This is a genomic window from Testudinibacter aquarius (genome assembly GCF_004342725.1).
Lineage (GTDB): Bacteria > Pseudomonadota > Gammaproteobacteria > Enterobacterales > Pasteurellaceae > Chelonobacter > Chelonobacter aquarius.
Genome location: NZ_SMCP01000007.1, coordinates 57,672 through 150,300, shown reverse-complemented (window position 1 = coordinate 150,300; position 92,629 = coordinate 57,672). Strand labels below are relative to the sequence as shown.

The following is a 92,629-nucleotide window of genomic DNA, read 5'->3' as shown; positions in this document are numbered from 1 at the left end:
CCATTATCAATGCGTTAGTAAAACGTAATGAGAAATGGGACGCTACACGCCATTTATCCACAGTATCTGTGGGTTAAAAATGTGTTTCCAAAAAACAGGAAACACAGTTGCTACCCAGCCTAAGTAAATATCTTTGTCAATAATCTGAGGCGCAATAAAATTTGCGCCTTAATTTTGTTTTGCTCTTGCCCTAAACGGTGGCACAGCTGCCACCACTATCACTGCACTAGGTAATAAAGTGCGGTTTGCACATCCCTTACTTCTCCATTTTGTCGAAATCACGCTGTGGATGGCCAATATAAATCTGCCGCGGACGAACAATCTTGATCGCACCTTGGTTATACATCTCTTTCCAGTGGGCAATCCATCCGACGGTTCTTGCCAACGCAAACATCACCGTAAACATCGATACCGGAATGCCAATCGCTTTCAAGATGATACCAGAGTAGAAATCAACATTTGGGTACAGTTTGTGTTCAACAAAATACGGATCGCTCAAGGCGATACGTTCCAATTCCATCGCCACATCCAATAACGGATTTTGCACATCCAGCTCTTTCAGCACTTCATGGCAAGTTTGACGCATTACTTTAGCGCGCGGATCGTAGTTTTTATATACCCGATGCCCAAAGCCCATCAGACGGAACGGATCATTTTTATCTTTGGCCTTCTCGATGTATTCCGGAATCCGATCAACACTGCCAATTTCTTCCAGCATATTGATACAGGCTTCGTTGGCGCCACCATGCGCCGGTCCCCAAAGGGAGGCAATGCCAGCTGCAATACAAGCGAATGGATTAGCACCGGAAGAAGCTGCGGTTCGCACGGTTGAGGTTGACGCATTCTGTTCATGATCGGCATGCAGAATAAAAATTTTGTCCATGGCTTTTTCCAGCACCGGATTAACCACATAAGGCTCACACGGCGTGGCAAACATCATATACAGGAAGTTACCGGAAAAAGAAAGATGGCGCTGCGGATACATAAACGGCTGACCAATCGAATATTTATAACACATCGCTGCTAAGGTCGGCATTTTTGCTAATAAACGGTAGGCGGTCAGTTCACGGTGATAGATATTGTTAACATCGGTGGAATCATGGTAGAACGCTGCCAACGCACCGCTGACGCCGCACATAATTGCCATCGGATGCGAGTCGCGGCGGAACCCATGGAAAAAACGGGAAATCTGCTCGTGCACCAGGGTATGTTTTTTCACTCTACTTTCAAATTCACGATATTGTTCTTTGTTCGGACGCTCACCAAATAACAGCAGATATGAAACTTCTAAATAATCAGCATTTTCAGCCAGTTGCTCAATTGGATAGCCGCGATGCAACAACACGCCTTCGTCACCATCAATATAGGTAATCGCCGATTTGCAAGATGCGGTTGACATAAAACCCGGATCATAGGTAAACAATTGATTTTTGACTAATGACTGAACATCAATCGAATCATACCCCAAGACGGCACGATGAACATCTACTTCAAGCTGACGGCCATCACTGATGGATAATGTTGCTTTTAATTCTGACATGATCACTCCCTGTTGTTACATTTTTGTTAAGGCAATCTATTCGATCGCATTTATAGTGAAAACTGATTCATTTATTAACACAAATAAAGCGATACTGTAAAATGAATTTTCACCAATTTAGTCTTTTAACCGATAAATTTAAAGAGCCTTTTGGATAAAATGTTATTTTTTTGTAAAAAACACTAGCTAGGTCACATTATAAAAAAATTTTTTAGGTATAATTTAACTCGCAACAAAATTTATCATTTTCTTGTAAATAGTCTGTTCTTACCCTACAGTTAGCGATAAAGTTAACGGTAAAATATTCAATTTACTGACAAAATTATAGTTATCCTATTATTTTATTTTAAGAAAAGGTCAGGTAGTTATGCGACAAAACCATTCCCTGCGGAATGTTATGCAGGATTGGGTTGACTCTAGTGCCTTAGGCGGAGCCAACCAAACGTATATAGAACAAGTCTATGAAGACTATCTTAAAGATCCCTTGAGCGTTGATACCAGCTGGAAACAGATCTTCGACAGTTGGCCCAAACCCACCGTCAGCGAGCAACCCCATGCGCCGGTGCGCGAATACTTCCGTGAACTCGCCAAAGAAAATACCAATAAAACCGGAACACACACGATTATTGATCCCAGTGCCAGCCGCCGTTTAGTGCGGGCTTTGCAATACATCAACGCCTTTCGCTATCGTGGACATTTGCGTTCCGACCTCGATCCATTAAAAATGTGGAAGCGCCTCTCGGTGCCAAATCTGGACTATCAATTCTACGGTTTGGAAGAGAAACATTTGGATGAAGAGTTTAATATCGGCAAATATGTGTACGATCGTGAAAACATCACACTGCGCGAACTCTCTGAAAAATTGCATGAAACCTATTGCAGCACCATCGGGCTTGAATTTATGCACCTGCATAATATTGAAGTGCGTGACTGGTTGCAGCAAAAAATGGAAGCACGTTTAAATAAACCGCTGTTCAGCCCGGAAGAACAAAAAACCTATTTACAAGAACTGACCGCCGCCGAAGGTTTAGAGCGCTATTTAGGGGCTAAATTTCCCGGTGCCAAACGTTTTTCTTTAGAAGGCAGCGATGCTTTTATTCCACTGATGAAAGAGATTATCCGCCATGCCGGTAAATTTGGCGCTAAAGATATCGTGATGGGCATGGCACACCGCGGACGGTTAAATATGCTGGTCAACGTACTGGGCAAAAAACCGGCAGAATTGTTTGATGAATTTGCCGGAAAACACAGTAACCACGACCGTACCGGCGATGTGAAATATCACCAAGGTTTTTCTTCTAATTTTATGACCGATAACTGCTCAGTTCACTTATCATTGGCGTTTAACCCGTCACATTTAGAGATCGTCAGCCCTGTGGTAATCGGTTCTGTCCGTTCACGCCAAACTCGTCTGCAAGACAGTGAGCGCAATAAAGTCTGGGGAATCACCGTGCACGGTGATTCTGCCGTCACCGGACAAGGCATCGTACAAGAAACCTTGAATATGTCAGCCACTCGCGGTTACACCATAGGTGGCACAATCCGTGTCGTTATCAATAACCGTATCGGTTTCACCACCTCATACACCGGTGATACACGTTCTACCGAATACTGCACCGATATTGCCAAAATGGTTGATGCGCCGGTGATTCATGTCAACGGCGATGACCCGGAAGCCGTGATTTATGCGGCTCGAATGGCCGTTGAATATCGTGCTAAATTTAAAAATGATATTTTCATTGATTTGGTTTCTTACCGTCGACATGGGCATAACGAAGCCGATGAACCGTCTGCAACCCAGCCAATGATGTATAAACAGATCAAAAAACATCCGACGCCACGCAAAGTCTATGCTGATCGTTTAGTTGCCGAAGAGGTGCTGAATGATGATCAAACGTTTGAAATGATGAACGAATACCGCGATGCACTGGATAACGGTGAATGTGTCGTCAAAGAGTGGAGCGAACTGGATCGCAACTCATTGGAGTGGATTAACTATCTTGATCACGATTGGACTGCGCATTACGAAAATCGGTTTGACAAAGAGCGGTTCACTGCCTTGGCAAAGAAGGTGTGTATCTATCCTGAATCGCACAAACTACACAATCGTGTGAAAAAAATCTACGAAGATCGTGAATTGATGGCAGTAGGCGAAAAACCGTTTGACTGGGGTATGGCGGAAATTATGGCCTATGCCACCCTGCTGGATGACAACAATGCGATTCGTCTGTCCGGTGAAGATGCCGGGCGCGGCACCTTCTTCCACCGCCATGCGGTGTTGCACAATCAAGAAGACGGCACCTACTACATTCCGCTTGCCAATCTGCACAATCAACAAGGACGATTTGAAGTGTGGGATTCGGTGCTGTCTGAAGAAGCTGTTTTAGCCTATGAATACGGCTATGCTACCTCCGATCCGAAAACCTTAGTCATCTGGGAAGCGCAATTCGGCGATTTCGCCAATGTGGCACAAGTGGTTATCGACCAATTCATCAGCTCCGGTGAGCAAAAATGGGGCAGAATGTGCGGTTTAACCATGTTATTGCCGCACGGCTACGAAGGACAAGGCCCTGAGCACTCCTCTGCTCGCCTAGAACGCTATCTGCAACTGTGTGCCGAACAGAACATTCAAGTTTGCGTGCCTTCTACACCGGCACAGGTTTACCATATGCTGCGCCGCCAGATGATTCGCCCGATGCGCCGTCCGCTGATTGCGTTAACCCCGAAATCACTGCTGCGCCATCCGTTGGCAATTTCTGAGATGTCAGAACTGTTGGAAGGCACTTTCCAACCGGTGTTGCCAGAGTTTGATGATTTGGATCCGCAACAGGTGCAGCGTGTCGTGCTCTGTTCCGGCAAGGTCTATTATGATTTGCTAGAAAAACGCCGCGCCAACCAACAAACCGACGTTGCCTTAATTCGTATCGAGCAGCTTTACCCGTATCCGAGTGATGATATGCAGACTGTCTTGCAACCTTATCAACATGTTAAAGATTTTATCTGGTGTCAGGAAGAACCATTGAACCAAGGGGCATGGTATTGCAGTCAACATAATTTCCGAACCTCGCTGCCTGCCGGCGCAAGTTTGAATTATGTCGGACGACCGGCTTCCGCTTCCCCGGCAACCGGCTTTGCTTCGTTGCACAATGCACAGCAAAAAGCCTTGGTGGATGAAGCATTGACGGTTGAATAAGCTTATTCAACCAAATATTTTAGATGCTTAATTGAACAATTGATTAAATATTGAAAGGAAATAAATATGAGCAGTATTGATATCTTAACCCCGGTTTTACCTGAATCAGTCGCGGATGCCACTGTCGCAACTTGGCACAAAAAAGCCGGTGATACGGTTGCACGTGATGAAATTATTGTTGAAATTGAAACTGACAAAGTGGTGTTGGAAGTACCTGCTTCAGAAGACGGCGTTGTTGAAGCTATCCTGCAAGAAGAAGGTGCTACGGTGATCAGCAGCCAACTGCTAGGTAAACTGTTGCCGGTTTCAGCCGCCGGAACAGTGACCAAAGATACGGTGAATACCGCAGAATCCACACCGGCAGAACGCCAAAGTGCGGTATTGAGCACCGAACACAGCGATGCCAACGACAATCTCAGCCCGTCGGTACGTCGTTTGCTGGCAGAAAACAATATTGACTCCAGCGACATCAAAGGGTCCGGCGTTGGCGGGCGTATCACGCGTGAAGATGTTGATGCCCACCTCAGCAAACAAGCTTCCACCGTGCATAAAGAAGGCACCGACAGCTCGGTTGCGCTGGCAAACCGCAGTGATAAACGCGTGCCGATGACCCGCTTACGCAAACGAATTGCCGAGCGCTTATTAGACGCAAAAAATAACACCGCCATGTTGACTACCTTTAATGAAGTCGATATGTCGCCGATTATGCAGCTGCGTAAAAACTACGGCGAAAAATTTGAAAAACGCAACAACGTACGGCTAGGATTTATGTCGTTCTACATCAAAGCCGTGGTTGAAGCCCTTAAACGCTATCCGGAAGTCAATGCCTCGATTGACGGCGAAGATATCGTCTATCACAACTATTTCGATATCAGTATTGCGGTTTCCACGCCGCGTGGTTTGGTGACACCGGTGCTGAAAAACTGCGATAAATTGTCGATGGGGGAAATCGAACAGCAAATCAAAGAACTGGCAGAAAAAGGACGTGACGGCAAGTTGACGGTGGAAGATTTGACCGGGGGCAATTTCACCATCACTAACGGTGGCGTGTTCGGCTCATTGATGTCTACCCCGATTATCAATCCGCCACAAAGTGCTATTTTAGGCATGCATGCGATTAAAGATCGCCCGATTGCGCTCGACGGACAAGTGGTGATCCGCCCGATGATGTACCTTGCCCTGTCTTATGACCACCGTTTAATTGATGGTCGCGAATCCGTCGGCTTCTTGGTCACGATTAAAGAGTTGCTGGAAGATCCAACCCGTATTCTATTGGAAATTTAACCACTGGTAATAACAATATCAGGGCGGATAGCATCTGCCCTGTTAATAAACGGCGATTCTCCGCCACATTAACCCGATAATCTATCGTTGTGACAAGGACAAATAATGAATTTGCACGAATATCAAAGTAAACAAATCTTTGCTGATTACCGCATTCCCGTTCCAACCGGTTACGCCTGTCAAAATAGCCAGCAATTACTGGAAGCTGCCAAAAAATTAGGCGGTGATACTTGGGTTGCCAAATGCCAAGTTCATGCAGGCGGTCGCGGCAAAGCCGGCGGCGTAAAATTGGTAAAAAGTGAAGCCGAAATCAACGCTTTCGCCGAGCAGTGGTTCGGCAAACGCTTGGTGACGTTTCAAACCGATAAACACGGTCAACCGGTCAACACTATCTATCTTGAGCAGTGTTCCGCCATTAAAAAAGAGTTATACCTAAGTGCGGTTTTGGATCGTAGTTCGCAAACTGTTGTCGTCATGGCGTCAACCGAAGGCGGCATGGATATTGAAGAAGTGGCTGAAAAAACCCCTGAGTTACTGCATAAAATCAGTTTAGATCCACTGCTGGGCGGCATGCCGTTTCAAGGACGTCAATTAGCCTTTAAATTAGGCTTACAAGGCGATCAAATCAAACAATTCACCCACCTTTTCACCCAACTTGCCAAGCTGTTTGTCGAGAAAGACTTGGCTTTGGTTGAAGTCAATCCGTTGGTGATTTTGGAAAACGATCAACTGCTCTGCTTAGATGCTAAAATCGTCACTGACAGCAATGCTTCCTACCGTCACCCTGATTTGCAAGCCATGCAAGACGCAAGTCAAGAAGACCCGCGCGAAGCATTGGCAGAACAGTGGCAATTGAATTATGTGGCATTGGACGGCAATATCGGCTGCATGGTCAACGGTGCCGGTTTGGCAATGGGAACCATGGACATCATCAAATTGCACGGTGGACAACCGGCAAACTTTTTAGATGTCGGCGGTGGTGCAACCAAAGAGCGGGTTGCTGAGGCATTTAAAATTATTTTGTCCGACAGTGCCGTAAAAGCGGTATTGGTGAATATTTTTGGCGGGATTGTACGTTGTGACTTAATCGCCAACGGCATTATCGATGCCGTCAATCAAGTCGGCGTAGCGATTCCGGTGGTGGTTCGTCTTGAAGGCAACAATGCGCCACTAGGACGCGAAATTTTAGCCAACAGCGGTCTGAATATTATTGCCGCCAATAGTTTAACAGATGCCGCTAAACAAGTGGTTGCCGCAGCGGAGGGCAAATAAATGTCTATTTTAATTAATAAAAATACTAAAGTTATTTGCCAGGGATTCACCGGCGGACAAGGCACTTTCCACTCTGAACAAGCACTTGCCTACGGCACACAATTGGTCGGCGGCACGTCTCCCGGCAAAGGCGGCACCACCCACTTAGGATTGCCGGTCTTTAATACTGTTGCTGAAGCAGTACAGGCAACCGGTGCCACTGCAAGTGTGATTTATGTGCCTGCACCCGGCTGTAAAGATGCGATTTTGGAGGCCATTGATGCCGGAATTCAGTTGATCGTCTGTATCACTGAAGGCATACCGACCCTGGATATGTTAGCCGTAAAACAAAAATTGAACCAGACCGGTGTGCGCATGATCGGGCCTAACTGCCCCGGTGTGATCACCCCAGACGAGTGCAAAATCGGTATTATGCCGGGCAATATCCATAAAAAAGGCAAAGTTGGCATTGTGTCACGCTCCGGCACACTCACCTACGAAGCGGTGAAACAGACTACCGATTGTGGTTTAGGGCAATCAAGCTGTGTTGGTATCGGTGGTGATCCGATTCCGGGTTCCAGTTTTATCGATATTCTCGCGCTGTTTGAGCAAGACCCGGAAACCGAAGCCATTGTGATGATTGGTGAAATTGGCGGTTCCGCTGAAGAAGAAGCTGCCGCCTATATCAAACAACACGTCAACAAACCGGTAGTTTCGTATATTGCCGGTGTCACCGCACCAAAAGGCAAGCGCATGGGACATGCTGGCGCAATTATCAGCGGTGGTAAAGGCACTGCCGATGAAAAATTTGCCGCGTTGGAAGCCGCAGGTGTCACCACCGTCCGCAGCTTAGCCGATATTGGCGAAGCCTTGCTAAAAGTGATCAAATAATTCAATTGCTTCAAATTAGACCTGTTACGATTCAATGTAACAGGTCAGATGGCTAACAAAGACTAAAATAGCCGATTAATATTATAAAAATAGGGGCGGATTATATATCCGCCCCTTTTTAGTCTGACACCATGTCTAGCGCAAACTAAACTTACGCCTTAAGGTTCGCAGCAGTAAAAAGACCCAAGGCCATAATACACCACTGAAAACTGCCCCCAGCAGCTCTTGTGCGCTAAAATCGGCACTGTGCATAAACAGTTCGATCAAAAAAATACTGATATGAATAACGATAACGGCAATTATCACCAACATGCTTTGTAACCATAACGACAAGTTACGCAGCACCAGATGGTTAGACGCTATTAAATAAGCAAAAATCGATAATATCAGGGCATGTACGCCGAGGATCGAACCTAAACTGAGATCCCAAATCAGCCCGACCACAAACGCATAACCAATACTGATTTTATTCGGAATTGCCAGCACCCAATATAATAACACCAACACTAACCAAGAGGGACGCAAACCTTGAAATTCAGCTGACCATGGTGTAATTTCCATCACTAGCGCAACCAAAAAAGTACACACCACCATTAACAGTTGCAAAATCCAATTGCCTTTCATTACTGAGTGCCCTCTGTCAATGCATCTTGTTGCTGTTGATTGGCATCTGCCGGTGCCAACTCTTCGTTTGTTGCGGGTTCTTGCGACGAATTTCCATCAATTTGCTCTTTGACAGTTTTATTATTGTCCGGTGCCAGCAGTTCATCTTGTCGAGTCGATAGCCGTTGACGCACCGTGTTGCGCACATCTTCCGGCGAAAGTGATTGTGGTCGGTGTAATTCATCATTCACCGGCCACAGCAACAGCAGATAGCGCAAGCGTTCCAACGACGCTAGCGGCTTGGCTGAAATCACCGCAAAATAGTTCTGTTTATCGGTCGAGACTGAATCGACGATAGCGACCGGATAACCTTCCGGAAAGCGCCCGCCCAAGCCTGATGTCACTAGCAGATCGCCTTTCACAATATCAACCGAATGCGGCACATTGTCCAGTTGCAGCTCATCACCGCGTCCCGTTCCGCTGGCAATCAAACGCACATCGTTACGCAATACCTGCAACGGAATCGAATGCGTAACATCGGTAATCAACAACACTCGACTAGTGGTTGCACCCACAGAGGTGACTTGCCCGACCACACCTTTTTCATCAATCACCGGCTGTCCGACAAACACACCGTCACGGCTACCTTGGTTGATCACCACTTGCTGGCGATAAATATCTGATTCAGTCGTCAATACTTCGGCAATTTTTTTATATTCATCGTAGCGTAACGGTGAATTTAGCAGCAAGCGTAAGCGTTGATTTTCGACTTTGAGTTGATCCAGCAGCAACAGATCGGCATTTTTTTCCCTTAGCTGCTCTTTCAGCACCCGGTTTTCGATTTGTAATTTAGACGTGTCGGCAAGGTTATCAGATACCCCATCCAGCACTGAACGGGGAATATTGGCAAAATAAAACAGACCGCTGATAGAGGTTTCCATCAGGCTGCGTACCTGAATCATACCACTGCTGCGGCCGTCACTGATCATCAATAAAATCGATGCTACAATCGCCAGAATAAGACGAATTCCTAAAGGGGGAGCTTTAGAAAAAATAGGTTTCATGCGCTTTACTCTAAAAAGTGGCGGCTTTAATTGGTTTAAAACCGCACTTGTGAAAAAAAGAGTGTTTCAACGATTAGTCATCGCTGAAAATATCGCCACCGTGCATATCAATCATATCTAACGCTTCACCACCGCCGCGTGCTACACAAGTCAATGGATCTTCAGCAACAATAACCGGCACACCCGACTCTTTCGACAACAGTCTGTCGATATTCGGCATCAAAGCACCACCACCGGTTAACACCATGCCACGTTCGAAAATATCTGCCGCCAGTTCCGGAGGGCAGGACTCAAGTGCGGTACGCACCGCTGTCACAATGCCGCTTAGGGGTTGTTGAATCGCTTCCAACACATCGCGTGAAGTCAGTTTAAAGCTGCGTGGCGCACCTTCAGCAAGATTATGCCCATGAACTTCAATCTCTTTGATTTCATCATCTTCATCAATATAAGCGGTACCGATTTCTTGCTTAATCCGCTCTGCCGTTGCCTCTCCGATGGAAGAGCCAAACGTACGACGAACATAGGCAATAATCGCTTCATCAAACCGATCGCCACCGATACGTACCGAAGACGAATACACCACGCCATTCAGTGAGATCACTGCCACTTCGGTGGTGCCACCACCAATATCGATCACCATCGAACCGGTTGCAGTAGATACCGGTAATTTGGCACCAATCGCCGCCGCCATCGGCTCTTCGATCAAATAAACTTCACGAGCACCGGCACCGATTGCCGATTCTTTAATGGCACGCCGTTCAACTTGAGTCGCACCGGCCGGCACACAAACTAAAACTCGCGGACTAGGACGCATAAAATTGTTACGGTGAACTTGCTTGATAAAATATTGCAACATTTTTTCAGTGACGAAAAAATCAGCAATCACACCGTCTTTCATCGGACGAATTGCTGCGATACTTTTTGGCGTACGCCCCAACATCATCTTGGCTTCACGCCCGACAGCAGCAATACTTTTCAGTGAGCCGGCACGGTCTTGACGAATCGCCACCACTGAAGGTTCATCCAGAACGATCCCTTGCCCTTTAACATAAATGAGTGTGTTAGCCGTGCCAAGATCGATAGAAAGGTCGTTAGAAAACAGACCACGAATTTTTTTAAACATAATAATTCCGATTAAGAAAGAGAGTTGAGCCGAGAGCGGCGAAAAAATTGTGCTAAATGTACCAAAAAACCACTGATTCCACAACTTGAAATCACAATATTGCCAGCGGTGTACATGTTGACAGCAGCAATCTTTCTGACGCCTATAACAGCATAAAAAAATGGCGGTCAACCGACAGCCATTTTTTGAATAATTCAGAACCGCACTTCTGCATTTTATCTAATTGTTTTTGTTAATGCTATTTGCTAATCAATCCCAAAAACTCTTTGCGGGTTTCACGATCTTCTAAGAATACGCCACCAAATGCTGATGTGACAGTGTAACTATTGGTATCCTTGATACCACGGCATTTGACACAAAAATGGGTCGCTTTAACATAAACCGCCACATCGTCGGTTTGCAAAATCGCCTGAAGTGCGGTCAACACCTGCTCGGTCAAACGCTCTTGCACTTGCGGTCGTTGCGCCAAAAAAGAGACCACTCGATTGATTTTAGACAAGCCGATCACCCAGTCTTTCGGGTAATAAGCTACCGAAACTTGCCCGTCGATGGTAACAAAATGGTGTTCGCAGGTGCTGGTCAGCGTGATGTCGTTTACCAACACCATTTCACTCACTTTCATACGGTTGCGAATCGTGGTGATTTTAGGAAAATTGGCGTAATCCATGCCGGTAAAGATTTCATCGAGATACATTTTTGCCATTCTGCCCGGCGTTTCTTCAATACTGTCATCGCTCAAATCCAAGCCGATCAGTTGGATGACTTCACGCATATGGCTCTCAATTTGTTTGCGACGTTCATTTAAACTTAAGGCGACGCTTTTCATCGGGGTTTCGATGCCTTTCGCTATCAAGGCATCACGCACTCTGGCGGCTTCAGCAGAAATGTTGCTCATTTATTACTCCAGTTAAAATCAAGTTTGTTATTCTAGCAAAGTTAACTTAATAGGCAAATGCAAGAATGTGGAATTTAGGCTAAAATAACCCAAATATCGGAATTATAAAACTATTAAAGAAATAGAGGATTAAAATGAATAACTTGCTCTCGTTAGATCAAGCCTTACAACAAATGTTGAATGCTCTCCCTGCACCAGACGCCAGCCAAACTGAAATATTGACATTAATGGCGGCGCAAAACCGTATTTGTGCCGAAGATATCTGTTCACCGATTAATGTGCCGGGTTTTGACAATTCCGCCATGGATGGCTATGCAGTGCGAATTGCAGATTTAGCAGACGGACAACCGTTGCCGATTGTCGGAAAAAGCTTTGCCGGAACGCCGTTTAACGCCGATTTACCCGCAAAAAGCGCGGTCAGAATCATGACGGGTGCCATGATTCCGGTCGGTTGTGATGCGGTGATTATGCAGGAACAGACTGAAATTGATGCCGACGGCAAAGTGCGGTTTAACGCAGAAGTCAAAGCTGCAATCAAAACCGGGCAAAATATCCGTCGAGTGGGTGAAGATGTTAAACGTGGCGAAGTGGTTTTGCAGCAAGGGGCGAAACTAACCGCACTGTCACTGCCCTTACTGGCTTCGCTCGGCATTGAACAACTGCAGGTATTTAAGCGAGTCAAAGTGGCGCTGATCTCTACCGGTGATGAATTAGTCAGCGTCGGCAATTCGCTCAAAGCCGGGCAAATTTATGATACCAATCGGTTTGCAGTGCAATTAATGCTGCAAAAATGGGGCTGTGAAATTTTAGACTACGGTATTTTACCTGACGATGAAGCGCTGTTTGAACAAACATTCAACCAAGCGCAGCAACAAGCGGATTTGGTGATTACCAGCGGCGGCGTTTCGGTTGGTGAAGCTGATTTTACCAAAACCGTACTGGAAAAACTGGGGCAGATCAACTTCTGGAAATTAGCGATAAAACCGGGTAAACCGTTCGCATTCGGTAAATTAGAAAACGCTTGGTTCTGCGGGCTGCCCGGCAATCCGGTTTCAGCTTTAGTGACTTTCTACCAATTGGTTCACCCCCTGCTTGCCCGTTTAAGCGGTTTCAGCCAGTGGCAAAAACCGATTCAACTGCAAGCCATCAGCAGCGCACCGTTAAAAAAAGCAGTCGGGCGTTTGGATTTTCAACGTGGATTTTACCATGTCAATGCGGATGGACAAATCGAAGTACGAGCTGTTGGTTTTCAAGGCTCACATTTGTTCAGTGCTTTTGTTGCCAGCAACTGTTTTATCGTTTTAGAGCGCGAACGTGGCAACGTAGCGAGCGGCGAATGCGTGACCATTGAACCCTTTGACGCCACATTAAACTAAAAGGCATGGAACATGAGTGAGCTAAGCTATCAGGAAACGCTGCGTTATAACCGCCAAATCATGTTAAAAGCCGTTGATTTTGACGGGCAAGAAACACTGAAAGACAGCAGAATGCTGATTGTCGGTTTAGGCGGTCTGGGCTGTGCTGCGGCACAATACCTGGCAACGGCAGGCGTTGGGCATTTGACTCTGCTGGATTTTGATACCGTGTCGCTGTCCAATTTGCAACGCCAAGTGCTGCATAACGACAGCCGCTTGGAGATGCCTAAAGTGCGGTCGGCACAGCTGGCATTGCAACAACTCAACCCCCATATTAAGATTCAAACCATTGATAAGCAGCTGAGCGAAACTGAATTAAGTGACGTTGTCACTCAATTTGATGTTATTCTGGATTGCACTGATAATGTCGATATCCGTAACAGCCTAGATCGCTGTTGTGAACAACATAAAATTCCGTTGGTCTCCGGTGCAGCCATCCGTTTTGAGGGACAGGTCTCAGTGTTCAGCTATCAACCAAATACGCCGACTTACCGCACTTTGAGCCGATTGTTTGGCGACAGCACACTCAGCTGCGTCGAAGCGGGGATTATGGCACCTGTCGTCGGTATTGTCGGTTCGATCCAAGCATTGGAAGCGATCAAAGTGCGGCTAAATATTGGTAAAAACCTGTGTGGGCGCTTATTGCTGATCGATGGCTTAACCATGTCGGTACGAGAGCTGAAATTGCCGATTTAATTGGCGATGCTTCCACACCAACGCTGAAACAGATCCTGTGGCAGCTCAATTTCAAACTGGTCAAGCAGCCGATTAACACTTTGATTAATAATGTCATCTATGGTTTTCGGCTGGTGGTAAAACGCCGGCATCAGCGGCGTAATCTGGGCGCCGATTTCTGCGGCTTGGCTCAACAAACGCAAATGCCCCAAATGCAACGGTGTTTCCCGCACACATAAGTGCAGTGGCTTGCGCTCTTTTAAACACACGTCGGCGGCTCGACTGATCAAATCATCACTATAACAGTGGGCGATTGCCGACAGGGTTTTGATCGAGCAAGGCACGATAATCATGCCTAAAGTGCGGTATGAGCCGGAAGAAATCGCCGCACCAATATCACGAACATCATAGTTCACATTCGCCAATTGCCGCACTTGTTGTACGCTATACTCAGTTTCCATCGCAATGGTTTGTCGCGCCGCATTGCTGATAATCAGATGGGTTTCAATTTCGCTTTGCTGCAACACTTCCAGCAGCCGAATCGCATAAATCGCCCCCGATGCGCCGCTGATGGCAATAATCAAGCGCGATTTTTTTTCATTCTGCTTACTGTTCACATTACAGCTTGCATTGTTAGCGTTCATTGTGTATTTCAAGGTTGGTCGCATCTTTTGCCTGCTGCTGTTTGGCATTATCATTACGCGCAAAGGCAATATTATCCAGATAGGCTTTAGACACATCGCCGGTAATATATTCACCGGTGAACACCGACGCATCAAAATGCTGAATCGATGGATTTTCTTGCTGCACCGATTCAATCAAATCCTGCAAGTCTTGGAAAATTAAACGATCAACCCCAATCAGCTCGGCAATCTGTTCGACGCTACGATTATAAGCGATCAATTCGTTGGCGGCAGGCATATCAATACCATATACATTCGGGTAGCGAATTTCCGGCGCCGCCGAAGCAAAATAGACCTTTTTAGCACCGGCATGGCGTGCCATTTCGACAATTTGCTCTGAGGTCGTACCGCGCACGATTGAATCGTCCACCAACAGCACATTTTTGCCTTTAAATTCAGAAGAAATAGTATTCAATTTGCGGCGTACGGAATTTCTGCGCTGCTCTTGTCCCGGCATAATAAACGTCCGCCCGACATAACGGTTTTTAACATAGCCTTGACGATACGGCACGTCCAACTCCCGTGCAATTCGCAGTGCAATATCGGTTGATGTTTCCGGAATCGGAATCACCACATCAATTTCCAATCCTTGCCACTCTTTGGCGATTTTCTTGCCTAAACGCTCCCCCATATGTACTCGTGCAGCATATACCGACACGCCGTCAATACAGGAATCGGGACGGGCAAAATAAACATATTCGAAAATGCACGGGCATAAATCTGGATTGGCAGCACACTGTTCAGAATAAAACTGACCGTCGAAAGTGACATAAATCGCTTCGCCCGGTTTAACATCGCGCACAAACTCAAAGCCAATCGCATCTAATGCTACGCTTTCTGACGCAAAAGCATATTCTGTTATGCCGTTGTCTAAAGTCCGTTTGCCCAACACTAGCGGGCGAATGCCATAAGGATCACGAAAGGCAACCATGCCAAAACCGATAATCATCGCCACGCAGGCATAAGCACCACGAATATCTGCATGGGTTTTGCGAATAGCGTTGAAAATATCCTCAGCCTGCAAATCCAGACTGGCGCTGTAATCTAAATGGTAAGCCAGGATATTCAGTAGCGCTTCAGAATCAGAATTGGTATTCACATGGCGACGGGCGAGGGTAAACAGGGTCTGTTTTAATTCATCGGAGTTGGTGAGGTTGCCGTTGTGTACCAATGTCAGCCCGTAGGGTGAATTGACATAAAACGGCTGCGCTTCCGAAACACTGGAACTGCCGGCGGTCGGGTAACGAACATGGCCGATGCCCGCATTACCCTGCAATCGGGTCATATGAACTTGTTGGAAAATATCACTCACCAAACCATTGGCTTTACGTAGCCGAAAGCGATTTTCATCGTCTACAGTGACAATCCCGGCAGCATCCTGTCCACGATGTTGCAACACGGTCAGTCCGTCGTAAATAGCCTGATTAACCGGTGTTTGCCCAATAATGCCAATAATTCCACACATGTCTTGTTTGTCCTTTTCAGTTTGTCCCGAGGGATCAATTAACGGTTAAAGTTAGGGGTCAAAAATGAAGAATTTTGTTGCAATTGTTGGAAGAACCACTCTACCACAAAACCAAAGTGCGGTATTAATTTTGAACTTTTCCACAGTTCAGATTGCCCGAAACTGGTAAAAGTATCGGCACAAAACAGTAACGCAGCAACAATTAATACACCGCGCAGCACGCCGAAACAAGCGCCCAGCACCCTATCGGTGCCGCTGAGCCCGGTTTTATCCACCAATTGGCTGATAATATAATTAATAATTGCGCCAACAATCAAACTACAGATAAACAGAATGGTTACGGCAACGCCAATACGAATATTTTCAGATTCTATCTGGGTCAACATACTGGCAAGATAAGGATAAAAACGGCTGGCAACGATGAACGCAACCACCCAGCTGGCAAGCGACATCACTTCTCTCACAAAACCACGCAATAAACTGACGATTAAAGAGAAAACAATAATGCCGATAATGATGTAATCAATCATGTAACAACTCTTGGGAAATAAAGGAAATTAGCCATTCATTAGGGTCTGTTGATCTTTGTTTATAATTTGAGCTATAGCCCCTATGGTCAAGACGGATTATTGTACAAAAAAAGGCAAGCTTTGCGTAGCAAAATTTTTATGCGCCGAAAAAAGGCGGGAAAAGCCCGCCTTTTTCTGAAAATGGATGGTTAAACCACAACTAAGCCGCAACCATCACCATTGCCGGACGGATAACCCTTCCGTTTAACAAGTAACCTTTTTGTAGCACTTGCGTAATCTGGTTGGTGGTAAACCCTTCACTCGGCTGCATAGAAATCGCTTGATGCAACTCTGGATTAAACGTTTCCCCAACGACACCGACGGATTCAATGCCGAATTTATTCACTGTCGATAATAACGATTTGTAAGTTAGTTCAACACCATCAAAAATGGCTTTACCCGTATCGTCAATGGCTTGGGTGTTTAAATCGAGCGCACGCTCTAAATTATCAATCACTTCCAACAGCTCTTTAGCAAATTTCTCTAACGCAAAATTATGCGCTTTTTCAACATCTTGCTCTGCACGGCGACGAATGTTTTCTATCTCGGCACGGCTACGCAGTTGGACATCTTGTACCCGCTTATTGCTCTGTTCCAGTTGCTCCTCCAGCTCCTGAACCCGTGCAATCGCCTCTTCTAACGGATCGCCCGTCACTTCCGGTAATTGTTCTTCTGCTTTCGCAGCGTCTTCGATGGTCGTTTCTAGATCTTTTTCTTCGGCTAACTCAGACATTTTTTTCTCCATACAGACTGAAATAAATCAAGTTTACTTATTCTACCGAAAAAACCGCACTTTAGCTCAATTTTATCCGGTGAATAGTGCTTTCAATTGTAACTCTTTTTGTTAATATAGGGTTTAAAATGACGATTTCAAGCACTATCTGACTTTTATGTCTGTTACTGTTTTTTATGAGCAAAATAAATGCACAATTCTTTTTCTTCGAGCGCTAACGCACCTCAACGAGGCAAGCGTAATTTTCATACTATCGGCTTGGTCGGGCGACCAAGAAACGATAATGCGCTGCAAATGCACAAAAATATCTACCAATGGTTAAGTGAACGACACTACCAAGTATTGGTGGAAAAAGATATCGGCAAAGATCTCTCGATTCCTGAAGAGCACATCGCCCCGATTGAACAGATTGGCGAAAAAGCGGATTTGGCGATTGTGATCGGTGGTGACGGCAATATGCTAGGCACCGCACGGATCTTGGCTCGCTACGACATCGCCGTCATCGGCATTAATCGCGGACATTTAGGATTTTTAACCGATATTGATCCGAAACATGCCTATTCACAGCTACACTCTTGTTTGGAAGAAGGCGAATATTTTATCGAAGAGCGGTTTCTGCTGGAAGCGATGGTCGAACGTGATAACGAGTTGATTAATTTAAATAATGCCGTCAATGAGGTGGTAATTCATCCGGCAAAAATTGCGCATATGATTGATTTTCAAGTATATATTGATGACAAATTTGCGTTCTCACAACGTTCCGACGGCCTGATCATTTCCACGCCGACCGGCTCAACTGCTTATTCATTGTCTGCCGGCGGACCGATCCTGACCCCGCAGCTCAACGCCATCGCCTTAGTGCCGATGTTTCCCCACACCCTCTCTTCTCGCCCGTTAGTGATCGACGGTAACAGTGTGATTTCACTGCGCTTTGCCCAATATACGGTACGCCAATTGGAAATCAGCTGTGACAGCCAAGTGGCACACGCCTTTTCACCGGATGATAAAATTATCGTACGCAAAAGCCAAGATACGCTGCGGTTGCTGCATTTGAACGACTACAACTATTTTAATGTGCTGAGTGCCAAATTAGGTTGGCTACAAAAACTGTTTTAATCGTTTGAACTTTATTCAACGCAAAAGTGCGGTTGCTCACCACAACCGCACTTGCTATTTCTCAGCTTATTGCTAGCGTCTTTTGCTGTTGATTTTATTAACTATTAACCAATCACATGTGGCAAATAACCTTTATCCACCAGAAATGGAATTGCAATAATCAATATGCCCAATAATAAGGCAAACAGCAGCGACGGATTGCCACCCCATACCCGATACGCCAAATTAGGTGATTGACGTCGTGCTTTCCACGCCAAGCCGACCGGCAATACCAGACCGTAAAAAGCAAACATCACCCCAGCACCGTTGAGTGCCATAATAAAACCTTCAGGATAAAACAGCGCAAACACCAGTGGCGGCAGGAATGTTAATAAGCCCAATGAAGCACGGTTTGACCGCACTTTGACTCGATTAAGCAGATCTTTTAAACAGTCGAACAGGCTCAATGCGACCCCTAAAAAGGAGGTAATCAACGCCAACGATGAGAACACTCGAATCGCTTCACTCAACACCGTGCTGCCGGTGATTTCACGAGTTGCATTCACCAAGCCGTTCAAGGTGGGATCTTGCTGTAAAATCTGCAAAAATTGGCTTTGACTTAATACGCCGTGAGTGGAAAGCTGCCATAATAAATAAGCAAACAACGGAATACCGGTGCCCACCAATATAGCAATTCTCAGCCGTCTGATATCCCCCTCCAGATATTTCACAATACTGGGGATCACCACATGGAAGCCAAAAGAGGTGAAAAATACCGGAGCGGCTGACAACATCAGCGCATTGTTAATCGGCATTGCCATTAGATTATCGATCGAAACACGCGGTAACATCATTAATAACACAAACAGGAAAACGGCGATTTTACTGAAAAAGAACAAGCGATTGACCGCATCAACACTCGATGTGCCGATAATAATGAAAATACCCAACACTACGGTAAACAAAATAATGCTGAGTTTGCCGGTATCATACCCTAGTCCTGCCGACAACAAGCCGTTGATCAGCGAGCCGCCACCCGTGACGTAGGCAGACAAAATCGCATACATAAAAATCAGCAGCGATAAAGTTGAGATAATTCGTCCGAAAGCGCCGAAGTATTGTTCTGCCAGCGTTGCCAAACCGTCATCGATCCGAGCCGTTTGATAAACCTCAATAAACAGCAACGCGCTATAAGAAAGCAGCAGCCACAGGATCAACAACAGAATGATAGTAAAGCTGAAGCCCATACCGGCGGAGGTGATCGGCATCGCCAACATACCGGCGCCGATGGTAGTTCCTGCGACCAATAATGTGCCGCCTAAGGTTTTGTTTTTCACGCGATTTTCTCAAATTTCAGATTTATTGAATAAAAAAAGTGCCCATATGGATGGGCACTACTCGGAAAGCAAATATATGGCTATTGAGATAGCACTCGTTATTGTGCGGCGTAAGATACTCGAAAGGTCGTGAAAGCGCAAGCATTGCAATAATTAAATCTTAATTTTGTGATTTCGAGCAAGATTTTGTTGTAACAGTGAAGATTATCTAACAAAAAATCTGCTATTTTTGATTATATTTCAGTTTCAGTTGTTCGAAATCGCACTTTTATGCTAATGCTGACAAATGGCATTCATCGCGGTTGTTTTCGGATAAAACACCGCTGATCATGCGGCACACACTTACTGAAGTCATATTTTTTGCGTTAGCGCAAATATTATTAAAAATCCGCTTGAAATAAAATCCGATCAGCTCATAATTAGTCTCACAACCATGATAAGAATTCTCATTTTTACTCGCGTTAATAATATGTTAAAAAAACTCAACTATTTATTACTGACCATCCTTCTATCGCTCACGTTCAATGCAGCAGCCGATCAAGTTGCTGCTGACAACCGCTATCAAGGCTATATCCAAGACATTGAACAGCGTTTGGACAATACGTTGTCGCTATATCGGCAAGGCGAGAAAAACCAAGCCAAAAGTGCGGTACAGATGGCGTATTTCGAGGTGTTTGAAAATCTGGAAGGTCCTATTCGGATCAATATTTCAGCACAGAAAAGCTATCAATTGGAAGCGACTTTCGGCGAAATTCGCAAAATGATCACCGAAAATCAGCCCGAATCAGTCATCGCCGGTAAAATTGATTGGCTAAAAAGCGAGCTCAATCAATTGACCACTGTACTGAACGACGGACATCAACTGACTGCCGAAACACAGCACGGTACCTACCAAAACAGTGAGATTGCGGCATATTGGCAGCAAAGTTTCCAAATTATCGACGATCGGTTGGCTGAAGCCATCACTGCTTATCAACACGGGGATTTAGACACAGCCAAAAAGTCGGTGCAACAGGCACAGTATGAGGGCTACAAAAACTCCGAAATGGAAATGGCGATTCGCCAAAACCGCTCTTCCAGCCAGTCCTCTGCCCTCAACCAACAATTTTACGATTTAATCAAAGCCACACAACAAGCCGACAATCTGACTCAGTTAGGCTATTTAAGCACTCAATTGCTACAAGACATTGAAGAGCAACTGCCGAATCTGCCGATCACCAAACAAGCACAGCTGCTGCAAACAACCGCCAGCGAACAACCACAAACCGACAACTCACAAGATTGGCAACAGGTTGCCGCCGACGTGAATCACGGCATTCAGCAAGCACTTGGGCTTTATCAGCAAGGCAGGCGTGATGAGGCGATTATTGCGGTGCAAGATACCTATTTCGATGTGTTCGAAAGTTCCGGCATGGAAAGCAGCGTCGGCTCGCGCGACAGCCAGCTAAAAACTACGCTGGAAGGTTTTTTCACGCGTTTGGTGGGGCAAATGAAAGCGCAACAGCCGCTCGAAAACTTGCAACAACAAGCCAGTGGCTTATCACAGCAATTGCAAAGTGCGGTCGGGCTGTTGCAACAAACAAATGACAACGCATGGTCCATTTTTGTGTATAGCCTGTTGATTATGCTGCGTGAAGGCTTGGAAGCGTTGCTGATTGTGGCGGCCATTGTGGCGTATCTGGTAAAAAATCAGCATCAGGACAAGCTGCCGGTGATTCGTCAATCGGTGATTATCGCCCTGATCGCCAGTGTGATTACCGCCTTTATTTTCCAACTGCTGTTTGAAAACTCTGGCGCTAATCGTGAATTACTGGAAGGGATCACCATGATTTTTGCCGTGATCATGCTGTTTATGATGAGCTATTGGCTGCTGTCAAAGGTGGAAGCGCAAAATTGGAAACGCTATTTGGAAGGCAAGCTGTCAACTTCTTTAACCACCGGCTCACTCATCGGGCTGTGGCTGACCAGCTTTTTGGCGGTTTATCGCGAAGGAGCGGAAACCGTATTGTTTTACTACGCATTAGTGGGAGATATTCAATCTGCCGACGGTTATTTATATCTGTTAGGCGGAATTATCGTTGGCGTAGTATTGTTGTTAATTGTCTATTTTATTATGCGTTTTACCGTCGTAAAACTGCCGCTAAAACCGTTTTTTATGTTAACCGGCAGTTTTATGTATTTGATGGCATTTGTGTTTGCCGGCAAAAGCGTATTGGAGCTAATCGAAGGAAAACTGATACAGCCCACTCTGCTGTCCGGTTTTCCTGAAATCGCCTGGCTTGGAATTTATCCTTATTTAGAAACCTTGATTCCACAAGCCGTGTTAATTTTAGCCGCTATCTTCGCCCTGTTTTATATGAAGAGCGCTGCTAAAAAACAGGTGTTAACTGATATTTCACACTAAACTTTTTAGAGGTATTTTATGAATTTCAAGAAAACATTCATCACTGCTACTCTGTTAGCCGGTATTTTCTCCGCCACCTCTGCGCTGGCATTTAAAGAGTATCCGGCAGGAGAACCGATTACCATGAACGAAATGGAAATTGCAGCAGTCTATTTGCAGCCGATTGACATGGAACCACGTGGCATGGGCTTGCCTGCTGCCAAATCCGATATTCACTTGGAAGCGGATATTCATGCGATTGAAGGCAATAAAAACGGCTTCGGCGCTGGCGAATGGATGCCGTATTTGACCATTAATTATACGTTGGAAAATCTGGATACCGGCGAAAAACAACAAGGTACCTTCATGCCGATGGTTGCCGGCGATGGTCCGCACTACGGGGCGAATATCAAAATGATGGGCGTTGGTAACTATAAAGTCACTTATCATATTGAGCCACCATCAAAAGCCGGATTACACCGCCACACCGACAACGAAACCGGGGTTGGTCGTTGGTGGAAACCGTTTGATGCCGCTTTTGAATTCAAGTACACCGGTTTGAATTAAGTATAACCGCACTTTGCCGCGCCACTACTCGGCGTGGCGTATTTTTGTTTTTAAACCCGTTTGATGGCTCAAGCTCAAGCGGGTTTAAAAATATCAATAAGGTTGTTGGAATGAACTATTTTTTTACATCTGTTTTGCAATTACTGCTGCCGTTCAGTCTGCTGAGCGGACTACTGTGGGCAAGCCAGCTGTGGCCTGCACAGCGCAATATTCCCGATAAAGCCTTGCACTGGCTTTCGTTGACCGCACTTTGTGTCGGTTTTTTGCTCTGGCAGCTACTAACCCCCAACCAAACCCTCAAGTTGGCATTGTCACTACTCTACGCTTCTGTTTTACTTTTTAGTCTGATTGCTGCGCCACTCAACCGGCGAATCCTGCTGTACTTGGCTCAAATCGGATTATTACTGTTTTGCGGTATTTTCTGGGCGCAAAATCCTAATCTTAGTGCCATCACCACCACTGAAATCATTAACACCGACTTTATTCTGAATCTGTTTACCATCGCAACCGCACTTCTGTTTTGCCTGCTCGCCGCTAACTGGATTGCTGTCCTATTGGCACAAAGCCAACACGCATTACACTATCTGCGTATGCTGGCTATCGTGTTATTGATCTTTTGGTTACTGCTGCCGCTAAGTGGGCAAATTTTGCTGTCGCTGATCAAATTGCAGCTGGTGGATTTGGATAAAGGGTTGCTGAGTTTTGTTGCCAAAACCTTGAATTTAACGCTCTATAATAACTATTTAATCGCAATCATCATTTTAGGGATAACTCTGCTGTTTTGGGTTAAAGTGCAAAAACCACGCAGACACGCTGTTAAACAACAGCACGACTTAATCGAAAAACGCCAAAAAACCGCACGTTACCGACAGGCACGACGTATCACCCTGTCCGGTTTAATCTTGGCATTAATCGTTATTAGCGCGCAATGCTATTGGGATAACATTGCTTCACAACCGCCGCGGCTCTCAGAAGCCACCCCGGTAACATTGTCAGACAATGATCAGATTCATATTGATATCAAACAGGTCAGCGACGGCAAATTACACCGCTTTGTCTGGATTTCTGATGAAGGCAAAGCAGTGCGTTTCTTTATTATTAACCGCTTAAGTGATCGGCTCAGTTTGGGCGTGGTGTTCGATGCCTGTTTGTTGTGCGGCGATCAGGGTTATGTAATGCAAGGCAACCAAGTGGTTTGCGTGGCGTGTGGCGTACATATGTTTATTCCGTCAATCGGCAAGCCTGGCGGCTGCAACCCGGTGCCGATTAATGATTGGCAACAAACCGAGACCCAGGTGATTATCGATAAAAAAAGTTTGGAAGAGGGCTTAAATTACTTTTCAACCATCGTCAAGTTGGACGTGACTGATCCGGTGGACGGTACTAAACTGATCAATACCGAAGCCAAGTTCAAATATAGCTACGCCGGTAAAAGCTACTTTTTTGCTTCGGAGCAGAATCTGAATCAGTTCCGTGACAACCCCGAACGTTATTTAACCAAACACAAACAACGCGAATCGACGGAGGAATAGCCATGCTGCTGCGTATGTTGCTGCAATCTTGGAAACACGGACTGCGCCGCAAATTCTTAGCGATTTTCACCATTTTTCTGGCGGCCGGACTGGTCTCTGCGCTGCTGGCGGTGTCGATTGATATTGGCGATAAAATGGCAAAAGAGCTGAAATCCTACGGTGCCAATATTTTGATCGAGCCTGCTGCTCAAGCAGCACTGCCACAAGTAGATCAAGAACGGGAAAATCTGTTGCTGGGACAAGATTTTTTAGACGAAAAAGAACTGCCGAATATTAAAGACATCTTTTGGGGCAATAATATTGTCGGTTTTGCACCACAATTGAATGCCCCTTTTGAGCTGATCAGCCACAACGGGCAAACAGTGCAACAGGATATCAGCGTGTTAGGTACGTTTTTTGATTATCCAATCGGCATTCCGGACGATCCTGACTACCACACCGGACAAAAAATCATCAGCCCATATTGGCAAGTAGAAGGACAATGGGCTGATGACAGTGATAAAAGTGCGGTCGAGATGCCAGCATTTGCCACTCAAGCCTTAGTCGGTCGTCAACTTGCCGCCAATGCCAATATTCATATTGGTGATCGGTTGCAATTAATGCCGTTCAACGATAAACCGACCGCACTTTTGCAGGTAACGGTCAGCGGTATTTTATCCAGTGGCGGCAACGAAGAAAATCAATTGGTTGTGCCGTTGCAAGCAGTGCAAAACAGCTTGAATCTACATGGCAAAGTACAATCAGTGAAAGTTTCGGCATTGACCGTGCCGGAAAATGATTTGTCACGCAAAGCACGTGAAAATCTGGAAGCGTTGGATGCGGAAGAGTATGACCGTTGGTACTGTACTGCTTATGTTTCCTCGATTGCCCACCAACTGGAAGAAGCGGTTTCCGGCGCTGTTGTTCGCCCGATTTGGCAAGTGGCAGCTTCCGAAGGCGTGGTGATTGAAAAAATTCAGTTGCTGTTGGCGGTAGTAACATTGGCGGCACTGCTGGCTTCAGCTATGGGCATTGCCTCTTTGATGACCAGTAATATTATTGAACGCAGTAAAGAGATTGGTCTGATGAAAGCCTTGGGAGCAGATCAAACTGAAATTAATCTGCTGTTCTACAGTGAAGCGGCTCTCAGCGGTATTCTCGGCGGACTACTCGGCTGTTTGGCAGGGTGGGGACTTTCGGGCATCATCGGCGATGCTCTGTTCGGGCAACCGCTGTCGTTTGCTTGGATTGTGGTGCCATGCGTACTGTTTTTATCGGTGTTGATCGCACTTATCGGCACATGGTTTCCGGCACACCGCATTACCAAACTTTATCCGATAGAGGTGCTGTATGGGCGATAATATGTTTTGGCGATTAGTGTTGCGTGCCCTGCGATTACGCTTGCAGCGGGTAGCCATTATCTTTGCGGCATTAAGCGTTGGTGCAGCGATTGTCACTGCAATGTCGGCAGTCTATTTTGATATTAACAGCAAAATGAGCCAAGAATTGCGCACCTTCGGCGCTAATTTTTATATCGGTTCGCAACATCAAAACTTGATGTCACAAGCGCAATTCGAACAGATTATCCAACAAGCTCCGCAGGGATTACTCAATGCTGCCGGCCCGTATTTATACGGCATCACTCGCAGCGAACTGGAAAAAATCGTGATTATGGGCGTTTGGTTTAACACTATGCCGACCCTGGCACCCTACTGGCAAATCAACGGACAGCAAATCGGGGTCAATTTTGATCAACGCAACGTGATGATCGGCAAAACATTAGCAGAACGACTGCATTTAAATGTTGGCGATAGTATTACGTTAAGCAACGATCAACAACAAAAACAACAATTTAATATTAAAGCGATTATCGAAGCCGGTGATGCCACTGACAATATGCTGATCGTCAATTTGGAGTTCGCACAACAGTGGCTGAACAAATCGAACAAGATCAGCTATGCGCTATTGAGCGTTAAAAACGAGCAAGGACAAGTGGAGCAGTTTGCCGAGCAACTGCGTCAGCAATATCCCGATCTGGAAATTCGCCCGATTCGCAAAGTTTCGGCATCCGAAGGGCAAATTTTGGATAAGATCAAAGGTTTGATGGGCTTGATTTCGCTAGTTATCTTGGTGCTGGCGACATTGTGTGTCAATACCACACTAATCGCGATCATCGCCGAGCGTGCCAAAGAGTTCGCGCTACAAAAAGCGCTTGGCGCCAAACGCCGCGACATTATCAAACAAATCACCACTGAAACCCTGCTAATCGCACTGTTGGCGACTATTGTCGGCTTGGTATTAGGCTATATTCTGGCGCAAATCTTGGGCATTGCCGTGTTTAAATCCAGTATTGATTTGCGACTGCCGGTGATTCCGATCACACTGCTGCTCTCATTGATCGTCACCCTACTGGCAGTAATTGTACCGACCCGACGCGCATTACAAATTGAAACTGCCAACGTCTTAAAAGGCGAATAATTGAAAGACAAATAATTAAAAGGCGAATAACAAGGAAAAGTATGAACAAGGAAAATTGGGTGATTGAAACCCGACATTTAGTCAAACGCTTCGGACAAGTGACCGCACTTGACGATATTAATATTCGAATTGCCGCCGGTGAATTCGTAGCAATTATGGGTGCGTCCGGTTCCGGCAAAACCACCTTGATGAATATTCTCACCTGTTTAGACACTGCCAGTGACGGCAAGGTGATTCTCGATGGTGTTGATGCCGCTCAGCTGAACGAAGAGCAACGCCAACGTTTCCGTGCCGAAAAAATCGGTTTGGTGTTTCAGCAGTTTCATTTAATTCCCTATCTGACCGCACTTGAAAATGTAATGTTGGCGCAACACTATCACAGCGTCACCGATGAACCATCGGCAACAGCGGTGCTGAATCAAGTCGGCTTAGCGCATCGAATCAACCATCTGCCCAGCCAACTCTCCGGCGGCGAGCAGCAACGGGTTTGTATCGCACGTGCTTTGGTCAACCGTCCGCCGGTAATTTTTGCCGATGAACCGACCGGTAACTTGGACGAAACTAACGAGCGCTTAATTTTGCAGCTGTTGACTGAGTTGAATCAACAAGGACGCACGATTGTGATGGTCACCCACAATCCGGAATTGGGCAAGCTGGCACACCGCACTATTTTCCTGCAACACGGCAAATTTTTACACGAAGAACAACACATAAAGCAACATTAAAGGCAATTTATGAAATCACTACTCAAAACGCTTACCTTCAGTTTGGCATGTCTATTATTAAGCGCCTGCGAACCACAATCGGCAACGCTCGGCAAACCTGCACCGGAGCTCGCAACATTCAGTCTCAATGGAGAAACCGTGAAACTAGAAAATGTGATCAAGCAAAAGCCGTTGTTTATCACCTTTTGGTCAGAAAGCTGCGGTGGTTGCATTGCTGAAATGCTAGCATTACAGCACTTGCAGCAAGAACAACCGGATAAACTGGATTTTTTGGCGATCAATATCGACGGTAAAGATGCCGACACTGCCGCTGTTGCTAAACAGCATGGCATTACATTGCCCGTTGTGAAAGATCAACTAGGGATTACTGCTGAACGCTATCAAGTTGTCGGCACCCCAACATCCTTTCTGATCGCTACCAACGGCGTATTGCAACAACGCATGGAAGGATTTGATCACGAACGGGTTAGTGCGCTGTTTAAAAACTAAAATAGCAAAATAAGACTTGATGTTATAGGATTCATTTTGATGAGGATTGCCAAAATGCGGTTTACTTTTACACAGTTATGTTCATTTATAGTTGCCTTATTGACAGTGCAAAGTGCGGTTGCGCTTACCGATGCCGACATCGCCAAAGGCAAACGCCAATATCAACAACTGTGCGCAATGTGTCATGGTCGCAATGCTGATAAACAGGCGCTCAACAGCTCCGCCATCATCGCCGGACTGCCTGCAACAGAGATTGTCAGCGCACTGCACAAACGCAAAAACGGCGAAATCGACGGCGGCGGCAACACAGTGAAAGCCCGTTTAACTGAACAGGATATCCAAAATCTGGCGGCGTATATTGAAACCTTAGGAAAATAACAATTAGGCAAAGTGCAGCTCAAAATTGACCGCACTTTGTATTTTTTATCAGGCAGCAGGGTTTAGTAATTGAATTCCGTATTGTGGAATTTTTTCGTCAGCAGTAATAAAAATTAAACCTTCAGCTTGTGCTTGCGCTATCAGCATTCGATCAAAGGGATCGGTATGATAAGCTGGCAGTTTTCCTGCTTGCTCCGCATGGAAATGTGTAATAGCTAAGTAAAGCAATTTTTAAACTGAAATGCAAGCAAAGTACAATAATCAAACAACACATACCGCAAAACCGCGCTTTCAAGTCTCACTAAGCATACGCCGATCTTTTAAACCATACCATTAACCAAATCAGTACCGTAAACCCGGTGGCAAGCAGGTAAACACTGGTGTAGCCACCGAAGCTGACGATCCGCAGCGCGCTAAAACTCGCCAGATAAGCGCCTAATAATACGATGGTATATTGTAGTGAGGTGTCTAGCGTTGCCAGTTTGGAATCCGCTTTATCCATCAACATTGTCAGGATAATCGGTAGCATAAAACTGTATGCCACACTAAGTAGTACAATCGGCAAGATAATTAAATATTGATCAAGACGGATCAGTTGCTCGCTAAAACAGAACGTAGCAACCAGCAAAATTTGTATCAGTAAAATGGTATTGATGACCTGAAAACGTTGATACTTTTGTAAAAAATAGCCGGATAACGGTAAAACAGCAATGCAGATCAACGGAATAATAATTGCCAACAGCAAGCCGATGTTTTGTGCCTGCCAGCCTAATTCATTCAGTCGTGGAATAAACGTGGTCGCCACTAACGCGCTGGGAATACAGGAAAAAAACAGCAATATTAACCAATGATAACCAACATTTGGTCGCTGCCAAAAATCAATAAAACGTTTAAATAGAAAACCCAACCGCACTTTTTCTGCCTGCTCGCCGCTTGCTGCAACTTCGGTATAAAATAGTAGCTGTAAACCGAGCAACAGTGACAGCAGCACCATCAAACTGATCGCCGAATACCAACCAAAATGTTGATACAGATACAGCGCCAGTCCGCCGCCGATCATTTTTCCGACTCGAGCACCACCAACTTGAATTGCGCCACCATAGCCACGTTTTTTGAACGGCAATAACGAACAAGTTAAACCTAATGTCGCGCAGCTAAAAAACAGACTCATCAAGCTAAATACCGCACATAGCAACAATAGTGCGATGAAATGTTGTTGCGGTTGGATAAAATATAAACTGATAAAACTCACTAACATCACGAGATTAGACAGAAACAGCCAGCTTTTAAAATGCCCGAAACGTTTAAATGAAAAACGTTCGATTAGCGGCGAAATAATACAAGCGGCGGCTTCAATACCTGCCAGCATATAAATCCAACTTAATTGATTAAGCGTAAAGCCCTGCTCTTTCAACATGGTAATCAAGGCGATCAGATAAAAACCGATAATACTGGTTTTAAAGGTGGCACTACTGATCAAAAGTGCCCAATCCTGCAACGTTAAGGTTCGCTTTTCCATTACTTACGCTCAATCTATTGTCGTTTCAGCCTGTTGTTGATAACGCCAAAACTCTGCATAGCGCCCGTTGATTTGTAATAATTGCGAATGCGTTCCCTGCTCGCTGATGTGTCCGTTATGCAAGACGCAAATTTGGTGTGCGCCAACTACGGTGGATAAGCGGTGGGCAATCACCAAAATGGTTCTGTTTTTCACTAATTTATCCAGTGCTTTTTGTACTGCCAATTCATTGTGCGTATCCAATGCCGCTGTCGGTTCATCCAAAATCAGAATCGGTGCATCTTTCAAAATTGCCCTTGCAATCGCCAAACGCTGTTTTTCGCCACCGGACAAATTGCTGCCGATATCGGCTATCGGTGTTTGATATGCCAGTGGTAAACATTGGATAAAATCATGACATTGCGCCTGTTTAGCCGCCGCAATCACCGTTTCATCGTCGGCATCAGGTTTTGCCATGCGGATATTATTGAGAATCGTATCCTGAAACAGATACACATCTTGAAACACCACTGAAATCATACTCATCAATTGTGCCTGGCTTAATTGACGAATATCGACACCGCCAATGCTAATCGTGCCGCTATCGGGATCAGCATAGCGCAGTAACAGCCGCAGCAAGGTGGTTTTGCCGCAACCGCTGGTACCGACAAAGGCATTGAAACTATTTGGCGCAATCTGCAAGTTGATATTTTTCAACACCTTTTCCGGCTGATTCGGATAGGTAAAACTGACATTGTGATAAACAATATTATGGTTGTCCGGCAGCACCGCACTTTCACTCTCTTCGAGTTCCGGCAGCTGCATAATCGCATCTAGTTTTTCACAACTAATGACAAAAATTTCTAGCAGCGAGGTCATTTGTACAAAAAAATTCAGCACATCGGCGGCTCTGGCGATCATCACCATCACCGTTGCCAACAACAACCAACTGGCTGTACCGTTGCCGCTCCAAATCAAACCGAAAATCAGAATAATCAACAGGCTGATTTGCACGGTTGCAGTAATAATTAAATTGGGAATTTCGCCTTTTTGGGTGCCGATTCGCTGGATCACGGCCACATCTTGCGCTACTTGATCAAAACGGCTGATTTTATCATGCAGCTGTGCGGTCGATTTCAACACCTCTAACCCCTGAATAAACTCCACCGCTTCGCCTTTTAAACGTTCGTTGGCTTCCGCCAGAATGCTGAAACCACGTCGAAATGCCTTGCGCCGCCATAAATACAGTGGAATCGTCAGCGGAAAAACGATCAAAATCACCATACCGAAGCGCCAGTCGAAAAACAGCAAAGCAAGTGCGGTCGCCAGTGGGATCGTGATGGCATAAATAATCGTGGTCATTAGGGTGAAAGCATAGGCTGCGGCTTCATTCACGCTTTGCACCAACACCGAATTCAACTCCCCCGAACGAAAACTACTTAAGATCGCCAGTGGCACTTTGCGCAATTTATCGCCCAACAACGAACGCAACTGATACACCGCCAAGTTGGCATAGCCTTTGGTATCATAGCCGTCGGCGACCATTCTTAAACCGATGCTTAAGACTAATAACAGCAACACCACAGCGGTATAAAATTGAATTTGAGGCGTATTATTGCGCTCCATCGCACTAAATAACGGATATAGCAGCGCAATACTGATACCGAAAACTGCCGCCGACAGCGCTGACAAGATTAAACAACTCGTTAATTTTCTTTTTTGACCGCCAGCCATCTGTAACAAATGGCTATAGGTTAAATACAGTCCTTTGGTGTGTTGTGTAGCTTGATTAAAATAAGTTTGCAGCGTCATAGGTTTTCCGTAGCTGATGAAATGGTGGCAGATGAAGATTGTGCTGGCAGTGACCAAGCGCGAGCTTGTTGATATTCTTGCCATAAAGTGCGGTATGCCGAAGCGCTTTGCAGCAAATCATGATGATTACCTTGCGCAATGATTCTCCCCTGTTCCATATATAGGATTTGATCGGCTGAGGTTATCGAAGATAATCGGTGAGCAATCATAATCACGGTTTTATTACGCATTAACTCGTTAAACACCTGCACTAGATTGGCTTCATTTTTAGCATCAGAAAATGCCGTCGGTTCGTCTAAAATTAAAATCGGACGGTTCTGCAAAAAGGCTCTGGCAATGGTTAAGCGCTGTTTTTGCCCGCCAGAAAGCAATTGCCCTCGTTCGCCGACCGGCGTTTGATATTGCTGCGGTAAGCTCATGATAAAATCGTGAATATGGGCTTTTTTCGCCGCTTCAATAATGGCTTGCGCTTCAACATTATCCAGTCCGTAGCTGATATTTTCCGCAATCGAACAAGAAAACAGAAAATTATCCTGAAACACCACCGAACATTGGGTCATTAAATCCTGCGGGTTAATCTGCCGAATATCAATGCCGCCCAGCTTGATACTGCCCGAACTCACATCCCAAAAACGCAGCAGCAAGTTGATTAAGGTGGTTTTTCCTGAGCCGGAAGCACCGATAATCGCGGTAAAACTCTGTTCGGGAATCTTCAAATTCAGTTGTTTTAGCACGGCTTGGTCTTGTGCTGTATAACTAAAACTGACTTTTTCAAATTCAATATCATAGCGGCTTGGCTTTTGTGGATTTGGGCTGATTGGCAAGCTTGACATATTTTCCAGTTCGTTAATTCGTTCGATTGCCGCTCTGGATTTTTCCAGCAGATGAAATAAGCCCATATAGGGATGCATGGTTTCAATTAACCCTGCCGCCAAAATCAAAAAAGCAAACAAACTGAACAACGACAGCAGTGCTAAGCTATGCAGATAAACTCCGATAACAATTAAAAACATCATCATCGGCATTGGAGTAAACAAACTACGTGCCAAACGAGTGGCAAAGCCGACCTGTTTCAACCAGCTGACCATCACCGCATTAAAACGGTTAAGTGCGGTTTTAAAACGCCCGTAGGAGCTGTTACCGGCATCAAAAGTGCGGATCGTACTCATCCCCTGCACATATTCGATAATCGCGCTGTTGATACTTGCCAAGGCTTCGCCATATTGACGGCGGAACAATTTTCCGCGTGAAAACAGCACTCTCAACAGCAACATCACCAACAACGCAAAACCAAAAACCATCAAACCCAAGCGCCAATCCAGCACCAGTAATGCCACCAAAACGAAAATCGGTGTAGTATAGGCTTCCGCTTTTAGTGGTGGTGCGTCGGCAACAAAAACATGCAGTTCACGCACATCGTCCAACAACACTTTTGTTAATGCGCCAGAGCCGATTGACCGCACTTTGCCGAGGGGCAACTCACTGATCTTACGAGATAAACGTTGGCGCAGCAATTTTTCCAGTTGAAAAGCAGCATAATGCGATTGATCATGTGCCTTGATTTTCAAGGTGTAATACACAATCGTCTGCCCCAATAACAGCAAAAGCCAGCCAAACGGAAAACCGCTGTTGTGTGCTGCAAGATAAACCACCTGAATCATTACCAGCCAAATGCTTAACTTCAACAGCTGGGCGAGAGATGCCAATCCCATTGACCAGCGTAATTGAGCGGCAACCGGTCGGCAAATTGCCGCATGCTGTGTTTCTGTAGCCCCAATCTTCATGGCTAAAATCTCAATTCGGTGGATAAACCGATCACACGTGGTTGTAGTTTAAATGCCTCACCTCTATCCGCTGTCGGCATAAAAATATCATTACGCGCATTAAATACATTATCGGCATACAACATCACTCGTCCCTGTTTAAAGTTAAATGCCAGATAGAGATTGGTCTGGTTATAGCCTTTAATTTTTCGCCCCGAACTGTTGGTTAATTCGGAATAGTAGTGATCGACAAAATAGAGATCGCCACCCAATTCCCAATGTTGCAGGAAATGGTAACGCCCGCCAAGCTTGATGGTGTAACTTGGGGAACGGCTCAATTTATTGCCTTGAATACCACTGTCAGGATATTTTTTAATCTTGGTTTTCAACAAACCAACGGCGGCATGGAGGTTTAAATTAGCGGTAACTTGCCAATCGGCATTTGTTTCCATACCGTAGGTGATCACTTTATCAGCATTACGAATCACCACCGAATCTGCAGATAAATAATAAGGCAACTGCATATCTTTGTAATCATTGTAGAAAAGATTGCTGCTTAAAGAAAAATCATTATTCGGGCTATTCCAGCGATGGTAAAGCTCGTAATTCCAAACATATTCCGCTTCATATTCATAACCGGTAAACGGATTGGCAAAAGTTACCCCGGCACCACCCGGGTTATAGCCACGCCCGACTTTCAAGCCTAAGCGCTGCTTATCAGTCACATTCCAGCCTAAATCCATTTTTGGCAAGAAAACATGATATTTTTTATCCCTATTGATATTAAATAACGCACTACCGCCATGACGTTGGTGACCCTCCTGCTCATAACGCGCCGACAATGTAATATCAAATTGCTCATCCGGCGCAAAGGTCATTTCCGCAAATACGGCTTTCGTTTTAGTTTTATCTTTGAATACATTATGGAAAGTGCGAATATCAACCGTTTCATCTTGTTTGGCATTAAAATAGAATAAACCAAATAATCCGGAATACTGATCATCTGATGTTTTGAATTTTGCCACCGGTTCGATTTGCAGCTCTTTACCGTCTATGGTGGCTGGTGCACCGGCGGGTGCCGGCAGAGTTAAACGGCGGCTGTCATAACTTGAATAAACCAGTTTATTTTCAAATTTCCAGTTCTCAGACGCTTGCCAACCAATATCCCAAATGCTGCTGGTTGAACCGGTTTTGATTACCGGGCGCTGCGGTGTGAACCGCGCAGTTACGAGCGGCTGATTACCGGCTTCATTTTGCGGGATTCTGGAATCAATATGGTTAAAGGTTAAACGGCTATAAAAATCCGGAAAGGCTGACGGAGTCCATAGCAATTTGGCTCTGGCGGTGGTGGTTTTGAACCAACGTGGATTGCCGACCGGTTCGTAAGAAATTAAATTAACAAAGCTTTTTCGTTGTTGTTGGTCAACGCTTAACCGGAAGGCAAGTTCATCGGCAATTAACGGTCCTGAAATCATCACAGCCGTTTGTCGGTTATCTTGGCTGCCGATATTCAACTTTGCAGCCCCTTCCCATTCATGGCTTGGATCATTTGAGGTCATCACCACCGCCCCGGCAATCGCATTACGTCCCTGCGCATAACTTTGTGTACCACGGTAGATCTCAACCTGTTTCATATCCCACAGTGATTTTACGCCATGCGCCAACTCTCCGTAGGTTGAGGTGCGTCCGTCAATCGACATATTTAAACGAGGACGAGTTCCGGCAAAAAATGCCGTAGCCCCGGTTGCGGGTCCCGAGCCATCCACTCCTCGCACTGTCGGCAAATCATTACCCAAGCCAGTATCTAAAATATTCACTGTTTGCTTTAGCAGATCCGTGGTAGAGGTGATTTCTCCAGCTTGCTGCAACGCTTTGACAGTGACGACATCTAGGCTGGCACTGGTTTCAAACTTTGATCGCTCGGTTTTTTCACCAGAAACGATAATCTCGTCCAGCTGCTGTTCTGTTGTAGAGACAGCGGCAAAAAGCGATGGACTGTTTAAGGCGAAAAAGCAACCACTGACGACAAGAGCGCAGGGGGTTAAACGGAAAAGCATAGCTGACCTCCGGTTTCTGAATTTGATCAATAGGTTTAAACGTTAATGGAAAGTTGGATTGATAAATATTGATACAATATGGGTTTACAAAATTAATCAAAAAATCCAATATTTGTTAATATAGATTATTAACCCAAACAATGCAAATGATAATAGTTGGTATTCGATATGAATTTGCTTAAAAACCCCATTTTTATTATGCTTACCACTATTGGATAAAACAGATCATCAAGAGAAAACCAACAATGAGTAAATCCGCTGTGATACAACAAACCGCACTTCAACTGTTCTCACAACAAGGCTGGAAACGGATTTCTGTCGATGAAATTTGCCGACAAGCACAAGTCAGCCGAGTTACGTTTTATAAGCATTTTAAAAATAAAAATGATCTGCTTAAACAGTTGTTGTTTTCACAAAAAGAAGAAATCCGCTTACGGTTTTTACACTTTTTAGATCATGAGATCTCATTGGAAAGTATTATTCAAAAGATTTTTCAAATGCAGGAAGAGGCGTTGAATGGGCTGTACTCACAGCCAATGCAGGCAGATTTCCAATACCATTCAGACGAAGAAATGCGGTCTTTTTTTGCCACACTAGAACAGGAAAAACACTGTTTTATGTCTCATTTTTTTCAACAATTACAAGCTAAACGAATTATCCAACAAGATTTTCCAATTACATTAATCAGTCTGTTCATTCGCAAAATTGATGAATTGCGCACCGACCCACAGCTTTGCAACTTATATCGTGGCAAAGAACACCAATTAAACATTGATGCCTTACAGCTGATGATGTACGGTATTGCTTATAAAAAAGAAAAATAGCACCACTCAAAGACCAACAAATTAGGGGCTGTTGATGTTCAGCTTTTTGACAGTAAACACCGCAGCCAACAATACTGATGTCCGCTGCGGTGGGAATTAACTGCTTTAACTATATGTTAAACTTTTGATCTTATAAACCGCACTTTGCTATTTTCTTGGCTAAAATCGGTGCCAAAAATCTTGCCGTATGTGATTCGGTATTTTTGACCAGCTGTTCTGGTGTTCCTTCGGCAATAATTTGCCCACCGCCGTCACCACCTTCCGGTCCGAGATCAATAATCCAATCCGCTGTTTTAATCACATCCAGATTATGCTCAATCACCACAATGGTATTACCCTGATCGCGCAAGCGGTGCAACACGCCTAATAGCTGTTTAATGTCGGCAAAATGCAAACCGGTGGTTGGTTCATCTAAGATATACAGCGTCTTGCCGGTATCACGTTTTGACAGTTCGGTTGCCAGCTTAACCCGCTGTGCTTCCCCGCCCGACAACGTTGTAGACGATTGTCCCAAACGGATATAGGACAAGCCGACGTCCATTAACGTTTGCAACTTGCGTGCGATCATCGGCACCGCGGCAAAAAATGCTAATCCTTCTTCCACCGTCATGTCTAAAATCTGGTGAATGGTTTTGCCTTTGTAGCGAATTTCCAAGGTTTCACGATTATAGCGTTTGCCTTTACAGTGGTCGCAAGGCACATACACATCCGGCAAGAAGTGCATTTCCACTTTAATCACGCCATCGCCTTGACAGGCTTCACAGCGCCCACCCCGGACGTTGAAACTAAATCGTCCCGGATTATATCCGCGCGCCCTCGCCTCCGGCACACCGGCAAACAGTTCACGAATCGGCGTGAATAATCCAGTATAGGTCGCCGGATTGGAACGGGGCGTGCGCCCAATCGGACTTTGGTCAATATCGATCACTTTGTCGAAATGACCTAATCCATCAATACTCTCATAAGGCGCCACTTGCGTATTTTCCGCTCGATTTAACGCATTTTGTGCCAACGGAAATAACGTATCGTTGATCAAGGTTGATTTCCCCGAACCCGATACACCGGTGATACAGGTAAATAAACCGACCGGAATCGCCAAGTCGACATTTTTTAAATTGTTGCCACTTGCGCCTTTCAACGTCAGCCATTTGCTCTTATCCACGACAGTACGCTGTGTCGGAATTGCAATTTTTTCTTCGCCAGAGAGGTATTTTCCTGTCAATGACGCTTTATTTTTCATCAATTGTTTAGCCGTGCCGCTGGCAACGATTTCGCCGCCGTGTACCCCGGCACCCGGGCCGATATCAATAATGTGATCGGCCGCCATAATCGCATCTTCATCATGCTCTACTACAATTACCGTGTTGCCCAGATCGCGTAGATGAATCAGGGTTTTCAGCAAGCGTTCGTTATCCCGTTGGTGCAGCCCGATTGACGGTTCATCGAGCACATACATCACCCCAACCAAGCCAGCACCGATTTGGCTGGCAAGGCGAATTCGCTGTGCTTCACCGCCGGATAAAGTTTCTGCCGAGCGGGAAAGTGAAAGGTAATTCAACCCGACATTCACCAAGAATGATAACCGCTCTTTAATCTCTTTTAAGATTTTTTCGGCAATTTGCGCCCGTTGCCCACTGAGTTGTAGGTTTTCAAAAAAAGTTAGCGCATTGCCAATACTGCGTTCAGCCACATTCGGCAAATTAAATTGATCGATAAAAACATGACGCGCCTCCGTCCGCAAACGTGAACCGCCACAGGAAGTACAAGGACGCGTGCTGATATTTTTTGCCAGCTCTTCACGCACCGCATTCGATTCGGTCTCTTTATAACGACGCGCCATATTATTCAAAATACCCTCGAATGGGTGACGGCGCAGGGTGATATCACCACGATCATTCACATACTGGAATTCGATTTCGTCATCACCGGAACCGTTCAGCACCACGTCTTGAATGCTTGGCGACAGCTGTTCAAACGGGGTATTGATATCAAAAGCGTAATGTTTTGCCAGTGAACTCAACATTTGAAAATAGTAGAAATTTCGTTTATCCCAGCCTTTAATTGCGCCACTGGCCAACGATATTGCCGAATTTTGAATCACCCGTTTTTCATCAAAATATTGCTGAACACCTAAGCCGTCACAGCTCGGACAAGCACCTGCCGGATTGTTAAACGAGAACAAACGCGGTTCCAGCTCCGCCACCGAATAGCCGCAATGCGGGCAGGCAAAATTGGACGAGAACAGCAGCTCTTCAAGATTTTCGCCTTCCATCGGCGCCACCACAACCGTACCGCCCGACAGCTCAAGTGCGGTTTCAAATGATTCCGCCAAACGGTTCGCCAAATCTGACCGCACTTTGAAACGATCGATCACCACTTCAATGGTATGTTTTTTCTGTAATTCCAGCGTCGGCGGATCGGACAAATCGCAGATTTCCCCGTCGATTCTGGCACGGATGTAACCCTGTGCGGCAATATTTTCTAATAATTTTACATGCTCGCCTTTGCGCTCTTTCACCACCGGCGCCAACAGCATCATCCGACTGCCCTCCGGCAGCTCCAGCACTTTGTCTACCATCTGGCTGATGGTTTGCGCCGTCAACGGCACATCGTGAGTCGGACAGCGCGGCTCACCCACTCTGGCAAACAGCAAGCGCAAATAGTCATAAATCTCCGTGATAGTACCGACCGTCGAACGCGGATTGTGAGAGGTCGATTTCTGTTCAATCGAAATGGCCGGTGACAGCCCTTCAATATGATCAACGTCCGGTTTCTCCATCAATGACAAAAATTGGCGCGCATATGCCGACAGTGATTCAACATAGCGCCGCTGCCCCTCTGCATACAGTGTATCAAATGCCAAAGAAGATTTACCCGATCCGGAAAGCCCGGTGATCACCACCAGTTTTTCTCTCGGAATGGTCAAGTCAATATTTTTTAAGTTGTGGGTACGGGCGCCACGAACCTCAATTTTATCCATAGTTTTATCTCGATTACTTTATCAATTTGGAATGATTATCGCACAAATAAAAAAACTGTGTAAATATCCAGTATATTTTTTATTTTAAAGGGTGATTTTTTTTTCATTTTCAGGCAACATAGAGCCCTATCAAACTCGCTATCAAAATATGAAAACAAGAGGATATTATGGCAGGTGTAAATAAAGTTATTATTGTCGGCAACTTAGGTAACGAACCGGAAATCCGTACTATGCCGAACGGCGAAGCTGTTGCCAACATCAGCGTGGCAACCAGTGAATCTTGGCGCGATAAAAACAGCGGTGAAATGCGTGAAATCACTGAATGGCACCGGATCGTGCTGTACCGCCGCCTAGCTGAGATTGCCGGCGAATACCTGCACAAAGGCAGCAAAGTCTATGTTGAAGGTCGCCTGCGCACCCGTAAATGGCAAGATCAAAATGGTCAAGACCGCTACACCACCGAAATTCAAGGAGACAGCTTGCAGATGTTAGATTCCCGTGGCGATCGTGCTCAAAGTGGTGGCTATGCGCCACAACAAAGCGGCGGTTATGCACCACAGCAGCAGGCTTATGCGGCTCCAGCTTCACGCCCTGCGCAACAAACCACAGCAAAACCAGCGGCTCAACCAGAACCGCCAATTGATTTTGATGATGATATTCCGTTCTAACGCTTAGCTAAAATTTATTGAATAGATCCGGCACCTGTTTTAAAAACTCTGTTTAGGCAGGTGCCAACTAGCGCCTCCGGCCAAAAAGAAAAGACAACACAGCTAAGATCAGAAAAGCAAAGAACAGTATTTTCGCAATCCCAACCGCACTTCCGGCAATACCACCAAATCCCAACGCCGCCGCAATTAATGCGATGATAAAAAAGATCACTGAGTAATGTAACATATCATTCTCCTTGTATAAGGTTAACTTGTATAAGGTCAAAATGAATCGTCGCGCCATCATAGAGTTGGATTACAGCATGACCCTAATAGATATAGCATAAAAATCTGCATAATAGCAAATCTCTACATCAGTTATGCTATAGTAAGACCAAGAAAATACCCTTGTGTGCTTTGCTTAGCATATATTTCAATTTAAGGATCGACAATGACAACAATAAATAACCTGGAATTAGAACACATTTTAAATCAAGAACTTAATAGTGAGGCGATAACCGACTACGCCCCCAACGGCTTGCAAGTAGAAGGCAAAAGTGCGGTCAGGAAAATCATCACCGGTGTGACCGCATGCCAAGCTCTGTTGGATTATGCGGTAGCACAGCAAGCGGATGCTGTGCTGGTGCACCACGGTTATTTTTGGAAAAACGAATCGCCTTTAATTCGTGGCATGAAAGGCAAACGCATTCGCACCTTGCTGGTGAATGATATTAATTTATACGGCTATCATTTACCCCTTGATGTTCACCCGACTTTAGGCAACAACGCCTTATTGGCACAAATGTTGAATGTTAAAAATTTACAACCCCTTGAAAAAAGTGCGGTGTCAATTCCAATTTACGGTGAGCTGCAAACCGCACTTTCAGCAACAGAATTGACCGAGCGCATTTGCACTGCATTACAACGTGAACCACTGCACTGTGGGGACAATGCACCGGATAAAATTCGTACCATTGCCATCTGCACCGGAGGCGGTCAAGATTATATCGATCTCGCTGCCGCACAAGGGATTGATGCTTTTATCACCGGCGAAGTATCGGAACGCACCATTCATTCGGCTAGAGAGCAAGGCATCCATTTTTATGCTGCCGGACACCACGCTACCGAGCGCTGTGGTATTAAAGCACTCGGTGAATGGTTAGCACAGTATTATAAGCTGGATGTGGAGTTTAAAGACATCGATAATCCGGCGTGATCGACTACGTAAATTTGTAAATTTCATGATTCCGCTTTGATTTTATTAAAACAATCGCTTAGGATAAAACCTGACCATCGTTAATATCAACCAAATGGAGAAAATAGTATGAGTAATGATTTTGATACCAAACGTGAACAACTACTTTCCGAATTACAAGATATTCTACAAACTGCTGAAGAATTATTTGACGAAGGCAAAGACGTCAGCGCCGATGAGTTTAAAAAGCTGAAAAAACGGCTGACAGAAAAATCCGGCAGCTATCGCCAGCAGTTAGATGATTTACAGGAAAAATTCTCTGCCAAAACTCGGCAAGCGGCTAAGCAATCCGATGCTTTAATTCAAGATAATCCATATAAAGCGATTGGGATTGCAGCCGGTGTAGCATTTGTAGCCGGTTTACTAATCAACCGTAAATAATTCGGAGCATATGTGGAAGCTGCCCAGCCAGCTTCCCGATATTTCTTGATATGGGAGATAGCATGCAAACGATCACTAAAATTAAATCCGGTATAAAAAATAGTCTGATAACCGCTCTTGAGCTGCTGAATGTGCGGTTGGAGATGGCAAAACTTGAATTTAACGAACAAAAAGAACAGCTTATTTTTATCCTGATTTCATCTCTATTCGGCTTTTTATTACTGCTCTTCGCCGGATTCAGCTTATTTTTTGCCTTAAACGCCTGGCTCCCCGAACCCCAGAAATTCAGCGTTTTTGCCTCCATCAGTGTCGGCTGCCTGTTTGTAGTCATCGTTTTAGCCGCTTTAATCATCCGCGCTATCCGTCGTCAACGTGGATTTTTAGATTCCACACTAAAAGAGCTCAAACTTGATATTGCCGCCATCAGACAGAGTATTAACGCAAAGCATAATTAGGAGATCGGTCTATGTCGTCCACTCAAGATAAAGCATTAGAAAAAGAGCTGTTGCTGCTAAAAGGCGAAGTATTACGCAGGAAGTTTAACCTGCAAACTCAACAAACACGCCGTGAAATCCGACAGCCGTTCTATTATTTAAAAACCATTTCACATCCGATTATCCGCTCTTCGCTGATCTCACTCTCCACCCGCATCTTGTTAGGACGCAGCAAGTGGTTAATATTACCCGCTATCGGCATTGCTTCATTTTTAGCACTTAAAAATAATTCAGATCAAACAAACGATTAATCACCCTGCGTCACTTTTCTGTGTGCTTTTTCTAGCATGGAATCGGCGGAAAGGGTATAATTTGCTGGTTCTTGTCATATCAATGATTCTTTTACATTAAATAGGAAACAGTTCTATGGGTTTTTTAACAAATAAACGTATTTTAATTGCCGGGGTTGCCAGCAATCGTTCAATCGCCTACGGGATCGCTCAAGCTATGTTTGAAGCCGGTGCAGAACTGGCGTTCACTTATCAAAACGAGAAATTAAAATCGCGTGTGGAAGAGTTTGCCAAAGATTTCAACTCCACTATCGTTATCCCGTGCGATGTTGCTAGCGATACCGATATTGACAACTGCTTCCAAGAATTAGCCAAACACTGGGATAAATTCGATGGTTTTGTACACGCGATTGCCTTTGCACCGGGTGACCAATTGGACGGTGACTATGTGAATGCTGTGACGCGCGAAGGTTTCAAAATCGCACACGACATCAGCTCATATAGTTTCGTAGCAATGGCAAAAGCTGCGCGCCCGATGTTGAATGCCGGTGCAGGTTTAGTCACACTGTCATACTTAGGCGCAGAGCGTGCGATTCCAAACTACAACGTAATGGGCTTGGCGAAAGCTTCTTTGGAAGCCAATGTACGCTTTATGGCAAACGCAATGGGCAAAGAGGGAATTCGTGTCAATGCAATTTCTGCCGGTCCGATCCGCACTTTGGCGGCTTCCGGCATCAAAAATTTCAAGAAAATGCTGTCACATTGCGAAGCTGTCACCCCATTACGTCGTACAGTCACGATTGAAGATGTGGGCAAAAGCGCGGCATTCTTGTGTTCCGATCTGGCTTCCGGTGTGACCGGCGAAGTGTTGCACGTCGACGGTGGTTTCAATATTGCTGCGATGAACGAATTAGAAGCGCAATAATATCATCGAGTAAGATTATACTGAGGGCGGATAACTATCCGCCCGTTTTTATGAATGCTAAACAGGAAAAAAGATGTTTCAAAACAATCCATTATTAAGCCAACTGAAACAGCAGATGCGTGAGAGTAAACCACGTGTCGAAGGCTCGGTCAAAGCCAATGAAAAAGGCTTCGGCTTTTTAGAGTGCGACAAGAAAAGCTATTTCATCACCCCGCCTGCGATGAAAAAAGTGATGCACGGCGATAAAATCAGTGCCGTTATTGAAACCAACGGCGACAAAGAACAAGCCGAACCGGAAGCTCTAATCGAACCAATGCTGACCCGCTTTATTGCCAAAGTGCGGTTTAACAAAGAAAAAAAACTGTTATTGATAGTCGATCATCCCAACATCAATAATCTGATCAATGCAGTCAAAGCTGCCGATATCAATGAAGAGCTGCAAGAGGGCGACTGGGTAGTCGCTGAATTACAGAAGCATCCGCTGCGCGACGATCGCGCCTTTTTCGCCAAAATCAGCCAATTTATTTGCCGCGCCGATGACCATTTTGCGCCTTGGTGGGTCACTCTCGCCCGTCACCAACAACCTCGTACACCGGTTGCCGGATTGGATTCATATCAATTTGATCAAACCCTGTCACGCCAAGATCTGACCGCATTGGATTTTGTCACGATTGATGCCGCTTCCACCCAAGATATGGACGATGCGCTATACATTGAAACGACTGATAATGGTTGGAAATTGTGGGTCGCTATTGCCGATCCGACTGCGTATATTCCGCTGGATTCACAAATCGAACAAGATGCCAGACAGCGTTGTTTCACCAATTATCTGCCGGGCTTCAACATCCCGATGTTACCGCGCGAACTGTCCGACGAATTGTGTTCATTGATGCCGCAGCAAAAACGCCCAGCCTTGGTGTGTACCATTGAAACCGATCGCACCGGTGAAATCAGTAGTGAACCGCACTTTAGCGCAGCGTGGATCGAATCTAAAGCCAAGTTGGATTACGATGAGGTTTCCGATTTATTAGAGCAGGTGGAAAATCACTGGCAACCAAACAATGAGAAAATCGCCAAGCAGATCGAATTACTACACCAATTCGCCCTTGCACGCATTGATTGGCGCAAAACGCATGCACTGCTGTTTAAAGAACGCCCGGATTACAGTTTTGAATTAGAACAAGACGGCAAGGTGAAAGCCATTCATGCCAAACACCGTCGCATTGCCAACCAGATCGTGGAAGAAGCAATGATTATCGCCAACACCAGCGCAGCGCAGTATTTGGATCAACACGCCAAGTGCGGTATTTTCAACACCCACAGCGGATTCGATCCGAAATTTCAACAAGCGGCACACGATTTCCTGTTGGCGACCCTTGCCAATGATGACAACCGCGCGGAATTGGCGCAACGTTATTCGGTTGAAAACCTGACCACGCTCAACGGCTATTGCCAAATGCGCCACGATATCGAGCAATATGATTTCAGCTTTTTGGAAATGCGTCTGCGCCGTTTCCTGACCTTTGCCGAATTCAAAGCCGAAGCAGCACCGCACTTTGGTTTGGGCCTGCCAGCCTACGCCACTTGGACTTCGCCGATCCGTAAATATTCGGACATGGTAAACCACCGCATTATAAAACAATGTTTGCTGAATCAAAGTGCGGTCAAGCCGACTGATGACATTCTGACTCGCTTGCAAGAAGCACGCCGCCAAAACCGCATGGTGGAACGTGATATTGCCGATTGGCTTTACTGCTTATATTTTGCGCCATTGGTAGAACAGCAGCCTATTTTTAACGCAGAGATTCAAGACGTCAGCCGTGGCGGTTTACGAGTGCAGTTGCTCGACAACGGTGCGAGTGTGTTTGTGCCGATTTCCACCCTGCACGATAAAAAAGAGGAAACTACCCTCAACAGCGATGAATTGGCGCTGTATATCAAAGATCAAAAAACCTACCAAATCGGTGATCCAGTGCAGATTAAGCTAGTGGAAGTGAATGTCGTCACACGCAGTTTGATTGGCAATGTGGTTTTATAACACTACTATAAAAATCAGAAGGGTGGAGGCAATCCACCCTGATAAAGAGTATTTAAGCGATTAAGTTCACCGATTGCTCATAATATTCCGGCAAAGGAAAATAGTTTTTGCCTGCAATTTGACTGACAGTTTGATTAGTCACGCTCACATCAGTAAATTCAAAAACTTCTACTTGATAAGCATATCCCATTATCGGCTTAAACCAATTTTCCACTTTTATACTGTCTGATGTACCGCGCAATGCAACGATCAAATCATTTTTTTCCCTAAAAAAATAAGACTGCTCAATTTTGACATCAGTAAAATGCAAAACATCTCTACCCGCAAAAAAATCATAATCTTTGATCACATCCCGACCAAAATTAGTACCAAATATATAGGTATCATTGCCGATACCGCCTTGTAAAATATCGTTACCCTCACCACCATCTAGTCGATCATTACCCTGCCCACCAATCAAAATATCATTCCCAGCACCACCATATAACTGATCATTGCCCCACCCGCCATCTAAAATATTATTGCCTACATTGCCATGCAAAGTATTATTCAAAATATTTCCATATCCATCAATGGACTTATCACCAATCAATGTTAGTCTTTCGAAATGTTGACCTAGAGTATAAGTGACGCTGCTATTCACCAAATCATCCCCTTGGGCAATCCCTTCGATAATATGATCTCCATGATTATCGACATAATAAACATCATTACCGGCACCACCATACATTTTATCAGCACCTGTACCGCCATTAATCACATCATGCCCCTGCCCGGCAAAAATAATATCATCCCCACTGCCGGCCTTGATATTATCATCATGGTTGCCACCAATAATGATATTATTTGTTACTACATCGATTTCAGAGAAAAACATACCTCGTTCAATATGGTTATGAATAATCCAATCATCATTATTACCAGCACGTAAATCCGCCAGTAACGTCCCCTTTTCAATGAAATTTAACATCGCTAATTCATTAATAAATTCATTAATCAAAGCTTTTCTAGCCGTATCAGCCGTTGAAAAATAGAGCGCATCATGCCGAATTTCAAAGAATGACCCGACTTGCTCTCCTAAGGGAATATGGTAATAATAGTCAATGACCAAATTTAACAGTGCGCTGCGCAGTTTTGGATGAGACAACATATAATTATGTTCTAAATTATTAACTGAATTGACCACCAATTCAATATCATCAGCAAAAGCGTCTAAAAAACTGTAGTTTTTCCCCTCCATAAGATGACTGACTTCTTGTTGAATAAATCGAATTAATGTTGCTGTTTTATCTTTAGAATAATGTGAAGGCTCATAATTTTCTAAATTGGCAAAAATTTCTGTGAAATGGCGTGATAATAGACTGATTTTAGGTGCTATCATCGGTAACACGAGCAGTTCTAACCCATGATAGGTAAAGGTAGAAAGTGTCAGCTCTGCTTGATCCGCTTTAACGAGATTAAATTCGCCGGCAATTTTCAAGGCAGCCAATCCTTGCGTTAAAAACGGAATTCCATCTGTTAAAAACTCTCCTCTCAAGGCATAAGCAAGAATATTTTCTTCGCCCCGAATTTTTGTCGGAAAGGTTGCGGTATTCAGCACCACCGCACTAAACAGCTGCCCTAATAATTCAGAAACATCTGCAATGGGTTTCTCTACCGTATGATAGGCATTTAAATCTTGATCTTCTTCATAACCAAGCTGCCTTAATACCGTTGCGATATTTTTTGCCATTGCTTCCGTTGCTGCCAATCTAAATGGTGCCGGATCAAACGTTATTGCCGTTTTATCAAAAAATACTCCGGCTAATGCTGCTAATCCACCACCAAGTGAATGCCCGGTAAAACTAACCGTTTTATCCGGATAGTTAGAAACGATCTCTTTATAGTATATTGCTGCATCAAAAATCTGTTGATGTGCCTTGCCTGCAAGTGCGATCTGAAAATCGGCAACCCACTCCTTTAAATCCCCGACATTAGTACCGGCAAAAGCGATAACAATTTGATCATCCTTCATATAGGCTTTTGCTTCAAAGCCACTCGCTGTATTTTGTACATACCCAAGATCACCTGTTAACGGTACATTACTAGAAAGCGTCTTATCTAACGATTGCCATTCCGGTGGTAAAATAAAACGGTTGTTATCATGTCGGGCGATTACATTGGAATTTGCTGCCAGAATTGCATATTCTAAAGTCGAAATAGCACTGCTTGTTGAGCTAGTCAAGTTTGTAGCCATCTTATTTTCCTTATAGATCAAATAATAATTGGCAACTATCTTACAAGAGGAAATTTACTGATCACAATCAATTTTTTGTAAATAGTGTGATAGTAAAATGCGTGATTAAATTCTAGTAAAACCGCACTTGCATTTGTTAAACAAGCAAAGTGCGGTTTTGATTTAGGCAATCAACGGCAGAATCGCGTTGACGATTGGGATGACGATAATAAACAGTAAGGTGCTGGTGGTGACCACGTTGGTGGCATACTCCACATCGCCGTTGGCGGCATGCGCCAGAATCGGCAGCACTGCCAATGCAGGTACGGCAGATTGCACAATCAAAGTATAGGCTTCTGTTGGCGGTAAGCTGCCAAGTGAACCTGCACCGAACAGGATCAAACCGATGGTTAATCCCGGCATCAGGATAAAGCGTCCGATTAATGCGACTGTGGCATCACGATCAAAATGAATGCTCTTCAAGCCTGCGTCCGCCAGCACGATTCCGACATAGATTAATGCTAACGGAGTGACCAATTCACCGACATAACCCAAGGTCGAATTGACAAAGGTCGGCAACGGAATATCGGCAAGCAGAAACACAAATGCCAAGATCGCACCGATAATCGGCGGCGTTAACAGTTTTTTCAGATCAAAACTGCCCTGGCGTGTGTTCGCGTCGACCGTCGGATCATCATTGGCAATCAACCAGGCGCCGATTGTCCAAGTGGATACGGTGTTGACCAGATAACAGACCAGGAAATACGGCAAGCTGACTTCGCCGAAGAGTGCGACATTGAGCGGCAAACCGATAAAAATCGTATTGGCATTGACGATCACGTTGATAAAAACGCCGCGTCGACCACGACGAACTTTTAATACCTTGACCAATAAAAAAGCCACAGCATAAGCTAATAGCGTCGCCAACACGAAATAAACGAGCCCGCCGGACAATGAAAACAATTTATCACGGGTCAAATATTTCAGAATCGAAACAAAAATCCCCGCCGGCAGTGCAATATTCAAAATCAGCTTTGAAATATTGCCGCCGAAACTGTCTGCAAACCACCCTTTCTTTCGTAATCCGTAACCGAGCGCAATGATAAACAGAATCGGCAAGGTACTTTCGATTGAAGAGAGAAATTGCATAACATGCTCCTATTATTTAGTCAGATCCTGATATTCCGGAATCCATTTCAATTCATCAATGGCGTTATCCAGATCGGCAATCGGATGCTTATTCAGTTTCTGATCAACCGCACTTTGCGCCACACCTTTGGCAACGGTGCGTGAAAATTCGACTAATTTCGACACCGGTGGCAACACCGCCGCGCCCGCTTTGCTCGGATCAACCAAACCACCCAAGGAGTGTGCCGCTTTTGAGATCATGGTGTCGTTTAAAATCCGTGCTTGTGAAGCCAACACCCCCAAACCTAAGCCCGGATAAATCAAGGCGTTATTCGCCTGTCCGATTTCGTAAGTGACCCCGTTCAGCTCCACCGGGTCGGTCGGAATTCCTGTTGCCACCAAGGCTCTGCCGTCGGTCCAAGTCAGCAAATCTTTCGCGGTCGCTTCCGCTAATTCGGTCGGATTGCTGAGTGGGAAAATAATCGGGCGTTCGGTGTGCGCCGCCATCTCTTTAATCAGCGTTTCAGTAAAGGCACCGCCACAGGTGGAAGTCCCGACCAGAATTGTCGGATGCACGGCTTTGATTGCTGCTTCCAGCGAAGTCAATTCGTGGCTGTTGGCAAACTCGGCACGGCTGCGCGCAAATGGGCGTTGTTCCGGGGTTAAGTCATCCATATCATCAAACAACAAGCCTTGCACGTCCACCATATAGAATTTGGCACGCGCTTCTTTTTCGCTTAAGCCGTGTTGCAGCATTTCTTGATAAATCCGAGTGGTGATACCGGCACCGGCACTGCCCGCACCGAAGCACATATAGGTTTGGTCGGTGATATTTTGTTTGGAAATATTCAATGCGCCCAGAATCCCCGCCAACGTGATGATACCGGTACCTTGAATATCATCATTAAAGGTCGCAATTTTATCGCGGTATTTGTTCAGGATATTCGCCGCATTCGAGCGTCCGAAATCTTCCCAGTGCAGATACAGTTTCGGGAACAGGGCTTCGGCTTTTTGTACGAATTGATCGACAAATTGATAATATTGATCACCGCGCACCCGTTGGTGACGGTTGCCTAAATACAACGGATCATTGAGCAGCTGATCACGGTTGGTGCCGACATCTAACACCACCGGCAATACGCTGTTCGGATCGATTCCTGCCGCTGCAGTGTAAACCATCAGTTTGCCGACGGAAATATCAACGCCATTCACGCCCCAATCGCCGATACCTAAAATACCTTCCGCGTCGGTTGCAACGATCAGTTTGATATCGCGTCCATTCGCCGCATTTTTCAGCGTTGCCTCGATATTTTCCGGTTCATTGATCGATAAATACGCCGCATATTGCGGATCAACAAACAGTTCGTCATAGCGCTCAATCGATTCAGCAATGGTTGGATCATAAACAATCGGCATAAATTCAACCACATGACGGCTAAACAACGCATAAAATAAAGTGCGGTTTGTATTGAAAATCTCCATCAAAAAATGGCGTTTTTCGATGTTGGAGTCTTTCTTCTGATATTGGGCATAAGCCTGATTGGATTGTTCTTCAAGCGTTTGCACGCAAGCCGGCAACAAACCAGTCAAACCCAATTTTGCTCGCTCTTCCAAAGTAAAAGCAGTGCCTTTATTCAGGAACGGATCATTTAAAACATCATGGGATTTTTTCATTTTGTTTATCCTTGTATTGATTAATAAAGTCGCAATAATCATACGCCTGCGATTTAAACGTTAGCAAAACAATTTACAATCATTAATCAATTGGAGAAATATTGAAAATAAAAAAACCGCACTTTACTCTGTTATCGGATGATAACAGTCAAAGTGCGGTTTGAATGGAGTAAAAAAGAGAGAACTGTTTTACACGGTATATTTATGCTTCTGTTTTTTGTTCTGTCGCATATTTGTCTGCGACTTGTTTTAACATCGGCTGTAATTCGCCCTGTTGGAACATTTCCATCACGATATCGCAACCGCCAACCAATTCGCCTTCTACCCACAATTGCGGGAATGTCGGCCAGTTGGCGTATTTCGGCAACTCAGCGCGAATATCGGGATTTTGCAAAATATCCACATAACCAAATGGCACTTGGCAATGGATCAGGGCTTCCACAGTGCGTGCGGAAAAGCCGCACGACGGAAATTTTGGCGAGCCTTTCATATACAGAAGGATCGGGTTTTCGCTGATTTGTTGTTTGATCTTATCTAATGTTTCCATGCTGACCTCAGTAAAAAGCAGGGCGATTCCCTGCTTGTAAATGAATGATGGCTGATTGTATCACAGCACTGTGTTAACTCAATAAGCGGAATTGAATTTACCGCTTTTGCGTTACCAACTGCCGCCGGCACCACCGCCACCGGAAGAGCCACCGCCGAAACCACCGCCGCCTCCGCCAAAGCCACCACCGCTGCCGCTTCCGCCTCCAAAACCACCGCCGAAGCCGCCAAATCCTCCACCACTGCGGTTGCGACTGCGACGCAGCACTTGTCCGTTGCGCCCGATGGTATGGTTATTGGTCGGAGTGACATAATTGTTCGCTATTCTGTTAACCACCACAAACAGAATAAAAAGGATCACAAACCCCACAGGGATCAAGTCTTGTAGATTGCCTTGTTCAACCGGCTGTGGTGCATATTCACCTTTGCTGGCGGCAATAATCGAGTCAAGCCCATTATTGATCCCTTGATAGTAATTATTTTGTTTAAAATACGGGGTGATCTCATTACGAATCAGCTGTGACAACAGCGCATCGGGCAGTGCACCTTCCAGTCCTTGTCCCGGTGCAATAAAGATTTTGCGATCGTTCAAGGCAATCAGCATCAACACACCGTTATTCAGCCCTTTGCGTCCAATGCCCCATTTATCAACCAGCGCAAACGCAAATTCAGCGATCTCGTTATCCCCAACCGTTGGCAAAATTACCAACGCAATTTGCGAACTGGTCTGTTTGCCGTAAGCCGCCAGTTTGTTTTCTAGCGCATTTTGCTGCGCCGCCGTCAGCACATTGGTATAGTCACTGACATAACGAAACGGATTCGGCGATGCCGGCAACTCAACTGCCACTGCATTGACGCTGAAAAATAGGCAAAGTGCGGTCAGCACATAACCTAACTGATAACGTAGCCGAACAAAAAAGTTATTCATCAATAATCACCTCGTTCGGCAATTCATCGATGTCGTCCGCTTGACGTGGAAAATGGAGTGACAATTTTTCCGCCAGCAGATATAACGCAGCAATAATGCCTTTGGTCAAATTGCCTTGTGCTGCCTGCGCGGTGATCACATCACAGCAGCGTTGCCAAAAATCATCGTTCACAAACTGATGAATGCCGCTGTCGCCAATCACGGCACAACGGCGTTGTTTCAAGGCAACATAGATCAATACGCCATTATTCGCCGCCGTTTGTTGCATTTCCAGCTGAGTGAAAATCTGCTGCGCACGGGCGATAATCGGATTGGTGCTTTGTGCCAAGTCTTGCAACTTGGCATTTTTTTCAATATACACTCGCACTTCCGCCGATGTCTGCAACTCCAGTTGCTGAATGGCAGATTCGACCAGCGAGGAATCAATCGCCGACTTGGCAAATAATGGCATAACCTTCCGCTCTTTTTAGATTAATTAAAATTCACTGTCGGTGCGTTTTGCGAACCTTCTGCTGCTTGGAAATACGGCTTATCCTTAAAACCGAAAATCATCGCAACAAATTTGGTCGGGAACTGACGCACATAGCTGTTATAGGTTTTAGCTGCCGCATTAAAATCATTACGCGCTTTGTTGATCCGGTTTTCGGTGCCTTCCAATTGCGCTTGCAGATTCATAAAACCTTCATGTGCTTTCAATTCAGGATAACGTTCAACCGTCACCAACAAACGGGATAACGCCGAACCGACGGAATTTTGCTGTTGCTGGAATTGATTCAACTGCTCCTGAGTCATATTGGTTGGGTCAATTTTAGTTTGTGACGCTTTGGAACGGGCTTCGATCACGCCGGTTAAGGTATCGCGTTCAAAATTGGCTTGTCCTTGTACGGTGTTGACAATATTCGGGATCAAATCAGCACGGCGCTGATAAGACGATTCCACATTTGCCCAAACAGAATCAATCTCTTCCTCGGCACGCACTAAACCATTATAGCTGCTCATTAATGTAAAACCGGCAATCACGGCAACAATAATAATCGCAATCCATTTTTTCATGATAATTTCCTTTAAAAGTTTTATAACACCTTGATTTTACAAACTTTGTCAATCAAGGAAAGTATTTGAGCGGTTATCCGCCGTGTAAAAACGATTTATTGTCTAAGAAATGTTACTAAATTGCAAATTTCTTTATCCGTTGGATTTCCTTAACCTGAAAAAAGAAAAACCTCATTGCCAAACACAGCAACGAGGTTAATTCTTGACACATTGATGCGAATTATTATCGGCGTTTCAGTTTAACAATTTGATAAACATTCACTGCGGTAATAAACACATTCAATAAAATCACCGGCGTAGAGGCAATCAACACGCCGTACACAATGTATAACATTGCGCCGATGGAGTTGACGATTCGCAGGTGTAACATCGAGCTTAATAAAAACGAACCGGCAACAAAGGCGGTTGCAATATAGCCCAAAATATCAATTGATGGCATAATTTTCTCTTATTATTAATAGTGACTGGAAGATAATTACTCTTCCTCATTTTCCCAAGCAAGCGCACGTTTCACGGCTTTTTTCCAACCATTATAACGCCGCGTGCGTTTCTCTTCGCAGCCATCCGGTGCAAAAGTCCGCTCGATGCTTGCTTTATCTTTCAACTCATCCAGATTTTTCCAGAAGCCCGTTGCCAATCCCGCCAGATAAGCTGCACCCAGTGCGGTCACCTCTTTCACTTTTGGACGCTCAACAAGGGTGTTAAGAATATCAGATTGGAATTGCATTAGGAAGTTATTTGCAGTCGCGCCGCCATCAACACGTAATTTTTGCAATTTTTCTCCAGAATCTGATTGCATTGCATCCAAAACATCACGGGTTTGATACGCGATCGATTCCAACGTGGCGCGCACGATATGGTTGCGGTTCGCACCTCTGGAAAGCCCTAAGATCGCACCACGTGCATACGGATCCCAATAAGGTGCACCCAAGCCGGTAAACGCCGGAACCACATAAACCCCGTTACTATCCGGCACTTTTTGCGCAAAATATTCGGAATCGTAACTGTCGTGTACAATTTTCAACTCGTCACGCAGCCATTGAATCGAAGCACCACCCATAAAAATCGATCCTTCCAGTGCGTAACACGGCGAACCGTCGGCATTACAGGCAATGGTCGTCAGCAATCCGTTTTGCGAACGCACCGCTTTGTCACCGGTATTCATTAGTAGAAAACAGCCTGTGCCGTAGGTGTTTTTCGCCATACCGGCTTTCACACACAGGTGCCCATAAAGTGCGGCTTGCTGATCGCCCGCCATTCCTGCCACCGGAATCCGCACGCCTCCTTTACCGCCAATATTGGTTTCTCCGTAAATTTCTGAGGATTTTTTCACTTCAGGCAGCATGGCACGCGGAACGCCTAAAATTTCCAGCATTTTTTCGTCCCACTGCATGGTATGAATATTGAACAACATGGTACGCGACGCATTGGTATAATCGGTGACATGCGCCCGCCCTTGAGTTAATTTCCACACGAGCCAAGTATCTACGGTGCCGAACAGTAATTCGCCTTTTTCAGCTTTTTCACGTGCACCTTCGACGTTGTCCAAAATCCATTTCACTTTAGTGCCGGAAAAATAGGGGTCAACCACCAAACCGGTCGTGGCTTTAATGTACTCTTCATGCCCTTCGGCTTTCAATTGTTCACAAATTTTTGCGGTGCGACGGCACTGCCATACAATCGCATTGTACACCGGCTTGCCCGTCTCTTTTTCCCACACAATCGTGGTTTCACGTTGGTTGGTGATCCCGATACCGGCGATCATGTCTGAGGTGATCCCCGCCATGGCTACCGCTTCATTCAATGTCGAACTTTGCGTTGCCCAAATTTCCATCGGATTGTGTTCAACCCAGCCGGCTTGAGGATAAATCTGAGTGAATTCACGCTGTGCCACACTCACCACATTAGCATCATGATCCAAAATCAGCGCTCTGGAACTGGTAGTGCCTTGATCTAGGGCAATAATGTATTTTTTGTCAGTCATAATCGAGTCCTTTTTATAAAGAGGTTAATCAATTTTTGCAATTACAAGGTAAGTTTTTATTAATCAATCGGTTATAAGCATATGCACCAATCCATGCACCAACAATCGGTGCGACAATCGGCACGATAAAATACGGAATTGGCTGTCCGCCGGTGAAAGCAATGTCACCCCAACCCGCCAGATAAGCAAACAGTTTAGGACCAAAATCCCGTGCCGGATTCATCGCAAAACCGGTCAGCGGCCCCATAGAACCACCAATAACCGCAATCAAGATCCCGATTAATAATGGTGCTAACGGGCCTCTTGGTAAGCCATTACCATCATCGGTCAACGCTAAAATCAGCGCCATCAGCACCGCAGTAATCACCATTTCTACTGCAAACGCTTGCATGAAACCCAGTTGCGGATGCGGATAGGTCGAGAATGTGCCCGCTAAATTCAGGCTTTCTTTGCTACCCCGTACAACATTGTTGACTGTTTCCCATTCGATAAATAAGTTACGGTATAAAAAATAGACCATAGCGGCTGCGCAAAAGGCACCGGCGATTTGTGACAGGATATAAGGCAGCACTTTCTTCCCATCAAAACAAGCAAATTTCCACAGCGCAATCGTTACTGCCGGATTCAAATGTGCCCCTGAAACACCGGCAGTCGCATAAACGGCTAAAGCAACCCCCATCCCCCACATGATACTGATTTCCCATTGCCCGAATCCTGCGCCCGCCACTTTGAGCGCAGCCACACAACCTACACCAAAAAAAATCAACAGCCCAGTTCCTAAAAACTCGCCAATACAAGCTGCTTTAAGCGATCTTTCCATTTGAATTTCTCCATACGCTAGTAAAATAATCACCAAACGAACACCCTGAATTTTCCTTTTGGAAAATTTAGCGATAATCTAGCGAATATTATTATTTTTAGAAAGGGTATTGTTATCAGTTTGTGATGAACCTCTAATTATTTATTCAATAACAATTTCATCTCGTTATTCAATATTTGTCTGAGGTTTTAAGATAGGGTTGGAAAAAATTAAAATGTTTTCTGCCGGGTGAATTTCAATAACGAAAAACAAAAACATACAGCACGTCTACTTTAGAATATGCTCACCGATCGAGGCTCAATCGGTGGCTATTATTGGGCTAATTTCTGAAGAATTTGTTGTGGGTTATCTTCTTTCAACAGATAAATTCGCTTTAGTTGATAGCGATCATCACCAAAATTGACTTTACCGATTTGCGTGCTGAACGCCAACTGGAAGCCAGCCTGTTCAGCCGCTTTTTTGGCAAGAGAAGTATAACTGCCGTAAGGATAAGCCAAATACCGTACTTTGGGGTTGAACTCATGCAGCACTTGAATTGAACGCTGAAAATCAACCAGCATATTGTGCAAAGAACGGCGCAGCATAATCGGTTGTTTTTTCAATAACCGGTGCAAAAAATGGGTGTGCGATTGTAGATCCACCAACGGCTGCATCTGTTGGTATTGCGTTCGGGTAATAAACTGCAATTGATTCGGATCCCAAGGCGCTAAAGTATATTTCATCCGCGACGAGATGACAAAAATGGTGGCATTAAAGCGATATTTTTTCAAAATTGGAAAAGCATAACGATACACCGATTCCAAGCCGTCATCAAAGGTAATACTGATCAATTTATCAGAAAAATGAGCACTACCGTTCAGATAATTTTCGATATCATAGAGTGAAATTGTACGGTAACCTTGCTGTTTCAGCAATGCCATTTGCTGCTCGAATGCCGTGACTGATGTCGTCGTTGATGTTTGCCGAAAATAGCGGTTTTCAGCATTTTTTAATAAATGATGGTAGGTTAACACCGCAATGCCACGATCTTTTTCTACATCAGGGGCAGCAATAAAAAGCGTTTTGCCCCCAAACCGCACTTTATACCAACCGTCTTGCTCTGCCACAAACGGATAGCGCAAGTGCGGTTTCAGCTCAGCAACCACCGCTGAATCTCGGCGGCTATCGGCATATAACCGCACGTTATCTTTGGTCACCAAATAACCTTGCATGGGTGTATGCTCTTCCGGCATAGCGTTGCTTTTGCCGGGTGCTGCACCAACATGACAACTCGGCGCCAACATCGCAGCGCCCTGTCCAAATTGGGTGCTGTTTTGCCCTTTCAACACACTATTCAACCACACTGACTGCCCAGGTAAAATTTCAGCAACAACTTGCTGTTTGCCAGAGACAACTGCTGACAATAAACAGTGCGTTTGTGTTATGACAGCTTGCTTTATTTCAGTTTTTGTCAAAGTACCATCTGAAGACATCGCCAAACCGAACAGCGGAATTGTCAAGAAACAACATCCTAAAACCAAGCGCAGAAGTGAATGAAAGCGTTGCATAACCTGAATAAATCGAAGATTAAAAGAAATGGAATAAAATTATACTGTAAATAAATTTATTTTTATTGCAGGTTTAATCAATTTTACAGTCTAGGGTCTATTGATAAAAAAGTAGCATTTCCCCGCATTAGCCATTATCCTATGCACTGATTTTTATTCACCCAAACCGCACTTTAATAATCATGAGCAAGACTGAATCCACTGTTGAACCTAGCCAACAGTCTAAAAAACAAACCTATAATTTCAATAAACTACACAAACGTTTGCGCCGTAACGTAGGCAATGCGATTGCCGACTTCAATATGATCGAGGCCGGCGATAAAGTGATGGTATGCCTTTCCGGCGGCAAAGACAGTTATACCTTGCTGGATATTTTGCTGAACTTACGCCTGAATGCGCCGATTGATTTCGAGATTGTGGCCGTAAATTTGGACCAAAAACAACCGGGCTTTCCAGAAGATGTGCTGCCTAATTATTTAAGCCAATTAGGTATCGAATACCATATTGTCGAAGAGAATACCTACGGCATCGTAAAAGAGAAAATTCCGGAAGGCAAAACCACCTGCTCGCTCTGCTCCCGGCTGCGGCGAGGCATTTTATATCGCACTGCAACAGAACTGGGTGCCAGCAAAATCGCTTTAGGACACCATCGTGACGATATGTTGGAAACGCTATTTTTAAATATGTTTTACGGCGGTAAGCTGAAAAGTATGCCGCCAAAGCTGATCAGCGATGACGGTAAACAGATTGTGATCCGCCCGTTAGCCTATTGCAAAGAAAAAGATATTGAAAAATATGCCAGAGCCAAAGCGTTCCCGATTATCCCATGTAATTTATGCGGCTCACAGCCGAATTTGCAACGCCAAGTGGTAAAAGAGATGCTGCAAACATGGGATCGGCAATACCCCGGTAGAATCGAAACCATGTTTAGTGCGCTGCAAAATGTCACGCCGTCACATCTTTGTGATCCAAAACTGTTTGATTTTAAAAATATTCGTCGCGGTGAACTGCTACAAGGGGTAGAAGGCGATATCGCTTTTGATAATGAACCATTGAAGCCTATTCAGTGGCAAGATGACGACAGCGATTATACTGACACCCAGCAAATTCAATTTAAACAAGTAAATTAAGCCGAAGTTAACACAAGAGTTTTAATAAAATGAGAAAATTATTCGAATGGTTTGAAGCACGGATCGATCCCTATCCGTCCTCAGCACCAGTCACCCCAAAAAACAATTTATTCAGCTTTATCTGGTCCGGCTTGGATGGTTTACGCTGGTGGTTGTTGGCATTGATTATTCTCTGCGTCGGGATGGGTATTTTTGAAGCTATGCTGTTCAAAATTATGGGATTGCTGGTCGATTGGCTGGCGACTTACTCTGCCAATACGCTATGGGCGGAAAAACGTGGCAGCTTCATGACAATTATCCTGTTTTTAATCAGTAGTGCATTTTGGTTATGGTTGCTGTGCAGTGTGCGTTTTCAAACCCTGCAAGGGGTATTTCCGATGCGATTGCGTTGGAACTTCCACCGCTTGATGTTGGGACAAAGCCTGTCGTTTTATCAAGATGAATTTGCCGGGCGAGTCTCAGCCAAAGTGATGCAGACCGCACTTGCAGTGCGTGACACCGTGATCACCTGTACCGATATGGTGGTGTATGTGGCGGTCTATTTCATCTCTTCCGGAGTCATTTTGTTTCAGTTCGACGGCTGGCTGCTGTTGCCGTTTCTCGGCTGGATTTTCTTGTTCAGTTGCGTGATGTTCTATTTTGTGCCAAAACTCGCTGACACCGCCAACAAACAAGCCGATGCCCGTTCATTAATGACCGGACGCATCACCGATGCTTACGCCAATATCACTACGGTCAAACTGTTTTCCCATGGTGAACGCGAATCAAACTATGCCAAATCCTCGATGCAAGAATTTATGTATACCGTGCATGCACAAATGCGTTTGGTCACCAAACTGGAAGTCTGCAACCACATTCTGAATGTCTCTTTGGTCGCCGCAACTGCCGGTTTATGTGTCTATCTATGGACTTTAGAGCAAATTAATGTGGGTGTGGTCGCTGCGGCAACTGCAATGGCACTGCGTGTCAGCGGCCTATCGCATTGGATCATGTGGGAATCAGCCCGACTGTTTGAAAATATCGGTACCGTACAAGACGGCATGGGAACACTCTCCAAACCACACACCGTAGTGGACAGCAAACACGCCAAACCACTGGAAGTTCGTGGTGGTGATATCCGCTTTGATCACGTCAATTTTAACTATGACGAAAACCGCACTTTGCTGAAAGATTTCAATCTGCACATTAAGCCGGGCGAAAAAGTGGGCTTGGTCGGGCGTTCCGGTGCAGGCAAATCCACCCTCACCAATTTGCTGTTGCGTTTTTATGATATCGACAATGGGCAAATCTTGATTGACGGACAAAATGTGAAAGACGTTACCCAAGAGAGCCTGCGTGCACAAATCGGTCTGGTTACTCAAGACACCTCGCTGTTGCACCGCTCAGTGCGTGACAATATCATCTATGGCCGCCCGAATGTAGATGAAAGTGCGGTTCTGAAAGCGGCTCAACAAGCTGCCGCCGATCAATTTATCCCGCACTTGCACGATTCACACGGACGTACCGGCTACGATACCCACGTGGGCGAACGTGGCGTCAAGCTCTCCGGCGGGCAACGCCAACGTATTGCCATCGCACGCGTTATGCTGAAAGATGCCCCAATTCTGCTGTTGGACGAAGCCACCAGTGCCTTGGACTCCGAAGTGGAAATTGCAATTCAGGAAAATCTTGAAAAGCTAATGGAAAATAAAACCGTTATCGCCATCGCTCACCGTTTATCCACCATTGCCGCAATGGATCGGCTGATTGTGATGGATCAAGGGCAAATCATCGAACAAGGTACTCACCAAGAATTGCTTGCTCTAAACGGGGTTTACGCCAAACTCTGGTCGCATCAAAGTGGTGGTTTTTTAGCGGAAACCACTGAAATTTAATGGCTAATGGGGGTAAAATATTAGGGTCTGTTGATGTTTGTTGATAATTTGATCCATAGACGCTTTTTATTTTACCCTTTAGCTTATTTACGTTAGAATAAGCATAATTCTGCCATCACATATTTCATGATAAGGCCGCCATGAAATTGAATATACCGACCTTCCTCACCTTATTTCGGGTTGTTTTAATCCCGTTTTTTATCGTTTGTTTTTACCTGCCGTTTAAATGGGCACCGTTTTTGACCGCACTTTTATTCTTAATTGCCGCAATCACCGACTGGTTTGACGGGTTCTTAGCAAGACGATGGAAACAAACCACCCGTTTCGGTGCATTTCTCGATCCAGTTGCCGATAAAGTGATGGTCGCAGCCGCACTGGTTTTGGTGGTACAACATTACCACAGCTTCTGGGTCACTATTCCGGCTATCGTGATGATCTCGCGAGAAATTATTATCTCTGCCTTAAGAGAGTGGATGGCAGAAATCGGTGATCGCAACAAAGTAGCAGTCTCTTGGTGGGGAAAACTCAAAACCACAGCGCAAATGGCGTCCTTAGTCGGTCTGTTATGGCGCTATAATCCGTTGATGGAACAGATTGCAACCGTTGCCCTCTATCTGGCGGCAATTTTGACTGTCTGGTCTATGGTGCAGTATCTGAATGCCGCCAAAGGCAGCTTGTTGGATGATATTACCCCGTAACAGATAAATTCAGCCACCACCACACGCCACTAAAATAAAAGTGCGGTATATAAGAAATAAAAAAGCCGCTTTCTCTTAATGAGACAAGCGACTATCTTCTTGACTGTATTATACTTGCAAATGGTGCCCGAGGGCGGACTTGAACCGCCACAGCCCGAAAGCCGAGGGATTTTAAATCCCTTGTGTCTACCGATTTCACCACTCGGGCAATATAATTATTACAAAAAATTGGAGCGGGAAACGAGACTCGAACTCGCGACCCCAACCTTGGCAAGGTTGTGCTCTACCAACTGAGCTATTCCCGCTTTATTTTGATACACTACTTTGTTGAAGTAGGTATGTTGTTTCACTGAAAAAGTGATGGTGCGACCGGGTGGACTCGAACCACTGACCCCCACCATGTCAAGGTGGTGCTCTAACCAACTGAGCTACGGTCGCATTTTGAAGTGGCGCTATCATAGCGATTTTCATCTGAGGTCACAAGTTTTTTTTCGGGATAAAAAGCTGATTGTTAACTTTTTGAACAATATGCAGAGAAAACCATCGCCTTCACGATTGTTATAACAGATTGGAATAATTTATCTATTATTTTAATTTGTCTTTTTATTACAAACGACTATGCTATTAACATTATTGAACCTTATAAACGGAGTTTCTCATGACTTTTTCTCTACTATTGAATTTAGTCGTATTCGCTGCCCTGCTAGTCACACTCTACTGGTTTAAAAAGCGCGGTAACAGCTTGTCGATGACAGTGTTGCTTGCTTTGGTATTGGGATTACTGTCCGGCGTGGTACTACAAAATTTATACAGCGATAATCAAAGTGCGGTCAGCCAAACTATTGACTGGATCAATCTGGTCGGTAATGGTTATGTTCGCTTGCTGCAAATGATTGTGATGCCGCTGGTATTTGTCTCGATTTTATCCGCCATCACCAAATTGCACAATGCCGGCTCGTTAGGAAAAATCAGTTTCAGTATTTTAGGCGTTTTGCTGTTTACTACCGCAATTGCGGCGCTGGTCGGTATTGGATTTAGCATTTTATTCAACCTCAACGCCGATGGCTTAATTGCAGGTGCCCGTGAAGCCGCTGCACAAGAACGGGTTTTAGGACGTGTGGATCAAGTCGCTAATTTAACCATTCCCTCAATGTTACTTTCTTTTATTCCACGCAATCCGTTTGCCGAACTGACCGGTGCCAATCCGACTTCGATTATCAGCACCGTGATTTTTGCCGCATTCTTGGGGATCGCTACATTACGCCTGCGCAAAGATAATGCAGACATTGCCGAGCGTATTTCACAAGGCACTGAAAGCTTGAATAAGCTGGTGATGAGCCTGGTTCGAATCATCATCAACCTGACACCTTACGGTATTCTGGCACTAATGACGCGCATGGCGGCAACTTCTAGCCTGACCGATATTCTGAATTTACTGAATTTTATTATCGCTTCTTATCTGGCGATTGCGGTGATGTTTATAGTACACGGCGTGTTGTTGGGACTCAGTGGTATCAATCCGCTCAGCTATTATAAAAAAGTACTACCGACCTTACTGTTCGCTTTCACCTCACGTTCCAGTGCAGCAACCATTCCGTTGAATATTGAAACCCAAACCAATCGTCTGGGTAACTCCGGCACAATTGCTAACTTCTCGGCGACCTTTGGCGCCACCATCGGACAAAACGGCTGCGCGGGGATTTATCCGGCAATGCTCGCGTTTATGGTTGCACCGTCGGTGGGAATTGATCCGCTGGCGCCGCAATTTATTTTATCATTAATCGCAATTGTCACCATTTCCTCCTTCGGCATTGCCGGTGTCGGCGGCGGCGCTACCTTTGCTGCGATTGTAGTACTTTCAACCATGGGTTTACCGCTGACTTTAGTCGGGTTACTGATCTCAATCGAGCCGTTGATTGATATGGGCCGAACCGCACTTAACGTCAATGGTGCGATAACCGCCGGTACACTCAGCAGTAAATGGTTAAAGCAGACCGATTGGCAGGTTTTTACTAATAATAAAGCGGAATAAACCACACTTGAGTTCACTTAACTCAATAAAAAAACTCAATTGTTTGATCTGTTAGAATAGTTCGATGATTTATTGTACTAACCAATAATTGGTTAGTACAATAATTACACATTATAAATGTCTATTTATTATTTTTATTAGGGTCTATTGATCTTTATTTATATTTTGAGTTGTCGTTTAAAATTAGCGCAATCTAAGCGTAAGCCGAAATCAATAGTGGGACTATTGATGAAGATTACAACGACGAGTGTGCTAATTTTAAACACAATTCTCTGGACTATGACTCTTTTTCGCTATTACTTTTCGCTAGGCATAGTGCGGTCGGAATTTTGATAAATTTCAATATCATCACCTGTGCGATAGGCAGGGAAAATGCCCATAATACCGTTCGGATTTAATTTACTATTTTGCTCAAATTCATAGAGCATCACTTGTGCGTCATTCCACACACGGCAGGCTTCTTCGCCGCCTTCCGGGTAATCAAAGGTATCAGGATAACCACCCATTAAGCCCCATAAGCGGAAAAACGGTGACCAGTCGATAAATTGCGCAGCGTGGCAATCGGCACGTTTTTATATTCCACAATGCCGGTTTGATTCGGTTGTGGCACGTTGTAATCCGCCCATTCGCCACTAAAGGCGTTGAAACCGTTGGCTCGGGCTTGTTCAATGCCACCATCAGCAAAACCGGCTATATCCGCGAATCGCGGTTATAACTTGGTTTTTATCAATAAACACCGTTGCGATGATGGTGCCACCATCGGCGTGATTAACCTAAACAACAAAAGCTCCGCCGCCCGCTCCAATTTCACCAAAAACAAACTGCAAGCCCACGGCTGTCTTGCGCTCAATGATTTGATCATTAATGAGAATAACGATCAAGATATTGAAGCCTATGATCAGGTTGGGCTGGATCTATTGATTGAACAGGTGGCGAGTTAAATTTAAAAAAGTACGGTGAATTTGACCGCACTTTAGGGCTGTATAATGAAAAAACGTAAACTGATTTTATTCACTTTAACCATTACAACCTTATTTACCTGCACCTCTCAGCCGGCAAAAAAGTGCAGACCGGTTATCTGAAAAACACTATCAGCCAAGCCGAACTTTCTAATGTCGCCGACTACAAGCGTTACTTTTATTCATGTAATAACTTTGAAACCGGCGGCACATCCTTTTTATCGACCTATTTTCCACTTTGGCGAGAAAGCCGTTTAAAACACAATTTCGGCATCTATTTTCAGCTAGACGGTGGCAAAGCAGAACCTTTTGATCATATTGCTAATGTTCCACTCAATGCCCGCAGCTCACGTTTTGAAGTCATGTATCGTTCTTACCACCCAATTCAAGGATATTCTATTGACTTAATCGCCCGTGAACACAGCTCCACATACTATAAAAATATCAACGGAACAAAAGTGCCTTGGTTGGAGTGTAGGGAGGGGTAGGAAATACATACTTCCATTGTTGGCGAAAGTTTTTAACTTGTGCCATTTGGGAGCTATGAATTGCTGATATGTAACTCTCTATTATTCAACAAATTTTCTTCATCTAACAGTAGATTACGCAAAAAACGCACCAAATATTCTGTAGTTGAATACACGCATTTTCAGCAAAAATATCATTACTGGCATCAAAGCCTAACGTTTTTAAATATTTCAGTAAAAATACCGCACCTATACGAGTATTGCCTTCTTCAAAGGGGTGAATTTGCCATAATCGTGCAATAAAAATAGCTAAATGTTCAATTACGGTATCAATTGATAACCCTTTATAACTAAATATTTTTTCTTGAGCTAAATCGTATTCCAACATTGCTTGTAACTCGGCAGCTGCACCATAAACCACCGTTTCACCGTCTAAAATCCACTCTTTTTTGCTGATATTATAGTGGCGTATTTTCCCTGCATGTGGATAGATTCCCGTAAACAGCTGTTTATGAATAGCAAGATATTGGCTAACGTTAAAAGAAAATGCCGGCTCAGACAACAACTTAGCGATTTGTACCGAAACCTTATCCGCTTCTTCCGTACGGCTTTCATCGAGCGTTGGTTGAGCCGCATAATATTGACTAATCCACTGTTCCGCAGTTTCAATGGAAATCTTCCCGTCAATATGCTTAATCGCCATTTCACGCAAATAACGAGGGGGCTGCAAGCCATCGACATCTTGCAACCCAATCGCCGTCTGCCACGCATAGCCTTTTTGTTTCTTGCTTGGTTCGATATGGCGGATATAATCTTTAAACGGATCGTTGGTCATTGGTTTTCCTGAATTATTAAAATCTTTGGCTTAAACGTAAATTAGCAGTTCATAATGGTTTAACCAAATACCATAAGATCATGTGCGCTAAAGATTTTTTAATAAAAATAGCTAGTAATAATTATATTATTACTAACAAGTTGGACTACTCTGCTATTATTTCAATCTCATCTTCAGCAAACCACCCCGAGTTTACTGCTTTTTCTTTTAAAGTCGCAATATCACTAGTATATGCCACCACGACTAGAGACTTTTCTGCTCTACTACAAATAACATAAAATAATCTAGCGGTTCTCGATAAAACATTATCTTTACCACTTACAATATTCTTTTTGTCTGTATCACTAAGTGCTTCCACTCTCATTAACTTATTATATTTAAATAAAAATCCATTAGCTTCACTATCATCTAATATAGCCATTACTCTAGGAAATTCTAGCCCCTTCACTCCTTGATGAGTACCAAAACTTAATATTCCCTTAGCATATAAACTATATTTTTTAAGTTGATCTAAACTAGCTTTTAATGCTTGATTCCATAAAAAATCCTTATCATCTATTTCATAAGATTGCTTATCAAAGTTTAAACCATTCTTAATATCATCTGGTATTTCCAATATATCTTTATTATAGATATATGATAATATATTTTCTAATGTATTATCATCTCTTACTAAAGAGTAAAAATCTTCTACGTCTTTCTTAAACGAAATAAAATTATCTTCTATCTTACTTTTATCCATTCTGTGAGAATATTTTTCCAATATCCTCATTAAAGTGAAAGAGTTATTTTCCTGAATGCTTTCAAGTAAAGGTAAAAATTGATATAAAAGAAATTGCACACAGGCCCCTGTATTTTGTAGTAAATTATCTCTTATAATATTATTTTTAGATAGAGGTAAGAAAAATTTTTCAAATCCAGACCTTTTGGCAGCCATGGCATGCTCTAAAACTAAAGTTTTTACATTTCTAATATTATTCCAGTGAGGATCTGAAGATATTAAAGACATTTGTTCTCTAATACATTGTTCTTTTTCTCGTTTATCTTTAATATCGCTATTAAGAATAAATAGTCTTACAGTTCCTTTTTCATCTTTTCTTGCAATTTGGGGTATAAAATTTTCACTACTATCTTTCCCAATCTTATTAATTAAGTCAACTATTCTAATTGAACATCTATAGTTATCTTGTTTATAAGGTCTTCCCCAATCTTGTGGCAAACTTATAGCTAATTCAGGATAGCCACTTGAATAGATTTGTTGAGTTAGATCTCCAAATAATCCTAAACAGAATTGTTTTGAGTTCGCTTTTTGGGTTTCAATTAAAGAAATTAACAATTCTTTTTGTGTATCCTGGGATTCATCAATAAAAAGAATAGGATATTGGCTAATCAAAATATCTTGCATTAACGAGTGTTCTTTCATAAATTTTGCCAAAATTGAGATAACCTCTGAATGATTAAGCGTACCTTTTCCAATCAAAACTTCTGTAGGGCTATAAATAAAACTAGTTATAGTTTCCAGACTCTCTAATCTAGCTTGTATTTTTCTCAAATCTTTCTGATAATTTTCTCTAGAATTATTATTTCTTGCTTTATTTATTTTATCTTGTAAATTATCAATATCATTATTTAGCTTTTTCTCTAAAAACTCTTTTATATTTTTTGTAAATGGTTTTATAAGCTCCCAAGAAAAGCTATGAATAGTTGACACACTAAATGTATAATCATATTGAAGTCGATGATTTATTTCTTCACAAGCAGCATTTGTAAAAGTAATTACTTTTACTTTCTGGCCTTTTCTGAATAAATTACCCCCATGCTCTTTTTTTATTTTTTCTAATACATTCACTAATGTCCTTGTTTTACCTGATCCTGCACCAGCAAAGAGAAGAAAACTTTTTGGCGGATTTCCGGTTACATAGGAATAAATTTCATCATCCACATTATTCATATTGCCTCTCCCTTTACTTTAATTGTTTAGCAAGCCAGTTAAAACCTATTTCAATATAATTCGGCACTTTAAATTTCTCATCTTCTATATTTGGATCAAATGAATATAAAATATCTAATGCCATTTGTGCTTTACCTCCTTGAACATTTAAAGCGTCAAAAGCTTTTTCACAAACGTCATCTATATTTTTTTCTTGAGTAGCCTTATGCATTTTTTTTAGCATTCCTGTTGTATTTTCCATTTTTGTAGCATTCTTAAATAACTCTAGATTGGTAAAAAATATAGAATCTTCAAATGTATATGGAATAACGTCGATATCTTTACCATTCCAATTTATTGAAATTTCCACTTGATAAGAAATAAAGGTATTACCTATAACTTTTTTTTCATCCTTAAGGTTTAATATACAATCTAAATCTCTATTTGATAAAGACAGCCATTTAGTCAAGTTATCACAGCTAGATTTTTGAGATAGCCCTCTTTTAGGTATAGTTTTTTTCTTATTTTGATCAACAGGATCTAGATCTGTAAGCACTAAACAAGGAACGCCTAATGCCTCAATAAGAGGTTTAAATCTATGTGCATGGGAGCCATTTACTTCTAGAATAGAAATATAGTTCGAATTTAGCTCAGAAAAATTATGTTGTATAAAGTAAGGCAATAGCATTTTTTCCGCTGAACCTTCGACTAAAATAATCGCATTTGCAAAAAATAGATCACAATGAACAGTTCTCAAGTATCGAGAAACAAATCTTTTATTTTCTTTAGAATCCTCATTAAAAATATTAGAAAGATCTATGGCTTCAGAATAAAGGCTATCATCATCTCTAGTCCTTTTAAAATAGTGTAGATTATCAAACCCTACTTCATGAATAATATAGCTAGAATGTGTACTAATGACTAATTGTGCTGTAAGATGTTGGTTTTCAATCAGGTTTGTAGTTAATATTTCGTAAGCTTTTTTAACAAAAACTTGTTGTACTTGAGAATGTAGGTGAGCTTCTGGTTCTTCAATTAAAACCAAGTGAATAGGCTGAATAGGAATTTCATCCTTTAAATAAGATTTTCCTATTTTCAACCATTCTGCTTTAAATGCTAATAATTTAAAGAAAATATAAATTAGGTTCCTATAACCTAAACCATTTAACTCCTCAGGTAAAGATAAATTATCTTGATTTCCAAATTTCACTTTAGTATTTTGTTTAAGAACTTCGGAGCTATCTATAAAACTTTCAAGTCTAATTTCAGGATCATAGTTGGTGCTTGGATAACCTAAAGATTTTAATGAATCCAAGTACTCCTTAAAACTATCATTTAATTGAGATGTTAATGTACTTTGTAACTCATTAATATTTATCAAGACATTAATATCTTCTTGAGATGGTAATTCTCTGGGATTTAAATGGTTTTTATAGAAAAGGCTTAGTTGATCGGACAAATTATTGCTTCCAGAATCTACATCGGTAGAATCTGCAAATTTTCTTTGTGCAGGTATAAGACTTAACTTAAAAATACCATCAAAGGGGAATTTTTCTAATGGATATGAAATAGAATGATCTAATGGATTTATTAAATAATATTTTATTTTAAAATAATAATTTATTTTTTCAGATAAAAACTCCTTCATAGAGTTAGGTAGTGGAATATTATTTTCTTTAACATTTAAAGATCTTATTGTTGTAATATACTTTATAAATTCCAACTTAAATTTATTAAAATTTTCAGGTTGATAGATAAGACAAACATTTAAATCTAATGTTTGATTCCATGATAAATCTGGTATTAAATGTTTAATTTTAGGCAGATCGTAATTTGTAATATCAGATAAAGTTATATATAAGCTAGGACAATAATTTCGCCATTCTTCTAGAGTATTACCCTCATGTTTATTAACACTATCTTCTATCCAAGATTCCCCTATACGATCTAAATCATTCCAATAGTCCATAGGAAAATCTGTAATTCTGAAATTACTATGATTATTACCAAGAAAGAACATTAATGCATGCATAGCTGATGTTTTACCGCTATTATTTGCTCCAACAAATAAAGTTTCTTTATTTGAAAGATTAATAGAGCACGATTTTAGTTTTCTAAAATTTTTAATTCTTATATTACTAATTTTCATATTTCACTCCTGAACAATCACTTTGGTATTCTATATAATGTAACAATTTTCTACTTCATCGAAACCCCTAACCACTTCACCATTTCTCTCTCACTCCACCCCTTACGCTCGGCATAATCCTTCGCCTGATCTTCATCAATGCGACCCAGTGTAAAATACTCACTGGCGGGGTGGGTGAAGTACCAACCGCAGACAGAGGCGGAGGGCCACATGGCGTAGCTTTCGGTGAGTTTCATGCCGATGCGTTGTTCTACTTCGAGTAAATCCCAAATCAGTTGCTTTTCGGTGTGTTCCGGGCAGCTTGGGTAGCCGGGAGCGGGGCGGGTGCCGAGGTAGTTTTCGGCGATTAAGCCTTGATTATCAAAGGTTTCATCGGAATAGCCCCACACTTTGGTGCGGAGTTCAAAATGCAGATATTCCGCCATAGCTTCCGCTAAGCGGTCGCCTATGGCTTGGAGCAAAATCGCATTGTAATCATCGCCTGCGGCTTTGAAGCCGTCCACTAAAGCATGTTCTTCCACCCCGGCACAAACCGCAAACATGCCTAAATAGTCTTGCTGACCGCTTGCTCGATCGGCAATATAGTCGCTTAAACACAGGTTATACGGGCTTTTGCTGTTTTTGCCCCGTTCTCCTTGTTGACGTAGGTGATAGGCTTTGCTTGCCACTAAAGTGCGGTCGGAATTTTGATAAACTTCAATATCATCTCCGGTGCGATAGGCAGGGAATATCCCCATAATACCGCTCGGATTTAATTTGCCGTTTTGCTCAAATTCATCGAGCATCACTTGTGCGTCATTCCACACACGGCGCGCTTCTTCGCCGCCTTCCGGGTAATCAAAGGCATCCGGATAGCCGCCCATTAAGCCCCATAAACGGAAAAACGGTGACCAGTCGATAAATTGGCGGAGGGTGGCAATCGGCACGTTTTTATATTCCACAATGCCGGTTTGCTTTGGTTGTGGCACTTGGTAATCCGCCCATTCGCCAGCAAATGGCTCAAAACGGTTGGATCGGGCTTCCTCAATGCTTAACTGTTTACGAGCAGGTTTGCGATTAGCAAAGGTGTGTTGGATTTTCTCGTACTCTTTTTTCGTGCGTTGCCACAATTCCGCTTTGCTTTCTGGGTTCATCAGCGCGGCACATACCGTCACCGCACGGGAAGCATTGGTGGTGTAGATCACTTCATGGGCGTATTTAGGGTAAAGTTTAATTGCGGTATGCTCTTTCGAGGTGGTCGCCCCGCCAATCAGCACCGGAATATTCAGCTTCAACCGGGTGAGTTCGCCCAAGAAATATTCCATTTCGTCCAGTGACGGGGTGATCAATCCGCTTAAGCCGATAATGTCGGCTTTTTCTTGAAGTGCGGTTTCGATGATTTTATCCGCCGGCACCATCACGCCCAAATCGATGACTTCAAAGTTATTACATTGCAGCACCACGCTTACAATGTTTTTGCCGATGTCGTGTACATCGCCTTTTACGGTGGCAATCACCACCTTGCCACTGGACGATCCTTTCTGCTTGGTGGCGTTGATAAACGGCTCTAAATAGGCGACGGATTGCTTCATCACCCGTGCGGATTTCACCACTTGCGGCAGGAACATTTTACCGTCACCGAATAAATCGCCCACCACGTCCATGCCTGCCATCAACGGCCCTTCAATCACTTCCAACGGCGAACTGAATTGCTGGCGCGCCTCTTCCGTATCTTCAATAATAAAGTTGGTGATGCCTTTCACCAACGCGTGTTTTAAGCGCTCGGTCACGTCCCAAGTGCGCCATTCGGCAACGCTGGTATCCTCTTGCTCGCCACCTTGATTGCGGTATTTTTCCGCAATTTCCAACAGACGATCGGTAGAATCGGCATGACGATTGAGCACCGCATCTTCCACCACATCACGCAACTCCGCATCAAGATCATCATAGATCGCCAACTGCCCGGCATTGACGATACCCATATCCATCCCGGCTTTAATTGCATGATAGAGGAACACAGCATGGATCGCTTCACGCATTAAATTATTGCCACGCAAGGAAAAGGACACATTCGACACCCCTCCTGAAATTTTGGCGAACGGCAGGGTTTGTTTAATCCGTGCGGTGGCGTTGATAAAATCCACACCATAGTTATTGTGCTCTTCAATACCGGTGCCGATGGCGAAAATATTCGGGTCGAAAATAATATCTTCCGGTGGAAAATTCAGTTGATCCACCAAAATGCGATAAGCTCGGGTACAAATCTCTACCTTGCGTTGTTCGGTATCCGCCTGTCCCACTTCGTCAAACGCCATCACCACCACTGCTGCTCCATAACGGCGCACCAATTTGGCTTGTGTGATAAATTTTTCTTCGCCCTCTTTAAGGGAAATGGAGTTGACAATGCCCTTGCCTTGAATAGATTGCAGCCCTGCTTCGATCACTTCCCATTTGGAAGAGTCAATCATCACCGGCACTTTTGCCGCATCAGGTTCGGTCGCCATGATATTTAAAAAGCGTGCCATACAGGCTTGCGAATCAAGCAAGGCTTCGTCCATATTCACATCGATCACTTGCGCACCGTTTTCCACTTGGTCAATGGCAATTTCAATCGCCTCACTAAATTTATTTTCTTTAATCAAACGCTTGAATTTGGCAGAACCGGTCACGTTATTGCGTTCCCCCACATTCACAAACAGGCTGTTTTCATCAATGGTGAGCGGCTCTAAGCCCGACAATCGCATGGCGGTTTTCAACTGCGGCAACGGGCGTGGTTTGATCCCGCTCATCACTTCACTAAAGGCTTTGATATGCTCAGGCGTGGTACCGCAACAGCCACCGACAATATTCAAAAAGCCGCTTTCCGCCCACTCTTTCAGCTGTGCTGCCATCTCCTCCGCCCCCAAATCGTAGCCGCCAAAGGCATTTGGCAAGCCTGCATTAGGATGAACAGAGACATAGCATTCACTGATCTTTGACATCTGCTCCACATATTGCCGCAATTCTTTCGGGCCTAAGGCACAGTTCAAGCCAAAGCTGAGCGGTTTGGCGTGGCGCAGCGAGTTATAAAACGCTTCCGTCGTTTGTCCTGACAGGGTGCGTCCTGAAGCATCGGTAATGGTGCCCGAAATCATAATCGGCAGCTTCACGCCCAATTCGTCAAACACGCTTTCAATGGCGAACACCGCCGCTTTGGCATTCAGCGTATCGAAAATGGTTTCGATCATAATCAGATCTGCTCCACCGTTGATCAAGCCTCGAGTGGCTTCTGCATACGCTTCCACTAACTGCATAAAGGTGACATTGCGAAAACCAGGATCGTTCACGTCAGGCGAGATCGAAGCGGTGCGGTTGGTTGGCCCCAATACCCCTGCCACAAAGCGCGGTTTGTCCGCCGTGCTATACTGATCCGCCGCAAGACGTGCCAGTTTTGCCCCGGCAAAATTCAGTTCATAAGCAATGGCTTCAAGGGCGTAATCCGCTTGCGCAATTGTAGTTGAACTAAAGGTATTGGTTTCAATAATATCCGCTCCGGCTTCCAAGTATTGCTCATGAATACGTTTAATCACCAACGGCTGGGTTAAGGTCAATAAATCGTTGTTGCCACGCAAATCAATCTTGCTCGCTTTAAACCGCTCACCACGGAAATCCGTTTCCGTCAGTTTATATTGTTGGATCATCGTCCCCATCGCCCCGTCTAAAATCAGAATCCGTTGGGCAAGGGCTTGTTCGAGCGGCGTTGGTGCAAGTGCGGTTTGAGCGTGTGACATAGGCTAACTTTCCATTGATAAATTCGATTGAAATTCCTCAAAGCATAGGTTTGGGGATAAGGTTTGTCAAATAAAAGTGCGGTAGGATCTACTTGGGTTTTCAGTATAATGAAAGTTTTGGCACATTTTCGATATTATTTTCATTATAATGAAAACAGGTAGAAAAAATTAAACCCCACAACGCTTCTTTACATTAGCAAAATTCATGCTAAATATGAAAATTGTGATATTGCATTTATACAGGAAAGCAGATAAAGTTTAACCATCTAGACGGCTAAAATAAAATATAAAAGGAACACTTCATGAGCTACGCTAAAGAAATTGATCACTTAAATCATTCCCTTGCCAATTTAAATGGTGAAATTAATGTCTCCTTTGAGTTTTTTCCGGCAAAAAATGAAAAAATGGAAACCCTGTTGTGGGACTCAATCCATCGTTTAGCCCCATTGAAACCGAAATTTGTTTCCGTTACTTATGGTGCAAACTCCGGGGAGCGCGACCGTACCCACGGTATTGTCAAACGAATTCAACAAGACACCGGCTTAATTGCGGCACCGCACTTGACCGGTATCGACGCCACGCCGGATCAGTTGCGTGTGATTGCGCAGGATTATTGGGACAGCGGCATTCGCAATATCGTTGCCTTGCGTGGCGATGAGCCGCCCGGTTATGCCAAACAGCCGTTCTATGCCTCAGATTTAGTGAAGCTGTTAAAAGAGGTGGCGGATTTTGATATTTCAGTGGCGGCATACCCCGAAGTACACCCTGAAGCCAAATCGGCACAAGCGGATTTATTACATTTAAAAGAAAAAGTCGCCGCTGGCGCAAACCGTGCGATTACGCAATTCTTTTTTGATGTAGACAGTTATTTGCGCTTCCGTGATCGCTGTGTGGCGGTGGGTATTGATGTGGAAATCGTGCCGGGCATTCTGCCGGTCACCAACTTCAAGCAACTGCAAAAAATGGCCACCCTGACCAATGTGAAAGTGCCAAGTTGGATGCCGAAAATGTATCAAGGCCTCGAAGACGATCAAACTACACGCAACCTGGTTGCCGCCAGCATCGCCATCGATATGGTGAAAGTGTTATCCAACGAGGGCGTGAAAGATTTCCATTTTTACACCTTGAACCGCTCGGAACTGACTTATGCGATTTGCCATATGTTGGGTGTTCGGGCGGCGGTATAACACATTATAAAAATATACGCATTAAAATATAAATTACTCTAAGGAACCTATGAAAAAGAATCTTATCACCACCGCACTTTTGGCAACGCTGCCGTCATTAGCGATTGCCGAACAAGCAACCACTACACTGCAACCAATCACCGTCTATTCGGCGTATGCTGCGCCGGTTAATCAAGCTCAAGCCGCCTCATCTGTCACCGTTTTAACCGAGCAAGACTTTGCCAATCGCGATGCAACTTATGTCAGCGACGCACTCAAGACCGTGCCAAGTATGGCATGGAGTGCCTCTGGCGGGCGTGGCACTCTAAGCAATTTTTATTTGCGCGGTGCCGATGATAACCATACAGCAGTGATTATTGACGGAGTAAAAGTCAATCCGGTCACCGGCTATGGTTTTGATTTTGGCGGCTTAAGTCTGAGTAATATCGATCGAATCGAAGTTTTGCGCGGCGAACAATCCGCCCTGTGGGGCAGCGATGCCATGGGCGGTGTGATTTATATCACCACCAAGAGCGGTCTGTACAAAAACAAGCCGTTTAATGTCGATTTTGATTTCGGCACCGGTTCACACGGCACCGTCAGCGGTTCCGCCACGCTTTCCGGTTATAACAATGGGTTCTACTATGCCCTGCATGGCGACAGCCAACGGACTCGTGGTATTTCCGCTTATAGCCGCGATACTTTTCGTTATACTGCGGAAAACGGCTCGTCGATCACTACAGGAGGAGCCAAAGAACGTGATAAATTCCACCGTGACAATGCCTCGTTACGCTTAGGTTATGATGCCGAGGATAAAGGGGTTGAAGTGCTGGCTGCACATTCCAGCCAAAACGTTCGTTTTGATAATAGTTATGCGGGCGAAACAGCATTTGATGACTACACCCGCACCCGTGATACCACCTTGAAATTAAGTGGTTACTTAGGCAACGATCAACAACTGTTCAAGCAACAAGCCAGCGTAAGCCACATTAAAACCGATAGCGATACCTTTAGCGCTTGGGCAAGCCGCTATGATGCGAAAAAACTGAATGCCAATTATCAATTAGATATCAATTTTGATCGTGAAGGCGCAGTGAAACAAGCCGTTAGCATGCTAGCCGAATATCAACAAGCCAAATATGATTCCAGTTCTTATAGCACTGAAAAAAGCTTAATCGAAAAAAGTATTGCAACAGAATACCGTTTATTCAGCGAGCAAGATCACAGTCTTTCTATCAGCGGGCGTTTTAACGATAGTTCTGAATATAAAAATGCCTTTACCGGTCGCATTGCCGGAGCCTATCGGTTATCGCCGAACATCAAGGCTCACGCCAGTCTGGGAACCGCTATTCAAAATCCGACCATAACTGAATACTATGGTTGGAACAGCCGTTATCTGGCTAACCCTGAGTTAAAACCGGAACGCAGCCGTGGTGGTGACATTGGATTCTTACTTGAATCAAGCGATAAACGCCATAGCGTTGATGTGACTTATTTTGCACGCAATGTCGATCATTTAATCAGCAGTGAAGTGGTTGATTTAATCACCTACACCTCACGTGCAGTCAATGTGGACGGCACCAGCAAAATCCGTGGGGTGGAAATTGCGTATAACGGCAAATTGACTGACGTGTTGAACGCCTATGCCAACTACACCTATTTACGTGCAAAAGACAGCAAGCAGATGGAATTGGTGCGCCGCCCAAAACATACCGCAAATGCAGGTTTGGCGTATCAAATCACACAACAATTCAGCACCAATGTGAATGTCTCTTATGTTGGAAAACGTATCGACAGCTATTATGATGAAAACACGTATACCTCATCACGAGTAAAAATGCCGTCTTATACACTGGTGAACCTCGGTGCCGATTATCAACTGAGTAAAAACCTCACTGTTTATACTCACCTCAATAATTTGTTCAATAAAAAATACGAACACACAGTGGGTTACGGGCAAGACGGACGCAACATTTATGTTGGTTTAAAAGGCAGTTTTTAGACGGTAAAATAGACATTATTTATATAGAACCGTAGGGGCAGATTGCATCTGCCCTAAATAAAACGCATTATTTAACAAGACGTATGCAATTTGCCCCTGCAATGATAAATATGAAATATAATCCAGACACACATAAACGCCATACCATACGCTTACCGCATTATAATTATGCTTCTGAAGGGTGTTATTTTGTTACGCTTTGTTGTGCAGACAGGATGTCTTTATTTGGTCATATAGAGAATGGCACCATGGTGCTTAATGAATATGGCAACATTGCTTATAACGAATGGCTGAATAATGCAAATAAACGAAAAAATATTGAATTAGATGAATTTATTATCATGCCAAACCATTTACACGGCATTATTACTATTACAGAAAATTTAAATCCGAATGACTCACAAACGCCATTTTATATTTCCAGCAATACAATTGGTGCAATAATTAGAGGATATAAATCTGCGGTTACTCGAAAACTCGCACCATTTTTAGGTGATAAGATTTGGCAACGTAATTATTATGAGCATATTATCCGTGATGAAAAATCTTATGAGCAGATTGCCGAATATATCCAGCATAATCCATTTACATGGGAAAAAGATCGATTTTATATAAATATTCCAACTATAGGGACAGATTGAATCTGCCCCCAATGATAAAACTACGAACGATAATAGGGCGGATGCAATCCGCCCCTACAAACCCCATTCTGATATATAATGAGATGAAATATAATTATTGAAGGCAATTTCAATCCACCACAACAGCAAATGAACAACATTTTTAAAATTCTCACCGCACTTTGCCTTTGCGCACCGATTGCCCACGCCGAGCAATTCGTTTCGCTGACCCTGTGCAGCGATCGCTTGCTGATCGAATTGGCTCGGCCGGAGCAAATTGCGGCAATGTCGCCTTATTCTACCAATCCGCTGATGATGTTGGATAAGCTGAATCACGACAAACCGACGCTGCAACCGCACTTGACCGCACTTTTGCCTTATTTAGACAAAACCGTGTTACTCAATCAACAGTTTTATCCGCAACTGGCCACTGCGCTAAAACAGCTTGGCGTGAAGATTATCCCGGTCAACGACAGTCCGCAAACGCCGGAGCAACTGTTTGCGTTTATCCTGCAATTGGGCGACATCACCCATAATCAAGTGCACGCCGAACAGTTAGTCGCCGCATTACAAGCCCAGAATTTTAAGCTGAATCAAGCCCTGACCGAAACCCTGATTTTATCTGATACCGGCGTGGTGGAAAGCGATTTGCCGCAATATCAAACGCTATTAAAACTGCTTGGGCTAACCCCGCTGCAAAGCCATCTCAGCGCACAAAATTTCTCACTGGAACAGGTCGTGCGCAGCCAGCCCAATTTCCTGATTGCGCTGAGCGACAAACAGGGTTATAACACGCAAGCGGAGCTGCTTTCCCATCCGTTGTTGCAGCAGCTGTTCCAATCTCGCGCACAAGCCAGCGCACCGCTGAAATATACTTACTGTTTCGATCACGGGGTGTGGCAGGGAGCAGCACTGCTTTATCAACAGTTGCTTTATCAACAATTAAATGAAAAACATGAATAAACTGAATCTGTTACTGCTCGTGCTGTTGCTAGGGATCAGCACGGCAGCCATGTATTACCAACTAGGCGATTTTGCCGCTTTGCGCAATGCCGAGGGTGTGTTGAGCGATATGCGCGACTTAGTGCTGTGGGAAATCCGCTTGCCGCGCCTTGGCTTGGCGATAGTGACCGGCGCCAGTTTGGCGATCGCCGGCAATGCGATGCAGGGCATCTTTCAAAATCCACTTGCCAGCCCCGGTTTATTAGGCAGCGCCAACGGTGCCACCACCGCCAGCGTGTTTATTCTATATTACTTTTCCGCCCCCTTGAGCCTGTTATTGTTAGGCGGTGTGACAGGTGCGTTGTTGAGTTTTTTATTGGTCTATCTGATCGCTAAAAATCACGGCACGACAATGATGATTTTAAGCGGTGTCGCAGTGAATATGCTGCTCGCTTCTGCCATTGCCTTGTTGCTTTCCAACGCCCAAAGCCCGTGGGCATTGGCGGAGCTGTACCGTTGGCTGCAAGGCTCATTGGCATGGGCGAAAACAGACACCTTATTGTTATCATTAGCGATTATCTTGCTTGGTATTTTTTGCTTATACCGCCAACGACGTTATCTGGATCTGCTCACTTTTGGCGAAGAAACCGCCGGCACGATGGGTATTGATCCCAAAAAGAGCTTTTTTATCACCACCTTTGGCGTGGCATTATTGGTCGGCGCAGTGATTCCGCAAACAGGGACCATTGGTTTTATCGGATTGATTGCACCGCACTTTGCCCGTCTGTTACTCAAAAAACGTCCGTCACAATTGTACCTCACCAGCGGGTTATTGGGCGCATTGCTGCTGTTGGTTGCCGATTTAAGCATTATCTATCTGCCGTTTTTCTCACATATTTATATCGGCACACTCACCGCCCTGATCGGCGCACCGTGTCTAATCTGGATTTTATTGCAGCAACAACGGAGCATTTATCGTGATTAAGCTTGAACACCTCAGTTTCCCCTACGCCTTAGAGGATATTACTTGTACGCTGACACAAGGCAAATTGATCGGGATTATGGGGGCGAACGGTGCAGGCAAATCTACCTTGCTGAAAGCCATTGCCGGTATTTTGACGCCAAAGAGCGGTCAGATTTGGCTAAATAACCGCAAACTCAGCGGCATCAGCCCACAACAAAAAAGCCGACAATTAGCCTATCTTGCCCAAAACATACAGATTCATTGGGATTTATCAACGTATGATGTGATTGCGCTCGGCTTATTACCCCCCTACTCCAACCTCTCTTCACACAACAAAGAGCAGCAAAAAGTGCGGTCAGTAGCTGAAAAATTTGCGGTAGCACCACTGCTTGATAAGCCGTTCAAACAACTGTCCGGCGGCGAAAAAGCACGAGTGCAACTGGCACGCTGCTGCATAAAAGAAGCGCCTTTGCTGCTGGCAGACGAGCCGATTGCACCGCTCGATCCCTATTATCAGATCGACATCATGCAGCAACTGAAAGCCCTCATGCCCGACCGCACTTGTGTCATCGCCATTCATCACCTTTCGCTTGCCTACCGTTTCTGTGATGAAGTGATTTTACTTGGCGGCGGTAAGATCATTGCCAGTGGCGCAACCCAAAGTGTGCTGACCGAGGACAATCTAGCGGCTGCTTTTGGCATTCGAGCGCAGATTGATCCGCTACGACGCGAGATTTTTGCCGTAGAGAAATCAGTTGACTAGTGCACTACAGATATACAGATAACAAAAAATCCAACCACTATCTCAGTGATTGGATTTTTAATCTGCGATTATGCAGTTAACGCCACGCTTTGAATTGGTTGATTAAACCGTTGGTCGAGCTGTCGTGCGAGCTGATTGTTTGGTCATTTTCCAACTCCGGCAGAATGCGGTTGGCAAGCTGTTTGCCCAGCTCTACTCCCCATTGGTCGAAGCTGAAGATGTTGAAGATCACGCCTTGTACAAAAATTTTATGCTCATACATCGCAATCAATGCGCCAAGACTGAACGGGGTAATTTTTTGCAATAAAATCGAGTTGGTCGGGCGGTTGCCTTCGAATACTTTGTACGGCACGATATGCGCCACTTCGCTCAAGGTTTTGCCTGCGTCTAAAAATTCTTGTTCCACCACGGCTTGGCTTTTGCCGAAGGCCAAGGCTTCGGTTTGCGCAAAGAAGTTGGAAAGCAATTTTGCGTGGTGATCCGCCAACGGGTTGTGGCTCTGCGCCGGGGCAATAAAATCGCACGGAATGCGCTGCGTACCTTGGTGAATCAATTGGTAAAAGGCGTGCTGTCCATTGGTGCCCGGTTCACCCCAGATAATCGGCCCGGTTTGATAGCTGACTTTTTCCCCGTTACGTGCGACAAATTTACCGTTGGATTCCATGTTACCCTGCTGGAAATAAGCAGCAAAACGGTGCAAATATTGGTCATACGGTAGGATTGCTTCCGATTCTGCACCCAAGAAGTTACTGTTCCAAATCCCGACTAACGCCAACGTTGCAGGGATATTCTGCTCAAGTGCGGTATGGCGGAAGTGGTTATCCATCGCATGCGCACCGCTTAACAGCTGTTCAAAATTATCGAAGCCGATCGACAATGCAATCGACAAGCCAATCGCTGACCACAAAGAATAGCGACCGCCAACCCAATCCCAGAATTCAAACATATTGGCGGTGTCGATACCGAACTCTGCTACCGCTTTGCCGTTGGTTGACAGCGCCGCAAAGTGTTTTGCCACATGTTTTTGATCTTGTGCCGTCGCCAAAAACCAATCACGAGCGGAAAGCGCATTGGTCATGGTTTCTTGCGTGGTGAACGTTTTCGATGCTACCAGCACCAGGGTAGTTTCCGGATTGAGTTTTTTCAGCGTTTCGGCAATATGCGTGCCGTCCACGTTGGAGACAAAGTGCATATTCAAGTGGTTTTTATACGGGCGCAGTGCTTCGGTCACCATATAAGGGCCCAAATCCGAGCCGCCGATGCCGATATTGATCACATCGGTGATCGCTTTGCCGGTGTAACCTTTCCATTCACCGCCAATCACACGCTCACAAAACGCTTTCATCTTCGACAACACCGCATTCACTTCCGGCATCACATCTTTGCCATCCACCAACACCGGCGTATTACTGCGATTACGAAGTGCGGTATGCAACACTGCGCGGTTTTCGGTACGGTTGATTTTTTCGCCGCTGAACATCGCTTCGATCGCTTGTGGCAAGGCGCATTCGTTTGCCAGTTGTCGCAACAGTGTTAAGGTGTCTTGATTAATCGGGTTTTTAGAGAAATCGACTAAAATTTGATTGTTGAAAGAAAGCGAATAATCGGCGAAACGGTGGTTTTCTTGTGCAAACAGTTGCGCAATGGTCACCTCTTGCTGCTGTTGCTTATGTGCTGTCAATGCTTGCCATGCGGCAGTTGTGGTCGGATTAATATTTTGCATTTGATACCTCATGAGTTAATTAATATTCTGTTGCTATCTGTATTCCATTATTACCCTTGGAGTCAGCTTGGTTACTAATTCATAGCTGATCACCCCGATATGCCGCGCGACTTCTTCAATCGGCAACACATTGTGCTGCGAATCTTTGCCCCAAAAAATCACTTCATCGCCGACTTGCGCTCGGCTATCAGCACCTAAATCAACGGTAATCATATCCATCGACACTTTGCCGACAATCGGCACGCGCTTGCCGTTGATTAATACCGGCGTTCCTGCTGGCACATCGCGTGGATAGCCATCACCATACCCCAATGCGACCACACCGATTTTCGTATCTTTTGGGCTCAGCCATGCGCCACCATAGCCAATCGGCTCGCCTGCCGGATGTTCACGCACTGCAATCAGGCTTGAGCTGAACGTCATCGCCGGTTGCAAACCATATTCTGTCGCAAGCTGATCATTGGTCGGCGAAATGCCATATAAGATAATCCCCGGACGCACCCAGTCAAAATGTGAGGCTTGCCAGTATAAAATTCCGTTCGATGCGGCAAGACTGCGTTCACCGTCTTTATCGCTGCACGCCTGTTGGAAGCGCTGCAACTGAATTTCACTGTAACCGCACTGCAACTCTTCGGCACGGCTGAAATGGCTGACAAAATTAATCTGCGGCTGCACATTCGGGCAGCATTGCAAACGTTGATAAAAAGCATCGACTTCTGCTAACGATACCCCTAAACGGTGCATACCACTATCGATTTTAAGCCAAACTTTTATCTTACGGTCTAATAGCGCACTTTTCAGTGCTTGCTCCAACGCTTGCAATTGATATTCGCTGTGCACCACCGTCTCAATATTGTGGGTTATCAAATGTGGCAGATCATCTGCGCTGAAAAATCCTTCCAATAATAAAATCGGCTTTTCAATCCCCTGCTCTCGCAGTGCCAGTGCCTCTGCCAAACGTGCCACGCCATAGCCATCTGCATATGGCTGCACCGCTTCGGCGACCTGTAGCATGCCATGCCCATAACCATTGGCTTTAACAATCGCCAAAATACGGCTGTGTGGTGCTAAGCGCTTCACCTGTTGCAAATTGTATTGCAGCGCAGACAATGAAACCGTTGCAGTTGCTGTTTTCACCCTAACCTCTTAATCTTCTTCGTTATATTCAGGGCCGGCATAATTGTCAAAACGGGAATAACGCCCGTTAAACATCAACCGCACTTTGCCGATCGGACCGTTCCGTTGTTTACCGATAATGATTTCAGCAATATTTTTCATTTCACTGTTATCGTGATACACCTCATCACGATAGATAAACATAATCAAATCTGCGTCTTGCTCAATAGATCCCGATTCACGCAAATCGGAATTGACCGGACGTTTGTCAGCACGCTGTTCCAAGCTACGGTTCAGCTGCGACAGTGCAACCACCGGCACTTGCAGTTCTTTTGCCAGGGCTTTCAATGAGCGCGAGATCTCGGCGATCTCTAAAGTGCGGTTGTCCTGATAACCGGGCGCGCGCATCAATTGCAAATAGTCGACCATAATCAGGCTCAAACCGCCGTGCTCACGATAAATTCGGCGTGCTCGGGCTCTCAGTTCGGTTGGGGTCAAGCCGGAAGAGTCGTCGATAAACAAGTTCGGTTTATCGCTGAACATTTGTACCGTACTGTTGATTCGTGCCCACTCGGTTTCATCTTCGATTTGCCCGGTACGGATTTTGGTTTGATCGACTCGTGACATTGACGCCAAAATCCGCATCATAATTTGATCTGCCGGCATCTCAAGGCTGAACACCAATACCGGTTTGCTTTCACCCATCATCGCATTTTCACACAGGTTCATCGCAAACGTGGTTTTACCCATCGATGGACGGGCGGCGACAATAATCAAATCCGAAGGCTGCAACCCTGCCGTTTTGCGATCCAACGAGGAAAAACCTGTTGATACGCCGGTGACACCGTTCTTATTTTTCAATTTTGCCAGCAGCTCAATTTTGTCTAACGTGCTATCCAAAATTGACAACACCCCTTTCGGGCCTTCATTGCTGCCATTGCGTTTCTCCGCGATTTCAAAAATTTTTCGCTCTGCCTCGTCCAACACCTCTTTCACCGGCTGCCCTTTCGGACTGTAGCCACTTTCAGCAATTTTATGTGCAGTCGAAATCAGCTCACGCAGTACTGCTTTTTCACGCACAATATCAGCATACGCCAGAATATTGGCAGCACTCGGGGTATTTTTGGATAATTCGGCAAGATAGGCAAAACCACCAACATCATCAATAATGCCTTTGTTTTTCAATGCTTGATCGAGGGTGATAATATCAATCGGTTGATCGAGGCGTGCCAAATGTTCCATTTGGTTGAAAATTAATCGGTGTCCGTAGGTATAAAAATCATCAGCGATCACATGCTCGATCACCTCTTCCCACTGATCATTACTTAATAAAAGCCCGCCCAAAACCGCCTGTTCAGCTTCGATCGAATGCGGTGTCATCGCTTGCTCGATTTTTTTCTGGCCCGAACCCTCTCCTGTTGCCGCAAAATGCATCTTTTCGTTTGCCACCGGATTTTTACCTTATTTTCTGTCTCTGAATTGGCATTCAGTATATCAAATTATTACGCTATTTTTTACTGCCAAAGCTAAAAGAGCGGTTCTGATTTTTCAACTGTCCAGAAAAAAACCTCTATCTGCATAACAGATAGAGGTTGTATGGTGTTAGACAACCCGCCTTAATTAGTCATTTTTGGCTTGGGTCGGCGCTGCAAAAACATGGCTGCTCGCACTGCTGTATCCGGCTGCGCCTTTACCATGGAAATGGTAGCGCGATTCTTGCCATTGCACGATTTCAAACGCCGGTTGTGCAGCAAAAGAAGGGGCTTGCGCCATTGCCGAACGAGTATGTGTCACTTTCGAATAAGTACCGAAAAGCACTTGTGCAACAGGCTCCGATGCTGAAACAGTTTGCTGAGCTTCTACAGTTACTTCTGCCAATTGAGCCACGACAGGTGCAACCGGTTTGAACTCTCGCTCCGCTTCGGCTTCAGCTTCTGCGATAGAGGCCTTAATTTTCTTCTCGACCGATTCATTAGCTGCCTGAGTAACAAAACCTAGCGGCTGTGCGCTTTTTTCACTATCAACAAGCAAAGATACTGCCGGTGTGCTTAACACCTCGACCGCACTTTTTTCTGGTTTTGTTTGCTCTGGTTTTATTTCTTCGACTTTCGCTTGCTGCTCTTGTTGTAACAGCGTCTCTACCGGCACAAAAGGAGCGCTGCTTTCATCACGGAGTAAACCATGAGCGTCTTGTGCTTTGCTCACATATTGCATATCAACCCACACTTTACCGCTTGCCAATTCAGGCGAAGCAACCGCTGCAAATAACGGCATTGCCGCAACCTGTGTAGTTGTGCTTGGGCTTTGACGGCGGCGGCGTTGGCTGCCGGTGCGCAAATGGCGAGGTAAACGGCGACGACGTGAATTGCGTTGACGCAACTCTTCTTTTACTTCCGATGTATCTTCTGCCAACTCCAATGCTTCAATATTGCTATCTACAGCGACTGAATCCAGCGATAGATCGCGCTCTGGCGCTGTGGCTACCAACGGCGTGACCGCACTTTCAATAGCAGGTTCAATAACCGAAGCTTGTTCAGAATCCGCTTGATCCGCTGCGGCTTGCTCAACATCTGCGTTTAGACGCACTTTTTTACGCAAGTTACGACGCTCACGACGAACTGCTGCCGGTTGCTCGGCACTTTCACCCAATGCTTTGGATTTTTCCGCTAAATCCGCACTTTCAAGCGCTTCGCTAGTCGTAACATCATTGCGTTTACGGTTAGAACGCTTACGATCATTGCGGTTATTTTTAACTGCATTATCGCTGCTTTCCGCCACCTCTTTCTCATTGTTGCGCTCATTGTTACGTTTTGCGGCACTATCCGATTTATTCTCGGTTTTGCTTAAGCGTTCATTGGCTGGGCGATCACTATTACTGTTATCACGCTCGCTACGATCATTGCGACGACGATTACGATTTTGATTATTACGACGATCACCATTGCGTTCATTGTTGCGACGACGTGGGGCTTTCTCATCTGTTTTTTCCTGAGTTTCAGGCTCAGCTTCAGCGACGAATAACCCTTTTAGCTTGGTAAACAAACGGCTGAGTAACGATGCTTGCGGTGCAGGAGCGACCACTTCTGCCACCGGCATCGGTGCTGCGGTCGGCATATTCAACTCGCCGGCAGCGGCTTTTTCCAACACTGATTCCACCGTCACCACCGCACTGTCTGCCGGCTGGCTGCGCGTCAACAAGTTTTCTTCACTGTTGTAAGCATTACCATTATCGTCGTCTTGCGCGTGGTATTTGCTTAAATTGTAGCTTAAGGTATTGCTGATTTCGCCATCACGCAAACGGAACACCGAAAAGTGCGGTGTCTCCATCTGCTCATTCGGCACCACAATCACTTCAACATCGTGGCGTTTTTCAATGCTGTAAATTGCTTTGCGTTTTTCATTCAGCAAATAAGAGGCGATTTCCACCGGCACAATGGTATGCACCCGTGAGGTATTTTCTTTTAACGCTTCTTCTTCCAACAAACGCAAAATCGACAACGACAACGATTCGTTATCACGCACTTTACCGGTGCCTTGACAGCGTGGACAAATGTGATGCGAGGATTCGCCTAATGATGGACTCAGACGCTGGCGTGACATTTCCAATAAACCGAAACGCGAAATACGGCTGATTTGAATCCGAGCGCGATCTTGACGAACCGCATCACGCATGCGGTTTTCCACTTCACGCTGGTGACGAATCGGGGTCATGTCAATGAAGTCGATGACGATCAAACCACCTAAATCACGCAAGCGTAATTGACGTGCAATTTCGTCTGCCGCCTCCAAATTGGTATTAAGTGCGGTCTCTTCGATGTCGCCACCGCGTGTTGCCCGCGCCGAGTTGATGTCGATTGCGGTCAAGGCTTCGGTCACATCAATGACAATTGAACCACCGGACGGCAAGCGCACTTCGCGCTGAAATGCCGATTCGATTTGTGATTCAATTTGATAGTGGCTGAACAATGGCACTTCGCCTTGATATAGCTTGATACGATTGATGAAATCCGGACGTACCAGCTTGATGTGCGCTTTGGCTTTTTCGTACACTTTGGCGCTGTCGATCAGAATTTCGCCGATATCACGACGCAAATAGTCACGGATCGCCCGTACAATCACATCACTTTCTTGATGGATCAAAAACGGTGCGGCACGAGACTCAGACGCCTGTTTAATCGCATCCCAATGGTGCAGCAGCACTTTCAAATCCCACTGCAACTCTTCCTGCGATTTGCCGACACCGGCGGTGCGCACGATCAAACCGACACCATCCGGTACGTCTAATGAACTCAACGCATCTTTCAGCTCTTGTCTTTCGTCGCCTTCGATACGGCGCGAAATACCGCCGGCACGCGGATTATTCGGCATAATCACCAAATAACTACCGGCCAACGAAATAAAGGTCGTCAACGCCGCACCTTTGTTGCCACGCTCTTCCTTGCTGACTTGAACAATAACTTCTTGTCCTTCCTTCAGCACATCACGAATATTTGGCCGACCTTGAAAGGAGTAACCTTGCGGGAAATATTCACGGGCAATCTCTTTCAGTGGCAGGAAACCGTGGCGGTCAGTGCCGTAATCGACAAACGCCGCTTCCAGGCTAGGTTCAACCCGGGTGATTTTTCCTTTGTAAATATTGGCTTTTTTCTGTTCGTGCCCCGGACTTTCAATATCCAAGTCGAACAAACGCTGTCCATCAACCAGCGCAACACGCAACTCTTCTTTTTGAGTTGCATTAATTAACATTCTTTTCATTGTTGTTGATACTCAATTATTTGCTTAATTCTCAAACGGATAACTTGCGTACTGGGCTTTATCATCGACCTTGTGTCTGTCTGCTACAGTCAATCTCACGACTGTCTATGCTCAGGTGCATTGATGATATTACTAATGCCAAAATCATTTAATTAGTAAAAACAAAATACTATGGTTTATATTTTGCAAGCGGACGAACGTTATCCATCATGACAACCGCAGATTGAAATGTCTTACACTGATTGTTGCATTCATCGGCGGCCAGATGCCGTCAAACGGCAAATTCTTTTTTCAATTTTAATTTATGTCAGAGGATTGCTATGCCCCCACACACAATAAAAGCGTGTCATTATTTCATTTTATAGGGCGGGTTGGCAAGGTGAGATAAGATAAATTTGTAACAAAATCACATTTCTTCTGCTATTCCTGCTACTTTTCTCTATAATAAACCGCAAATTCAAGTGAAAGGATAATATTGCTGCATTATGACCATTCAACAACCTAAAACTAACAGCATGCAAGCAAGCGTGCGTTTTCAAACAATCGATGCCGATCAAGCCGGACAACGGATTGACAACTACCTGCTCAGCCAGTTGAAAGGGGTGCCTAAAAGCATGATCTACCGGATTATCCGCAAGGGCGAAGTGCGGGTCAATAAAGGACGGATAAAAGCGGAATATAAGCTGCAAGCCAATGATATCGTGCGGATTCCACCGGTGAAAATCGCTGAGAAAGAACAAGCCCCCCTTTCTAACAAGCTGCATCAAGTCGCACAACTGGAACAGCAAATTCTGTTTGAGGACGATGTATTATTGGTACTCAACAAACCGTCCGGCATGGCAGTACACGGCGGCAGCGGGCTAAGTTTCGGCGTGATCGAAGCCTTGCGCAGCCTGCGTCCTGAAGCTCGTTTTCTTGAATTGGTTCACCGTTTGGATCGCGACACCTCCGGCATTTTGCTGGTTGCCAAAAAACGCTCGGCTTTACGCCATCTGCATCAACAATTGCGCGACAAAACCATTCAAAAAGAGTATCTGGCGCTGGTGCGCGGACAGTGGCAATCCCACTGCAAAGTGATTAATGCCCCGCTCAATAAAAACGAATTGGCGAGCGGCGAGCGGATTGTGCGCGTCAGCGAACAAGGCAAACCGTCGGAAACCCGTTTCAGCGTGGAAGAACGTTACGGCGAACAAGCAACCTTGATTAAAGCCATGCCGATCACCGGCCGCACCCATCAAATTCGGGTACACAGCCAATACGCCGGCCATCCGATTGCCCTCGACAGCAAATATGGCGATCAGGATTTCGATCAAAAAATGCAGGCACTGGGCTTAAACCGTTTATTCCTGCACGCTTATGCGATTCGCTTTGAACACCCAAAAAGCGGCGAAACCCTACGCCTGAGCGCCGAACTGGACAACAGCATGAAAGGCATTTTGCGCCAGTTACGCGAACAAAAACAGGCATAATCCGATGACAAACCGCACTTTTACCCCCAAAGTCGTGGTGCTGACCGGTGCCGGCATTTCTGCCGAATCCGGAATCCGCACTTTTCGTGCCAGTGATGGTTTATGGGAAGAACACCGTATCGAAGACGTTGCCACGCCTGAGGGTTTTCAACGCAATCCCGAACTCGTGCAGCGCTTTTACAATCAACGCCGTCAACAATTGCAACAAAGCGAAATTCAACCAAATGCTGCACATTATGCATTAGCCGAATTGGAGCAAAAATTGGCGGGGAATTTATTATTAATCACGCAAAATGTGGACAATTTGCACGAACGTGCCGGCAGCAAAAATTTGATCCATATGCACGGTGAATTACTCAAAGTGCGGTGTCAACACTGCGCCAGCATCTATCCATGGCAGCAGGACATCACCACAAGCGATCATTGCGCAAAGTGCGGTGGCAGCTTGCGTCCACACATTGTTTGGTTTGGCGAAATGCCGTTTGAAATGCAACGGATTTACCAAGCGCTGCAACAGTGCGATTATTTTATCGCCATCGGCACCAGTGGCAATGTCTATCCCGCCGCCGGCTTTGTCGAAGAAGCCAATTTTGCCAATGCCACCACCGTTGAATTGAATCTCGAACCCGGCAAAGGTCGCTCGGCTTTTAAACAGGCTTATTATGGTGCGGCAACCGAAGTCGTGCCGGAATATTGTCGGAGATTATCAGCCAGATTTGACCGCGTCGATAGGGAATAGCTTCATAAAAAAGGCAAGTCCAACTTGCCTTTTTCCTATCTAAGAAAGATTACTCTTCGTTCAACAACTTCAATTCCCGTTGATAAACTTGTGTTTTTAAGATTTGCACAAATTCATCGACATCGATTGAGCCAAGATCTTGTCCCTTGCGGGTGCGGACAGCGACTTTGCCGGCTTCGATCTCTTTGTCGCCGCAAACCAACATATACGGCACACGGCGTAGGGTGTGTTCGCGAATTTTAAAGCCGATTTTTTCGTTGCGTAGATCGGATTTCACTCGTAAACCGGCATCAGACAGTTTTTTCACCACTTGTTGTACATAATCCGCTTGCGAATCGGTGATGTTCATCACCACCGCTTGCACCGGCGCCAACCACGCCGGGAAGAAACCGGCATATTCTTCGGTGATAATCCCGATGAAACGTTCGATTGAACCCAAAATTGCACGGTGGATCATCACCGGTACACGACGGTCATTGTCTTCCGCCACATACGAGGCGTTTAAACGTCCCGGTAAGGCGAAGTCTAACTGAATCGTACCGCACTGCCATTCGCGATCCAGACAGTCACGCAGCGCAAACTCAATTTTTGGTCCGTAAAATGCGCCTTCGCCTTCTTGCACTTCATACTCCAAGCCGTTGTGTTTCAACGCATTGGCTAAACCTTCCTCGGCTTTATCCCAAATTTCATCGGAGCCGATACGCGAATCCGGACGGGTCGACAGTTTGACCTGAATATCAGTGAAGCCAAAGGTGCTGTAAATATCATACACCATGCGGATACAAGCCGTCACTTCGCTTTCCACTTGATCTTCGGTACAGAAAATATGCGCATCGTCTTGAGTGAAACCACGCACCCGCATTAAGCCGTGCAGCGAGCCGGACGGTTCGTTACGGTGGCAAGAACCGAATTCCGCCATACGCAACGGCAGATCACGGTAAGACTTCAAACCTTGATTGAAGATCTGCACATGCCCCGGGCAGTTCATCGGTTTGATCGCATATTCACGGTTTTCTGATTGGGTGGTGAACATCAAGTCTGCGTAATTTTGCCAGTGACCGGTTTTTTCCCACAACACGCGATCCATCATAAATGGACCTTTCACTTCTTGATAATCGTATTGTTTTAATTTGGTGCGTACAAAGGTTTCCAACTCACGGAAAATCGTCCAACCGTCATTGTGCCAGAACACCATGCCCGGTGCTTCTTCTTGCATATGATATAGATCCAGCGCTTTGCCGATTTTGCGGTGATCGCGTTTTGCCGCTTCTTCCAAACGTTGCAAGTAAGCCGCCAGTTGTTTTTTGTCTGCCCAGGCAGTGCCATAAATCCGTTGCAGCATTTTGTTGTCGCTGTTGCCACGCCAATAAGCGCCCGCCACTTTTTGCAATTTGAAATGGTGGCAGAATCTCATGTTCGGTACATGCGGCCCACGGCACATATCTACATATTCTTGGTGGTGATACAACGCCGGTGTTGCCGCTTTGTCGATATTTTCATCTAAAATCGCCAGTTTATACACTTCCCCGCGCGCTTTAAACGTGTCATAAGCCTGTTGCCAGCTCACCACTTTTTTGACCACCTCGTAATCGGTTTTCGCCAGCTCCTGCATTCTTTTTTCCAATGCGTCTAAATCCTCTTGGGTCAAAGAGCGGTCTAGATCAACATCATAATAAAAGCCGTTGTCAATGGTCGGTCCGATTGCCATTTTCACGCTCGGAAACAGTTGCTTGATCGCATGTCCCAATAAATGGGCACACGAGTGACGGATAATTTCCAGACCGTCTTCATCTTTGGCGGTGATAATTTCCAGTTTGCTGTCTTGGCTGATTAGATCACAAGCGTCTTTACGTTCACCGTTGACACGCCCTGCAATGGTTGCTTTGGCAAGACCTGCACCAATATCTTGGGCAACGTCTAATACGGAAACCGGATGGTCGAACTGACGTTGTGAACCGTCAGGTAAAGTAATAATTGGCATAAAAAATCCTTGTACAGTGGTAACCCATACGCAAGGTTACTTGTTGTTTTAAAGTGATAGAAATAAGAATAATATGCTTTTTCGCACCTACTCTGTGCAAAAAAACGAGCCATATCTTAGCACGAAAAAAGCAGAATTTAAGCTTTATTTGTTGATTGATAATATCGGAAATATTGTTTGATGAGTTGAATGAATGAGTGGATTATTTAACAAGCTGCCACCAATAGCACAAGTGACAAACTTGCGCCATTGGTGAGTGCTATTTTAGTATAGTGTTATTGAAAACCCTCCATCAGAGATTTACTTTCCAGCCTTCATTAGTCAAAATCAAAATACTTGTTTTATTCAGCTCGGATTCTGTTAGCTTGGCTCGAGGATAAATTTGCTCAAATGTCGGGGAAGTCGCCCAATCGGCAAGATCTTTAATCGTAATGCGGTAATTGACCTGCGAAGCCTTGACACCGCCTTGCTCACCCGGCTCGGTAAAATTAACGATTTGCTCCACAACCGCTCTTCCGCTACACAGTTTTCGACTTGAAGAGAAAGCATTTGACTCCTCAACTAGATAAGGTTTGATTTTATCTGTTTCAGAATAAACTACGACCTTTTCCTCAGTCGGTTCACCCCACATTCTTTTCAAAGCAAGCATTTTATTTTCTTTAGTAAAAAATTCTAACGATTCTAAAAAATCGGCTTGCTGAATTTCAGCGCCGCTCTGAATACCCCGATCCAATAATACAACATCACCGATTTTTAATGCTGAGTCATCAGCCGGTTGCACGTTTGCAGTCGGTAGAGTAATACAAACCACTTTTTGCGTATCTAAGGCTTCTTGAATCGCTTTGCTGAAATTTTCTTTATTCGCATCTTTAACATCGTTGCAAGCGGATAATACGAATACCGAACTTAATAGTGGAAAAACCCAAGATTTTTTAAACATAAAGACTCCGTTAATAAATGACAGTTAAAATCCCTCCCATTCAAAAAAAAAACGGTTTTTTGTCAACTATATTTTTAAATTTTTATCAAAAAAAAACCGCACTTCAATAAAGTGCGGTTAGTGTGATTTAATGGTTTAACCGGAAATCAGTCTTTTTTGCCCAATTGCGGTAATACCGAATCTTTGCCGGCAATCAATAAGCCACTTTCGGTATAAATTCCCAATTTGGCGCGGGTATCAATGATGTCCAGATTGCGCATCGTCAATTGACCAATCCGATCCGCCGGGCTGAACGGGGCATTTTCCACTTTTTCCATGCTCAAACGTTCCGCTTGGTAGGTCAAATTTGGCGAAACGGTATTCAAAATTGAATAGTCATTACCACGGCGCAGTTCCAATGTCACTTCACCGGTGACCGCTCTTGCCACCCAGCGTTGTGCAGTTTCACGCAGCATTAACGCTTGCGGATCAAACCAGCGA

At 44.7% G+C, this 92,629-nt stretch carries 75 protein-coding genes, 3 tRNA genes and 2 pseudogenes (1 of these 80 running past the window's edge); 37 read left to right on the top strand and 43 right to left on the bottom strand.

From position 1 onward, the window contains the following. Positions 1-256: 256 nt before the first annotated feature. Positions 257-1,540 carry a citrate synthase gene (locus EDC16_RS08875; protein ID WP_132967489.1) on the bottom strand — a complete coding sequence of 428 codons (1,284 nt, stop codon included), beginning with the start codon at positions 1,538-1,540 and terminating at the stop codon, positions 257-259. Between the two features lie 367 nt (positions 1,541-1,907). On the opposite strand from EDC16_RS08875, the gene sucA reads away from it, so the two are divergent. The 4 genes from sucA (at position 1,908) to sucD (ending at position 8,159) form a co-directional block, all read left to right on the top strand. After that, on the top strand, positions 1,908-4,733 hold the full coding sequence (gene sucA, locus EDC16_RS08870) for a 2-oxoglutarate dehydrogenase E1 component (protein ID WP_132967488.1): 2,826 nt from the start codon (positions 1,908-1,910) through the stop codon (positions 4,731-4,733). Between the two features lie 66 nt (positions 4,734-4,799). After that, complete coding sequence (gene odhB / locus EDC16_RS08865; protein WP_132967487.1) at positions 4,800-6,017, top strand: 2-oxoglutarate dehydrogenase complex dihydrolipoyllysine-residue succinyltransferase; 1,218 nt, start codon at positions 4,800-4,802, stop codon at positions 6,015-6,017. A gap of 105 nt (positions 6,018-6,122) precedes the next feature. Further along, on the top strand, positions 6,123-7,289 hold the full coding sequence (gene sucC, locus EDC16_RS08860; RefSeq protein ID WP_132967486.1) for an ADP-forming succinate--CoA ligase subunit beta: 1,167 nt from the start codon (positions 6,123-6,125) through the stop codon (positions 7,287-7,289). Continuing rightward, complete coding sequence (gene sucD / locus EDC16_RS08855; protein WP_132967485.1) at positions 7,290-8,159, top strand: succinate--CoA ligase subunit alpha; 870 nt, start codon at positions 7,290-7,292, stop codon at positions 8,157-8,159. It begins immediately after the preceding gene. Between the two features lie 135 nt (positions 8,160-8,294). On the opposite strand, the gene mreD is transcribed toward sucD, so the two are convergent. The 4 genes from mreD to folE all read right to left on the bottom strand — a co-directional run bounded on the left by mreD (position 8,295) and on the right by folE (position 11,844). Then, complete coding sequence (gene mreD, locus EDC16_RS08850; RefSeq protein WP_132967484.1) at positions 8,295-8,783, bottom strand: rod shape-determining protein MreD; 489 nt, start codon at positions 8,781-8,783, stop codon at positions 8,295-8,297. Further along, on the bottom strand, positions 8,783-9,826 hold the full coding sequence (mreC, locus tag EDC16_RS08845; RefSeq protein ID WP_132967483.1) for a rod shape-determining protein MreC: 1,044 nt from the start codon (positions 9,824-9,826) through the stop codon (positions 8,783-8,785). Before mreC ends, mreD begins: the two co-directional genes overlap by 1 nt. A gap of 73 nt (positions 9,827-9,899) precedes the next feature. Beyond that, entirely contained in the window at positions 9,900-10,952 is a 1,053-nt protein-coding gene (locus tag EDC16_RS08840) for a rod shape-determining protein (RefSeq protein ID WP_132967502.1), read from the bottom strand. Between the two features lie 235 nt (positions 10,953-11,187). After that, on the bottom strand, positions 11,188-11,844 hold the full coding sequence (gene folE, locus EDC16_RS08835) for a GTP cyclohydrolase I FolE (protein WP_132967482.1): 657 nt from the start codon (positions 11,842-11,844) through the stop codon (positions 11,188-11,190). Between the two features lie 143 nt (positions 11,845-11,987). Here folE and moeA point away from each other — a divergent pair, with 143 nt between their 5' ends. Beyond that, positions 11,988-13,220, top strand: coding sequence for a molybdopterin molybdotransferase MoeA (moeA, locus tag EDC16_RS08830; protein ID WP_165894229.1), 1,233 nt, complete (start codon positions 11,988-11,990; stop codon positions 13,218-13,220). A gap of 12 nt (positions 13,221-13,232) precedes the next feature. Next, positions 13,233-13,955: a molybdopterin-synthase adenylyltransferase MoeB gene (moeB, locus tag EDC16_RS08825; RefSeq protein WP_132967480.1), complete on the top strand. Its 723-nt coding sequence runs from the start codon at positions 13,233-13,235 to the stop codon at positions 13,953-13,955. Here the strand turns inward: moeB and EDC16_RS08820 are convergent. The 4 genes from EDC16_RS08820 to grpE form a co-directional block, all read right to left on the bottom strand. Then, on the bottom strand, positions 13,952-14,578 hold the full coding sequence (locus EDC16_RS08820) for a UbiX family flavin prenyltransferase (protein ID WP_132967479.1): 627 nt from the start codon (positions 14,576-14,578) through the stop codon (positions 13,952-13,954). The two genes, moeB and EDC16_RS08820, sit on opposite strands and share 4 nt — an antisense overlap. Next, positions 14,568-16,082 carry an amidophosphoribosyltransferase gene (purF, locus tag EDC16_RS08815; RefSeq protein WP_132967478.1) on the bottom strand — a complete coding sequence of 505 codons (1,515 nt, stop codon included), beginning with the start codon at positions 16,080-16,082 and terminating at the stop codon, positions 14,568-14,570. The genes EDC16_RS08820 and purF overlap by 11 nt, the downstream gene beginning before the upstream one ends. Before the next feature lie 38 nt (positions 16,083-16,120). Further along, positions 16,121-16,612, bottom strand: coding sequence for a CvpA family protein (locus EDC16_RS08810; protein WP_132967477.1), 492 nt, complete (start codon positions 16,610-16,612; stop codon positions 16,121-16,123). Between the two features lie 199 nt (positions 16,613-16,811). After that, entirely contained in the window at positions 16,812-17,396 is a 585-nt protein-coding gene (grpE, locus tag EDC16_RS08805; RefSeq protein ID WP_132967476.1) for a nucleotide exchange factor GrpE, read from the bottom strand. Between the two features lie 177 nt (positions 17,397-17,573). Here grpE and EDC16_RS08800 point away from each other — a divergent pair, with 177 nt between their 5' ends. After that, a complete protein-coding gene (locus EDC16_RS08800) occupies positions 17,574-18,500 on the top strand; it encodes an NAD(+) kinase (RefSeq protein WP_132967475.1) in 927 nt (308 codons plus the stop codon). A 104-nt stretch (positions 18,501-18,604) separates the two neighbouring features. On the opposite strand, the gene EDC16_RS08795 is transcribed toward EDC16_RS08800, so the two are convergent. Continuing rightward, complete coding sequence (locus tag EDC16_RS08795; protein ID WP_132967474.1) at positions 18,605-19,816, bottom strand: aromatic amino acid transport family protein; 1,212 nt, start codon at positions 19,814-19,816, stop codon at positions 18,605-18,607. A 469-nt stretch (positions 19,817-20,285) separates the two neighbouring features. Between EDC16_RS08795 and EDC16_RS08790 the strand changes: the two genes are divergently transcribed. The 8 genes from EDC16_RS08790 to EDC16_RS08755 all read left to right on the top strand — a co-directional run bounded on the left by EDC16_RS08790 (position 20,286) and on the right by EDC16_RS08755 (position 28,347). Beyond that, positions 20,286-22,220, top strand: coding sequence for an FTR1 family iron permease (locus EDC16_RS08790; protein WP_132967473.1), 1,935 nt, complete (start codon positions 20,286-20,288; stop codon positions 22,218-22,220). 18 nt (positions 22,221-22,238) lie between these two features. Further along, a complete protein-coding gene (locus EDC16_RS08785) occupies positions 22,239-22,766 on the top strand; it encodes an iron transporter (protein ID WP_132967472.1) in 528 nt (175 codons plus the stop codon). A 110-nt stretch (positions 22,767-22,876) separates the two neighbouring features. Beyond that, positions 22,877-24,298, top strand: coding sequence for a Fe-S-containing protein (locus EDC16_RS08780; protein ID WP_132967471.1), 1,422 nt, complete (start codon positions 22,877-22,879; stop codon positions 24,296-24,298). A gap of 2 nt (positions 24,299-24,300) precedes the next feature. Beyond that, on the top strand, positions 24,301-25,638 hold the full coding sequence (locus tag EDC16_RS08775; protein ID WP_132967470.1) for an ABC transporter permease: 1,338 nt from the start codon (positions 24,301-24,303) through the stop codon (positions 25,636-25,638). Position 25,639: 1 nt separating this feature from the next. Beyond that, complete coding sequence (locus EDC16_RS08770; RefSeq protein WP_132967501.1) at positions 25,640-26,755, top strand: ABC transporter permease; 1,116 nt, start codon at positions 25,640-25,642, stop codon at positions 26,753-26,755. A gap of 41 nt (positions 26,756-26,796) precedes the next feature. Next, positions 26,797-27,480 carry an ABC transporter ATP-binding protein gene (locus tag EDC16_RS08765; protein ID WP_132967469.1) on the top strand — a complete coding sequence of 228 codons (684 nt, stop codon included), beginning with the start codon at positions 26,797-26,799 and terminating at the stop codon, positions 27,478-27,480. Between the two features lie 9 nt (positions 27,481-27,489). Further along, on the top strand, positions 27,490-27,969 hold the full coding sequence (locus EDC16_RS08760) for a TlpA family protein disulfide reductase (protein WP_132967468.1): 480 nt from the start codon (positions 27,490-27,492) through the stop codon (positions 27,967-27,969). 39 nt (positions 27,970-28,008) lie between these two features. Then, positions 28,009-28,347, top strand: coding sequence for a c-type cytochrome (locus EDC16_RS08755; RefSeq protein WP_132967467.1), 339 nt, complete (start codon positions 28,009-28,011; stop codon positions 28,345-28,347). A gap of 48 nt (positions 28,348-28,395) precedes the next feature. Here EDC16_RS08755 and EDC16_RS08750 read toward each other — a convergent pair whose 3' ends face one another. From EDC16_RS08750 to EDC16_RS08730, 5 genes are all read right to left on the bottom strand, one after another. After that, the gene (locus tag EDC16_RS08750; protein WP_132967466.1) at positions 28,396-28,575 is read right to left on the bottom strand and encodes a type II toxin-antitoxin system VapC family toxin; all 180 of its coding nucleotides are present in this window, start codon (positions 28,573-28,575) and stop codon (positions 28,396-28,398) included. Positions 28,576-28,648: 73 nt separating this feature from the next. After that, positions 28,649-29,866, bottom strand: a complete 1,218-nt coding sequence (locus EDC16_RS08745) for an MFS transporter (protein ID WP_132967465.1) — start codon at positions 29,864-29,866, stop codon at positions 28,649-28,651. Positions 29,867-29,875: 9 nt separating this feature from the next. Then, positions 29,876-31,657: an ABC transporter ATP-binding protein gene (locus EDC16_RS08740; RefSeq protein ID WP_232517205.1), complete on the bottom strand. Its 1,782-nt coding sequence runs from the start codon at positions 31,655-31,657 to the stop codon at positions 29,876-29,878. Then, positions 31,654-33,441, bottom strand: a complete 1,788-nt coding sequence (locus EDC16_RS08735; RefSeq protein WP_132967464.1) for an ABC transporter ATP-binding protein — start codon at positions 33,439-33,441, stop codon at positions 31,654-31,656. Before EDC16_RS08735 ends, EDC16_RS08740 begins: the two co-directional genes overlap by 4 nt. Before the next feature lie 2 nt (positions 33,442-33,443). After that, entirely contained in the window at positions 33,444-35,477 is a 2,034-nt protein-coding gene (locus EDC16_RS08730; protein ID WP_132967463.1) for a TonB-dependent receptor, read from the bottom strand. A gap of 245 nt (positions 35,478-35,722) precedes the next feature. Between EDC16_RS08730 and EDC16_RS08725 the strand changes: the two genes are divergently transcribed. Beyond that, a complete protein-coding gene (locus EDC16_RS08725) occupies positions 35,723-36,301 on the top strand; it encodes a TetR/AcrR family transcriptional regulator (RefSeq protein ID WP_132967461.1) in 579 nt (192 codons plus the stop codon). A gap of 130 nt (positions 36,302-36,431) precedes the next feature. Here EDC16_RS08725 and uvrA read toward each other — a convergent pair whose 3' ends face one another. Then, positions 36,432-39,281, bottom strand: a complete 2,850-nt coding sequence (gene uvrA, locus EDC16_RS08720; RefSeq protein WP_132967459.1) for an excinuclease ABC subunit UvrA — start codon at positions 39,279-39,281, stop codon at positions 36,432-36,434. 167 nt (positions 39,282-39,448) lie between these two features. On the opposite strand from uvrA, the gene ssb reads away from it, so the two are divergent. After that, positions 39,449-39,949 (top strand): single-stranded DNA-binding protein, encoded by a 501-nt coding sequence (ssb, locus tag EDC16_RS08715; RefSeq protein WP_132967457.1) that lies wholly within the window; start codon positions 39,449-39,451, stop codon positions 39,947-39,949. A 67-nt stretch (positions 39,950-40,016) separates the two neighbouring features. On the opposite strand, the gene EDC16_RS08710 is transcribed toward ssb, so the two are convergent. After that, complete coding sequence (locus tag EDC16_RS08710) at positions 40,017-40,175, bottom strand: DUF1328 domain-containing protein (protein WP_132967455.1); 159 nt, start codon at positions 40,173-40,175, stop codon at positions 40,017-40,019. A 213-nt stretch (positions 40,176-40,388) separates the two neighbouring features. Here EDC16_RS08710 and EDC16_RS08705 point away from each other — a divergent pair, with 213 nt between their 5' ends. The 6 genes from EDC16_RS08705 (at position 40,389) to rnb (ending at position 45,251) form a co-directional block, all read left to right on the top strand. Then, entirely contained in the window at positions 40,389-41,144 is a 756-nt protein-coding gene (locus tag EDC16_RS08705) for a Nif3-like dinuclear metal center hexameric protein (protein ID WP_132967499.1), read from the top strand. A 108-nt stretch (positions 41,145-41,252) separates the two neighbouring features. Beyond that, positions 41,253-41,564 carry an ElaB/YgaM/YqjD family protein gene (locus EDC16_RS08700; RefSeq protein ID WP_132967453.1) on the top strand — a complete coding sequence of 104 codons (312 nt, stop codon included), beginning with the start codon at positions 41,253-41,255 and terminating at the stop codon, positions 41,562-41,564. Positions 41,565-41,614: 50 nt separating this feature from the next. Further along, on the top strand, positions 41,615-42,019 hold the full coding sequence (locus EDC16_RS08695) for a phage holin family protein (protein ID WP_132967451.1): 405 nt from the start codon (positions 41,615-41,617) through the stop codon (positions 42,017-42,019). Between the two features lie 11 nt (positions 42,020-42,030). Beyond that, positions 42,031-42,309: a hypothetical protein gene (locus EDC16_RS08690; protein WP_132967449.1), complete on the top strand. Its 279-nt coding sequence runs from the start codon at positions 42,031-42,033 to the stop codon at positions 42,307-42,309. A gap of 115 nt (positions 42,310-42,424) precedes the next feature. Further along, positions 42,425-43,213, top strand: a complete 789-nt coding sequence (gene fabI, locus EDC16_RS08685; RefSeq protein ID WP_132967448.1) for an enoyl-ACP reductase FabI — start codon at positions 42,425-42,427, stop codon at positions 43,211-43,213. Between the two features lie 73 nt (positions 43,214-43,286). Continuing rightward, positions 43,287-45,251, top strand: coding sequence for an exoribonuclease II (rnb, locus tag EDC16_RS08680; RefSeq protein WP_132967446.1), 1,965 nt, complete (start codon positions 43,287-43,289; stop codon positions 45,249-45,251). 52 nt (positions 45,252-45,303) lie between these two features. Here the strand turns inward: rnb and EDC16_RS08675 are convergent, their stop codons facing one another. The 11 genes from EDC16_RS08675 to EDC16_RS08625 form a co-directional block, all read right to left on the bottom strand. Continuing rightward, complete coding sequence (locus tag EDC16_RS08675) at positions 45,304-47,487, bottom strand: Tle-like phospholipase domain-containing protein (protein WP_132967444.1); 2,184 nt, start codon at positions 47,485-47,487, stop codon at positions 45,304-45,306. A gap of 162 nt (positions 47,488-47,649) precedes the next feature. Beyond that, the gene (locus tag EDC16_RS08670; RefSeq protein WP_132967442.1) at positions 47,650-48,615 is read right to left on the bottom strand and encodes an AEC family transporter; all 966 of its coding nucleotides are present in this window, start codon (positions 48,613-48,615) and stop codon (positions 47,650-47,652) included. Positions 48,616-48,627: 12 nt separating this feature from the next. Next, complete coding sequence (locus tag EDC16_RS08665) at positions 48,628-50,268, bottom strand: malolactic enzyme (RefSeq protein WP_132967440.1); 1,641 nt, start codon at positions 50,266-50,268, stop codon at positions 48,628-48,630. A 202-nt stretch (positions 50,269-50,470) separates the two neighbouring features. Beyond that, positions 50,471-50,815, bottom strand: coding sequence for a Grx4 family monothiol glutaredoxin (gene grxD / locus EDC16_RS08660; protein ID WP_132967438.1), 345 nt, complete (start codon positions 50,813-50,815; stop codon positions 50,471-50,473). Between the two features lie 111 nt (positions 50,816-50,926). Further along, complete coding sequence (locus EDC16_RS08655; protein ID WP_132967436.1) at positions 50,927-51,742, bottom strand: TPM domain-containing protein; 816 nt, start codon at positions 51,740-51,742, stop codon at positions 50,927-50,929. After that, the gene (locus tag EDC16_RS08650) at positions 51,735-52,193 is read right to left on the bottom strand and encodes a TPM domain-containing protein (protein WP_132967434.1); all 459 of its coding nucleotides are present in this window, start codon (positions 52,191-52,193) and stop codon (positions 51,735-51,737) included. The genes EDC16_RS08655 and EDC16_RS08650 overlap by 8 nt, the downstream gene beginning before the upstream one ends. A gap of 20 nt (positions 52,194-52,213) precedes the next feature. Beyond that, positions 52,214-52,795: a LemA family protein gene (locus tag EDC16_RS08645; protein ID WP_132967432.1), complete on the bottom strand. Its 582-nt coding sequence runs from the start codon at positions 52,793-52,795 to the stop codon at positions 52,214-52,216. Positions 52,796-53,018: 223 nt separating this feature from the next. Continuing rightward, the gene (locus EDC16_RS08640; protein WP_132967430.1) at positions 53,019-53,234 is read right to left on the bottom strand and encodes a YgjV family protein; all 216 of its coding nucleotides are present in this window, start codon (positions 53,232-53,234) and stop codon (positions 53,019-53,021) included. Between the two features lie 36 nt (positions 53,235-53,270). Further along, positions 53,271-54,779, bottom strand: a complete 1,509-nt coding sequence (gene glpK, locus EDC16_RS08635; protein WP_132967428.1) for a glycerol kinase GlpK — start codon at positions 54,777-54,779, stop codon at positions 53,271-53,273. Positions 54,780-54,807: 28 nt separating this feature from the next. Then, positions 54,808-55,599 (bottom strand): MIP/aquaporin family protein, encoded by a 792-nt coding sequence (locus EDC16_RS08630; RefSeq protein WP_132967426.1) that lies wholly within the window; start codon positions 55,597-55,599, stop codon positions 54,808-54,810. Between the two features lie 311 nt (positions 55,600-55,910). Next, the gene (locus tag EDC16_RS08625; RefSeq protein ID WP_157330422.1) at positions 55,911-57,098 is read right to left on the bottom strand and encodes a polysaccharide deacetylase family protein; all 1,188 of its coding nucleotides are present in this window, start codon (positions 57,096-57,098) and stop codon (positions 55,911-55,913) included. 230 nt (positions 57,099-57,328) lie between these two features. Here EDC16_RS08625 and ttcA point away from each other — a divergent pair, with 230 nt between their 5' ends. From ttcA to pgsA, 3 genes are all read left to right on the top strand, one after another. Further along, positions 57,329-58,276: a tRNA 2-thiocytidine(32) synthetase TtcA gene (gene ttcA / locus EDC16_RS08620; protein WP_132967422.1), complete on the top strand. Its 948-nt coding sequence runs from the start codon at positions 57,329-57,331 to the stop codon at positions 58,274-58,276. Positions 58,277-58,305: 29 nt separating this feature from the next. Next, positions 58,306-60,150, top strand: a complete 1,845-nt coding sequence (locus EDC16_RS08615) for an ABC transporter ATP-binding protein (protein ID WP_132967420.1) — start codon at positions 58,306-58,308, stop codon at positions 60,148-60,150. Between the two features lie 140 nt (positions 60,151-60,290). Continuing rightward, a complete protein-coding gene (gene pgsA / locus EDC16_RS08610) occupies positions 60,291-60,848 on the top strand; it encodes a CDP-diacylglycerol--glycerol-3-phosphate 3-phosphatidyltransferase (protein WP_132967418.1) in 558 nt (185 codons plus the stop codon). A 121-nt stretch (positions 60,849-60,969) separates the two neighbouring features. On the opposite strand, the gene EDC16_RS08605 is transcribed toward pgsA, so the two are convergent. The 3 genes from EDC16_RS08605 to EDC16_RS08595 form a co-directional block, all read right to left on the bottom strand. Further along, positions 60,970-61,056: transfer RNA gene (locus EDC16_RS08605), tRNA-Leu, on the bottom strand. Between the two features lie 21 nt (positions 61,057-61,077). Further along, positions 61,078-61,153: transfer RNA gene (locus EDC16_RS08600), tRNA-Gly, on the bottom strand. 56 nt (positions 61,154-61,209) lie between these two features. Further along, a tRNA-Val gene (locus tag EDC16_RS08595) sits at positions 61,210-61,286 on the bottom strand. Positions 61,287-61,506: 220 nt separating this feature from the next. On the opposite strand from EDC16_RS08595, the gene EDC16_RS08590 reads away from it, so the two are divergent. Then, positions 61,507-62,880, top strand: coding sequence for an L-cystine transporter (locus EDC16_RS08590; RefSeq protein ID WP_132967416.1), 1,374 nt, complete (start codon positions 61,507-61,509; stop codon positions 62,878-62,880). Positions 62,881-63,194: 314 nt separating this feature from the next. Here the strand turns inward: EDC16_RS08590 and EDC16_RS12935 are convergent. Further along, a pseudogene (locus EDC16_RS12935) lies at positions 63,195-63,550 on the bottom strand (vitamin B12 dependent-methionine synthase activation domain-containing protein); the annotation flags it as partial. On the opposite strand from EDC16_RS12935, the gene EDC16_RS08580 reads away from it, so the two are divergent. Together EDC16_RS08580 and EDC16_RS08575 are read left to right on the top strand one after the other, a co-directional pair. Next, positions 63,549-63,821 carry a hypothetical protein gene (locus tag EDC16_RS08580; protein ID WP_176551989.1) on the top strand — a complete coding sequence of 91 codons (273 nt, stop codon included), beginning with the start codon at positions 63,549-63,551 and terminating at the stop codon, positions 63,819-63,821. The pseudogene EDC16_RS12935 and the gene EDC16_RS08580 sit on opposite strands and share 2 nt — an antisense overlap. 45 nt (positions 63,822-63,866) lie before the next feature. Beyond that, positions 63,867-64,327, top strand: a pseudogene (locus EDC16_RS08575) (hypothetical protein). 103 nt (positions 64,328-64,430) lie between these two features. Here EDC16_RS08575 and EDC16_RS08570 read toward each other — a convergent pair. The 4 genes from EDC16_RS08570 to metH form a co-directional block, all read right to left on the bottom strand. After that, entirely contained in the window at positions 64,431-65,141 is a 711-nt protein-coding gene (locus EDC16_RS08570; protein ID WP_232517203.1) for a Fic family protein, read from the bottom strand. 145 nt (positions 65,142-65,286) lie between these two features. Further along, positions 65,287-67,092 (bottom strand): UvrD-helicase domain-containing protein, encoded by a 1,806-nt coding sequence (locus tag EDC16_RS08565; RefSeq protein WP_132967414.1) that lies wholly within the window; start codon positions 67,090-67,092, stop codon positions 65,287-65,289. A 13-nt stretch (positions 67,093-67,105) separates the two neighbouring features. Beyond that, a complete protein-coding gene (locus tag EDC16_RS08560; RefSeq protein WP_132967412.1) occupies positions 67,106-69,220 on the bottom strand; it encodes an ATP-dependent nuclease in 2,115 nt (704 codons plus the stop codon). Positions 69,221-69,270: 50 nt separating this feature from the next. Further along, entirely contained in the window at positions 69,271-72,969 is a 3,699-nt protein-coding gene (gene metH, locus EDC16_RS08555) for a methionine synthase (RefSeq protein WP_132967410.1), read from the bottom strand. Between the two features lie 302 nt (positions 72,970-73,271). Here metH and metF point away from each other — a divergent pair, with 302 nt between their 5' ends. The 6 genes from metF to EDC16_RS08525 all read left to right on the top strand — a co-directional run bounded on the left by metF (position 73,272) and on the right by EDC16_RS08525 (position 79,426). Beyond that, on the top strand, positions 73,272-74,156 hold the full coding sequence (gene metF / locus EDC16_RS08550; protein WP_132967408.1) for a methylenetetrahydrofolate reductase: 885 nt from the start codon (positions 73,272-73,274) through the stop codon (positions 74,154-74,156). A 49-nt stretch (positions 74,157-74,205) separates the two neighbouring features. Further along, positions 74,206-76,137 carry a TonB-dependent receptor plug domain-containing protein gene (locus EDC16_RS08545; protein WP_132967406.1) on the top strand — a complete coding sequence of 644 codons (1,932 nt, stop codon included), beginning with the start codon at positions 74,206-74,208 and terminating at the stop codon, positions 76,135-76,137. Between the two features lie 110 nt (positions 76,138-76,247). Continuing rightward, the gene (locus EDC16_RS08540; protein ID WP_232517202.1) at positions 76,248-76,778 is read left to right on the top strand and encodes a transposase; all 531 of its coding nucleotides are present in this window, start codon (positions 76,248-76,250) and stop codon (positions 76,776-76,778) included. A 129-nt stretch (positions 76,779-76,907) separates the two neighbouring features. After that, positions 76,908-77,720: an ABC transporter substrate-binding protein gene (locus tag EDC16_RS08535; protein WP_132967404.1), complete on the top strand. Its 813-nt coding sequence runs from the start codon at positions 76,908-76,910 to the stop codon at positions 77,718-77,720. Then, a complete protein-coding gene (locus EDC16_RS08530; RefSeq protein WP_132967402.1) occupies positions 77,704-78,684 on the top strand; it encodes a FecCD family ABC transporter permease in 981 nt (326 codons plus the stop codon). The genes EDC16_RS08535 and EDC16_RS08530 overlap by 17 nt, the downstream gene beginning before the upstream one ends. Further along, positions 78,677-79,426 carry an ABC transporter ATP-binding protein gene (locus EDC16_RS08525; protein ID WP_132967400.1) on the top strand — a complete coding sequence of 250 codons (750 nt, stop codon included), beginning with the start codon at positions 78,677-78,679 and terminating at the stop codon, positions 79,424-79,426. The genes EDC16_RS08530 and EDC16_RS08525 overlap by 8 nt, the downstream gene beginning before the upstream one ends. Before the next feature lie 76 nt (positions 79,427-79,502). Here EDC16_RS08525 and pgi read toward each other — a convergent pair whose 3' ends face one another. The 4 genes from pgi to rne form a co-directional block, all read right to left on the bottom strand. Beyond that, entirely contained in the window at positions 79,503-81,149 is a 1,647-nt protein-coding gene (gene pgi, locus EDC16_RS08520) for a glucose-6-phosphate isomerase (RefSeq protein ID WP_132967398.1), read from the bottom strand. Positions 81,150-81,182: 33 nt separating this feature from the next. Next, positions 81,183-82,286 carry an alanine racemase gene (gene alr / locus EDC16_RS08515; protein ID WP_132967396.1) on the bottom strand — a complete coding sequence of 368 codons (1,104 nt, stop codon included), beginning with the start codon at positions 82,284-82,286 and terminating at the stop codon, positions 81,183-81,185. 9 nt (positions 82,287-82,295) lie between these two features. Beyond that, the gene (locus EDC16_RS08510; protein WP_132967497.1) at positions 82,296-83,699 is read right to left on the bottom strand and encodes a replicative DNA helicase; all 1,404 of its coding nucleotides are present in this window, start codon (positions 83,697-83,699) and stop codon (positions 82,296-82,298) included. 186 nt (positions 83,700-83,885) lie between these two features. Continuing rightward, entirely contained in the window at positions 83,886-87,020 is a 3,135-nt protein-coding gene (rne, locus tag EDC16_RS08505) for a ribonuclease E (protein ID WP_132967394.1), read from the bottom strand. A 485-nt stretch (positions 87,021-87,505) separates the two neighbouring features. Here rne and rluC point away from each other — a divergent pair, with 485 nt between their 5' ends. Continuing rightward, positions 87,506-88,489, top strand: coding sequence for a 23S rRNA pseudouridine(955/2504/2580) synthase RluC (gene rluC / locus EDC16_RS08500; RefSeq protein WP_208857786.1), 984 nt, complete (start codon positions 87,506-87,508; stop codon positions 88,487-88,489). Between the two features lie 4 nt (positions 88,490-88,493). Further along, positions 88,494-89,228, top strand: coding sequence for a Sir2 family NAD+-dependent deacetylase (gene cobB, locus EDC16_RS08495; RefSeq protein WP_132967392.1), 735 nt, complete (start codon positions 88,494-88,496; stop codon positions 89,226-89,228). Positions 89,229-89,277: 49 nt separating this feature from the next. Here cobB and thrS read toward each other — a convergent pair whose 3' ends face one another. From thrS to argG, 3 genes are all read right to left on the bottom strand, one after another. Continuing rightward, positions 89,278-91,209: a threonine--tRNA ligase gene (gene thrS / locus EDC16_RS08490; protein WP_132967390.1), complete on the bottom strand. Its 1,932-nt coding sequence runs from the start codon at positions 91,207-91,209 to the stop codon at positions 89,278-89,280. 292 nt (positions 91,210-91,501) lie between these two features. After that, a complete protein-coding gene (locus EDC16_RS08485; protein WP_132967388.1) occupies positions 91,502-92,149 on the bottom strand; it encodes a hypothetical protein in 648 nt (215 codons plus the stop codon). 146 nt (positions 92,150-92,295) lie between these two features. Continuing rightward, positions 92,296-92,629, bottom strand: the 3' portion of a protein-coding gene (gene argG, locus EDC16_RS08480; RefSeq protein WP_165894227.1) for an argininosuccinate synthase. The gene runs 1,004 nt beyond the window's last position; only the last 334 of its 1,338 coding nucleotides appear in the window; its start codon lies off the right edge, out of view; the stop codon is at positions 92,296-92,298.

Coding starts and splice junctions, on each gene's coding strand:
- ssb (WP_132967457.1), top strand. CDS start 39,449: ATGGCAGGTGTAAATAAAGTTATTATTGTCGGCAACTTAGGTAACGAA.
- EDC16_RS08760 (WP_132967468.1), top strand. CDS start 27,490: ATGAAATCACTACTCAAAACGCTTACCTTCAGTTTGGCATGTCTATTA.
- sucA (WP_132967488.1), top strand. CDS start 1,908: ATGCGACAAAACCATTCCCTGCGGAATGTTATGCAGGATTGGGTTGAC.
- metH (WP_132967410.1), bottom strand. CDS start 72,969: ATGTCACACGCTCAAACCGCACTTGCACCAACGCCGCTCGAACAAGCC.
- pgi (WP_132967398.1), bottom strand. CDS start 81,149: ATGCAAAATATTAATCCGACCACAACTGCCGCATGGCAAGCATTGACA.
- EDC16_RS08485 (WP_132967388.1), bottom strand. CDS start 92,149: ATGTTTAAAAAATCTTGGGTTTTTCCACTATTAAGTTCGGTATTCGTA.
- folE (WP_132967482.1), bottom strand. CDS start 11,844: ATGAGCAACATTTCTGCTGAAGCCGCCAGAGTGCGTGATGCCTTGATA.
- sucC (WP_132967486.1), top strand. CDS start 6,123: ATGAATTTGCACGAATATCAAAGTAAACAAATCTTTGCTGATTACCGC.
- EDC16_RS08730 (WP_132967463.1), bottom strand. CDS start 35,477: ATGCTTTTCCGTTTAACCCCCTGCGCTCTTGTCGTCAGTGGTTGCTTT.
- EDC16_RS08800 (WP_132967475.1), top strand. CDS start 17,574: ATGCACAATTCTTTTTCTTCGAGCGCTAACGCACCTCAACGAGGCAAG.
- EDC16_RS08755 (WP_132967467.1), top strand. CDS start 28,009: ATGAGGATTGCCAAAATGCGGTTTACTTTTACACAGTTATGTTCATTT.
- mreC (WP_132967483.1), bottom strand. CDS start 9,826: ATGAAACCTATTTTTTCTAAAGCTCCCCCTTTAGGAATTCGTCTTATT.
- thrS (WP_132967390.1), bottom strand. CDS start 91,209: ATGCCAATTATTACTTTACCTGACGGTTCACAACGTCAGTTCGACCAT.
- EDC16_RS08530 (WP_132967402.1), top strand. CDS start 77,704: ATGAAAAACATGAATAAACTGAATCTGTTACTGCTCGTGCTGTTGCTA.
- EDC16_RS08665 (WP_132967440.1), bottom strand. CDS start 50,268: ATGAAAAAATCCCATGATGTTTTAAATGATCCGTTCCTGAATAAAGGC.
- EDC16_RS08580 (WP_176551989.1), top strand. CDS start 63,549: ATGCCACCATCAGCAAAACCGGCTATATCCGCGAATCGCGGTTATAAC.
- EDC16_RS08630 (WP_132967426.1), bottom strand. CDS start 55,599: ATGGAAAGATCGCTTAAAGCAGCTTGTATTGGCGAGTTTTTAGGAACT.
- EDC16_RS08695 (WP_132967451.1), top strand. CDS start 41,615: ATGGGAGATAGCATGCAAACGATCACTAAAATTAAATCCGGTATAAAA.
- EDC16_RS08590 (WP_132967416.1), top strand. CDS start 61,507: ATGACTTTTTCTCTACTATTGAATTTAGTCGTATTCGCTGCCCTGCTA.
- EDC16_RS08675 (WP_132967444.1), bottom strand. CDS start 47,487: ATGGCTACAAACTTGACTAGCTCAACAAGCAGTGCTATTTCGACTTTA.
- rne (WP_132967394.1), bottom strand. CDS start 87,020: ATGAAAAGAATGTTAATTAATGCAACTCAAAAAGAAGAGTTGCGTGTT.
- EDC16_RS08700 (WP_132967453.1), top strand. CDS start 41,253: ATGAGTAATGATTTTGATACCAAACGTGAACAACTACTTTCCGAATTA.
- EDC16_RS08775 (WP_132967470.1), top strand. CDS start 24,301: ATGCTGCTGCGTATGTTGCTGCAATCTTGGAAACACGGACTGCGCCGC.
- EDC16_RS08650 (WP_132967434.1), bottom strand. CDS start 52,193: ATGCCATTATTTGCCAAGTCGGCGATTGATTCCTCGCTGGTCGAATCT.
- EDC16_RS08745 (WP_132967465.1), bottom strand. CDS start 29,866: ATGGAAAAGCGAACCTTAACGTTGCAGGATTGGGCACTTTTGATCAGT.
- pgsA (WP_132967418.1), top strand. CDS start 60,291: ATGAAATTGAATATACCGACCTTCCTCACCTTATTTCGGGTTGTTTTA.
- rluC (WP_208857786.1), top strand. CDS start 87,506: ATGACCATTCAACAACCTAAAACTAACAGCATGCAAGCAAGCGTGCGT.
- EDC16_RS08780 (WP_132967471.1), top strand. CDS start 22,877: ATGAACTATTTTTTTACATCTGTTTTGCAATTACTGCTGCCGTTCAGT.
- EDC16_RS08640 (WP_132967430.1), bottom strand. CDS start 53,234: ATGCCATCAATTGATATTTTGGGCTATATTGCAACCGCCTTTGTTGCC.
- metF (WP_132967408.1), top strand. CDS start 73,272: ATGAGCTACGCTAAAGAAATTGATCACTTAAATCATTCCCTTGCCAAT.
- EDC16_RS08655 (WP_132967436.1), bottom strand. CDS start 51,742: ATGAATAACTTTTTTGTTCGGCTACGTTATCAGTTAGGTTATGTGCTG.
- grpE (WP_132967476.1), bottom strand. CDS start 17,396: ATGGAGAAAAAAATGTCTGAGTTAGCCGAAGAAAAAGATCTAGAAACG.
- rnb (WP_132967446.1), top strand. CDS start 43,287: ATGTTTCAAAACAATCCATTATTAAGCCAACTGAAACAGCAGATGCGT.
- EDC16_RS08670 (WP_132967442.1), bottom strand. CDS start 48,615: ATGCAATTTCTCTCTTCAATCGAAAGTACCTTGCCGATTCTGTTTATC.
- fabI (WP_132967448.1), top strand. CDS start 42,425: ATGGGTTTTTTAACAAATAAACGTATTTTAATTGCCGGGGTTGCCAGC.
- ttcA (WP_132967422.1), top strand. CDS start 57,329: ATGAGCAAGACTGAATCCACTGTTGAACCTAGCCAACAGTCTAAAAAA.
- EDC16_RS08535 (WP_132967404.1), top strand. CDS start 76,908: ATGAACAACATTTTTAAAATTCTCACCGCACTTTGCCTTTGCGCACCG.
- EDC16_RS08765 (WP_132967469.1), top strand. CDS start 26,797: ATGAACAAGGAAAATTGGGTGATTGAAACCCGACATTTAGTCAAACGC.
- EDC16_RS08540 (WP_232517202.1), top strand. CDS start 76,248: ATGAAATATAATCCAGACACACATAAACGCCATACCATACGCTTACCG.
- EDC16_RS08710 (WP_132967455.1), bottom strand. CDS start 40,175: ATGTTACATTACTCAGTGATCTTTTTTATCATCGCATTAATTGCGGCG.
- EDC16_RS08740 (WP_232517205.1), bottom strand. CDS start 31,657: ATGACGCTGCAAACTTATTTTAATCAAGCTACACAACACACCAAAGGA.
- cobB (WP_132967392.1), top strand. CDS start 88,494: ATGACAAACCGCACTTTTACCCCCAAAGTCGTGGTGCTGACCGGTGCC.
- EDC16_RS08735 (WP_132967464.1), bottom strand. CDS start 33,441: ATGAAGATTGGGGCTACAGAAACACAGCATGCGGCAATTTGCCGACCG.
- grxD (WP_132967438.1), bottom strand. CDS start 50,815: ATGGAAACATTAGATAAGATCAAACAACAAATCAGCGAAAACCCGATC.
- moeB (WP_132967480.1), top strand. CDS start 13,233: ATGAGTGAGCTAAGCTATCAGGAAACGCTGCGTTATAACCGCCAAATC.
- EDC16_RS08810 (WP_132967477.1), bottom strand. CDS start 16,612: ATGATTGATTACATCATTATCGGCATTATTGTTTTCTCTTTAATCGTC.
- EDC16_RS08510 (WP_132967497.1), bottom strand. CDS start 83,699: ATGCATTTTGCGGCAACAGGAGAGGGTTCGGGCCAGAAAAAAATCGAG.
- EDC16_RS08785 (WP_132967472.1), top strand. CDS start 22,239: ATGAATTTCAAGAAAACATTCATCACTGCTACTCTGTTAGCCGGTATT.
- EDC16_RS08725 (WP_132967461.1), top strand. CDS start 35,723: ATGAGTAAATCCGCTGTGATACAACAAACCGCACTTCAACTGTTCTCA.
- EDC16_RS08570 (WP_232517203.1), bottom strand. CDS start 65,141: ATGACCAACGATCCGTTTAAAGATTATATCCGCCATATCGAACCAAGC.
- EDC16_RS08875 (WP_132967489.1), bottom strand. CDS start 1,540: ATGTCAGAATTAAAAGCAACATTATCCATCAGTGATGGCCGTCAGCTT.
- purF (WP_132967478.1), bottom strand. CDS start 16,082: ATGTGTGGAATTATTGGCATTATTGGGCAAACACCGGTTAATCAGGCT.
- EDC16_RS08790 (WP_132967473.1), top strand. CDS start 20,286: ATGTTAAAAAAACTCAACTATTTATTACTGACCATCCTTCTATCGCTC.
- mreD (WP_132967484.1), bottom strand. CDS start 8,783: ATGAAAGGCAATTGGATTTTGCAACTGTTAATGGTGGTGTGTACTTTT.
- odhB (WP_132967487.1), top strand. CDS start 4,800: ATGAGCAGTATTGATATCTTAACCCCGGTTTTACCTGAATCAGTCGCG.
- EDC16_RS08820 (WP_132967479.1), bottom strand. CDS start 14,578: ATGAACGCTAACAATGCAAGCTGTAATGTGAACAGTAAGCAGAATGAA.
- EDC16_RS08770 (WP_132967501.1), top strand. CDS start 25,640: ATGTTTTGGCGATTAGTGTTGCGTGCCCTGCGATTACGCTTGCAGCGG.
- EDC16_RS08615 (WP_132967420.1), top strand. CDS start 58,306: ATGAGAAAATTATTCGAATGGTTTGAAGCACGGATCGATCCCTATCCG.
- glpK (WP_132967428.1), bottom strand. CDS start 54,779: ATGACTGACAAAAAATACATTATTGCCCTAGATCAAGGCACTACCAGT.
- uvrA (WP_132967459.1), bottom strand. CDS start 39,281: ATGGATAAAATTGAGGTTCGTGGCGCCCGTACCCACAACTTAAAAAAT.
- EDC16_RS08560 (WP_132967412.1), bottom strand. CDS start 69,220: ATGAAAATTAGTAATATAAGAATTAAAAATTTTAGAAAACTAAAATCG.
- EDC16_RS08690 (WP_132967449.1), top strand. CDS start 42,031: ATGTCGTCCACTCAAGATAAAGCATTAGAAAAAGAGCTGTTGCTGCTA.
- EDC16_RS08645 (WP_132967432.1), bottom strand. CDS start 52,795: ATGAAAAAATGGATTGCGATTATTATTGTTGCCGTGATTGCCGGTTTT.
- EDC16_RS08565 (WP_132967414.1), bottom strand. CDS start 67,092: ATGAATAATGTGGATGATGAAATTTATTCCTATGTAACCGGAAATCCG.
- sucD (WP_132967485.1), top strand. CDS start 7,290: ATGTCTATTTTAATTAATAAAAATACTAAAGTTATTTGCCAGGGATTC.
- EDC16_RS08545 (WP_132967406.1), top strand. CDS start 74,206: ATGAAAAAGAATCTTATCACCACCGCACTTTTGGCAACGCTGCCGTCA.